Genomic DNA, 92,181 nt, shown 5'->3' on the forward strand with positions numbered 1-92,181 from the left:
GGCCTTCGCCTCTGGCACATGGCCGTACTGGCCGCGCTCGCCGACTTCGGCCCCCACACGCAACGCGGCCTGTGCGCACGCCTTTCCGTCGACCCGAGCGACATGGCCAAGGTCGTCGAGCAGCTGGCCGCCCTCGACTACCTGACACGCGCACGCGACGTCACCGACCGGCGGCGGGTCTCGGTCGGCCTGACCGATGCGGGACGCCGTGCCCTGGAGGAGCTCGTCCACGAGGCCCGCACCATCCAGGACGACGTGCTGGCCCCCTTGACGGCGGACGAACGAGCCCAGTTGCACGGGCTGCTGCTCAAGGTGTTCACGGCGACACGCCGGCCCGGCGCAAGGGCGGATCGGCACTGAAGCGGCCCGGATGGCTGTACGGCCCGCCTACGACGCGTCGTGTCCCTCGGAACCGCCGCGTGGCTCCGCTTCCGGGGCGGCGTCGGGGCGCTACGTCGGGCAGCCGAAGCCGCCGGACGTGGCGCGCGCGACCCGCCCGGACGGCCCCACGCGGTCGTGGCGGCGGGCGCGGTGAAAGCCGCAGCGGCTGTCGCGGTCGCGGAGGCGAAGCCGGAACGTGCATTCCATGAGACATACCTTTCGTGCCTGGTTCGCTGGTGCGTCTCATGTGTACGGGAACCCGGTTTCACCTGGGCTTATGTGACTTGACGGCGGCTTTCGCGATGCCTGACGGACCCGGCGCCGGACGCCCGCGCGGGCCGCTCCCTCGAAGACCCCGCCCCCGCGTCGCCGATCGAGGCCCTGAGCGTGACACCTGTGGGACGGACGCTGCCCCTGTGCGGCTGGGGCTTCTGATGCTGCGCGCCGTACGGGAGCCAAACTTTACCTTTTGAGGTGTTGGGACGGATGTTGTCCCAGCTTGTCGCGGTCCTAGGATCTGGCGCATAAATCCGCGCTGTGACCTGGGGGAATGATGGCCGACCTCGAGCTGCCCGAAGACGTGATCGAAGCCCGGAGGGCGTACGACGCCGCCGACGACCGGGTCAGGGAACTCACCGCTGCGATGCCGTCGTCCGTCGACGTGGCCGAAGGCAGGGCCACGTTCGAGCCGCTGGCGATGGCCGACCTCCTTGAGGCCCGCGCTGAACGGCTGCGCCTGCTGGGCGTCCTCCGTGACCTGCCGTGGTGGGGCACCGTGCCCTCGATGGTGGACGCCGAGAAGCAACTGCGGATCGCCGCTCGGGCCGAATGAACGATCCTCGGGGCAGGGGGCGCGGTCACCGTGTGACGTCCCCGGTGGTGGAGAAGGCCTGCCGGTAATGTTCGGCCGCCAGGGCCATGTCGGCGCTGAGGAGATCGAAGAACCTGCTCGCGGTCCGGAGCCGGACGCCGGACGGGGTCTGCACGCCGAGGACGTCGACGCCTTCCCGGACGGCATCGGCCCACATCGCCATCGACCGGGTGCCTGCCAGCCACGTGCGGTACCAGACCTCGTCGTCGACGAGGTACCGGTCGCGCCGGTTGTCCCGCTCGCGCCTGACGAGCCCCAGCTGTTCGAGCCAGCCGACGCCCTTGGAGACCGACGCGGGGCTGACCCGCAGCCGTTCGGTCAGGTCGGTGACGGTCAGGTTGCCGGTGTCGCTGGTGAACAGGCAGACCAGCACCTTGGCCGCCATCGCCGGCATCCCGCCGGACAGAAACGCGGTGAGCCTCTCCTCGAACGCCCTTACCGCCCGGGGATCACGCTCGCCGGCGTCGGCGGCGGCAGGCGTGCCGACCGGCGCGTACGGCCGGCGGCGGGCGCGGCGTCCGGCGGCATGCTGTGCCCGGGCCGCGCGGTAGCCGTACGGGCCGCCGTTGCGTGCGATCTCGCGGCCGACGGTCGATCTCGGCCGCCCGAGGCGACGGGCGATCTCCGCGTAGGGGAGCCTTTCCGCCAGCCCTTCGGCGATCTTGCGGCGCTCCTCGTACGTCAGGTGGCCTCCCGGCATGCGCCCTCCCGGCACTTCCTCGTCGCGCACGCCGCAGTATGCCGCCCGGCCGTACCCGATGGCGACCCGATCGGGGGGACTGTTGCATTTGCCGACACGGTCATTGCGCCAATATCTCCACGCTGACCTGCGATAACAAGATTCGTGCCTTGCCGAATCCGTGAACGGATTCGTAGCTTCGTCGTGCGTGGACATCACCGTTCCCGCGGAGGGAACCGACATGATCCCGCCGTGTCGCGCCGCCCGTGACGCGGAGCCGACATAGATCACTGTCAAGACAAGGAGACCCTCGGCATGGCTGCCAAGATTTGCCTCGTCACCGGTGCCTCCTCCGGCATCGGCCACGCCACCGCACTCGAGCTCCTGCGCGGCGGCCACGTCGTGTACGGCGTGGCGCGCCGGGTGGACAGGATGGCGGCCATCCGCGACGCGGGAGGTCACGCCCTGCCGATGGACGTGACCAGGGAAGAGGATCTCCAGCGGGTCGTCAGCACCGTCCTGGACCGGCACGAGCGGATCGACGTCCTGGTGAACAACGCGGGAACCGTCGTGCACGGCGCGGTCGAGGACACGCCGATGGCGCTGGCGCGAGACCAGTTCGAGGTCAACGTGTTCGCGCCGGCCCGGCTGATCCAGCTGGTCCTGCCGCGGATGCGGCGGCAGCGGTCGGGCACGATCGTCAACGTGTCCTCGGTCGGCGGCGAGATCGCCCTTCCGCTCGGCGCCTGGTACTACGCCTCCAAGCACGCCCTGGAGGCCTTCTCCGACACGCTCCGCATGGAGACAGGACAGTTCGGCATCGACGTCGTCGTCATCCAGCCCGGTGTCATCAGGACCGACTTCGAGGCCGGGACCGCGCGGCAGCTGCGGGAGATCTCAGGAAACGGGGCCTACCGGCAGATGGCCGAGGCCATGGCGCGTGTCGCCGAGGCGCAGGCGGACCAGAGCCACCAGGCCTCGGACCCCGGCGTCGTCGCGACAGCGATCCGGCAGGCCGTCGAGGCGGACCGGCCGGAGACCCGCTACGTCGTGGGCTGGCAGGCCGAGGCGCTGCTACGGCTCAACAGGTCCCTCCCGGACCGCGAGTTCGACGCACGGATCACCGGTTCCCTCACCTGAGCCGAGCAATTGCCGGTGGCCGGGCCAGGCCGGCCGGCCGCCGCCGGGCCGGCGCCCCGCCGTAGCCCACGAGACCGTCATCGGAGAGAACCATGCCCCCTGCCATCGCCGTTTCCGGGCTCGTGAAGGCCTACGGGCCGGTACGCGCCCTCGACGGCCTCGACCTCACCGTGGACACCGGACAGGTGCACGGCTTCCTCGGCCCGAACGGGGCGGGCAAGAGCACCACCATCCGCATCCTGCTGGGCCTGATACGGGCCACCTCCGGCAGCGCCAGGCTGCTGGGCGGCGACCCCTGGGCCGACGCCGTCGCGTTGCACCGGCGGCTGGCGTACGTGCCGGGCGATGTGGAGCTGTGGCCCAACCTCACCGGAGGTGAGGCCATCGACGTGCTCGGCCGCCTGCGCGGCGGGCTCGACGCGAGGCGCCGCGACGAGCTGGTCGAGCGCTTCGAGCTCGACCCGAAGAAGAAGGCGCGGACCTACTCCAAGGGCAACCGCCAGAAGGTCGCCCTCGTCGCCGCCCTCTCCGCCGACGTGGAGCTGCTGATCCTGGACGAGCCCACGAGCGGCCTCGACCCGCTGATGGAGGCGGTGTTCCAGCAGGTCGTCGCCGAGGCCAAAGCCGCCGGCCACACCATCCTGCTGTCCAGTCACATCCTCGCCCAGGTCGAGCACCTCGCCGACCGGATCACCATCATCCGGGAGGGGAAGGTGGTGGAGTCGGGGACCCTGGCGCAGATGCGGCACCTGACCAGGACGACCATTGTGGCCGACACCGCCACCCCGGTCACCGGCCTCGACCGGCTGGCCGGCATCCACGACGCGAGGATCGAGGGCGGGGGCGTGCGGTTCAGCGTGGACACCGAACACCTCGACGCCGCTGTCCGGCACCTCACCGGGTTCGGCATCCGCTCGCTGGTCAGCCATCCGCCGACGCTCGAGGAGCTCATGCTCCGGCACTACGGGACCAAGGAGGCGGCATGACCGCCACGGTCTCCCCGGCGCGCGGCCGTACCGGATCGAGACCGGCGGGCAGCCACCTGACCGGCACCGGCGCCATGGTACGGCTGGCGCTGCGCCGCGACCGGATCAAGCTGTCCGTCTGGGTGCTCGCCATCACTGTTCTCGTCCCGCGCTTCCACCACACGGCCGCGACCGTCGTCGTCCCGACGCCGGAGGCCATGGCCGAGGCCACGCAGCTGATCCAGACGTCGTTCATGAGGGTGCTCGCCGGGCCCGTCTTCGGCGCCGAGGCCATCACCACGCAGAAGTACTTCCTCGCCGCCTACTGGGTCGAGTTCTTGCTGGCCGCCGCGCTGATGAACATCCTGCTCATCACCCGGCACACCCGGGCCGAAGAGCAGACAGGCCGGGCCGAACTCGTCCGGGCCGCCGTCGTGGGCCGGCACGCCCAGCTCACCGCGGCACTGACCGTCGCCCTGATCGGCGACGCCGTCCTCGCGGTCTGCACCGCCGCCGCGGCGATCGGCATCGGGTTTCCCGCCGGCGGCGCGGTGCTGTTCGGCGCCTCCCTCGCCGCGGCCGGGCTGGTGTTCGCCGCGGTCGCCGCGGTCACCGTCCAGATCACCGAGTACTCCAGAGGCGCCGGCGGGCTGGCGGGCGCGGCGCTCTTCGTGGCGTGGATCCTCCGCGGGGCGGGAGCGACGCAGAGCCAGGACGGCGGTCCGCTGTTCTGGCTGTCCCCGCTCGGCTGGTCACAACAGACCAGGGTGCTGGCGGACGAGCGCTGGTGGCCGCTGGGCCTGTCGGCGCTCCTCGCCGGGCTCCTGGTCGCGGGCGCCTACGCCCTGGCGAGCCGCCGGGACCTCGGCGCCGCGTTCGTGGCCCCGCGTCCCGGCCGAGCCTCGGCGGCCGCGTGGCTGCGCTCGCCGGTCACGCTCGCCCTGCGGCTCCAGCGGGCGACCATCGGCTGGTGGGGGGCCGCCTTCCTCGCCGTCGGCCTCGTCCTGGGCGGCATGACCGGTGGAATGTCGCACACCGATCTCCCCATCTTCGCCGGTGCGGACCTCGGGCGAGCCTGGCTCAGCCTCATGGTGTTCACCGGGTCCCTCTACACCGGCGTCTTCGTGATCCTGTCGGTCCTCCGGCTCCGGGCGGAGGAGGTGCGCGGACGTATCGGCCCCGTGCTGGCCGGGCCGACCGGCAGATCGTCGTGGCTCGGTTCGTCCCTGCTGGTCACCGCGCTCGCCGTGGTCCTCCTCCTGGCGGTGTACGGTGCCGCGCTCGGTGCCGGCGCCGCCGCGTCGACCGGCGACGCCGGCCTCGCGGGAGAGGTCGTCGGGGCGAGCCTGCTCCGCGTCCCGGAGGTGCTGGTGCTGCTCGCCGTCCCCGCCGCGCTGCTCGGGCTCGCCCCGCGGGCCGTCAGCGCGGCCTGGGCCGTGCTCGGGTACAGCGGGTTCATGACGGTCCTGGGGTCCTACACGGGCCTGCCGGGATGGCTGGTCGACACCTCGGTGCTGTCCCACCTGCCCTGGCACCCGCTGGGCGCGTTCGCTCCTGTGGCCACGGTGGTGCTCACCGTGCTCGCCGCGGTGCTGACGATCCTCGGCCTGTACGGCTGGCGCCGCCGCGATCTCGCCTCCGGCTAGGAGCACGCGCGGCGTGCAGCACGTGCTCGGCGCTCGTCGGCGGATTCGGTGTCCGAGACCGAGAGCTGGATCAGAGAGACACGCACGTGCGTCCCCTTCCGTCGGCTGTCGTACCGAATCGAGGGGGTGGCGCCATTCTCGCAGTCGTCTCCGCTCGCCGGCTCGCGCCCCCGCCGCCGGAGCCGTTCGCCGGGACATGCACACTGGAGGAACTGGCACGATCTCGCGATGTCGTGACCCGGCGACCCGCGGGAAACCGTCCCGACCGCTCCCGGCGGGAGGACCGATGAGGGGAAGAGCAGCGAACCGTCGCCGTGCCGGTCCGCGAAGAGCATCACTCGGCCTGGTCGCCCTTCTGGCCGGACCCGTACTGCTCATGACCGCCTGCGGTACGTCGGCCACCGGCTCCGCTCCGCCGGAAAGCGGCGGGGCGACGAGCACCGCGACGCCGTTCGCGCGGCTGGTCGACATCGGCGGTGGCCGCAGGCTGTATCTGGAATGCCGCGGAAGCGGCTCTCCCACCGTCGTCCTCGTGCCGGGCCTGGTCGCCGCCGCCGACACGTGGAGTCACGTGACGCGCTCCGCCGGCACCAGAACGCCCAGCGCCGCCGCCGTGTACCCAGGCGTCGGAGGTTTCACCAGGGTCTGCTCCTACGACCGCCCCGGAACGGCACGGGAGAACGGTGGGTTCACCACCTCGACACCGGTGTCGCAGCCCACCACCTCGAAGGGCGATGTGGCCGACCTGCACGCACTGCTGGAGGCGGCGCGAGTGCCCGGTCCCTACGTGCTTGTCGGCTGGTCGGCGGGCGGTCCGATCGTCAGGATCTACGCCGGCGAGTACCCGCGCGAGGTGTCGGGTCTCGTCCTCGTCGACGCGGAGTCGGAGTTCCTGCAGTCGGAGCTCACGCCTGAGCAGTTCGACACCCTCCTCGCGCTGATCCGGAACGACGACAGCAAGCGCGTCGCCCAGTGGAAGGACGTCGAGAGACAGGACCCCGCGACCGTCTTCGCCCAGGTTCGCGCGGCGCCTCCGCCGCCGAGGATGCCCGTGGTCGTGCTGTCGGGAGACACCTTCGACCCCGACGCCTTCCGCGCCCGCCTGCCTGCCGGGGCACCTGCCGACTTTCCGGGCGTCTTCTGGCGGGCGCAACTGGCTGCCCAAGGGGCTCTCGCTCGGGAGTTCCCCGGCGCGAGGTACGTCACGAAGACCGACAGCGACCACAACATCCACAACAACCAGCCACGGCTCGTCATCGACGCGATTCGCGATGTCGTCGAGCAGGCCCGTCAGCGGGAGGTGACGCCTTCACCCTCGTGAAACCCTCGTGAAACGGGGCCTCCGGCTGGATTGATCACAGGCGTTGTCAACGGTGGGACTTGATCGGCGAGGAGATCTCCGTTGTGGTGGAGGTGCCGGATCCGCGGCACCCGCGGAGCCCGAGTCCCACCGTCGCAAGGGAGAACCGCCCGGATGGTCACGAACCGCTACCCGGCCACGTGCTGGCTCACACCGAGCGCGGAGGTCCGTCCCTCGCCTGTCGAGGGACTCGGGCTCTTCGCCACCGCGGAGATCGACCCAGGGGACCTCGTCATGCGGCTCGGCGGACAGGTCATCGACGACGTTACCCTGGCCGGCCTGACCCCGCCCTACAGCAGCCTGACCGTCGAGGAAGGCGTCCACCTGCTCCTTGACCCCGGCCATCCGGTCCGCTACGGCAACCACTCGTGCGACCCGAACCTCTGGCACGACGATTCCACCACGGTGGTCGCGCGCAGGCGCGTCATGCCCGGCGAGGAGCTCTCCCTCGACTACGCCACCCACAGCGGAACGGACACCTGGGCCATGCCGTGCCGGTGCCTGAGCCCTCTGTGCCGCGGTACGGTCACCGGCGGCGACTGGCGACTCGCCCGCCTGCGGCGCGCTTACGGCACCCACTGGGTGACGCCGCTGCTACGCCGCATCGCGCAGAGCGAGCCCGGCGCGCTTCGATGATGAACCATCGTTTCCACCACCTCAATGCCTGGGCCGGCAGCCCGCTGTCGCCGTGGCCATGACCGGCACATCGGCCACCCCCGTCGCCCACCTCGCCGACAAGCTCGAGCACGCGCGGCGTGCTGCATACTGCCGCCTCATGGAGATCTCGGAAGGCGAGCTACGCCGGATCGAGTCCGGGCCGCCGGCCGCGGCCGAGTCGGCGTTCGTCGTGCGCGTGTTCTTCGCGGCGGACGAGGCAGTTTGTCGGGAGTGGCGCGGGCAGGGGGCTCAGCCGGTCGCGAAGGTCGCCTGGTCGGCCGCCGACTCGTCCTCGGCGCGGTAGCCGCTGGCCTGGGTCTCGAACAGCCGGGCGTAGCCGTTGCTCGCGGCGATGAGGTCGGCGTGGGTGCCCTGCTCGGCGATCCGGCCGTCGCCGAGCACCACGATGAGGTCGGCGTCCCGTACCGCGCCGAGCCGGTGGGAGACGAGCAGGCTGGTGCGCCCCGCCCGATGTTCGCGCAGCCGCCGGTGCACCTCGTACTCGGCCTCCGGGTCGAGTCCTGAGCTGGGCTCGTCGAGGATGAGCAGGTCGCGGTGCTCGCGCACCAGCGCGCGGGCCAGCGCGAGCCGCTGCCACTGTCCGCCGGACAGCACCACGCCGGCGTCGTCCTCCGGTCCGAAGAAGATGCGGCTCAGCATCGTGTCGTACCCCTGCGGCAGGGCCCGCACGGTCTCGCCGGCTCCCGCCGCCTCGGCGGCGGCCTCGATCCTGGCCCGGTCGGACATCGCCGCGAGCTCGCCGACGCCGATGTTCTCCGCCGCGGTGAGGTCGTAGCTCATGTAGTCCTGGAAGAGCACGCCCATCCTGGCGCGCAGCTCGGCCGGCGGTACGTCGCGGATGTCCACGCCGTCCCAGAGGATCGTCCCGCGGACCGGGTCGTAGAAGCGGCACAGCAGCTTGATGAGCGTGCTCTTGCCGGCTCCGTTGAGCCCCACCAGCGCGACCGAGGCGCCGTGGGGGATCGTGAGGTCGACGCCGCGCAGCACCCAGGGGTGGCTCTCGTCGTAGCGGAACCACACGTCGCGCAGCTCGATGCCGTGCCGGAGCGCCGGCAGCGCCGCGGGCCGGCGCGGCGCGGGGAGGTCGTCGGGCAGCGACATCACCCGCTCGTGGTGGCCGAACAGGAGAAGCGCGTGGCCGGCGTTGGCCGCGTTCTCCACGGTGGCGACCAGCGCGGCCTGGGTGCCGGCGACGGCCGCGGCGAACGCCGTGACGTCGCCCAGGGTCAGCCGTCCGGCCAGGGCCGCGTACCCCGCCCACACCAGTCCGGTACCGCTGACCAGGGCGGACAGGGCCGCCAGTGACGACTGCGTGAGCGCCTCCCGCCGGTCCAGCCGCCGCTCGCCCGCCTGCATGGTGGTCAGCTCGCCGATCACCCGGCGCCTGAGGAAGTCGCCGAGCCCGAACAGGCGCACCTCCTTGGCCGCCTGCACGTCGGTGATCAGCGAGGAGTAGAAGATCTGCCGCCGGGCCGCCGCCGAGTGTCCGGCGATCATCGCGGCCCGCCGCTTCTCCAGGGACATCCTGGCCGCGAGGGTGGGCAGCGCGGCGACCGCGACCAGTACCGCCATCAGAGGGCTCAGGACGGCCAGCGCGCCCAGCAGTCCGGCCAGGGTGATGACGTTGCGCCCGAGGTCGAACAGGCCCGAGGTGATCGGCCCCATCGCGCCACCGGTGGCCTGCGTGGCCATCCGCAGCTCGTCGAGGAAGGCCGGGTCCTCGAACCGCGACAGCCCCTGGAACCCGTTCACCCTCGTGTACAGGCGGTCCTGCAGCAACAGGTCGAGCCGGCGGTCCGATTCGGCCCGCAGGTATCCCGTGACGTGCGGCAGCACCCCCGCGGCCAGGCCGAGCGCGACGAGGCCGGCGACCGGTCCCGCCACCCGTTCCGCGAGACCCGCCGCCAGCCCGTCGACGAGCTCCTTGGTCATCCACACGGTGCCCGTGGGCAGCAGCCCGGCCACGATGGTGGCCGCCAGCTGCGACACCGCCAGCACCGGTCCGGCCCGCCAGCACAGCCCCCCCAGGGCGGCGGCGCCGCGCAGCCGTTCCGCGATCACGTCGCCGGCGCCATGGCGGTGAGCTCGGCGAGTTCCGTGTGCGCGGCCACGATCGTGCCCTCCTCGGCGCGCAGGAACGTGGGGAACGCCTCGATGCCGAGCGCGTGCCCGATGCGGTCGGCGTCGGCACCCGTGATCACGCTCGCCGCGCCGCCCAGTACGGCGAGCAGGTCGTCGACCTTCGCGCCGTCGCCGCTGATGACCGCCAGGGCGGGCTGCTTGCCCGCCGCCTCGGCGAACTGCGGTGCCCGCTCGTGGCACGTGCTGCAGCCGACGTCGAAGAAGCCCACCAGTCGCGCCCCCGCGGCGACCTCGGGCAGCGTGCGGCCGACCAGCACGCCGGGGTCGTACGCCATGAGCATCGAACGCCCCGCCAGCTGTTCCAGCTCGGCGGTGTGCTCGCGGAGCCGGCGCAGCACCCCCAGGGTGAGCAGCAGGTTGAACAGGCACAGGACGCCGACGAGCACGACGGCGGCAACCAGGAAAGGCATCGGACAACCTCACTTCAGACGGTGAACAGCTCCATCAGGTCGTCGAGGCGCACCACGAGCAGGGCGCCCACGCCGGCCGCGACGAGCGCGAGGACGACACCGGCCGGGTGCGGCGCGGACGTCCCGGCCGTGATCCAGGCGGTGAGCCCGACGCCCCCGAGGGCGGCCAGGACCAGGTTGCGCACCACGTGCACCCGGCCGAGCGGCGTGGCGGAGGCGCCGAAGCACCGGCACGGCGCCTGCCGTCCTCGGCGCAGGGCGGCCAGGATGCCGCCGGTCAGCACGGTGAGCGCCCCGACGGCGGCCGCGAACCCCAGCGGTACGGCCGGCGGGAGCGCCAGCAGGAGTACCACCACGGCCTCGGCCGCCACGAGCGCGTGCGCGGCCACCGCCGACCCGCCTCGCGGAAGGATCCCGAGCGCCACGATGGAGGCCGCGAACTCGTCGAACGCCGCCCGGCCGCGGATCTTCCCCACGAGTGCGATCGTGAAGACGGCGGCCAGCAGGGCCCGACAGGCGATCATGAGATACAGCACGTCGTCACCTCGTCGCCTGGTCTGGCGGCGGACACCGCCGCCAGACCCGCGTGTCCTACCTAGCCACCACAGGTTCTGAACACGCCGCAGGCCCCGCAGTAGGTCTTGCCACCGATGTTGGTGCAGAGCTTGCGGTAGTCGGAGCGCTCCCTGCAGTAGCAGTGGACGTACCACTCGGAGGCGGCCTTCGCGGACGCCTTGGGCACCAGCTTGTCAAGAATCCGGTCGCCGAGCCTGCCAAGGACAGCGGTCATGGATTCGCTCCTTTCCTAGCGATGCGGTCAGCCGAAACCTAGGGGCGGGGCATACAGCGCCCCATACAGCCGCGCTACAACCGGGCGGTGAGCAGCCGTTCCAGCACCGGATCGCGGCGCGTCGACGGGTCGGCGAAAAGGTCGGCGAAAAGGCCGGCGGCCCTGGCGGCGTCCGCCGCGGCGCGCGGGTCGCCGAGGGCCGCGCGTGCTCGGGCGAGCTGCCGGGTGCCGGCGGCGCGGCCGTACGCGTCGCCGATCTGGTCGGTCAGCTCCAGGACGCGGGCCAGGTCGGCCACGGCCGCGCCCGGATCACCCTGCCGCAGCCGGATCTCGGACCTGCTGAGCAGGACCTCCCACTGGTCCTCCCTGTTGCCGATCTCCTCGCAGCGGGCCAGCGCCTCCGCCAGCACCTCCAGCGCCTTCTCCCGCCGGTCGAGCAGGCAGTAGGCGCGGCCGAGCGCGGCCAGGGTGATGCTCTCGCCGTACAGGTCGCGGTCGGCGCGCCGGACGGACAGGCACTCTTCGAGGCGGTCCGCCGCCTCGGCGTACCGGCCCAGCCGGAGCAGCACCTCGCCCAGGTTGTGGGTGACCAGCCCGATGCGGTTCGACCCGTGCGCCTCCAGCAGGCGCAGGCCCGCGGTGATGTGGTCGAGGGCCGCGTCGAGCTCGCCGGTCTGCATGCACAGCCAGCCGAGGTTGTGCAGCGCCAGCCCTTCCTCCTCGCGCCTGCCCAGGTCGCGCCAGAGATCGAGGGCCCGGCGCAGGAGGTCGTGCGCCGCCTCGGCCTGGCCGGACCTCCACTCCACCAGTCCCAGCGTCACCAGCGTGGACGCCTCCGCGACGCGGTCGCTGTCGCGCCGCGCGACGTCGATGGCCAGCCGCGCGACGGTCTCCAGCTCCCGCCAGTAGCCGCTCTTCATCGCGATGGCCTTGATCAGGGGCATCAGCGCGACGGCGAAGCCGCCCTGGTCCGCTTTCACCGCCTGTACGGCCGCCGCCACCAGGCACGGCAGCTCCGTGTCCAGCCATCGCACAGCGGCGGCGGGATCCGGCCGGGCGACGGCGGCGGCGTCGGCGCCCTCGACGGCGGGCAGCAGGTGCGGCTGCAACACGTGCTGCAGCCGGCGGCAGCCGTCGAGGTACCACTCCAGGGCCCGCCCGACCGCCCCCGCGCGCTCCTCCGGCGCGTCATGGCCGCCGGCCAGCTCCGCCGCGAAGAGGCGCAGCAGGTCGTGCATGCGGAACCGGCCGTCACCGACCGGATCGAGCAGGCGCGCCTCGATCAGCTCGTCGAGCGCGCTCTCCGCCGTCGCCCGGTCGGCGTCCATCAGCGCGGCGGCGAGCTCGACGCCCACCTCGGGCACCCCCAGCACGCCGAACAGCCGGAAGGCGGCCTTCGCGGTGCTCGTCAGCGTGCCGTACCCGACCTCGAAACAGGAGCGCAGCCGCAGGTCGGCCGCCTGCAGCTCGTCCAGCCGCCGGTGCTCGTCGCCCAGCCGCTCGCCGAAGCGGGCCAGCGACCAGTCGGGCCGGCCCGCCAGCCGCGCGCCGGCGATGCGCAGCGCCAGGGGGTGGTAGCCGCACCAGGACGCGATCTCCGCGGCGGCCTTCGCCTCGGCGGTCACCCGTTCGCCGGCCAGCAACGTCAGCAGGCGCACCGACTCGGCCTCGTCGAGCATGCCGACGGCGATCGGCACGGCGTCCACGGTGGTCAGCGCGACGCGGCTGGTGATCAGAGCCGCGCAGCCCTCGCCCGCCGGCAGCAGCGGCGCCACCTGGGCGGCGCTGACCGCGTTGTCGAGGACGACCAGGACCCGCCGGTCGGCCAGCAGCGACTGGTAGTGGGTGGCCGCCTCCGCCGGCGCGGCGGGAACGTCACCGGGCGGCACGCCCAGCGCGCGCAGGAAGCGGCCGAGCACCTCGGCAGGGCGCAACGGGGGCAGGCCGGGTGTGGATCCCTGGAGGTCGACGTAGAGCTGGCCGTCGGGGTAGTGGTCGGCCACGCGGTGCGCCGCCTTCACCGCGAGCGCCGACTTGCCCGCGCCGCCGGGGCCGTGCAGCGTCACCACGGACGGGCCCGCCTCGCCGTGCAGGACGGTGTGCAGCCGGGCCTGCTCGGCCGCCCGGCCCACGAACACCATCGGCGCCCGCGGCAGCAGGCGGGGACGCGGGCGCCCGTCGTCGGTCGGGGCGGCCACCGTGTCACGGTCCGGTGCCAGCAGGCCGGCGTCCCTGCGCAGGATCGCCTGCTGCAGCAGGCGAAGGTCCGGTCCAGGGTCGATGCCCAGCTCGTCGGCCAGGACCCGGCGGGCGGCGCCGAACGCCTCCAGCGCGCCGACCACGTCGCCGCTGCGGTACAGGGCCACCATGAGCTGGCCGTGCAGCCGCTCCCGCAGCGGATACTGCCCGATCACCTCGCGCAACCGGGTCGCCGCCGTCGCGTTCTTGCCGAGCGCGAGCTGGATGTCGGCGTGCTCCTCCACCACGCCCAGGTAGTGGTCGGTGAGGCGGGCGACCACCTCGCGCAGGGTGGGGCCGAGCGGCACGTCCTCGGCCGCCGTCCCGTCCCACAGCGCCAGGGCCCGGGTGAAGGACTCCTCGGCGGCGCTCAGGTCGCGCCTGGCCAGCGCCTGGCGGCCGCGTGCCGACAGCGCCTCGAACTCGAAGAGGTCGAACTCCTCCGGCCCGACGTGCAACAGGTAGCCGACGTCCGAGGTGACCAGCCGTTCCTCGTCCGGCAGCAGCTTGCGCAGCTGCATGAGGTAGGTGCGCAGGTTGGCCACCGCGGAGCGGGGCGGCTGCTCGTCCCACACCTCCGCCACCAGCGACCTGATGGGGACGACGTGACCCGCCCGCGCCAGCAGCATGGCGAGGACGGTCCGTTGCTTCGGCGCCGTGATCCTGACCGGGGACCCGTTGACCTGGATCCGCATCGGGCCGAGAAGTCGAAACCGCACGATCGCCGCGGTTATCGGGAGTGTCCGCCAAACCGGCGCAGCGCGACGCCGAGCAGCCGGTCGGCATCGAAGAACCCGCGCTGGCGGGAGTCGACGCTGTCGCTGTTGTCGCCGAGGACGACCAGCGCGCCGGCCGGTACCCGGGTCACGCTGTCGTCGATCCCCGGCGGCACCGGGTCCCCCGGCAACGCGACGGCACGCTTGATGTTCCACTGCCTGCCGTCCGGTCCCGGCGGGCCAGGCTCGGCGGGCGTCGGCGGCGGCTCGAGCACGACCACGTCACCCCTGCTGACCTGGTCGATCCGGCGCCTGAGCACCAGGACGCGATCGCCGTCGGCCAGGGTCGGGAGCATGCTGGTCCCCTCGACGGTGACCACCACGTAGCGCCTTCGCACCCATAACGCGCCCGCGATCGCCACCAGCACGCACCCACCGATGATCAGCTTCATGGCGCTCTTCCGAGGTCGGCCCCTGGGAGGGGTGATTCCTGAGGCGAAACGATCTCCGTTGGAACGTGGCCATGTCAAGGTGCCGCCGCCCCGTACGGCCGGGCGGCGGATCGTCGCCCGTAGAAGGCCCCGCGGCGGGAAGGAACAAGGTGTCCCACGCTGAGGAGTGCCTGCCGTCATGGACTGGAGTCTTCGCGCCTGCAGCCGGCGCGGTCACGTCACCTACGCCCCCGACGAGCCGCATCTGCGACGGCGGCTGCGCGCCGACACCACGCTCGGCGAGGTGTGGCGCTGCCTTCGCTGCGGCGACTTCACTCTCGGACCGCCGCACGGCACCGGCCCCGCCGACGAGGCTCCGCTCGTCCTGCGCGGCCGGGCCCTGCGCGACGCCGCCATCCTCCGGCTCCTCGCGCTCGAACGGTTCGCCAGGGCGCTGCTGCTGTTCCTGGCCGCCTACGGCGTCTGGCGTTTCAAGGGTGGCAAGGAGGCGATCAACAGGGCCTTCGAGGAGTACCTGCCGCTGCTCATGCCGCTGGCCGAACGGCTCGGCTGGCGCCTGGCCGACTCCAAGCTCGTCCTCACTCTGCACCAGCTGCTGGCGACCGGCACGAGGACGCTGACCTTGCTGACCGTCGCCCTCACCGCGTACGGCGTGATCCTGGTCGTCGAGAGCGTCGGGTTGTGGCTGCTCAAGCGGTGGGGCGAGTACTTCGCGGTGATCGCCACCTCGGTCTTCATCCCGCTGGAGATCTACGAGCTGAGCCACCGGATCACCTGGATCCGGGTGACGTTGCTCGTCGTGAACCTCGCGGCCGTCGCCTACATCGTCGTCACCAAGCGCCTCTTCGGCGTGCGCGGAGGTCGCGCCGCCCACGAGGCGGAACGGCACGAGGCGAGCCTCCTCGAGGTCCAGACGGCGGGCACCCGCTGAACCCGCCCCGGACGGCCGACGCGGGGTGCACGATGGGCTGGGAGACGTGGGAAAGAGGGCGTGGGAAGCCCGCGGGAGACCGTGGGGGAAAAGGAAGCGAGGCCCGCATCGGAATGCGGGCCTCGCTGGGAGCCGATCGGCGAGCTCGACGAGCCCGTCGCGGTCATGTCTAGAACTCGGGAAGCCTGCCGATGGCGACGTGCCGCCTCAGCTCCTCCTTGGCGAGTTCCCTGATCTGAGCGGGCTTCCAGGGCGTCTCGCGCCTGCGCGACTCGCCCAGCTGGCGGCGGAACTGCTCCAGGGCGCGCCTGGCGTCGTCGCGCTCGCGCTGACGCTCCCGCCTGGTCTTGGTCCGGTCGTCCTGTTCGCGCCTGGCGTTGGGCTGGTCGTGCCCGCCCACGGTGGCCTGGTCGTTCCTGCCGGCCATCGGCTGGTCGTGCCCGCCCACGGCGGCCTGGTCGTTCCTGCCGGCCGTCGGTTGGTCGTTCCTGTCGTTCGTCGGCCGGTTGTTCCTGCCGCTCACGAGGCCGGGCCGCGCGTCGTCGTCGCCCGTGGCGCCGAACCGGTCGTTCCAGTCACGCGTGATGTCGAGCAGGTCGTCGTTCGCCTCGGCCCGCGTGCGCCGGTCCGCTGCCCGCCCGTGGACGGCCTCCGACGCGGTCCGCTCGCTCCAGGCCGCGGCTCGCTGACCGGACTCGGCCTGCTGGTACCTGTCCTCGGACTGCTGCCCGGTGTCGGCCTGCTGCCCGGTGTCGGCCTGCTGCCCGGACTGCTGACCGGACTCGGCCTGCTGTCCGGACTGCTGGCCGGACTGCTGGCTGGACTGGCCGGACTGCTGGCCGGCCCGCTGCCGCCTGGCCTCGGCCGCGGCCTGTCTCCTTACCTCCCTGATCGCGGCCCGCATCTCACGCTCCGCCGCGGCGGTCGCCCAGGGCTTCTTGGTGTCCGTGGCCCGGCCGCGGCCGGCGCGGTCGGTCCCGGCCCGGTCGCGCCTGGCGCGCTCGGGTGCGGGGTCGTGCGCCCCCCAGGCCCGGCGGAGCTCAGGGGCGTGCGCCTGCCTGGCACGACCCGGCTCGGCGTCGCCCGCCCGCCGGTTCCGCGTCGCCCGGTCGCCCTCGGCCCAGGCCCGGCGGGCCCCCCGCGTCGCGTGCTCGCCCCGCTCGGCCCGGGAGCCGTCCTTCCGGCTGTGTATCGAGGGCCACTGCCGCTTGCCCGGGCTGACCGTCCGCCACGTCACCTTCGGCATGCCCAGCTTCGGCCTGATCATCTTCGGCGGGACCGCCTTCGGCGGGTTGACCGCCGCCGGGGTGACCGGCGCCGGAGTGGGCGTCGGCGGGACGACCGCCGGCGCGGCGACCGTGGTGATGGTCGGCGTGGTGCCGGCGGGCGTGTCGGCCTGCGGGGTGATGGCCACGCGCTGCGGCAGGTCGAAGCGATAGTCCTCCACCTCGCCGCTGTCGGCCCATCCCGTCGGCCGCTCCACCCCTTCGGGCCTGGCGGTCACGCGCAGCCGCATCCACGTGCTGCCGGCCTGCATCGATTCGGGAAGGTTCCAGGTCAGCGTCTCGCTGTCGTCGCGGCGGTCCACCTCCGCGAGCGCCCGCTCCTCGTCGTCGAACCTGCCGTCGCGGTCGAAGTCGATCCACCCCGCCAGGACGGCGTCCGAAGCCGACCTGATGGGCACGGTCAGTGAGTACGCCGTCGCGTCGTCCTCAAGGACGAGCTCGTCGCCGCTCAGCGCGTCGTCGGTGTCGGCGTCCCCTCGGATGGCCCGCGCCTCGAAGCTCAGCGTGTCGGCGTTGTCGGCCGTCGCGTTCTCGCCGATGAAGATGTCGGTGATGGCGTGCGAGGCGGGGCCGTACGAGGAGGGCGCGTCGGAGTCGTCCTCGTGCAGCGACAGCTTGAAGGCGCCCCACAGGTGCGGGGTGCCCGCGTCGCCCCTGGTCCGCACGTTGCGGGCGCGCAGCCGGATCGTGAACGAGGTGACCGTGCCGTTCACCTGGACGGTGCCGCAGGTGTAGACGACGCCGCAGGTGGTGGAGTGGACCCGGTAGACCCGCTCGGGCACGATCGAGGTTCCGGTGACCTCGTAGCCGGGGAAGCCCGCCACGCGGGAGAAGGACGGCATGGTCGGTGTTCCGCCGACCAGCTCCACTCCCGCCCAGTAGTCGTCCCGCCTGCCGGAGAGGTCCTCCGCCCTGCCGCCGGTGCCGAAGACGTGCAGCCGGGGATCGCGGACCGGTCTGGAGAAGGTGAACGTCAGCTCGGCGACGTCGCTCCACTCGTTGGCCTCGACCGTGAAGTTCTCGTAGCGGTCGACGATGCCCGCCTCCGCCTTGGCGTTGACGGGCATGAGGTACTCGTCGGGCGGGGCCGCCGGGTCGGCGAGCGACACTTCGGCGGAGCCCACCTGGCTTCCGTTGACCATCACCTTGCGTACGGTGACCATCACGCCCGAGGGCGTGTCGCCTATGGCCTCTGTCGACGAGTTCGTGAACGATGCCGGGCGCCCGCTCGCGTATGCGAAGGGAACGATGCCCGTGACCCCGACGAAGGCCGCGGTCATCCCGGCGAGGATTACGCGCACACCCAATTTCGCTCCCTGTTCTTGTCCCGAAAGGATCACGTTGACTTGCGGACCTGGCTCACCAGTCCGCGGGTGACTCGTCTGGCGGCGAAGTCGCTGCCGTGGACGAATCTCATGGCCGGGCCGAAGGTGGCGGCGGCGGCCAGTCCGACCATGTAGAGGCCGGGCACCCGGGTCTCGAACGTCCGTGACAGCCGCGGCCGCGGCCCGCCCGCGCTGACCCCGCGGCGCAGGTTCGGGTCGAGGATGTCGATCCTGCCGACGTCGACCTGGTATCCGGTCGCGGCGATCACATGCTCGGTCTCCAGCGTCTTGACCGTGCCCCTGCCGGTGGTCAGATGCAGCCGTACGGCGTCGCGGTGGTCCGCGCCCTCCAGCCGCACGCCCAGCGTCACCGGGACGGCGCCGTCGAAGCGCTCCTTGAGCCACCACGAGCCCGCGGGCCCCAGCGTGGTGCGCACGATGTGGCTGCGGGCCGCCTTCGGCAGGTACCTGACGGCACCGGGCAGTTCGGACCACACCCACGACGGCCAGCCCGTGCCGAGGCCCGAGCGGGGCGCCAGCGTGCGCGTGAGAACCGAGCGCCGCTCGTCGGGCGTGTCGTTCCAGGCCAGCGACGGGGTCCTGGCGACGATACGCGGCTTCGCCCCTGCCTCCACGAGCAGCGTCGCCGTCTCGAGCGCGGACTGGCCCGCGCCGACGACGGCCACGTGCCTGCCGGCGAAGGCCGACAGGTCGTGGTGCTCGCAGCTGTGCGACGACACCTCCGGCGGCAGTTGGGCCAGCGCGTTGGGCCGGTGCGCGAACGGCAGGAAGCCCAGCGCCAGGACCACGGTCCTGGCCAGCAGGGTGGCGCCGGACGACAGCGTGACGCTGAACAGCCCGCCTTCGGTGCCGATGCCGGTCACGGTCGACTCGTCGAGCGCGTCCTTCACCGTTTGCGCGCGAAACCATTTGCCGTAGGCGATGAACGTCTCCACCGGGACGGGCTCGCCATAGGAGTAGCGGCGAAAGGCGTCGAGGCCGTATCGCCGATCGGGGTCGCTGAGATGGGACGCGTCCGGCTCGGATTTCAACAGCATTCCGCGCGGCATGTGCCATTCCCATGCCTGCATCGGCCGTCCGAAAACCCGGGCGTCGAGACCCGCCGCCAGCGCGTGGGTGGCGACCGAGAGTCCATAGGGACCGGCGCCCACAATTGCCACGTCAATCACCGGCGTCTGCAAAACTTCCCCTCCTGTTCGTTGTCCCCTAAAAGCCTATTTCCGACCCTGTGCGAGGCGGGTAAAGCCACGCTTTATCGACTGTCTAGCCATTGCCACGAAGGGCCAGAAATCGTCCGCGGAAAGCCAGGCGAGTTCGTCTGCCTCCCGTACGGCCCGCAGCCATGCGGTGCAGGTTCGTTCGCGTCCGGCGCGAAATGCGGGGTAAATGTCGTAGTTTTCCACCAGAAAAGTCCGCCCATGGACGAAACGGGCCGGCGGTATGTGTTCCCCGGACAGGTGCAGGTGCATGGTGCGCACGAGGTCGAGCCCGCGGCCGTCGCCGAAGAGACGGAACTGCGCGCCGAGTCGCGGGTTGAAGTCGACGAGGTAGTACACGTCCTCGGCGGCGTCGTAGCGGAAGTCCATGTCCAGCACGCCGCGGTAGCCGAGCGCGGCGGCCATGCCGTGCGCCACGTCCTCGATCGCGGGATTGGGCAGCGCCCTGCCGTACGTGGTGAGGCCGGCGCCGGGCGGGTAGGCGCGCTCCTTCCGTCCCGTGCCGCCGAACAGGCAGCTGGAGTCCTCGTCGTAGTAGCCGTGGAAGAACCAGTCGGAGGTGGGCCCGCCGGGCACGAAACGCTGCAGCAGCAGGTCGCAGTCGAAGCCGTGGCCGAGCAGTCCGTCCGCCTGCTCGGGCCGGTGGATCAGGCTGGTGGTGCGCAGGCCCGCCTGCCTGGGCAGCCGCCACGGCTGGGCCCACTTGGCCACCAGCGGCAGGCCGAGGTCGGCCACGGCGGCGGCGATGTCGTCCGGGCAGGTCACGACGCGGGTCTCCGGCTGCGCCACGCCGAGTGACGTGCACAGGGAGGACAGCGCGGCCTTGTCGGCGAGCCGCCGCGGCAGGCCGGGCGCCTGGCCGGGCAGCAGGAAGCAGTGGCTGAGCTCCGCCGCGTGCTCGGCGACGGCGATGGCGCCGGCGTCGTCCATGGCGACCAGGACGGCCCTGCGGCCGATCCGCTTGGCCACCGCGGTCAGCGTCTCGACGACCTCTCCGCCCGGTGGCCAGGTGTACATGCGGCTGAGGTATTTCGACCGGGAGACGGGTGCGTGCCGTCCCTCGATGATTCCGTGCACTTCCACTCCGGCCCGGCCAAGGGAGCGAATGGCGCCGAGTGTTCCGTGGTGAAAGATATTGTCGTCCATCCGCAGCACTAGTGCGGGAACGGTCGTATCAAGCATGTCGTGCGTTCCATTCCAAAAGTCAAACGCCTCATCTCGGACATTTATCGGCAACTCGCGAGTCGGATATTGGCTTTTTCGCCGAGCGGGGTATATACGGTGAGACCTGAGACGACATATAGGGACGTTCGCAATGACCGCCAAAAAGGGATACGTGCGCTGTCTTTTCGCGATGCTCGCCGGATCGGCCGCCATGGCGTGGCTTTCCGCGAGCAGCCGCGTCGACGGCGCGCAACGTGAAGAGCCCGAGCACAGACCCGCCGCGCTCGGTGTCTTCCTCGCCTCCGACGAGCGAGGTCCTCAGCGGCTGCCGGGCTTCGAGGCCTGGCTGGGCGCCGAGGTGACGGTCGGCCGTACTTATCTGCCGGGGGAGGCCTGGGGCGCGCTGCAGGGGCCCGGATTCATCCTCGAACCGTGGCTGCGCTGGCGCGCCGCCAAGCCGGGCAGGATCCTGGCCCTGAACGTGCCGATGATCACCCCGAACGAGAACGAGATGTCCGACGACGAGGTGGCCGTGCTGCTCCGCGCGGGCGCGAACGGCGCGTTCGACCCGTTCTTCGAGCGCCTGGCGCAGAAGCTGGTGGCGGGCAACGCGGCCGACACCATCATCGTGCTCGGCTGGGAGATGAACGGCACCACCTACTCCCACCGGTGCAAGCCGGATCCGGACGCGTGGAAGGCCTACTGGCGGCGCGTCGTCACCGCCATGCGGGCGATCCCCGGTCAGCGCTTCCGCTTCGACTTCGCGCCCGCCCGCGGCCGCGACGCCATCGAGTGGACGACGTGCTACCCGGGTGACGACGTCGTCGACATCATCGGTATGGACAGCTACGACATGGAGCCGGGCAAGACCTTCTCCCACTACGTCGAGCAGCCGTACGGCCTGCAGGCGCACGCCGACTTCGCCGCCGAGCGGGGAAAGCCGATGTCGTTCCCCGAGTGGGGGCTCTTCCACCACGGCGACCGGCCCGGCTTCGTGCGCCGGATGCTCGACTGGATCGCCACGCACAACGTCGTGTATCACTCGATCACCGACTACTGTCCGCACGGCGTCTGGCAGTGCTCGTCGAACCCGAACTCCTCGGAGCTCTTCCGGACGATGGTGCAGTCGCAGGTCCGCGCGACGCTTACCCCGCTTCCGGTGACACCGACCCCGGAGATCCCGACGCCCGTGCCGAGCCCGTCCGCGACCGCACCCGGCACGCCCGACCCGACGCTTGCCCCGACGTCGGGCACGGCGCCGTCCTCCACGGCGGAGCCGGTCACGGGACCGGCCACGACGGGGCCCGAGCCCACGGAGCCGGTCACCACAGGCCCGGTCGTCACGGCCCCGGCCACGCGGGACCCGGCCGTACCGACCCCTCTGGCGCCGACCCCGGTCATCCCGGCCCCGGTCACGCCCTCGCCGGTGCTGCCCGTCGCGCAGGCCCCCGGCGCACCGGACGAGGTCCCCGCCAGCCCGGTCCCGCGGCCGATGCCCGCGCCGCCGCCCACGCCGCCGGTGCCTGCCCACCCGCCGTTCGCCGTCCGCAGCGTGTGCTGGGCGAGCTCGCCGAAGGCGACGGCGGCGTCGAAGGCCGCGGAGCGCGCCGCGGCGGCCAGCCCCTCGGCCGCCGCGAGGCCCGGCTGCGACAGCCTGAGCAGCAGGGCCTCGGCCAGGGCCGCGACGTCCTCCGCCGGCACGGCGGCGCCCACGCCGTCGCCGACCAGCTCGGCCAGGCCCGGCACGTCGTAGCAGACCAGCGACCGCCCCGTGGCCATGGCCTCGAGGGCGGTCAGCGGCAAGCCTTCCCAGCGCGACGGCAGGACCACCACGTCGGCGGCGACGTACCAGGGGCGGACGTCGGCCACGTCGCCGACGAAGCAGACCCCGGGGACGTCCAGCGCGCGCAGCTCGTCGTGCAGGTCGCCGTCGCCGACGAGCACGAGCCTGGCCTGCGGGCACTCCTCGACGACCCGCTCCCATGCCGACAGCAGCAGGTCCTGCCCCTTCTGGCGGGTGATCCTGCCGACGCACACGGCCAGCGGCGCCGACCAGAGGATGCCGTGGCGCTCCCGCGCCGTCGCCCGTTCCTCCTTGCCCGCCGGGCGGAACCGGCGCAGGTCGACGCCGTTGCGCACGACGACCTGGTCGCCGCCGACGCCGTGCCGGCGCGCGAGCGCCGCCTCTCCCTCGCCCACGCAGACCGTCAGACCGGTCCAGCGGGCGGCGCGGCGCTCCCACGCCAGCGCCGCCCTGGCCACCAGACCCCGGCCGGCCAGCCATGACCAGCCGTGCGGCTGGAAGAGCGTGGGGATCCGGCCGCGGATCGCCGCCCTGCCGGCCAGCCCCGCCTTCGACGAGTGCAGGTGGACCGCGTCGGGCGCGAACGCGTCGACCAGCCGGCGCAGCCGGCGGATCGCCACCAGGTCGCGCGGGCCGGGGTCCCGTCCGGCGGGCCAGTCGAGCCAGGGCACGCCCAGCTCGGCCAGCCGTCCGCGCAGCGGTCCCGTCCCAGGACATGCGACCGCGACCTGCCAGCCGCGCCGTACCTGGTCGGCCGCCGCCGCGGCCACGTACGCGCCCACGCCGCCGTCGACGGGCTGCGTCACGTGCAGCACGCGCGGGCTCGTGGACGCGGCGCCCTTCACGCCTCGGCTCCACTCATCGCGGGAGCCTTCTCGTCAGGGGCGGCGTCCGGCTCCCGCCTGCTCCTGGGACGCACGTACGGCGCCGCCAGGTAGAGCAGGCCGGTGACGAGTGCCGCCGCCGCGCCGCCGACGCTGAGGTTGACCAGCAGCACGGGCGACGACGGCGAGGTGGCGACCGAGGCGGTGGCGAAGCTGGTCAGCCGCACCCTGGTGTCGGCGGCGTGCCCGTTGGCGTAGAGGATCAGCGCCGAGGCGGCCTGGTCGGCCCGCGCGGCCGCGTCGAGCGCGGTCGCGGCCTGCGCGGTGAGCCTGATGATGGGCGCGTCGGGCGAGGCCGTCGCGCTCAGCGTCCCGCCCGCCTGCTCGTTGCCGATGATGAAGGGCTGGACGGCGATCCTGGTGTAGGCCTGGGCGAAGTGCACCGCCTGCGCCATGTCGCCTTCCGACACCACCACGACGTAGGCGTCGGAGGTGTAGACGGGTTCCTTGGCCAGCGAGTAGAACAGCCCCCCCAGCACACCGAACAGCAGCGACAGCGGCAGCCACAACCGCGCCAGCCACTGCGTCACCTGAGCCCGCTTCGATGTCATCGCTACTCCTTGTCGGCGGCGGCGCCCAGCAGGCGCCGGTAGAGCGCTTCCAGTTGGGCGACCTGATGTCGGATGTCGTAGAGCCGGACGGCTCCTGGAGGCGCCAGCCGGGCGGGCCGCGTCGCGGCCAGCGTCCTGATCTCGGCGCCCAGCCCGCCCCCCGGGACACGCCGCGCTCCGGGCGCGGCGTCGGGGGGCAGGTCGTCGATGGCGGGGCAGGTGTCGTACAGGACGGGCAGCCCCGCGGCCAGCGCCTCGACCACGGCCAGGCCGAACGTCTCCTCCTGCGAGGGCGCGGCCAGCACATCCATCGCCGACAGCACGGCCCGCATGTCGGCCGACTCACCGGCGAAGACCACGCGGCGCTCGACCCCGAGCGCGCGGGCCAGATCCTCGAGCCGCCGCCGCACCGATCCCGTTCCGACCAGCAGGAGGAACGCGTCCTCCAGGCCCTTCATGGCTTCGATGAGCAGGTCGAAGCGCTTGCCCGGCTCCAGACGGCCCACCCCGCCGACCACGAAGGCGTCCTGGGGCAGCCCGAGTCGGGCCCTGGTCCGCTCCCGCAGCCGCGGGTCGTAGCGGAACGCGTCGGCGTCGACGCCGTTGGCGATCACCACGATGCGCGAGCGCGGGATCCCCCACGTGGCCAGCCGTTCGGCCACCGAAGGGGACACCGCCACGGTGGCGTGGCCGAGAAGCTCGCTGGCCAGGTAGAGCTGCCTGATCGGCATGGTGATGCGCCGGCCCTCGATCCGCTCGTCCCCGATCGAGTGCTCGGTCGCCACGATCGCGGGGACGTTGGCCAGGCGCGCGGCCAGCCTGCCGTACACGCAGGCCCGGTACAGGTGCGCGTGGACCACCTCGAACCGGCCCGCCCGCATCAGCCTGGCCAGCCGGCCGACCGCCCGCAGATCGCGGTTGCCGCGCATGCCGAGCTGGTGGACCGGGACGCCGCTCGCGCTGATGGCCTCGGCCACCACGCCGAGCCCCGTCAGCACGGCGACCTCGCACCGCGCGCTCATGTACGGCAGCAGCGTCCGCAGTTGCTGTTCGGCGCCGCCCGCCGCGAGCCCGGTGATGACGTGCAGGACCTTCACGACCCCCACCGCATCCGGTGTCGCAGCCGCTTGGCGTGCAGCCGCAGCGCTCCGTCACGATCGCCGATGTAGGTGCGCGGCAACGCGTGGACGCCGGTGACCTCGGACCGCCAGATGGCGCACGCGTAGCCGTAGCCCGCGTCGCGGACGGCGGCCACCTCGCGGGCGCCGACGTGGCCGTACGGGTAGCAGAAGCCGGTCACCTCGGTGCCGGTGATGTCCTCCAGCCGCTCCTTGCTCGCCACCAGCTCGTGCGCGAGCTCGTCGTCGGACAGGGTGGGCAGCGAGCGGTGCCCCACGGAGTGCGAGCCGACCTCCATGCCGAGGTCCGCCATCCTGCGCACGTCGTCGGCGTCCATGAGCGGCTTGCGCGGGTATCCGGCGTCCCAGGCGTTGTGGCCGCCGAGCTCACCCGTGACAGGGAAGACGGTGGCGGTGAAACCGTGCTGGAGGAGGACGGGGACGACCTCGCCGGCGAAGTCCGCGTAGCCGTCGTCGAAGGTCAGCCCGACCAGGCGGCGTGCCGTACCCGGTCGCCGGGCGGCGAGCAGGTCGCGCATCGCGACCCCGCGCAGGCCGCGGCCGGCCAGCCAGCGCATCTGGGCGGCGAACCGGTCGGGTGAGACGGTGACGAGCAGCGGGTCGCTGTCGTACTTCGTCACCGAGTGGTACATGAGCACGAGCGGCATGGCGGTCACGAACGACCTCGAATCCTGATCATCCTGTTGATCTCCTCAGTTCTCGTGAGTGCTGTCACGGCGCAGAACGTCACCGCCATCGCGAGCACGGCGAGCACGAGCGCGGCCGCCGACGGCAGTCCTTCCAGCAGCGAACGCGTGCCCCACCCGGCGGCGGCGGTGACGGCGGCGGCGACGAGCAGGCGGACGGCGGGCCCGGCGATCTCCCGCACCGGCATGCCGACGGCGGGGCCGCGCAGGCCGGCCAGCAGGATCACCGCCGTGAGCGTGATGCCCGCCGCGTTGGCCGCCGCGATGTCGGCCGCCTCCGCCGACGGCGTGGCCAGCGCGATCGTGGCGGCCAGGCCCGCGATCATCGCCATCGCGGGGAACCAGCTCGGGCGCGAGCCGCAGAAGAACACCCTGCAGACGACGCCGACCACGGCCTGGCCGAGCAGGCCGAGCGCGTAGATCCGCATGATCTCTGCGGTCGCCGCGGTGTCGGCGTCGGTGAAGGCGCCGTGCTGCAGCAGCAGCCGCACGATGTCGGGCGCGCACACCACCAGCACGGCGGTGGCCAGCAGCACGATCGCGGCGGCGGCCAGCAGGTCGTCGGTCAGGCGCCGCCGGGCGGCGGCGACGTCGCCCGCCGTGATGGCGCGGACGAGGTGCGGGAAGCTCACCGTGGCGACGACGAGCGAGAGCATCATCGGCACCTGGGCGATCTTCTGCGCGTAGTTGAGGTGCGAGATGGACCCTTCGGCGAGCGACGATCCGACGAACCGCTCGACGAACACCTGCCCCTGACGCTCCAGGGTGAAGGCCGCGACGGGGACGAACGCGCCGAGCGGCAGCAGCATCCTGGCCGCGGGCCGGCGCGGCAGGCCGAGCCTGCGGACGAACGAGGGCGCCTGGACCAGCACCATGCCCAGCCCCCCGATCGCCACTCCCACCGCCGCGGCGGACACTCCGAGGTCGTGGAAGCACCACACGCAGGCGACGATGCCCACGTTGTAGGCCACGGTGACCGTGGCGGGCGGCCCGAACACGTTGTTGGCGCGCAGGGCGGCGCTCGCGTATCCCGCCAGCCCGAACATGAGGATCGTGACCGAGGTGAACCGCATGCAGCCGACCGCGAGCGCGGGGTCCGCGATGCCCGGAGCGAGCAGGCCGACCAGCCAGGGCGCCCCCGCCGCCGTCACCAGGCTCAGCGCCAGCAGCGCGACGCCCATGTGCGGCAGCGTCGCCGAGATCAGGTGCCTGACGTCGTCGTCCAGCTCCGCCGCCCTGCTGAACAGCGGCACCATCAGGAACGCCATGGCGCCCTCGATCAGCAGCGGCGCCGCGGTCTCCGGCACCATCCACGCGACGAGGAAGGCGTCAGTGCCCGAGTCGGCGCCGAAGGTCCTGGCCATGAGCAGATCGCGGCCGAACCCCAGCAGGAACCCCAGCCCGACCAGCACCGCGGTGAGGCTGGCCGCCTTCAGTCCAGGCGCGCCGGTGGACGTCATCGCGCCCACCCGCCCGCGGCCCACGAGAGCCCGACGCCCAGCACCACGGCCGTGACGAGAGTCGGCAGGCCACCGATGTCGGAGTAGGCGAAGTCGACGCTCACCCAGGTGAGCAGCCCGGCGACGACGAGCCCGGCGCGCGTGACCGCCCACAGCAGGAGCGCCGCGAGCATGAGCGTGAAGGCGACGAGCCCCAGCACGCCCTGCTCGCTGAGCACCAGCAGGTACATGTTGTGCGGCGACAGCAGGGGCTGGCGCTGGAAACCGTGCACGGGGTCGTCGGTGTCGCTGCTCGACGACAGGCTGGCGGGCGCGTAGCTGTCGCGCAGCGCGGCGAACCTGCGCGGGCCCACGCCGGTCACCGGGTGGTCCCGCCACATGCCCGCGGCCGTCCGCCACAAATCGTAGCGATCGTTGACCGACTGGTCGGGTTGGGTGACCGACGAGGTCAGCGACGTGATGCGCTGGCCGATCGTGTCGGCGCCCACGCCGACGCCGAAGACGAGCAGGACCCCTGCCGCGGCGGTCACCATGATCACGCGGGCCGCGGTCCGCGTGCCGTACATGACGAGCATGACCAGCCCGGCGCACGCCATCGCCAGCCAGGCGCCGCGGCTCAGCGACAGCACCAGCGGTACGGCCAGCAGCGCCGCGCCGGCCAGCGCGGCGCCCCTGGGCCTGCCCCGCAGGGTCAGCCCCGCGCCGAGCAGGACGATCGCGCCGTAGCTGACCACCGTCGCCATCCCCATGACGTCGAGGGCGCCGAACGTGCCCACGGCCCGCACGCGCTCGCCCCCGTAGGACGCGCCCGTCCCGGTGAGCGTCTGGTAGCAGCCGATGATCCCCTGGACGGCGGCGGCGGCCACCAGCGCGCCGCCCACCAGCCAGGCGTCGACCCTGTCGCGCAGCGTCACCACGACCGCCAGCGGGATCAGCACGAAGATCTGGATGTGCCTCAGGTGTCCCGGCAGGCTGGTGAACATGTCGGGTGAGGCCAGCGTCGCGATCGTCGCCGCGAGGACGACGGGCACGAGCACCAGCGCGCGTCCCGGCAGCGTCGCGCGGCGCGCCGCCAGGCACGCCGCGGCCACGAGGATCAGCCCTACCGACGCGATGTCCGCCGCCGTCACGTGCGCGGCGGCGGCCTGGTCGGCCCGCCCGTCGGGAAGGCAGGTCAGCAGGACGGTCAGGGCCGCGAGGACGCTCGGCCTGCGGACCAGGGTGAGGGGACGCCGGAGGCGGGTGAACACGACGCGCATTTCCTAACTGCCACCAGGGCGAAGCAGGGACCACGCGGTCCTGAGCATGATCTTGAAGTCGGTTCTGAGAGACCAGTCGTCGATGTAGTGGTTGTCGAAGCGGGCCCGGTCCTCGATAGAGGTGTCGCCGCGCAGGCCGTGGATCTGCGCCCAGCCGGTGATCCCCACGGGCACCCGGTGACGCAGGTGGTAGCGCGGCGTCGAGTTGGAGAACTGGTCGACGAAGAACGGGCGCTCGGGCCGCGGGCCGACGATGCTCATGTCTCCCTTGAGCACGTTCCACAGCTGGGGCAGCTCGTCGAGGGAGGTCTTGCGCAGCGCCTTGCCCACGGGGCCGAGCCGGTGGTCGTGCGCGATGCTCCAGCGGGTCGCCGACTCGTGGGCGTCCACGGGCTTGAGCGTGCGCAGTTTGATCAGCTCGATCGGCTCGCCGCCGTAGCCGACCCTGCGCTGCCTGAACAGCACGCCGGGGCCGATCTCCCAGCGCACCACCGCCGCGCACACGGCCAGGATCGGTGCGCTGATCAGCAGGCCGACCATGGCGGCCGCGATGTCCAGCACCCTCTTGAGCGGCCAGGTCACCCGGGCCTGGGGGGCGGGACGCATGCGCAGGAGGGTGAAGCTCCGCACGTGCTCGCGCAGCGGGACGAAGTCGACGAGGACGTCGCCGGGCTCCGGCGCGAAGTAGACCGCGCACCCGAGCGACCTGGCCGTCCTGGCGGTCGCCTGGTCGTCCTGGCCCGCGATGACGACGGCGCGCACCCCGTGGTCGCGCAGGATCTCGCGCAGGTCGCCCGGCTTGCCGAGCACCGGCAGCCGCAGCTCGGATTCCTCGCCGTCGTTGATGAAGCCGATCGGCAGCAGGCCGTACTCGGGATGGCCGAGCAGGGTGACGGCCAGGCGCTGCCCGTGCCGGTCGGCGCCCACGATCACGGTGGGTGTGGTGACGCCGCGCCGGCGGGCGCCCCGCACCACGGAATGGAAGACGCATCTGCCACAGAAGGCCAGGAAGGTGAAGAGCAGGCAGGCCAGGGCGACCACCGTCAACGACGTACTTCCCCAGAAGGCGGCGAGCGACGCGGCCAGCCCGGAGCCGGCCAGCCAGAACCCCCGGTCGAGGCTCGACGGCAGGATCCGCGGCTCGTAGCCGCGGCCCGCCGCGTTCACCGCCACCACCAGCGCTCCTGCGAGGGCGACTCGCGCGGCCCCCTGGCCGGCCGCCAGCGAGGTGACGGTCATGCACGCCAGGTCCATGCCGACCAGGCCGAGAGGTTGGACTGCCGCCCAGCGTCTCGACCGTCGGTGCCCCGCCCGTTCGCTGGCATGGCGGTCATCCCTAACAGGTACAGCCATCATTTCTCCGGAATAAATCACCTTAAGTCGGGCATGCGTGAATTGCCCGACTAATCCAGTCAAGGATCACCGGCGGCTCTTGCGGGTCTCTTGTCTTTGCTCTTGGCGAGGTGCCGATATTTGCCTCCGCATTGCGCGAGAAATGCCGCAACAAAGGCCTTGATCGTAGCCCTCCGGCAATCATCGTTTCCGGCACCGTGCAGGGGAAACGGAAGATTGGCAGGCAAGATTTCATTGACAGTGAGTTGGCGCGGGAAATACCAGTTACTCGTTTATGGTCCCGCGAATGCCGATCGCGGCCGGTAGGCGCCGGCCGCGATCGGGGAAATCACCGTTATTGGGAGCCGATGGCGTGTCTACCGCCGTGTCGGCGGAATCCGGCCCGGCACCGGACGATCGCCCGACGGGCGCGACCACCACACGCCCGTGCCCCCGGTCAGCGCCGGCAGCTGCCTCTTGACCTCGTTGACCGAACGGGCGGGCAGCGACCCCGTGACAAGCGTGGGAGAGGTGTCGGCCAGCTCGGCGCCCAGCGCGGCCAGCCTGGCGACGACCTGACCGAGCGCGGCGGACGGGATCTCCACCTCGAAGGCATGGCACGGCTCGAAGACCCTCGTGCCCGCGCGGGCCAGCGCCGACCGCAGCACGACCGGCGTCAGGCCGCGGAAGTCGCCCGCGGTGCTGACCGGCGACGCGTAGCCGGATCTGGTCAGCGTGACCGTGCAGTCGACGACCGGCCAGCCGTACCGGCCCTCGCGGAGGGTGGCGCGGACGGTGTCCTCGATCGCCTGGTCGAAGCTGGGCGGGAGCGCGCCCAGCTCCACCTCGCGCCGGAACGTGAAGCCCTGGCCCGGCTCGACGCGCAGACCCACGGTGGCCCAGAAGTGGTGCACGGCGTGGTCGTCGATGTCGGCCACGTCCGCGCCCACGCCGACCGGCCGCTCCAGGTAGACGGGCGTGCTGTCGGCGAAGACCGCCTCGACGCCGAACTCGTCGCGCAGCCGCTCGGCCAGCACCTCCTTCTGCACCTCGCCGTAGAGCAGCACCGACGAGCCGCCGCCGGGCAGGACGCGGGTGCTGATGAGCGGGTCCTGCTCGGCCATCCAGAGCAGCGCGGAGTGCAGGCGCGCGGAGTCGGCCGGGTCGACCGCCCGCACGACGGTCTCCAGGCCCGGCGGCGCGAACGCGGAGGTCTCGCCGCCCTCGTCGGACAGCCGGTCCCCGACACGGGCCCGGTGCAGCCCCCAGACCTTGGCGATGTTGCCGGCGGTCAGCGTCGGCTCCTCGGCCGCGCCGACCACGCGCAGCGCGGTGATCTGGCCCCCGGCCAGCTTCTGCCGCGGGCGCACCTCGCCGGAGAACAGCCGCAGATAGGCGACCTTCCGCCCGGCCTGGTCGCGCTCCACCGCGAAGATCGTGCCCGACAGCCCCTCCTCCCTCGGCGCGGGCACCGGAAGCAGGTCGCGGATGCCGCCGAGCAGCTCGGCCACGCCCTGCCCGCCGACCGCCGACCCGTGGAAGACCGGGTGGATCTGGCAGCCGGCCGTCCGTACGGCCAGCGTCTTGAGCAGCTCGTCGTGGCTCGGCACCCGGCCTTCCACGAGCGCCTCCAGCAGCGCGTCGTCGTGGTCGGCCAGGGCTTCGGCGTCGATCGGGACGGGGACGACGCGGCCCTGCCGTACCCGGTTCATGGCGATGACGGGCAGCCCGGCGAGGATGTCGCGCTGGAGCGCCCCCCTCCTGTCGATCTTGTTGACGAACAGGAGCGTGGGCAGGCGCATCTTCTTCAGGGTCTTCAGCAGGACCTTGGTCTGCGCCTGGATGCCCTCGACCGCCGAGATCACCAGGATGGCGCCGTCGAGGACGCCGAGCGCCCGCTCGACCTCGGCGACGAAGTCGGCGTGGCCGGGGGTGTCGATGAGGTTGACCCGCAGACCGCCGATCGTGAAGGAGGCGACGGCCGAGCGGATGGTGATGCCGCGGCGGCGTTCGATCGCCCCGCTGTCGGTCTGGGTGTCTCCGCCGTCGACGCTGCCGAGCCGGTCGATGGCGCCCGCGTCGAAGAGAAGTCGTTCGGTGAGGCTGGTCTTACCCGCGTCGACGTGCGCGAGCACGCCGATGTTCAGGGTGGTCATGGATGCGTGGAACCTCGACAGGAAGAAGGACAGGACGCTGGGGTGCCGCGAGGCTCTGCCGCATCTGGTCCTCCCTGAGGTTCGTGGGCCTCCTATCGTGCCGCCACGCGGCCCGTCGAGTCGACCGGTTTTTCCGCGGTCACCTGCGTACCTGGGCCTCGAGCGCGCGCATGCGCGCCGACGCCAGCTCCAGCACCATGCGGGTGGCGGGGGAGAGCGCGGGCCCGTGCACGATCGCGAACGTGTCGTGCAGCGGCGGGTCGAGCGGCGCCCACCGCAGGTTGCCGGGCAGCCGGTCGGCCAGCCGGTGCAGGACCCCTCGCCACGTCACCGTCGCCGCCAGGCCGCGCGCGGCGATCTCCAGCGCCATCTCGGGATCCTCCACCTCCACCCGGGGCCGCAGCACCTGCCCCGCCGCCTGAAGGGTGCTGGTGAGCGTGCGGCGGGTGGTGTCCTCCTCCCGCCAGCTGATGTTCGGAAGCACGAGCGGGCGGGCGGCCAGCTGCTCGGGCGTGACGGGGCCCGAGAGCTCGGTGCTGACGAAGACCAGCTCGTCACGCAGCACCGGCGTCACCGACAGCCCCTCGTCGGCGACCGGCACAGTCGCGACCGCCGCCTCCAGCCTGCCCCTGCGGACGTGGTCGAGCACCTCGGCCGAGTTCTGCCCGATCAGCTCGACGCGCACGCCGGGATGCCGTTCGAGGACGTCGGCGACCAGATCGGCACCCAGGTAGAAGCGGGCCGTGCCGAACAGGCCCAGCCGTACCGTGCCTGTCAGCATCTCGCGGACCGCGGCCACCGCCCTGCGCGCCTCGTCCACCGCCGCGATGGCGGCCAGCGCGTGCGGGCGGAGCGCGAGCGCGGCCTCGGTCGGCACGACGCCCCTGCCCACACGCAGGAAGAGCGACACGTCGAGGTGCTGCTCCAGCAGGCGCACCTGCTCGGAGATGGACGGCTGGGCGTAGCCGAGCGCCGCGGCGGCGGCGGTGAACGAGCCGTGCTCGAAGGCGGCGAGGAAACAGCGCAGCTGGTGCAACGTCGTCATAGAGGTAATTCCTGCGGATTCCAAAGGAAAGCAAGGCTACCTCGATGGCTCACGGCTGCCTAGGTTGCCGGGCATGGGAGTGCTGTGGTGCCTGATCTCCGCCGCGGCGTTCGGCCTGTCGCCGACCTTCGCCAAGGAGGCCTACCAGTCCGGCGCGAGCGTGACGGAGCTGCTGACCGGCAGGTTCGTCATCGCCGCCGTCGTGCTGTGGGCCATCTGCGCCTGGCGCAGGCCCGCGCTTCCGACGAGAAAGGTGATCGCCACCGCGGTGGGGCTCGGCGCCGTCGGCTACGCCGTCCAGGCGCTGTGCTACTTCGGCGCGGTCGCCAGGATCGACGCCTCGCTGGCCGCGCTGCTCCTCTACACCTTCCCCGCCCTGGTCACCGCCCTGGCCGTGGCGCTGCGCAGGGAGTCGCTCGACCGGCGCAAGCTCGCCGCGCTCGCCTGCTCGGCCGTGGGCCTGGTGCTGCTGCTCGGCCTCGGCGGGGTGGCCGAGGGCGGGACCACCGGCGTGCTGCTCGCGCTCGGCGCGGCCGTCGCCTACTCCCTCTACCTCACCGTCGCCGACGGCCTGCCCGCCGACGTCGACGTCTACCTGCTGTCGGCCATCGTCTGCACGGCCGCCGCCATCACGCTGGGCTTCGCCGGCGGCTTCCAGGTGCCGGCGACCGCCGAGGGCTGGCTGTGGACCGGTCTGCTCGGCCTGGTGTCCACCGTGCTGGCCATGGCGACCCTGTTCGTGGGCGTGCGGATGCTCGGCGCGCCCACCGCGGCGATCCTGTCGTGCGCGGAGCCGGTGGTCACGATGCTGTCCACGTCCCTCGTGTACGGCGAGACCCTCACGCCGGGCCAGCTCGCGGGCGGCGTCGCCGTCCTGACCGCGGTGCTGGTGCTGCGGCTAGACCTCGACTTTGTACGGCAACGCCAGCTCGTCGGCAGGCACGCCCCTGATACCCCAGTTCACAGCGGGCATCTCGATGATCGTTAGCTCGATGTCGTCGGTCGTGATCCCGAGGGCCGGAGCCTTCGCGAACACCTCGCGGATCAGCGCCCGCTTGGCCTCGTCGCTGCGCCCGGTGAAACAGACGATCTCCACGATGAGGTAGCCGTCGCCGCGCTGCGGGCAGATCAGGTCGTCGGCGTCGAGCAGCAGGAAACGGTGGAACCTCTTGTCCTCCGGCAGCCCCCACGCCTTCGTGACGCACGCGTGCAGCAGGTCGGAGACCTCCCGCTGCCGCCCCGCCCACACATCTCGCCGTCCGAAGACCTTCACCTGCGCCATGTCGGGCACTATACAAAAGTGGTACGTATCCTCCTCGCCGATGACGAGGCCATGATCAGGGCTGGGGTCGGCGCGATCCTCAGCGTGGACCCCGCCTTCCAGGTCGTCGCGGAGGCGGGCGACGGCAGGCAGGCCGTCGACCTCGCGATCAGTCACCGGCCCGACGTCGCCCTGCTCGACATCCGCATGCCGAAGCTCGACGGCCTCGCCGCCGCGGCCGAGATCCGCCGGGTGGCCCCCGCCACGGCGGTCATCATGCTCACCACCTTCGGCGAGGACGACTACATCGCCAAGGCGCTCGACGTCGGCGCCAGCGGCTTCCTGCTCAAGGCGGGTGATCCGCGCGAGCTCATCGCGGGCGTCCACGCCGTCGCAGGCGGCGCCGCCTACCTGTCGCCCAAGGTCGCCCACCGGGTCATCACCCAGATCAGCGGCGGCAGGATGGGGCGCGGCGCCCACGCCCGCGACCGGATCGACGTGCTCACCGAGCGGGAGAAGGAAGTGCTCGCCCTGGTCGGCGAGGGGCTGTCCAACGCGGAGATCGCCAGGCGGCTGTTCATCGTCGAGGGCACCGTCAAGGCCTACGTCAGCACGATCCTCACCCGGCTGGAGGTCCGCAACAGGGTGCAGGCGGCGATCGTCGCCTACGAGGCGGGCCTCGTGATCGGGGTCACCGGGGACCGATAGCCTGGCCTTGATGTACCGACTCCTGTTCACGCAGGTCTTGCGGCGGTTCGACGCCGAGGCCGTGCACCACGCGACCGTCAGAGCGCTCGCGCTGCTCTCCACGTTGCCGCTGCTGAAGCGGCTGCTCCACCGGCTTCTCGCACCCAGCGATCCCGCGCTGCGCGTGACGGCCTTCGGCGTGCACTTCCCCGGGCCGCTCGGGCTCGCCGCCGGGTTCGACAAGGACGCGGCCTGCGCCGAGGCGCTGTCGGCGTTCGGCTTCGGCCACGTCGAGGTCGGCACGATCACCGCCCACGCCCAGCCCGGCAACCCGCGGCCGCGCCTGTTCCGCGATCTCGGGAAGCACGCCGTGATCAACCGGATGGGGTTCAACAACGCGGGCGCCCACGCGGCGGCCCGCAGGCTCCGCCGTACCAGGGGCGTGCCTGTCGTGGTCGGGGTCAACATCGGCAAGACCAAGGTCGTGCCGGAGTCCGAGGCGGCGGCCGACTACGTCGCCGGCGCCAAGGAGCTCGCGCCGCTGGCCGACTACCTCGTCGTGAACGTCAGCTCGCCCAACACGCCGGGGCTGCGCAACCTGCAGGCCGTGGAGCTGTTGCGGCCGCTGCTCGTGGCGGTCAAGGAGGTCGCCGACGCCACGCCGCGCCGTACGCCGCTGCTGGTGAAGATCGCGCCTGACCTGGCCGACGCCGACGTCGACGCGGTCGCCGACCTCGCGCTGGAGCTGGGGCTCGACGGGATCATCGCGACGAACACCACCATCCAGCACGGCGGGGAGACCGGCGGGCTGTCGGGACGGCCGCTCAAGGGGCGCTCGCTCGAGGTGCTGCGCCGGCTGCGGGCGCGCGTGGGCGACCGCCTGACGCTGGTGTCCGTGGGCGGTGTCGAGGACGTCGACGACGTGTGGGAACGGCTGCTCGCCGGGGCCACGCTGGTGCAGGGCTACACGGGGATGATCTACGGCGGGCCGCTGTGGGCCTCGCGCATCCACCGGCAGCTCTCGCGCCGCCTGCGCCGCCACCGCACCACGGTCCCCCAGCTGATCGGCCGTACGGCCCGCTGACCCGCGCGCCCCGACGAGCCCCGGACGGGCACGCCGGCGGCGGTGCGGTCTCCCCCTTTCGGGGGTGCCGCGACGGATACTGCTGTCGTAGCTTGTGGCAACCAGCGAGAGGAGTTGCCGCCATGGGCGCGACCAGCAACACCGAGATCTATCGCACGGCCCGCGACCTGCTGCTGAACCTGGTCGGGCGGCACGCCGAAGCGGTCGAGCAGTTCGCCTGGCCGCGGTTCGAGGCGACCTTCAACTGGGCGGTCGACTGGTTCGACGCGATCGCCCGCGGCAACGACCAGACGGCGCTGTGGGTGGTGGAGGAGGACGGCTCCGAGGCCCGCTACACCTACGACGAGATGGCGCGGCGGTCGGACCAGGTCGCCGCCTTCCTCGCCGGGCAGGGCGTCTCGCGGGGCGACCGGGTGATGCTCATGCTCAACAACCAGGTCGAGCTGTGGGAGTCGATGCTGGCGGTGATGAAGCTGGGCGCGGTCATCCTGCCGGCCACCACCGCGCTGGGCCCGTCGGACCTGTCGGACCGCATCGACAGGGGCGGGGCCCGCTACGTCGTCGCCAACGCCGCCGACACCGCCAAGTTCGACGAGGTGAAGGGCGACTACACCAGGATCTGCGTGGGTGACGCCCCGGAGGGCTGGGCCGCCTATCGCGACGCCTACGCCGCTCCCGTCCCTCCGGCGAAGCACCCCGGCACCGCGCCCGCGGACCCGCTGCTGCTGTACTTCACCTCGGGCACCACCAGCAAGCCCAAGCTGGTCGAGCACACCCAGGTCTCCTACCCCGTCGGGCACCTGTCGACGACCTACTGGATCGGCCTGCGACCCGGCGACGTCCACCTGAACATCAGCTCGCCCGGCTGGGCGAAGCACGCGTGGAGCTGCTTCTTCGCGCCGTGGATCGCCCAGGCGACGATCTTCGTCTACAACTACGGCAGGTTCGACCCCGCCGCCCTGCTCGACCAGATCCGGCGGGCCGAGGTGACGACGTTCTGCGCGCCGCCCACCGTCTGGCGGATGCTGATCAAGGCCGACCTGTCGGGCGGTCCCGGGCGGCTGCGCGAGGCGGTGTCGGCCGGCGAGCCGCTGAACCCCGAGGTGATCGAACAGGTCCAGCACCACTGGGGCCTGACCCTGCGCGACGGCTTCGGGCAGACCGAGACCACGCTGTCGGTCGGCAACATTCCCGGCATGCCGGTCAAACCCGGCTCCATGGGGCTGTCCGCGCCGGGCGTGCCGGTGGTGCTGGTCGATCCCATCACGGGCGAGCCCGCCGACGAGGGCGAGATCTGCATCGACCTGAGCCGCAGGCCGGTCTCGCTCATGACCGGCTACCAGGGCGACGAGCGGCGCCACGCCGAGGCCATGGCCGGCGGCTACTACCACACCGGTGACGTGGCCGCCCGCGACGCCGACGGCTACATCTTCTACGTCGGCCGCACCGACGACGTGTTCAAGGCCTCCGACTACAAGATCTCGCCGTTCGAGCTGGAGAGCGTGCTCATCGAGCACCCGGCCGTGGCGGAGGCGGCCGTCGTGCCGTCCCCCGACGAGGTACGGCTGGCGGTGCCCAAGGCGTACGTGGCGCTGGCGCCCGGCTGGGAGCCCGGCAGGGAGACCGCGCTGGCGATCCTGCGCCACGCCAGGGAGAAGCTGCCGCCGTACCAGCGGGTGCGCCGGCTGGAGTTCTTCGAGCTGCCGAAGACGGTGTCGGGGAAGATCCGGCGGGTGGAGCTGCGCGGCCGGGAGGAGCAGGCCGCGCAGGGCCAGAGCGCTCTGCCCGAGTGGCGGGACGACCAGTTCCCCGAACTGCGCTCGTGACGCTCGGCGCCGCGGTGGCATGGTGGTCACCGGGGAGGTGAGGGGGCCGGGAGGCCCCCCGAGCGAGCTTGCCCTCAGATGCTGGGCCGGGTCGAGGTGGCCGACTGCGTCTTCTCGTCCAGGCGCTCCATCGCCGACGCCACCTGCACCGTCGCGGGCCGGTGCGGGCGCCCCTTCTGCCACGGGCGCGGCCCCGACAGCGGCCGGTACTCCACGCCGAGCGCGTCGAGCCGCCCCAGGTGCCGCTCCAGCCGTGCCATGAAGTCGGAGCCCGCCTCCCCGCTCCACGCCACCTCGGCCAGCGCGCACGTCCGCGGCCACGCCCGGTAGTCGAGGATCCGGGCGTCGGGGATGCGCTCGCTCCACAGCTGTCCCTGCAGGCCGACCACCCGCTCCCGCTCCTCCGGCGCCCACGAGGACGGCGCGGGCTCGAAGGAGGCGACGTCCGTCACCGTGATCGTGTCGCCGATGGCCATGGGCTCGTCGCAGGACGAGGCCTCGGCGTAGTCGAAGTACAGCGGGAAGACGGGGGTCGCGATCACCGAGTGCCCGGCGGCGGCGGCCCTGCGGCCCACGCCCATGCCGCGCCACGGCATGACCAGCGTGTCCTGGCGGAGCGTGCCGCTGACGAACGCCTCGTCCCACACCACCGCCCGCGCGCCGCGCTCGGCCAGCACGTCGGCCAGCCGCCGCAGGAACCAGGCGTGCAGCGCGCCCACGTCGGCGAGCCCGAGCGACTCCCGGTAGGCGCTGATCTCCGCCGAGGCTTCCCAGTCGTCGAGCACGCACTCGTCGCCGCCGACGTGCACGTACGGCGTCTCGCCCAGCGCATCCAGCAGCTCGTCGAAGATCGTGGTGAGGAAGTCGACGGTCGCCGGCAGCGGCGACAGGATGGCGGGGGAGATGCCCCACCGGTCGAGCACCTCGAACGGCTCGCCCGTCGCCCCCAGCGCCGGGTAGGCGGCCAGGATGGCGCTCGCGTGGCCGGGCACGTCGATCTCGGGGACCACCACGATCTGGCGCTCCCTGGCGTACTGCGCGATCTCGGCCAGGTCGTCGAGCGTGTAGTAGCCGCCGTGCGGGATCCCGTCGTAGGTCGACTCGTCGCGGAAGTAGTTGGTGGCGGTGCGCGCCCGGTGGGAGGCGACCTCCTGCAGGCGCGGGTAGGCCCTGCTCTCCACCCGCCAGCCCTGGTCGTCGACCAGGTGCAGGTGGAGCCGGTTGAGCTTGTGCACGGCCATCAGGTCGATCGCCCGCAGGACCTCCCGCTTGGGCAGGAAGTGCCGCGCCACGTCCAGGTGCAGCCCGCGCCAGCTGTGGGCGGGGGAGTCCTCGATGCGCACGCCCGGCACCACCCACGCCGCGGCCGGTACGGCACTGCGGTAGGTCGCGTCGGGAAGCAGCTGGTGCAGCGACTGCGCCGCGTAGAACGCGCCTGCCCTGCCGCCCGCGGTGATCTCGACGCCGCGGGAGCCGACGACCAGGCGGTAGGCCTCATCGCCGAGCGCGGGGTCCAGCCTGACGTCGATAGCGCCCGTGTCACCGGGGCGCAGGTCGAGGATCGGCAGCGCCCGCCGTACGGCGTCGGCCAGGTCGGCGGGCCCCGAAACGGTGGCCCCTACGGTGAGCTCGTAGGAGCCGGACAGCGCGGACAGAACAGTCGGGCGAGGCAGCAGCGTGTTCATGCCGCAGATGATGTCACTTCAAATAGTTTTGCAAACCGTTCGCCAGTCCCTGCGCGATCTGCTGCCGGAACGCGGGGTCCTGGAACTTGGCGGCCTCGCCCGCGTTGCGCATGTTGCCGGACTCGATGAAGATCTTCGGGACCGTCGACAGGTTGAGCCCGCCGAGGTCGTTGCGGAAGCTGAGCGCCTTCGCCCCGATGTAGGTGGAGTACGGCAGGCCCGTCTCCTTCTTGAACGCGTCACGAACCGCGAGGCCGAGCCGGCGCGAGTCGTCGACGACTGGGTCGACGGGGCCGTTGATCTTCTTGGGCATGATGACGTGGAAGCCGTGGTTGGCCGGGGCGGAGCCGTCGGCGTGCACCGAGATGGCCGCGTCCGCCTCGGCCTTGTTGCCGATGGCGGCCCGTTCGGTGATGCAGGGCCCGACGCTCGTGTTGTTCTTGCGGGTCAGCTTCACGGTGGCGCCCCGCTCTTCGAGGATCTTCACCAGGCGCTGGGAGACGTCCCAGGCGAAGGCGGCCTCGCTGTAGCCGTTGTTGGTGGCGGTGCCCGTGGTGTCGCAGGGCTTCCACTGGGTCAGGACGTTGACCTGGCGGTTGATGGCTTTCGGGTGCTTGGCGTTGCCCCCGTTGTGGCCCGGGTCGACCACGATGACCTTGCCGTCGAGCGGCTTGTCGCGGACGGCCACCGCCGCGGCGGCGGCAGCGGCGGCCGGTCGGGTCTCCACGGGCGCGGCGACTCTCTCACCGCCGGCGTCGCTGCCGCAGGCGGCGGCGGACAGGCCGAGAAGGGCGAGAGTGGAAGCGGCTAGAACACGCATGCGCTCCAAAATACGTGACGCCGCGAGGTCACCAGACGTGTTCGCCGACTTCCTGCCGCTGCAGCAGGGCGGCGAGTTCCCTCGCGTCCTCGGCGTCGAGGCCCAGGACGACGCGTGGGCGGCCCCATGGATGGTCGAGGGAGTGGGCCACGTAACTGGCCACCGACTCGGCCCCGCCGTCCGTTCCCCGCCCGCGTTCCGCGCGCCAGTGCGCCCAGGCGCGCTCGAGCTCGGCCGCCGCGCGCTGGGCGCATGACACAAGTTCTGGATCACGCATGACTGTCCCCCGGGTCAGATACAGCAGTGACCCGTCCGAGTTAACAACCGAGGCGGGAGGGCGCCCCGGTGTTTGACCAATCTTTAGGCGGGGCCTGTGCTCCGCCGTACGATCAGCTCCGGTGTGACCTGACGCAGCCTGGCGACCTTACCGGGATCCTGGATCCGGTCGCTGAGCAGTGCGGCCGCCGATCGGCCCATGGTTCGCCTGGGCTGGTCGACGGAGGTGAGTGAGATGTGGTGGACGGCCGACAGGTGGGTGTTGTCGTAACCGACCACGGACAGGTCCTCGGGCACGCGCAGCCCGAGCTCGCTGGCCGCCGACAGCACGCCGAGCGCGACGACGTCGTTGGCGGCGAAGATGGCGGTGGGCCGGGGATCGCGGGTCAGCAGCGCGCGTGCGGTGCGCCTGCCGCCCTCCTCGGTGCTTTCACCGTGCTCGACCATGATGTACGGCGCCAGCGCGTGGCGCCGCATCGCGACCAGGTAGCCCTCGCAGCGTGACGAGCGCGTGCCCTCGATGTGCGCGATCCGCTTGTGGCCGAGCTCGACCAGGTGGTCGATGGCCAGGCGGGCGCCGAGCTGGTCGTCGTCGACCACGATGTCGACGTTGTCGAGCTCGATGTCACGTTCCCCTACGACGACCGTGGGAGTGTAGGAGGTCGCCTCGATGAGGGTTTCGCTGGTCGGAGCGATGCCGAGCAGCACCAGTCCGTCCACCCTCAGTTCGAGGAACGCTTCAACGGCTTCGTCCTCGAAGGCCGGGTCCCACTGGCTGTTGCCGATCAGCATCCTGAGACCGTCGCCGTGCAGGCTTTCCTGCAGGCCGTCCAGGAACTCGGCGTAGAAAGGGTTGTGCAGGTCGGCGACGAGCGCGCCGACGAGGTGCGTGCGGCCCTCGACGAGACTGCGCGCCACGGCGTTGGGGCGGTAGCCGAGCTCACGAGCGGCCTGCAGTACGGCTTGCCGGCGATGCTCGCTGACGTGCGGAGATCCGCGAAGCACGAGCGACACCAGCGATTTGGAGACGCCGGCACGTTCGGCGACATTCCGGATGGTGGGTCTAGGGCGGGGCAGCGTGTCCACTGCCCCGACGACGGTTGTGTTGACTGGCGGTCCTGACATGTGTCTCCCCCGCGATGCGTTGGATGGGCACCTGTCTCACCAAACGATCGAGGACGCGGCAGGGTACGGGCCCGAGCGTTATTGGGCATCGGCTCCGCTAGTGTGCAGGTGTGACACCCGGGAAATCCGCAGGCAGCGGCACCCGTCCTGCGCGGCGCAGACTGAGCGTGGACCGGCGCCGCGAAGAGCTCATGGCGGCCGCCCTGGAGCTGTTCAGCAAGCATGATGCCGAGGACGTCTCGATCGACGACGTCGCCTCGGCCGCGGGTGCCTCGCGTGCCCTCGTCTACCACTACTTCGGCGGCAAGCAGGAGCTCTACGTGGCCGCGCTCAGGAGCGCGGCCGAGCAGCTGGAGTCGCGCCTGCGGCCGCAGGACGGCGGCAGGCCGCTGGAGCAGCTGGCCCTCGGGCTGCGGCGCTACTTCGACTTCGTCGAGGAGCACGCCGCGGGGTTCGCGGCGCTGCTGCGCGGCGGGCCCGCCAACCGCGCGGGCGAGGTCGGCGAGATCGTCGACGGCGTACGGCAGCGGCTGTTCCTGATGATCCAGAAGCAGATGCGGGTCGACGAGCCGAGCCCGGTACTGCGCACGACCGTGCGCTCGTGGATCGCCTCCGTGGAGACCGCGGGCCTCGACTGGCTCGAGCATCGCGACATCGACCGTGCCACGCTCGAGAAGATGCTCGTCGACCACATGGTGGCGCTGCTCGGCGTGGCCGCCGTCTACGACCAGGGCGTCGAGCGGTTGCTGCTCGACCTGGCCTGATTCCTGGCCTGATTCCTGGTCTGATTCATGGCGGGTCGCATCCACCGTGGCCGACAGGCCGTGGGGGACCGTACCAGGTGGTGGACCTCGCGCACGCTTCCCGCCGTTGAGTGGGGTGGAAGAATGGCGCCGGGCGGGCGGCGCCAACTCCCGTTTGCGTCCCCCGACGCGCTGGGGACCTGACGTCGTCACGCGGGTGGACCGGGCCGTGGACCCAGGCCCACCGTGAACCCCCCTGAGGATCGTGACGACCCCGGACTCACTCCGAACGCTGCTGCGGGATGCCCGCGAGCAGGGCGCGAACCTCGGTCTCCCGGTAACGCCGGTGTCCCCCCAGGGTGCGAATCGACGTCAACTTACCCGCCTTGGCCCACCGCGTGACGGTCTTGGGGTCGACCCTGAACATGGTCGCGACCTCGGCGGGCGTGAGCAGTGGCTCGGCCTCGGGTGTACGAGCTGACATTTGTGCGGCCTCTCCTCCGTGTGGACCGGCTCAGCGATCCTGCGACTGCTTCTGCGCGTGTCACGGATGTCCCTCTATGGCCCAGTGCGTGCGGCTTTTCTGGACCATATGCGGCATCACCCGAAGTGACCATACCGCCACGTAGAGCGATTGGCGAGCCCTTCTTTGACCCAACTGCCCGCCCCTGTGGGGATGTCACGCTCGGTGATTCTAGCGACACGTTTCGTGGTATCGCAGTGAAAACGGCAAACTACTCAGTTCGCAGAAGCCAGCAGCCGCGACACGTGACCTACTCATGCAGGTCAGACCGTTGTTTTGGGGTTCAGTTGGCAGATTCCAGAAGTTGCATTTGCTTCCACCGCAAGATCACGCGTTGATACATGGCAAAGGCAAGTTCTTCTTGACCCGTGTCCAGACCCGTGAGCGCCGCCGACAGCTCGGCCACCGACTGGTCGGCCTGCAACGCATCGTCGTCCATGAGGTGGACCAGGCCGCCGTAGTCGAGCTCGACCAGCGAGTGGGGATGGAACTCCTCCAGCCACCTGGCGATCTCCTCGACCTCGATGCCGGTGGCCACCTCGCCCACGTGCCTGCGGATGACCTGCAGCGCGCGGGCCGAGCGCCGCCTGGCCTGCGCCATGGAGGTGACGTAGATGAGGTTACGCCCCGTGGTCGTGGTCGTGTCCTGGCCGTTGGCCGGCTTGCCCAGCACCAGCCACCGCTCGTTGCCGTCGAACGGCACGAACCAGGCGGGCGGCACGTTCCACTTCGTCGTCCTGATGTGGGTGCGCAGCGCGGCCGAGCCGCCCTGACGCTTGTACCTGTCGAAGTCGTCGGCCGTCTGCTCGGCGATCGTCTGCGGCACGAAGTTGTCGAGCAGTTTCACCGGAGCGCTCCCGCGAAACTCTGAGAACGCCAGCCACGAGCGCAACCGGCTCTGCCATGGGCAGACATAGAGACGGTCCTCGACACGCCGGAGATAGGCGTTGGGGCTCTCCTGGGCCGGAGCGGGATGGGGAGGCTTGGCGAGCAGCCGTCGGATGGACTCGCCGTGCTCGGCCTCGAGCGCGGTGGCCCTGCGCGGACGGACGCGTGAGTCCGCGTACTCGGCCCAGGCGGCGCGGTCCGGCTCCGGAAACGCGGTCAGCGGCTCGTAGACACGAAGGTAAGCGGCATAGGGCAGCACGGTGGCATCGTGTCACGAAGACAACCCGCTTGCACCGTTGTGGTCGCACCGACCTTCGCGACCTGCCCACTTGCCTCACTCCTGAGGCGACGACATACCTCCACGACCTCTACCCTGAGAGGATCTCCGCCGCGAAGGGGCGGCGGACCGGACAGGGAGTCACTACCGTGACCGACGTCTTCGGGGTGTCCCACAAGGACACGCATGAGCAGGTCGTCTTCTGCGCCGACGAGCAGAGCGGGCTGCGTGCCATCATCGCCATCTACAACACCGCGCTCGGCCCCGCACTCGGGGGCACCAGGTTCTACCCGTACGAGAGCGAGCAGGCCGCGCTGGCCGACGTGCTCAACCTCTCCAAGGGCATGGCCTACAAGAACGCGCTGGCCGGGCTCGACCTCGGCGGCGGCAAGGCCGTCATCATCGGCGACCCCGCCACGATGAAGAGCGAGGCGCTGCTGCGCGCCTACGGCCGTTTCGTCCAGTCGCTGAACGGCCGCTACTACACCGCCTGCGACGTGGGCACTTTCAGCGAGGACATGGACCTCGTGGCCCGCGAGAGCCGCTTCGTCACCGGTCGCACGGTCGCCAACGGCGGCGCGGGCGATTCCTCCATCCTCACCGCGTTCGGTGTCTTCCAGGGCATGCGCGCCTCCGCCTCCTTCCTCTGGGGTACGGCGTCGCTGCGCGGCAAGCGGGTCGGCGTCGAGGGCGTCGGCAAGGTGGGCCACCGCCTCGTCGAGCACCTCGTCGAGGACGGCGCCGAGGTCGTCGTCTGCGACGTCAACGCCGCCGCCGTCGAGCGCGTACGGCAGCGCCACCCCTCGGTCGAGGCCGTCGCCTCAGCCGCCGAGCTGACCGCCGCCGACATCGACGTCTACGCCCCCTGCGCGCTCGGCGGGGCCCTCGACGACCCCACGGTCGCCGGCCTCCGGGCGAAGATCGTGTGCGGTGGCGCGAACAACCAGCTCGCCCACGCGGGAGTGGAGAAGCAGCTCGCCGACCGCGGGATCCTCTACGCCCCCGACTACGTGGTCAACTCCGGTGGCGTCATCCAGGTCGCCGACGAGATCCAGGGCTTCGACATGGAGCGGGCACGGGCCAAGGCGAGCCAGATCTTCGACACCACGCTCAAGATTTTCGGGATCGCCGCTGAGGAAGGCGTGCCACCGGCTGTGGCAGCGGATAGGCTGGCTGAGCGCAGAATGTCGGAAGTCGGGCGAATTCGAGCCATCTGGTTGGGCGGCTGACGTCCCGCGACCATACGACGTACCGAGCTGAGCGCAAAACAGGTACGGTAATAGGCGAACGAGAGACTGGCGCCCGAGTCACGGCGTCAGTATGTGGTGCGTTAGCGACGAGGGGTCGGGGACGACCCCACACGAGGGGGTCGAGCCAATGGGGCGCGGCCGAGCAAAGGCCAAGCAGGTCAAGGTTGCTCGCCAGCTGAAGTACAACAGCGGTGGCACGGATCTTGAGCGTCTTCGCAACGAGCTCGGAGTCTCTGACTCCAACCACAATGACGCCGACGACCTCAACGATGAGCTGGCGGATCGCTATGCCGATTACGCCGACGACTACGGCGACGAAGACGACGACCGGCCGTCCGGGCGTCGATAGCTGACCTGTTGTCAGGATGGGCCCCACGGGCGAACCGCCCGTGGGGCACTTCCGCGTTTCCGCTAGTACCCGGGACCCCTTGAGCGCTGGACGCCGTAGCGCCAGCCCGCCGACCGCGCTCCTCCCGGCTTGCCGCCCCGCCTGGCTTGCCGCCCCGCCTGGGGGCTCGGCTTGTCGTCCCGTGTGCCCGGTCGGCGTGGTCAGGGCCGCTTTTCTCGGGTGACCGGCTTCGCTCCTTCCGGCCAGGTGGCCCCCAGGACCCGCCGGGAGACCGCAGCGGCCCCACCTCCGACCAGGGCGACGCCGGCCGGTGGGCCTCGACGTGCCGCGGCCGGGCTCCTTCGGTCAGGAGCCCGGCCGGGGTGATCGACGTCGCCCGCCGCCCGAGGTGCCGGGCGTCGCGGACCGGCGTGGGTCAGCGGTAGCGCGCCTGGCCGGTGCCGTCCGCCACGACCTCGCCGAGCACCCACGCGTCAAGCCCGCGCGCCGCCAGCAGCTTGATCGCCGGGTCGGCCGCCTCGGCCGGGACGATCGCCGCCATGCCGACGCCCAGGTTGAACGTGCGGTCCATCGCCTGCTGCCCGATGCCGCCGTGTCGCGCCAGCACCTCGAACACCGCCGGCACCGTCCACGACGAGCGGTCGAGCAGCGCGTCGAGGTGCCCGGGCAACGACCTCGACAGGTTGCCCTCGACGCCGCCGCCGGTGATGTGCGCGTAGGCGTGCACCTCGACCGTGCGGGCGAGCTCCAGGCAGTCGAGCGCGTAGATCCGCGTGGGCTCCAGCAGTTCCTCGCCGAGCGGGCGGCCGAACTCCGGCACCTCGGTGTCGAGGGACAGTCCCGCCTGCTTGATGACGTGCCGTACCAGCGAATAGCCGTTGGAGTGGACGCCGGACGAGGCCAGGCCCAGCACCACGTCGCCCGCGCGGACGCGGTCGGCGCCGAGCATCGCGTCGGCCTCGACGACGCCGGTGCCGGCGCCCGCCAGGTCGTACTCGCCGGCGCCCATCGCACCGGGGTGCTCGGCCGTCTCGCCGCCGACCAGGGCCGCCCCCGCCAGGCGGCAGCCCTCGGCGACGCCGCCGACGATCTCGGCGATGCGCTCAGGCACCACCTTGCCGCAGGCGATGTAGTCGGTCATGAACAGCGGCTCGGCGCCGCACACCACCAGGTCGTCGAGGACCATGCCGACCAGGTCGATGCCGATCGTGTCGTGCTTGCCGTACTGCTGGGCCAGCATGACCTTGGTGCCGACGCCGTCGGTGGAGGTCGCCAGCAGCGGCCGCCGGTAGCGCAGCAGCGCGGAGGCGTCGAACAGCCCCGCGAACCCGCTGGCGTCGTCCACCACCTCCGGCCGCCGCGAGCGCGCGACCTTGTCCTTCATCAGCTCGACGGCGCGCTCGCCCGCCTCGATGTCGACGCCTGCGGCCTCGTAGGTGCTCACTTGGGCGAACTCTCCAGTACGTACTTGCCGACGTTGTCCTGGTCGATCGGGATCGGGTACGAGCCGTCGAAGCAGGCCCTGCACAGGCGCTCGGCGGGAATCGTGGTCGCCTTGGTGAGGCCCTCGAGCGAGATGTAGCCGAGGGAGTCGGCGCCGAGCGACTGGCGGATCTCCTCGACGCTGAGCGAGCCCGCGATGAGCTCGGCGCGCGTGGCGAAGTCGATGCCGTAGAAGCAGGGCCAGGCGACGGGCGGCGACGAGATGCGCACGTGCACCTCACGCGCGCCCGCCTCGCGCAGCATGCGGACGATCTGCCGCTGCGTGTTGCCGCGCACGATCGAGTCGTCCACGACGACCAGGCGCTTGCCCGCCACGACTTCCCTGAGCGGGTTGAGCTTCAGGCGGATGCCGAGCTGGCGGATGGTCTGCGACGGCTGGATGAAGGTCCGGCCGACGTAGGAGTTCTTCACCAGGCCCTGGCCGTACGGGATGCCGCTCTCCTCGGCGTAGCCGACGGCGGCGGGCGTGCCGGACTCGGGGGTCGGGATGACCAGGTCGGCCTCGACGGGGTGCTCGCGGGCCAGGATGCGGCCCACCTCGACCCTGGTCGTCTGTACGCCACGGCCCGCGATCGTGGTGTCGGGGCGGGCGAGGTAGACGTACTCGAACAGGCAGCCCTTCGGCTCGGCGAGGGCGAACCTGCGCGAACGCACACCGCCCTCGTCGATCGTCAGCAGCTCGCCCGGCTCGACCTCGCGCACGAACGTGGCACCCACGATGTCGAGGGCGGCGGTCTCGGAGGCCACCACCCAGCCGCGCTCCAGGCGGCCGAGCACCAGCGGGCGGATGCCCTGCGGGTCTCGGGCGGCGTAGAGGGTCTTCTCGTCCATGAAGACCAGCGAGTAGGCGCCCTTGACCTGCGGAAGCAGCTCGGCGGCGGCGTCCTCGATGGACCGGGTGCGGTCCTGGGCGAGCAGGTTGGTCAGGACCTCGGTGTCGGTGGTCGCCCTGGTCACCCCCGGGGCGAGGCGCTCGGCCAGCTCAGGGGTGTTGATCAGGTTGCCGTTGTGGGCGAGCGCCAGGCCACCCACGTCGGTCGAGCTCAGCGTGGGCTGCGCGTTCTCCCACACGCTCGAACCGGTCGTGGAGTAGCGGCAGTGGCCGACCGCGATATGCCCGCGGAGCGTGCCGAGCACCGACTCGTCGAAGACCTGGGCGACCAGGCCCATGTCCTTGTAGACGAGGATGCGGCTGCCTTCGCTGACCGCGATGCCCGCGGACTCCTGTCCGCGGTGCTGCAACGCGTACAGCCCGTAGTAGGTGAGTTTGGAGACTTCTTCGCCTGGCGCCCAGACGCCGAAGACGCCGCAGGCGTCCTTCGGTGCGCGGTCATCGGGGTCCAGGTCGTGGCCCAGTCGGCCGTCGCCCTTCAGCACGTGGTTCAGTTTAGGTCGGCGACAACTCTGCTCGCACACCCGGGGCCCTGATCACATCAGATGGCCGGTTCGTCCCGTGCTGGATCCTTCTCGGATGATCTCGCCGGTGAGGTTGCGATGGGCCGTCTGGCCGAGGAAAGCGGCATGCACTCGTCTTGCCCTGGGCGCTTGGCGCACTGTGACCCAAGGATCGCCACTCTTTTGCCGTGTCGCACCGTTTCGTGAGGGTAATCCGGGGGAGTGTGGGGAGGTTCCGGCATGCCGACACGTCGGGGGAGACGTAGACCGTGACCACACCTCGAGACCCCAATCACCCTCGGCCGGGGCAGGACCCGCAGGGCGAGCCCACGGGTGATCCGACCGAGCCGAGCTCCGAGCCGAGCGCCTCCGAGCCAACCTCAGCGCCAGAGGCGGCGCCCTGGCCTGACGAGGCGTCCACGACGCCGCACGGAGAGCCGATCGCGCCCGAGCCGCCGGCCTCCCCGGGGGCGGAAGCCGGGTGGGGCGCCTCCCACGAGCGCGATCCCGACGTGCCCGTCTGGCCCGCGCCCGACCAGCCGGCGCGGCAGGGGGAGCCGAGCGAGGGGTACTCCCCGTGGACCTCGGCGGAGACGGCCTCGCGGTGGTCGTCCGACGAGGCCGACTGGTCGACCGGGGCCTCGTCCGCGGAGTCGGCGTGGGGTGGTCACGCTACGCGCGAGCCCTTCGGCACGCCCACGCCGTCCGAGCAGTCGGCGTGGTCGGGGGGCCGCTACACCGACGATTCCGGATGGCCCGACCTGTCCGAGCCCGAACAGGGACGCCAGGAGTGGTCGGGGCGCTACGAGCCCGAGCGACCCGCTTCCGAGCCGCCCGCCACGCCGGAGCAGCCGTTCGCATCGGAGCAGCCGTTCGCATCGGGGCGGTCGTTCGCGGCGGAGGAGCCCGGCACGCCGCGACAGCCGGACGAGCCGGGAGAGCCCGTCAGCCCCGAGCAGCCCACCGAGCCGGGAGAGCCGGTCACTCCGGAGCCGCCCATCGAGCCCGGCGAGCCGGTCACTCCCGAGCCGCCGTTCACGCCCGTGCCGCCGGTCGAGCCGGGACGGCCGGTCTCCCCCGAGCCGCCGATCGCGCCCGAACCGCCCGTGGTGCCGGGGCCGCCCTCGTTCCCGTCGCAACCGGACGCTCCCGAGCCGCCGCCGGCTCCCGGGCCCGGCCACCCCGACCTGCCGGAGGCACCCGAGGTTCCCTCGCCGAGCCAGGGCGAGCCCCCCGGCACCCGGTGGTCGTCCGACTGGGGCAGCGAGGACGCCGACCGCACGCAGACGTTCACCGATTGGGGCCGGCCTGAGCCCAGCCCGCAGCAGCCCTACCAGGTGCCGGGTGCGACGCCCTCCTACCCGGGATGGTCGGCCGAGGAGCAGACGCGTGAGGTGCCGCTGCCGTCCAGCCCGTCCCGCTACGACCCGCCCACCCCGTCCACGCCGTACGGCCAGCCCACGCATCCGGTCTCGGACGACGACACCACCCCGACCGCCTTCCCGAGCGCTTCGCCGTACGCGGGGGGGCCGAAGGAGTACCCGTCGGGCACTCCCGGTGGCACGGGCGCCACGCCGTACCGCGAATCCCGCGATTCCCTCGAAGCCCGTGAATCCCGCGAGGAAGGCGCGCCGTACGGTGCGGGTCCGGCGGGCGGCGGGCACTATGGCGGCCCCCAGCAGGGGACGGCCCCCTACGGCGGTTCCCGGCCCTTCGGTTCGGGAGGCAGCGGGCCGCAGTCCGCCGGTCCGGCCGGTGGGGGAACCCGGCCTTTCGGTTCCGGGAGCGGACCGCAGTCTCCGGCCGGTGGTGGACCGCGTCCTTTCGGTTCGGGGGGCAGCGGGCCGCAGTCCGCCGGTGGTGGACCTCGTCCCTTCGGTTCGGGAGGTAGTGGACCGCAGTCCGCCGGTCCGGCCGGTGGTGGACCTCGTCCCTTCGGCTCCGGTGGCAGCGGGCCGCAGTCCGCCGGTCCGGCCGGTGGTGGATCCCGGCCCTTCGGTTCGGGGAGCGGACCGCAGAGCGCCGGCCCGGCCGGCGGGTTCGGGCGCGACTTCCCGTGGGGCCCGTCGGTCGCCGGAAAGGCGGGCGCCGGCGGCTACGTCGCCGGCGCGTTCTCCAGCGAGGCTCCCGGCGGGGGCGCCTCGGGCACGCCGGGAGGCTCCGGCACGCCAGGCGGTCCCGGGACTCCGGGCACCCCTGGGACCCCGGGCGGCCCTGGCGCTCCGGGCGGTCCCGGGACTCCGGGCGGCCCCGGGACTCCAGGCGCGGCGGGTGCCTCCTCGGGAAGCGGCGAGCACGAGAGCGGCGGCCCCGGCGGCGGCACTCCGGGTGGCGGCACCCCCGGCGGCACTCCCGGTGGTGGACCCTACGGCGGTGCGCCCGGTGGCGGCGGACCCTACGGACCGGGAACCCCTCCCGGCGGCCCCTATGGCGGCGCGCCGGGCGGCCCCTACGGGCCGGGCGCCCGCCCAGAGGGACCGAGAGGCGCCGAGCCGACCTCGCCCTACGCCGCCCCAGCAGGGGGAGTCGTCTACCCGCCGCCTCCCGGCGGCCCCGTGCCGTACCAGGGTGGCGACTGGCGTCCCGCCAGGCCGGGCAGCGGTCTGGCCACCGCCTCGCTGGTGCTCGGGATCGCGAGCCTGTTCCTGCTGTTCGTCTGCTTCACCGGCGTGCTGACCGCCCTGGTCGGCATCGTCCTCGGCGTGATCGCCCTCGCCAAGGGCGGCGGCAAGGGCAAGGCGTGGACCGGCATCGGCCTCAGCGTGCTCACGCTGGTGCTGGCCGTGGGCGCGGCCGTGTGGGTGTCCAACTACTTCGCCGAGTGCGCGAACCTGCCGCAGCGGCTGGCCGAGCAGTGCGTGGAGAACAAGATCCCGTGGATCCGCTAGACCGGTAGGTGGTCGGACAGGTCGGCGCGGGCGCCGCTCGCCAGGACGGCGCCCCTCGCCATGGCCTCCGACCAGGTGACGCGGCCGATCGCCAGTTCGAGCCAGGTGCGCGGGTCGGTCTCGACCACGTTCGGCGGGGTGCCCCTGGTGTGCCGGGGGCCCTCCACGCACTGCACGGCCGCGTACGGCGGCACCCGCACCTCGACGGTCCGGCCGGGCGCCTTCTCGACCAGCCGGTCGAGCAGGTGCCGTACGGCGAAGCGCCCCGCCTCCCGCTCCGGCTTGCGCCCCTTGTCGTAGGCGGTCATGACGGCCGCGACACACGCGTCGGCGAGAGCGGAGGCGGGCCCGTCGAACGGCGGCTCGTCGAGCGCGACCAGTTGGGCGTCGAGGGCCGATCTGAGCTTGTCCTGATCCATCTTGCGGGGCGGCATTCCCTTATTGTCTCGCGGGAAGGGTTCATCGGAGAGGCGGTCGTCGTTCACCTCAGGTTTCAGCGCTCGCCGTAGCGTCCCGGCGGAACGACCGCATGAATCTGGAGGACCCGTGCCTAACCCGGGCAGGCTGCTGCCGTTGCTCTCGACCCCGCACAAGAGCGGTCGAAGTGCCTTGACGTGCCAATTCCGTTGCGGCAACGCGTGCGCACACGAAGTCGCCAACATCAGTGACAACACCTATTTCGGTGACATTGCCGCGCAGGCTCTGTCGCGTCGTGGCGTTCTGCGCGCGGGTGGCGTGGGCGCTCTCGGCGCGCTGGTCGTGGGCGCGGGAGCCGTACCGGCCTTCGCCGACCCCGAGATCGCCGGACAGCATGGTGACCCCGAGTTCGGGCGTGGTCGGCTGACCTTCACCCCGGTGGCGCCCAACACCGAGGACGCGTTGACCGTCCCCGACGGCTACTCCTCGTCGGTCGTGGTGCGCTGGGGCGACCCTGTGCTGCCGGACGCCCCGGCGTTCGACTTCGACAACCAGACGGCTGAGGCGCAGAGCAAGCAGTTCGGCTACAACTGCGACTTCGTGACCATGTTCCCGATGGGCCGCCACCGCGCGCTGCTGTGGGTCAACCACGAGTACTCCGACGAGAACCTCATGTTCCGCGGCTACACCGGCGGCGCCGCCGCCACCGAGGAGCAGATCAAGATCGGGCTGGCCGCGCACGGCGGCTCCGTCGTGGAGATCGAGCGGGTGGGCAACACCGGCCAGTGGAAGCTGGTCACCAACGGTCGCCGCCGCTACAACCGGCGCGTCACCGCTCAGACGCCCATGCGTTTCAGCGGCCCGGCCGCCGGTCACGAGCTGCTGAAGACGGCCGCCGACAAGGACGGCACCACGCCGGTCGGCATGCTCAACAACTGCGCCGGCGGCACCACCCCGTGGGGGACCGTGCTGACCGCCGAGGAGAACTTCGACCAGTACTTCGTCAACGGCGACAAGAACGACCCGAAGGTGACCCGGTACACGCTGCCGACCAGCGCGTCGGGCGGTCGCCGGTGGGACCGGGTCGAGGAGCGCTTCGACCTGGCCAAGCACCCGCACGAGGCCAACCGCTTCGGATGGATCGTCGAGATCGACCCGTTCGACCCCGACTCCACCCCGATCAAGCGGACCGCGCTCGGCCGTTTCAAGCACGAGGCCGCCAACACCACCCTGACCAAGGACGGCCGCCTGGCGGTCTACATGGGTGACGACTCGCGCTTCGAGTACATCTACAAGTTCGTGTCCAAGGAGCGCTACATCCCCGGTTTCGACCGGCACAACCGCAGGCTCCTCGACGAGGGCACCCTCTACGTCGCCAAGTTCACCGGCGACAGCCCCGCCGCGGAGATCGACGGCTCGGGCAAGCTGCCCTCCGACGGCGTCTTCGACGGCTCGGGCCAGTGGATCCCGCTGGTCAGCGGCGACAAGAGCTTCGTGGACGGCATGAGCGCGGCCGAGGTGCTGATCTTCACCCGCGTCGCGGCCGACAAGGTCGGCGCCACCAAGATGGACCGGCCCGAGGACATCGAGCGCAACCCGGTCAACAAGGCCGTCTACGTGGCGCTCACCAACAACTCCAACCGGACCGCCGCGCAGGTGGACGAGGCCAACCCGCGTCCCTCCAACAAGCACGGGCACGTGCTGGAGATCGTGGAGCGCCGCGACGACGCCGCGTCGACGACCTTCGCCTGGTCGCTCCCGCTGGTCTGCGGTGACCCGAACGACCCGGCGACCTACTTCGCCGGGTTCGACAAGACCAAGGTCTCGCCGATCTCCTGCCCCGACAACCTGGCGTTCGACAGGGACGGCAACCTGTGGATCTCCACCGACGGTAACGCGCTGAAGAAGAACGACGGGCTGTTCGTGATGCCGGTGCAGGGCAAGGAGCGCGGTTACGTCCGCCAGTTCCTGACCGTGCCGGTCGGCGCGGAGACGTGCGGGCCGATGGTCACCCAGGACCAGCGCAGCGTGTTCGTCGCGGTGCAGCACCCGGGCGAGGTGGACGGGGCCTCGCCCGAGGCCCCGGCCAGCCACTGGCCCGACGGCGGCGCGGCCCAGCCGCGGCCGGCGGTGGCGGTGACGTGGCACGTGGACGGCAAGAAGATCGGCTCCTAGCCGGTCGGCATCTGCCAGCCCGTGACCTTCCGGGGTCACGGGCTGGTTGGCGTCTTCCCCGGACCTTCCTGGAAAGGCGTCCTCCGGCGGCTCTTCCAGGTGTGGCGGACTTGACCTCAAGTGAACTTGAGCTTTTACCGTCGTCCCCATGGACATGGAAGTCACCGCCTGGAACCAGCTCTACGGCGCCATGAACGCCCGGCATGAACGCCGCCCCTTCTCGCTGGCCACCCTCCGCAGGATCGGTGGTTTCGCCCGGCCGCACCGGGCCCGACTTGCCCAGTTCCTCCTCCTCAGCATCGTCATGGCCGCGCTGGCCGTCGCGGCCCCCGTCCTGGCCGGCCGGGTCGTCGACGCCATCGTCAAGGCCGAACCCTTCGACGTGGTCCTGGAACTGGCCGCGCTCATCGCCGTGCTGGCGCTGGCCGAGGCGGGCCTCGGACTGCTCACCCGCTACCTGTCCGCCGGCATCGGCGAAGGCCTCATCCTCGACCTGCGCACCGCCGTGTTCGACCACGTCCAGCGCATGCCGATCGCCTTCTTCACCCGCACCCGCACCGGCGCGCTGGTCTCCCGCCTCAACAACGACGTGATCGGCGCCCAGCGCGCCTTCACCGACATCGTCTCCAGCGTCGCGGGCAACGTCGTCACCCTGGTACTGACCCTGATCGTCATGATCGGCATCTCCTGGCAGATCACCCTGCTCGCGCTGCTCCTGCTGCCCGTCTTCGTGCTGCCGGCCCGGCGCATGGGCGGACGCATCGCCCGGCTGCGCCGCGAGGCCGCCGACCACAACGCCGCCATGGGCACCCAGATGACCGAGCGGTTCTCCGCTCCGGGCGCGACGCTGGTCAAGCTGTTCGGCCGCCCGGCCAAGGAGTCGGCGGACTTCGCCGCCCGGGCCGGCAGGGTGCGCGACATCGGCGTTCGCACCGCCATGACCCAGTCGCTGTTCGTCACGGCGCTGACCCTGGTCTCGGCGCTGGCCCTGGCCCTGGTGTACGGCCTCGGCGGCTTCTACGCCCTCGCCGGCCAGCTCGACCCCGGCTCGGTGGTCGCCCTGGCCCTGCTGCTGACCAGGCTCTACTCCCCGCTGACCGCGCTGGCCAGCGCCAGGGTCGACGTCATGAGCGCGCTGGTCAGCTTCGAGCGCGTCTTCGAGGTGCTCGACCTGGAACCGCTCATCAAGGAGAAGCCCGGCGCCCGCGCGGTGCCCGACGGCCCGGTGTCGGTGGAGTTCGACGGCGTGCGCTTCGCCTACCCCTCGGCCGACAAGGTGTCGCTGGCCTCCCTCGAGGAGGTCGCCACCCTCGACTCGCGCGGCGGCGTCGAGGTGCTGCACGACGTCTCCTTCCGCGCCGAGCCCGGCCAGATGGTCGCCCTCGTCGGCTCGTCGGGGGCGGGCAAGTCCACGATCGCCCAGCTGCTGCCGCGGCTCTACGACGTGGACGAGGGGGCGGTGAAGCTGGGCGGGGTGGACGTGCGCGACCTGACGGCCGACTCCATCAGGGACACCCTCGGCATGGTCACCCAGGACGGCCATCTCTTCCACGACACGATCAGGGCGAACCTGCTGCTGGCCCGCCCCGAGGCCGCCGAGGACGAGATCTGGGACGCGCTGCGCAGGGCGCGGCTCGCCGGCCTCATCGAGTCGCTGCCCGACGGGCTGGACACGGTGGTGGGCGAGCGCGGCTACCGGCTGTCGGGCGGTGAACGGCAGCGCCTCACGATCGCCCGCCTGCTGCTGGCCCGCCCCAGGGTGGTCATCCTCGACGAGGCGACCGCGCACCTGGACTCGACGTCCGAGGCGGCGGTGCAGGAAGCCCTCGGCGAGGCGCTGGACGGCAGGACCGCGATCGTCATCGCGCACCGGCTGTCCACGGTCCGCGCGGCCGACCTCATCCTGGTCGTCGAGGAGGGCCGCGTGGTGGAGCGCGGGACGCACGCCACCCTGCTGGCCGCCGGAGGCAGGTACGCCGAGCTCCACAGGACTCAGTTCGAGGCGCCCGCCATCGCCGCCTGAGCCGTACGGCGCAGCGAGTAGAGGCTGACGGGGATGCCCACGGCCACGATGACCGCGGCGATCACGAGGGTGGACTGGTAGGCGGGGAGGAAGCCGGTGGCGACCTGCCTGGCGTTGAGGATGGCGCCCAGGACGGTGATGCCCAGCAGGCCGAACACCTCGCGGGAGACGTTCAGGACGCCGGCGGCCACGCCCGCTCTGTCCTGGGGGAGGGCGCCGAGGATCATCGTGGTCAGCGGGACCAGCATGCCGCCGCCCAGGCCGTACAGGAGGAACCAGGGCAGGACGTCGAGGTAGCCGCCGCCCGCGCCGACGAACGAGATGCCGAGCACGGCCGTCGCCATGAGCGCCAGGCCGAGGGCGACCGTGCGGCCGTTGCCGAGGAGGCGGGCCAGCCGCTGCGCCTGGATCGCGACGGCCGCCATGAGCAGGGCCATCGGGACGAACGCGGCGCCGGCCTCGACGGGGGAGAAGCCCAGAGAGTTCTGCAGCCACAGGGCGCTGAAGAAGTAGATGCCGAACACCCCGAACGACCACAGGCCCATCGCGAGCGTCCCGCCGGTGAAGACCCGGTTCCTGAAGAGGCTCAGGTCGATCATCGGCTCGGCCGACCTGCTCTCGACGACCACGAACGCGACGGCGGAGAGCACCGTGACGGCGGCGAGCGGAAGCGTCCATCCCTCGATGAGCGCGTATGTCAGGGCGAAGAGCGTGACCGCGGAGGTGGCCAGGCCGGGCAGGTCGAGCGCGCGGCGCACGCGCTCGGCGTCGGGCCTGATGGCCCACACGGCCAGCGCTAGCGTGCCCACGCCGACCGGCACGTTGATCAGGTAGATCCAGCCCCAGTGCAGGTGCTCGCTGATGAAGCCGCCCGTCGCGGGTCCGAGCGCCATCGACAGCGCGCCTGACGCGGTCCAGATGCCGACCGCGGTCCCGCGCTCGCGTGGGTCGCGGAAGGTGGCGGAGATGAGCGCTAGCGCGGTCGGGGTGAGCAGGGCCGCGCCGACGCCCTGGACGGCCCGCGCGGCGATCAGCGTGCTGCCGTCGGCGGCCAGTCCCGCGCCCAGCGACGCGAGCGTGAAGACGGCGAGCCCGCTCAGGAACGTCGTCCGCCTGCCGAGCACGTCGGCCAGCCGTCCGCCGACCAGCATGAGCCCGGCGAACACCAGCATGTACCCGGTCGCCACCCACTCCAGGCCGGACAGCGTCAACCCCAGTTCCCGCTGGATCGTCGGGAGGGCCACGTTGACGATGTTGTTGTCCAGATACGTCATGAACGTGCCGAGGGTCACCGCGGCCAGCGCCCACCATCTCATCGCATTGCCTCCTATACGCCGTACTTGTACGCCGTACAGTTGAACTTGTACGGCGTATAGTTGTCAACCGTGATGGGAAAACTGACCGCTGAGGCGATCGTCGAGAAGGCGTTGGAGATCGGCGACGCCGAGGGGCTCGACGCGGTGACCATCCGGCGGCTCGCCACCGACCTCGGGGTCACGCCGATGGCGCTGTACTGGCACTTCAAGAACAAGGAGCAGCTGTTGATCGGCATGGCCGATCACCTGATCGCCGGGTTCACCCCCAAGGACGCCGGCGACCGCCCGTGGCACCAGGAGCTACGCGACCTCGTCCTCGGACTGATCAGGACGCTGCGCCGCTATCCCTGCGCCAAGAACGTGCTCGAGCAGATCGACCAGACCACCGTGCCCAGCTTCCTCACCGTCTGGGACCGGGCGCTCGGCCTGGCCTGCTCGGCCGGGTTCAGCCAGGAAGAGAGCTGCCTGATCACCAAGTACCTGCTGCAGAGCGCCATCTCCATCGCCGACGCGCCCGTCCACTTCCGGCCCGGCCGTACGCCGGAGGAGGTCACCGAGCTGCTCAGGGTCAAGCGGCTGGGCCTGCAGTCGCTGCCCGCCGACACCTACCCGAACCTGGTGGCGATGGCGCGGCCCATGGTCGAGGGCGTCAGCGAGGAGTTCTACGACAGCTTCGGCGTCGATCTCGTGCTCGGCGGCGTCGTCGCGCTGGCCGCCCGCCGATAGGCTGCCGGGCATGACTTTCCAGCTGGTCTGCGAGATCGAACCGCCTACCAAGCCCGACCTCACGCATGTCCGGCACCAGATCGGCACCCTGGGCAAGCTCGCCCATTCCTTCCTCATCCCCGACAACCACATCGGCAGGGCGACGGTCTCCAGCGTCGCCGTCGCGCACGAGGTCCAGGCCATGGGCGGGCGCAGCATCGCCTGCCTCAACTCGCGCGACCGCAACCTGCTCGGCCTGCGCCGCGACCTGCTGACCGCGGCCGCCTACGGGGTCGATCACTTCCTGTTCGTCTTCGGCGACAAGCCCACGAGCGGCAACAGGACCAGCGACCTGACGGTCCGCTCGATGATCGAGGAGGCCAGGGAGTTCTCGCCGGCGTTCCGCGTCGGCGCGGCGGCGGGGCTGCGGCCGCTGCCCGCGTGGAAGCGCGCGGCCGACTTCCTCTTCGTCCAGGTCAGCTTCTCGCTCGACGCGCTGCTCAGGTGGCGCGAGGCCAACCCCGTCGACGTGCCCGTCTACGCCGGGGTGATGGTGCTGGCCAGCCAGTCCCACGCCCAGCGGCTCGCCGCGGCCATTCCCGACATCGACATCCCCGAGGAGCTGGTGGAGCGCCTGGGCGACGACCGGATGGCGGGCGTGGAGGCGGCCTGCGAGCACGTCCTCAGGATCCGTGACTCCGGCGCCTTCGACGGCGTGCACCTCATCCCGGTCACCCGCTACCGCGACGTCGAGTCCCGCCTCCACGACGCCCTCTGAGCGGCCGGTCGGGCGCTCAGTCCCACCGGCGGGCGTTGCCGGCGTTGATCCCGGGATCCTTGACCACGCAGAACGGCAGGCCCGCCGGATCCCGCATCACCCGCCAGTTGGGGGCCTGCCGGACGCGGGTCGCCCCCAACCCCTCCAGCCGCGAGACCTCGGCCTCCAGGTCGTCGGTGTGGACGTCGAGGTGCACGCGGGGCTCCCCGTCGTCCAGCCGCTGCACCAGGAGCCCGAACTCCTGGCCGGGCAGCATGCCGCCGTGAAACTCGGGATGCTGGGCAATGCGGGGCAGCTCGTGCCCCGTCGCGCCTCGCCAGAACGCCAGCGCCTCGTCGTGCTCGTCCCCAGGCACGTCGATCACGGCCAGGTGCAACCTGCTGTGGTGCGTCATCAGCCCTTCTTCCCGTGTGCCGCGCGTCGGCGATCCCGTCGTCGCACGATCTTCGCCGCCGTTCATCGTAGGGCGCGGGGGCCGCGGGCCAGTGCCGCGAACACGGCGCCCGCCAGCGCCACCCCGAACAGCACGCCGTACGTCAGCCGGAATCCGGCCATCAACTGCTCCACCGCCACCGGCGACAGCCGCGACAGCGTGCCCGCGTAGACCTGCGCGCGCAACGACGGAGCGACCGCGCTGGTCAGCACGCTCAGCGACAGGCCCACGCTGAGCACGATCCCGACATTCATCACCATGAGCCGGAAGCCGTTCACCACGCCCAGGCTCCCCGCCGGCAGGGCGCTCATCACCTGCGTGGTGTTCCCGGTCAGGAACGTGCCGCTGCCGCATCCGGCCAGGAAGAGCCCCACCCCGATGATCCAGTACGGCGTGCCGGGCCGGGCCGTCGCCATCAGGACCGCCAGGCCGGCCGCGCTGAACAGCGACCCCCCGATCGACAGCGCGTACGGCGAGACGCGCCGCCCCAGCGCGCCCGCGACGGGGGAGGCGAGCGCCATCCCGACGGGAACCGGCAGCACGGTCAGACCGGCGGTGAACGCGTCGACGCCGCGGGCCGCCTGGAAGTGCAGCGCCACCAGGAGGATCAGCGCCGCCCTGGCCAGCGCGTTGCAGAAGGAGGCCAGGTTCGCCCACGCCAGCATCCGGCCGCCGAACAGCCGCAGGTCGAGCACCGGATGCGCGGCCCACCGTTCGACCAGGAGGACGAGCGGTGCCAGCACCGCGGCCACCACCGCGCCCACGACCACGACAGGACCGCCGTTGCCGATCTCGGACAGCGCCAGGAGGAGCGCGGTCAGCGTGGCGAAGATGAGCAGGTTGCCGAGCGCGTCCACGGGCTCGCGCGGCCCCCGCGGCATCCCGCGCAGCGTGAGCGCCCCCCACACCAGCGCGATCACCCCCGCGGGGACGTTGACCCAGAAGATCCACTGCCAGCCGGCCGCCTCGGCGATCAGGCCGCCGACGGTCGGCCCTGCGAGCTGCGCGATGGACAGCGTGCCGATGTAGACGCCCATGCCCTGGCTGAGGCGGTCCGGCGGGAAGGCGGCCGTGATGATCACTGTTCCGTTGGCCAGGATCATCGCCGAGCCGATCGCCTGTAACACCCGCATCGCGACCAGGAACCAGACGCCGGGCGCGAGGCCCGCCAGCAGCGAGCCGACCGTGAACAGCGCGAACCCGGCCAGGTAGACCTCCCTGCGGCCGAGCAGGTCGGCGATCCTGCCGAAGAAGACCAGGCTGGCGGTGTTGACCAGGAGGAAGGAGAGCAGGATCCAGCCCGACTCGAAGGGGGTGGCGTGGAAGTGGCGGACGACGGCCGGGAGGGCGACGTTGAGCGTGCTGCCGGCGATCCCGATCAGCACCAGGCCGAGGCTGGTCACCGAGCAGACACGCCAGGCGTAACGGAGTCGGCTGGTGTAGTCGGGGGAGACGGCGACCATGCTCCCACTATGACGTACGACGTACGTCCGCTTGATCCCGCCACCCCCCGAGCCGCGCGCGAGAAGCGATGCCGTCAGCGGGCGCGTTTGCGCAGGCCCTCCAGGTCGTGGATCACCACCCGGCGCCGCCCCGTCTCGATCAGGCCCCGGTCGCGCAACGTCCGCAGCGCCTTGCTGACCGCCTCCCTGGACGCGCCCGTCCACCCCGCGAGCTCGTCCTGCGACAGCGGCAGCGCGACCCGCAGCCCGGTGCTCGTCTGCTCGCCGTACCGTTCGGCCAGCTCCACCAGCCGTGTCGCCACCCGCCCCGTCGTGTCGAACGCGCCGTACTCGACCCGCTTGCGGTCCGCGTCTCTCAGCCGCCCGGTGACCAGCTGCATCAGCAGCACCGCCACCCGCCCGTGCGCCCGCAGGAACCCGGCGAAGTCGCGGACCACCACCCCCGCCACCGGCTCCAGCGCCGTGACGGTCGCCGAGCGGGGCGAGCCGTCGATGGCCGACATGTCGCCGATCAGCCCGCCGGGCCCGCGCACCGCCAGCACGACCTCCGTCCCGCCGCTGGTGTGGGAGGACACCTTGACCCGCCCTTCGAGCAGCAGCAGCACCCAGTCGGAGGTGTCTCCCTCCGTCATCAGCACCTCGCCCCGCTCCCAGCGTCTGGGGCGACCGGCGGCCTTCAGGGCCTCGGTCTCGTCAGGGGTCAGCATGGACAGGAACTCTCCGGCCTCTGCGGTCATGACCCGATTATGCGGGGCAGGGCCGCCAGCACGTAGGCCTCCACCTCCTGTTCCTTCCCCTTCAACCGCAGCGCCCCGAGAGGTGTGGCCGTCACGCCGGCGCCGAGCTGGGCCAGAGTCGTGGCGCCGATCACCACCGTGCCGGGCTCCGCCATGGCCTCCAGCCTGGCCGCGACGTTCACCGCGTCGCCCATGGCGTTGAAGCCCCGCAGCTCCGGGCTGCCGATGTTGCCGACCAGCGCCATGCCGGTGTTGATGCCGACCCTGAAGGTCGGCCAGCCGTCGGCGGCGACCCGCCTGGCCGCCTCCTGCATGGCCAGGGCGGCCCGGCACGCGGCCAGCGCGTGGTCCTCCTGGGTGGCGGGCGCGTTGAAGAGCGCGAGCAGCGCGTCGCCCACGAACTGCACGATCGTGCCGCCGTTGCCGAGGACGCAGGGCACGGCCGCGGTGTGATAGCGGTTCAGCATCTCGACGATCTCCCCGGGCGTGACCCGCTCGGAGAACGTGGTGAACCCCTTGAGGTCGGCGAACAGCGCCGTCAGCTCGCGCAGCTCGCCGCCGAGCGCGGCCTGCCCGGGGTCGGCCAGCAGGCGGTTGGCGACGTCGGGCGACATGTACTGCCGGAACAGCGTGTCGAGCTCGGCGTACAGACGGGCGTTCTCCAGCGAGATCGACAGCTGGCTGGCCAGGGTCGCGGCCAGGGCCTCGTCCTGCGCGGTACGGCCGAGCGGCACCTCCAACGCGCCCGCCAGGTGCCCCTTCACGGTCAGCGGATAGACGACCAGGCCCTCGCGCCTGATGGGTGCGGTGCCGTCGAAGACGTACTCGCGCGAGCCGATGCTCACTTTGCCGTCGGCGACCAGGCCGATGCGGACGTCGCCGTAGGCCTGCCGTACCCGCTCCAGGGCGCCGGTCAGCAGGTCGGACTCGGCCAGCCGTACCCTCGTCTGCGTCCCGACGTCGACGAGCGCCGCGAGGCGCTCGGACAGCTCGCGCTCGCTGGCCAGCGCCTCTCCGGCGCGGTCGAGGACCGCCGCCTGGCCCTCGGTCAGCTGGAAGCGCCCCGCCAGCCGTACGGCAGGCAGCTTGGTGCCCTTGCGGACGTGCTCGACCAGCTCCTCCAGCGCCTGCTCGTACTGCTCCTGGATCCTGACCACCGTCGCCGACAGCGCCACCGAGTCGAACAGGCCGGCGCTCGACCCCTCGCGCCGGAACTGCAGGTAGGCGCTGTAGGCGACGAAGACGAAGGCCAGCGTCAGCAGGATGTGCCACTCCCACCACGACAGGTGCCAGTTGAGCTGGGACATTCCCGCGATCATGGCCTCGGCCAGCAGCGCGTAGGCGGTCATCAGGCTCACCAGGATCGCCGAGCGCCGCCTGCGGTGCAGGAGGAACATCATGACGCCGGCCGCGACGAACAGCACCATGCCGGGCACCGAGAACCAGCCGAACCACGGGATGGGCGCCTCCGCGGGCGGCCTGCTCAGCGGCGTCAGCCCGGGCACCAGTGAGGCCACGCCCCACATCACCATGATCCCCAGCAGGACCGCCCTGATCAGGTCCTGCGCCGCCAGTACCGTCCTGGCCTGCCCCTCGCCGAGCGGGAACGCCGACGCGAAGGCGAAGACGGCCGCCACCGTCAGCCCGACCTGCTGGCCGATGTCGAACCCGAGGGAGGGCGCCGCGAGGATGATCTGCGGCGTCGCCAGGCCGTGCAGGAAGAAGAAGCCCGCGCTGCTCAGGAACACCATCGACACCAGGAACAGCCGCGCGTCCTCCCGCCTGCGCGCCGCCTCGCTGATCATCAGGCCCAGCACCACGTTGATGCCGGCCACGACGAGGATCATCCAGAAGTGGCTGGGGTTGTGCTGCCACCTCACGTTGATGCCGCCCGGGTCGGCGAGCAGCAGCCACAGCCCGAGCAGCGGGAGGACCAGGTGAATCGCCCACACCACCGCTCTGACGGGCTGGCTGGCGGGCGGCAGGTAGGTGTTCACGGACGATTATCCCCACGCCCGGGAGGAATCCAAGGCGTCGATTCACCGGCTCGGCGCGTTGGTCTGCCCGGGGCAGGAGGAACGCCGCGGGGGCCGGTACGGCATGCCGTACCGGCCCCCGCGAACGAAGGAACCTCAGCCGAACAGCGCGGGCAGCGCGCCCGTGTGGACCTCGCGCAGCTCGGAGACGGGCACCTCGAAGGCGCCCTCCACCACCAGCGACTCGCCGCCGGTCTCGCCGAGCCCGTAGCAGGGCACCTCGAACGACGCGCACAGCGCCGCGAACTCCTCGAAGTGCTCGGCCTTCACCGCGACCAGCGCCCGCGCCGACGACTCGCTGAACAGGGCGACGAACGCGTCTTCGGGCAGCGCGACCTTCGCGCCGACCCCCTGGGCCAGGCACGCCTCGGCCAGCGCGATCGCCAGGCCGCCGTCGGACAGGTCGTGCGAGCCGGCCACCAGGCCCTTCGCGGCCGCCTCGACCATGACGGAGGCCAGGCCCTGCTCGGCCACCAGGTCCACCTCCGGCGGCAGGCCGCCGAGGTGGTCGTGGGCGACGCGCGCCCACTCCGAACCGCCGAACTCGTCGCGGGTCTCGCCGAGCAGCGCGATGCGCAGACCAGGCTCGGTGAACCCGGAGCGGACACGCTTGGCGACGTCGTCGATGACGCCGAGCACGCCCACGACGGGCGTCGGGTGGATGGCCGCCGCACCGGTCTGGTTGTAGAAGGACACGTTGCCGCCGGTCACCGGGACGCCGAGGGTCCGGCAGGCGTCGGCGAGCCCGCGGACGGCCTCGGCGAACTGCCACATGACCTCCGGGTCCTCGGGGGAGCCGAAGTTGAGGCAGTTGGTGACGGCGAGCGGCCGCGCGCCCGTCACCGCGACGTTCCGGTACGCCTCGGCCAGCGCCAGCTGGGCACCCGCGTAGGGGTCGAGCTTGGCGTAGCGGCCGTTGCCGTCGGTGGCCAGCGCGATGCCGCGGGTCGTCGGCGTGGCGCCCTCCATGACCTCGGAGATGCGCAGCATGCCGGCGTCGGCGGGCTGGGCGAGCACCGTGTTGGAGCGGACGTACCTGTCGTACTGGGAGGTCACCCACTCCTTGGAGGCGAGGTTGGGCGAGCCGAGCAGCTGGAGCAGCGTGGCCTTCAGGTCGGCGGGCCGCGGCAGGTCGACGACCTCGTTCAGCGCGGCCTGGCCCGCGGGCTCGTGGAAGGGCCGCTCGTAGACGGGGCCCTCGTCGGCCGCGGTGCCCGGCGGGATGTCGACGATGACCGAACCGTCCCAGGTCATCACGAGCCTGCCGGTGTCGGTCACCTCGCCGATCACGACGGCGGGCACGTCCCACTTCTCGCAGATCGCCATAAAGGCGGGGATGTCGGACGGGGCCACCACGGCCATCATCCGCTCCTGCGACTCGCTCATCAGGATCTCCTCGGGCCTGAGCGAGGGGTCGCGGAGCGGGACCAGGTTGAGGTCGACGTGCATGCCGCCGGTGCCCTTGGCGGCCAGCTCGGTGGTGGCGCAGGAGACGCCCGCCGCGCCGAGGTCCTGGATGCCCACGACCACGTCGGCCGCGTACAGCTCCAGGCAGCACTCGATGAGCAGCTTCTCCATGAACGGGTCGCCCACCTGGACGGCGGGACGCTTGGCCGAGGATTCGTCCTCGAACGTCGCCGAGGCCAGCACCGAGGCGCCGCCGATGCCGTCGGGGCCGGTGGAGGCGCCGAAGAGCACGACCTTGTTGCCCGGTCCAGGCGCGGTGGCCAGCTTGATCTGGTCCTTGCGCAGCAGGCCCACGCAGAGCGCGTTGACCAGCGGGTTGCCGATGTAGCAGGGGTCGAAGACGACCTCGCCGCCGATGTTGGGCAGGCCCAGGCAGTTGCCGTAGGAGGAGATGCCCTCGACGACGCCGGGCAGCACGCGCCGGGTGTCGGCCTGGTCGGCGCCGCCGAAGCGCAGCGCGTCCATGACCGCGATCGGGCGCGCGCCCATCGACATGATGTCGCGCACGATGCCGCCGACGCCGGTCGCCGCGCCCTGGTGCGGCTCGACGTACGACGGGTGGTTGTGCGATTCGATCTTGAAGGTGGCGGCCCAGCCGTCGCCGATGTCGACGACGCCGGCGTTCTCGCCCATGCCGACCAGCAGCGCCTCGGACGCGGGCGCCTTGCTGGCGAACTGGCGCAGGTGCACCTTGGACGACTTGTACGAGCAGTGCTCGGACCACATGACCGAGTAGATGGCCAGCTCGGAGGAGGTGGGACGGCGGCCGAGGATCTCGCGGACCCTGTCGTACTCGTCCTGCTTCATTCCCAGCTCGGCGAACGGCATCGCCTCGTCGGGCGTCTCCGCGGCTCGCTTCACCGTGTCGAGGCTCATGCGTTCACCAGCTTCTTGAGGATGGAGGTGAAGAAGCCGAGGCCGTCGGTGCTGGGGGCGCCGACCAGTTCCTCGACCGCGTGTTCCGGATGCGGCATGAGACCGACGATGTTGCCCGCCTCGTTGCAGATGCCCGCGATGTCGTCGAGCGAGCCGTTGGGGTTGCCGCCGAGGTAGCGGAAGACCACCCGGCCGTTGGCCTCCAGCTCCTGGAGCGTCTCGGCGGAGGCGACGTAGCGCCCCTCGCCGTGCTTGACCGGCAGCACGATCTCCTGGCCGGGCGCGTAGTCGGCGGTCCAGGCCGTCGCGTTCGTCTCGACCTTGACGCGCTGGTCGCGGCAGACGTAGTGCAGGGAGGCGTTGCGGGTGAGTGCGCCGGGCAGCAGGTGCGCCTCGCACAGGATCTGGAAGCCGTTGCACGTGCCGAGCACCGGCAGCCCGCCGCGGGCGGCGGGGACGAGCTCCTCCATGATCGGGGCGAACCGCGAGATCGCGCCGCAGCGCAGGTAGTCGCCGTAGGAGAAGCCGCCGGGCAGGAAGACCGCGTCGACTCCCTTCAGATCGTGGTCGCCGTGCCAGAGCGGCACCGCCTCCGCGCCCGCCAGCCGTACGGCACGGGCTGCGTCCTGGTCGTCGAGAGTTCCTGGAAACGTGACAACGCCCACACGGGCAGCGCTCATGACTTTCGTCCCCTCCGGAGGAATGCGCACGCCACGCCACCGTCTCATGGTGTGGACGGCGGTCTGCGGCGGTGCCTCCAGGGTATCGGCTGCTGCCCGATGCCCTCTCGCGGCCTGTCAGGAAGGCGGCCGACCTGCGGGGAAGCGGCTCAGGGCCTGCGGGGGAGCCGGATCGGGACCTGAGAAGGGAAGCGGATCAGGGCCTGCGGGGGAGCCCGATCGGGACCTGACGGGGGAAGCGGATCAGACGGCGGCGAGCTCGCGGGGGCGGGCGCCTTCCTCGTGGTCCCACGCCAGGTGCTTGCGCAGGTGGACGGTGGTGCCGCGGCCGGGCGTGATGCCGAAGGAGATCTCGTCGACGACGGAGCGCATGATGAGCAGACCGCGACCGTTCTCCGTCTCGGGCGGCGGGTAGTGCAGCGGCATCGACGGCAGGCCGGTGCCCGCGTCAGCCACCTTCACGTCGCAGCGGCCGTAGCCGATGGACGCGCTGACCTCGTACCTGTTGGCGGGACCGCCATGGCGCACCGCGTTGGAGCAGGCTTCCGACACGGCCAGCAGCATGTCGGAGATGCAGCTCTCGCTCACGCTGAGTGAGCGCATCGCGTCACCTAGCACCCGTCTGACCATCGGTATGCCGATCGCATCCCGCGGCAGCGCCAACGAGAACTCAATGTCCACCGGACTCCTCCGAGTGCGGGAATCTCACCTGGAGGAGGTTTCCCCGTGAAATCAGGGCTAACCGCAAAATCACGTTGTTGTTATTTAGTGTTGGTAAGCCCGTGGGATTGTGGCACGGCCAAACCCGGCTTTAAACCGCGATGGTGATTTCTGGCCGCCAAATGTGCCGTTCTACTCCTCGACCCGCACGGTGTACTCCTCGATCACCGTGTTGGCCAGCAGGGTCTCGGCCATCTTCCGGACCTCCGCGAGGGCCGCCTCGTCGGCGACGCCCTCCAGTTCGAGCTCGAACCGCTTGCCCTGGCGCACCTGGGAGACGCCGGAGAAGCCCAGGCGCGGCAGCGCGCGGGCGATGGCCTGGCCCTGCGGGTCGAGGATTTCCGGCTTGAGCATGACGTCGACGATGACGCGCGCCACGGCGCTCCTCCTGAAGCTGAGGTACGGGGTTGCGGCGTTCAGCCTAATGCCCCGCCCGTGGTGAACCCGCCCCACCCCTGCCTCCGACCTCTCCATCCGGCCCCACACCGCCTCTGACGAGACCGGCCCGCGTGTCGGGCGTGGGGCTGGCGCGGGGCTGGGCTCTCTTGACCTGCCGTTGGGGATCCGGACGGCTGCCAACGTGATCCCCGCCGGGAAGGTTCGTGCACGATCCACCGGGAACGGGGAGGACATGGGGCTTGCGCGTAGGGCTGTGACCTCTGCCACCATGTCCCCAAACGCGTACGAACCACCACCAGATGGGCCGTACGCCAGAAAGGCCGGGAAGAGTATGGCAACCCCAGCGAACCGGCCCCGACCGCACAGGAGTGGCACGTGACCGTCGACGCCTCTCGTGGTGCAGAAGCACCCCCAGAGCTCGTGCAGTTGCTCACCCCCGAAGGGGAGCGGATCGAGCACCCCGACTACGACATCGACCTGACGCCCGACGACGTGAGGTCGCTGTACCGCGACCTGGTGCTCGTCCGCCGCGTGGACCTGGAGGCCGTCGCCCTGCAGCGCCAGGGCGAGCTGGGCATCTGGGCCTCGCTGCTCGGCCAGGAGGCCGCGCAGATCGGCTCGGGCAGGGCGCTCACCGACGCCGACATGGCCTTCCCCACCTACCGCGAGCACGGCGTAGCCTGGTGCCGCGACGTCGACCCGGTGAAGCTGCTGGGCCTGTTCAGAGGGGTCAACCACGGCGGGTGGGACCCGTCGGAGCACAACTTCCACCTCTACACGATCGTCATCGGCAGCCAGACCCTCCACTCGGTCGGCTACGCCATGGGCATCCAGCGCGACGGCGCCAACGCCGCCACGATCGCCTACTTCGGCGACGGCGCCACCTCCCAGGGCGACGTCAACGAGTCGTTCATCTGGGCCAGCGTGTTCAACGCCCCGATCGTCTTCTTCTGCCAGAACAACCAGTGGGCGATCTCCGAGCCGCTGGAGAAGCAGACGCGCATCCCGCTCTACCGGAGGGCGTCGGGGTTCGGCTTCCCCGGCATCCGGGTGGACGGCAACGACGTCTTCGCCTGCCTGGCCGTCACGAGGAAGGCCCTGGAAGCCGCGAGGACCGGCCAGGGGCCGACCCTGATCGAGGCCTTCACCTACCGGATGGGCGCGCACACCACGACCGACGACCCGACCCGCTACCGGGTGGCCAGCGAGCTGGAGGCGTGGAAGCTCAAGGACCCGATCGAGCGCCTCAAGGCGTACCTGTTCAAGAACGAGCTGGCCGACCAGGAGTTCTTCGACGCCATCGACGCGGAGGCCGAGGACCTCGGCGCCGACCTGCGCAGGCGCTGCCTGGAGATGCCCGACCCCGGGCCGCTCGACATCTTCGACCACGTCTACAGGGAACCCCACGCGCTGATGGAGCAGGAGCGCGCCCAGTACGCCGCCTACCTGGAGGGCTTCCAGTCATGACCATGCTGACCCTCTCGAAGGCGATCAACGAGGGCCTGCGCAGGGCGATGGAGGACGACCCGAAGGTCCTCATCATGGGCGAGGACGTCGGCAAGCTCGGCGGCGTCTTCCGCGTGACCGACGGCCTGCAGAAGGACTTCGGCGAGGACCGCGTCATCGACACCCCGCTGGCCGAGTCGGGCATCATCGGCACCGCCATCGGCCTGGCCCTGCGCGGCTACCGGCCGGTCTGCGAGATCCAGTTCGACGGGTTCGTCTTCCCGGCCGCCGACCAGATCATCACCCAGCTGGCCAAGATGCCGCTGCGCTCGCTGGGCGCCATCAAGCTGCCCGTCGTGGTCCGCATCCCGTGCGGCGGCGGCATCGGCGCGGTCGAGCACCACAGCGAGTCCCCCGAGGCGCACTTCACGCACACCGGCGGCCTGCGCGTGGTCGCCTGCAGCAATCCGGCCGACGCGTACACGATGATCCAGCAGGCCATCCTCAGCGACGACCCGGTGATCTTCTTCGAGCCCAAACGCCGCTACTGGGAGAAGGCCGACGTCGACACCACCGCCACCGACTGGTGGGCCCCCCTCGACCGGGCCGCCGTGGTACGGCCGGGCGACGACGTCACGCTGTTCGCCTACGGGCCCATGGTCAAGACCTGCCTGGAGGCCGCCGCGGCCGCCCAGGAGGACGGCCGTTCCGTCCAGGTGGTCGACCTGCGCTCGCTCAACCCGCTCGACTTTCCCACGGTCATGGAGTCGGTGCGCAGGACGGGCAGGGCGGTGGTCGTCCACGAGGCGCCGGTCTACAACGGCTTCGGCGCCGAACTCGCGGCCAGGATCACCGAGGAGTGCTTCTACCACCTGGAGTCCCCCGTGCTGCGGGTCGGCGGCTTCTCCACCCCCTACCCGCCGTCGAAGCTGGAGGAGCACTACCTGCCTGACCTGGACAGGATCCTCGATGCCGTCGACCGTACCTTCACCTACTGAGAGGGGGATCTCGAATGCGTCGTGAATTCAAGCTCCCCGACGTGGGAGAGGGCCTCACCGAGGCCGAGATCGTCCGCTGGCACGTCAAACCGGGCGACTCCGTCAAGGTCAACCAGATCGTCGTGGAGATCGAGACGGCCAAGTCGATCGTCGAGCTGCCGTCCCCCTGGGCCGGCCTCGTCGCCGAGCTGATGGCGGAGGAGGGGCGGACGGTCGACGTCGGCGTGCCGATCATCGCGGTCGACACCGACGAGCCCGCTCCCGCGGGTACGGCGGCGCCCGCCCCCGGGGAGCCGGCCGGCCGGGCCGCCGCACTGGCCGACGACATGGTGCCGAGCCCGCCCGCCGAGGGCGCCGTCGAGCCGGGCGTGCACGGCAGCCCCGCGCCCAAGGAGGAGCGCACTCCCGTCCTGGTCGGCTACGGCGTCAAGGCCGGCGCGGCCAAGCGCCGCCCCCGCAAGAAGGCCACCACGCCTCCCGCCGCGGCCACCTCCGCCTCCACCTCCGCCCCCGCCGGGCCGCAGGCCGTCCGGGCTCCGGCGCCGCCTGCTGCTCCGGCGCCGCCTGCTGCTCCGGTGCCGCCCGCTGCTTCGGTGGCCAACCCCGAGCGGGTGGCCGTCCCCGGGCCCGGCGCCGCCCAGCCGCTGCCCGAACCCTGGCCCGCCGGGGGCCGGGTGACCCCGCTCGCCAAGCCGCCGGTCCGCAAGCTGGCCAAGGACCTGGGTGTGGACCTGGCGACGCTGCGTGGCACGGGCCCGCAGGGCTCCATCACCCGCGATGACGTGCATGCCGCCGCGCAGGCCGCCACCGCGCCGCGGGCCGCCGAGCCCGCCCGCCTCGCGCCGCAGGACGGGGAGGAGCGCATCCCCGTCAAGGGCGTGCGGAAGATGACCGCGCAGGCGATGGTCGCCAGCGCCTTCACCGCGCCGCACGTCACCGAGTTCCTGCAGGTGGACGTCACCGAGACGATGGCGGCCGTCCAGCGGCTCAAGCAGCTTCCCGACTTCGCCGAGGTCAGGGTCTCGCCGCTGCTGCTGGTGGCCAAGGCGGTCCTGGTGGCCACCCGCCGCTATCCGATGATCAACTCGGCCTGGGACGAGGCCGCCCAGGAGATCGTGGTCAAGCACTACGTGAACCTCGGCATCGCCGCCGCCACACCGCGCGGGCTGGTCGTGCCGAACATCAAGTCCGCCCACACGCTCGACCTGCCGGGCCTGGGCAGGGCGCTGGGCGAGCTGACGGAGACGGCACGGGCGGGCCGTACGCAACCGGCCGAGATGGCCGGCGGCACGATCACGATCACCAACGTGGGCGTGTTCGGCGTCGACACCGGCACCCCGATACTCAACCCCGGCGAGTCGGCGATCCTGGCCTTCGGCCAGGTCAAGGACGCGCCGTGGGTGGTGGACGGGCAGCTGGCCGTCAGGAAGGTGACCACGCTCGCGCTGTCGTTCGATCACCGGATCGTCGACGGCGAGCTCGGCTCGCTGTTCCTGCGCGACGTCGGCGCGATGCTCGAGGACCCGCTGCGCATGCTGGCCTGGAGCTGAGCTCAGGACGCCGACGGGCGGGCGCCGGTCGCCGGCGCCCGCCCCACGGCTAGGCTGAAGCCATGATCCGTCACATCGTGCTGCTGACCTGGACCGACGACGCCACCGAGGAGCAGAAGGCCGCCGTCGAGAAGGGCCTGGCCGCCCTGCCCGCCGTGATCCCCGAGCTGCGCCGCTACGAGCTCGGCAGCGACCTCGGCCTCGCCGGCGCGGGCAACGCCGACTTCGGCATCGTCGCCGAGTTCGACTCGGTCGCCGACTTCGAGGTCTACCGCGACCACCCGCAGCACCACGCCGTCATCAACGAGCACATCGTCCCGATCAGGAAGGCTCGCACCGCCATCCAGTTCGAGGTCTAGAGCCGCGCGGAGCACTTGCGGCAGCCGGGGGGCGGCACCGGCCGCAGGTCGGTCCACCCCGCCTTCGTGACGATGGTCGCCGCATACGGAACCCCGTCGGGCGGCCGCGACACGCTGAGCACCTTCCCCGTCAGCGGGTCGATCGTCGCCTGCGCGGGAGGCAGCTGCTGCGTTCCGAGCAGTTCCCCGGTCGCGGGGTCGATCACCACCTGCGTCCCGTTGAGGGACTGCAGGGCGATGCCGCGCAGCCCGAAGTCGCCCGGCACCCGGTCGAGCACCGTCACCCCCGGCACCTTCGCCAGCAGGAGGTAGGCCGCGGCCCTCGTGGCGGGGGTGGCAGGGACGCGCGTGACGAGGGAGAAGGCCGCCCGCTCCAGCCACTCCTCGCGGCGGGGGGTCCGGCCGGGGTCGTAGCTCTCCAGCAGCCTGGCCCGCAGGGCGCCGGGCTCGTCGGGCAGGTTCCGCAGCTCCGTCAGCGTCGGCTCCAGCCCGTCGGCCAGGGTCAGGCTCCGGCGCAGGTCCGTCGTCGGGTAGGCGGGCAGGTTCGGGTCACATCCTCGCGCGGGACACAGCCTCGGCGAGCCCGCCCGCTTCCAGGCCTTCCTGGCCGCCTCCCCGTACGGCTTCGCCGACACCGGCTCGTGCCAGCTGTAGACCTCCTGGCTGGGCCCGAAGGCGAGCGACTCGACGGCCCGTTCCTCGACGAGGTACCCGTCCCCCTTCAGCCGGACGACCCGTTCGGAGTCCTGCCGCCAGTAGCGGCCCTTCGCCTCCGGCGTGGCCGCCAGTCGGGCCGCCGCCACCTGAAGCTTCCGCAGCGGGGTGACCGCGGCCGGCTGCTCGTCCGCCCGCGGGATCAGGGCCGCCACCGCGCCGATGACGAGGACGACGGCCGCCGCCGCGAGCGCCGTCCCCGTCCACGCCCACCATCCCGCCCATCGGCTGCTCGCGCGCCGCGGCTGGACGGCCGGGGGGAGCGCCTGCCCGGACAGGACCCGGTCCCGTGTCGCCGCGAGCCGTTCGGGCGAGGCGGGCGGCACGTCCGGCATCACCGAGTCGATGACCTGGAACTCGTTCATCCCGTCACCTCACGCAGCTTGGTCCTGGCCCTGCTCAACCGGGAGGCGACCGTCCCCGTGGCGATCTTGAGCGCCGCGGCCACCTCGTCGTATGTCAGCCCGCCGTACGCGACGAGCAGCACCACGTCACGCTCACCGGGTGACAGCCGCGCCAGCGCCCCCGCCAGCCGGTCGGCCCGCACGTCGGCGGTGAGCCTGTCCACGATCCGTTGGTCGTGCCCCTCGTCGTCGGGTGGCGGCCCTGACCTGGCCATCGCGCGGTACCTGCGCACCTCGGCGCGGCGATGGCGGCCGATGAGGTTGGTCGCGATGCCGTACAGCCACGGCCTGACCTCTCCGAGGGCGGAGTCGAAGCGGTCGCGCTGCCGGAAGGCGATGAGGAAGGTCTCCGCGGCGAGGTCCTCGGCCACGTCGAGGTCGAGCCTGCGCCCGATGTAGCGCCGGATCTCCTCGAAGTGGGCGTCGAAGACGGCCTCGAAGACGCCTGGAGCGGTGATCACACCCTTGATTGCCCGCAGCGGGCCGGTCCTTCCCGACGATTTCAGACTTCGGGCGGGTTGTTCTCCCGGTGCATCAGCCGGTCCTCGGAGGTGTGGCCGCGGCGCGGGGCCAGCACGATGCTCAGCACCACGCCGACCCCGCCGACGATCATGAAGATGACGCCGATCCTGTCCATGTGGACGGCGCTGCCGAACACGTCGGGCTCGATGGCGAAACGGAGGATGGCGCCGAGCGTGAGGAAGAAGATGCTGACCCCGACACCCATGACGACCTCCGGAGGGTAAAGACCACGTACGGAGACGGTCATACCCTCCTGGTGAAGATCACACCCTCAGGCGTGACACGTCAGCGGTCGCCCGCCGTTGAAGGCGATCATGTCGAGGACGGCGGCCGCCAGGTCGACGTCGCCGCCGGTGGCGTCGGCGTAGGCCCGGTGCAGGTTGCCGACGATGCGCTCGCCGTCGACCAGCGCGCCGTACTCGCCGAGATCGGTCTGCCGGGCCAGCTCCAGCGGCGACAGCCCGGCCGCCATCCCCGCCTCGGCGGTCTGCCGGACGAACCGCAGGTAGCCGCGCACCGTGTCGATCGCCGAGGGGCCGCACACGTCGCCGTGCCCCGGCACGATCGTCTCCGCGCCGAGCGCCTCCAGCTGGTCGAGCGCGGCCAGCGCGCCGTCCACCGAGCCCATCAGCACGAACGGCGTGCCGCCGTTGAAGACCAGGTCGCCCGCGAACAGCACCTTGCGCGACGGGATCCACACGTAGGAGTCGTTGGTGGTGTGCGCGGCGAACCCGACGTGCCTGACCTCGCAGCGCAGGTCGTCGGAGTAGAGGGTGACGCCGTCGGTGTAGGTGAGGAACGGCGGCACGGGATCGAGCGTGCCCCATTCGACGTCGGGAGACCACGCGCCCAGGTAGGTGGGCACCCCGTCGGCGAGGATCCGCTCCCTGGTCCGCTCGTGCGCCACGATCGTCGCCTCAGGGAACAGGTGGTTGCCGAAGGTGTGGTCACCGTGGTGGTGGGTGTTGACCAGCGTGGTGATCGGCCGGTCGGAGACCTGGGCGATGGCTTCGCGGTAGGCGCGGGTGCGGCGCTCGGTGGAGCAGGCGTCGATGGAGATGACGCCCCTGCGTCCGGCCAGGAACCCGGTGTTGTTGATCCACCAGCTCCCGTCGGGCTGGATGTAGGCGTAGACGCCCTCGGACACCTCTTCGACACGTGGGGACATGTCGTGAAGGTACACGGAAGGCCGCCCACCGCGGGGGTGGACGGCCTTCCGGACCTGCCGCGGGAGCAGGTGGTCTAGAACGCCTCTTCCGGCAGGTCCATCAGGTCGAGGCCGGTGTTCTCCAGCACGGCCCGCTCGGCGGCCAGGCGCGGCAGCACGGTCGTCGCGAAGAACGACGCCCCCGCCACCTTGCCCTGGTAGAACGGGTCCTCGCCCTCGGCCAGCCGGGCCAGCGCGATCTCCGCCTGGCGCAGCAGCAGCCAGCCGATGATCAGGTCGCCGAGCGACAGCAGGAAGCGCGTGGTGTTGAGCCCGACCTTGTAGATCTCGCGCTGCGCCTCCAGCGAGCCCAGCGCCCAGCCCGCCAACGTGTCGCCCATGGCCTTGACGTCGGCGGCGGCCTGGGCGAGAAGCCTGCGCTCCTGCTTGAGCCTGCCGTTGCCGGCCTCGGAGGCGGCGAAGGCGTTGATCTCGGCCATGAGGGAGCCGACCGCCGCGCCCTGGTTGCGCAGGATCTTGCGGAAGAACAGGTCGAGGCCCTGGATCGCGGTCGTGCCCTCGTACAGGGAGTCGATCTTCGCGTCGCGGATGTACTGCTCGATCGGGTAGTCCTGCAGGTAGCCCGAGCCGCCCAGCGTCTGCAGCGAGCGCGACAGCAGCTCATAGGAGCGCTCGGAGCCGACGCCCTTGACCACGGGCAGCAGCAGGTCGTTCATCGCCTCGGCGTGCTCGTCGCCGGGGTTGACCAGCAGGGCGTCCTGGAAGGTGGCCGTGTAGAGGACCAGCGCGCGCATGCCTTCGGCGTACGACTTCTGGAGCATCAGCTCGCGGCGCACGTCGGGGTGGTGGGTGATGGTCACGCGCGGCGCGGACTTGTCGGCCATCTGGGTCAGGTCGGCACCCTGGAGACGGGACTTGGCGTACTCCAGCGCGTTGAGGTAACCGGTCGACAGCGTCGCGATGGCCTTGGTGCCGACCATCATCCGGGCGTGCTCGATCACCATGAACATCTGCCTGATGCCCTCGTGCACGTCGCCGACCAGCGTGCCGATCGCCGGGTGCTTGTCGCCGAAGGTCAGCTCGCAGGTCGTGGAGACCTTCAGGCCCATCTTCTTCTCGACGTTGGTGACGTAGACGCCGTTGCGCTCGCCGAGCTCGCCGTTCTCCAGGTTCACGTGGTACTTGGGCACCAGGAACATCGACAGGCCCTTGGTGCCGGGGCCCGCGCCCTCGGGCCTGGCCAGCACCAGGTGGAAGATGTTGTCGGCCATGTCGTGCTCGGCGCTGGTGATGAAGCGCTTGACGCCTTCGATGTGCCAGGTGCCGTCGGGCTGCTGGATGGCGCGGGCGCGCCCGGCGCCGACGTCGGAGCCCGCGTCGGGCTCGGTCAGCACCATGGTGGCGCCCCAGTTGTTCTCGATCGCCAGCTCGGCGAACCGCTGCTGGTCGGGGGTGCCGACCTTCCACAGCGTGTAGGCGAAGTTGGGGCCCGCGGCGTACATGTAGAGGGCCGGGTTGGCGCCCAGGATCATCTCGGCGGCCGACCATGCCAGCGAGCGGGGGACGCCGGGCCCGCCGAGCTCGGCGGGCAGGTCGAGGTGCGCCCATCCGCCGTCCATGAGCGCCTTGAACGACTTCTTCACGCCGGCGGGTACGGTCACCGTCGAGGCGGCCGGGTCGAAGACCGGAGGCGTGCGGTCACCCTCTTCGAAGGAGTCGGCCAGCACACCCGTGGCGAGCCTGTTGACCTCGTCGAGGATGCTGCGGGCGACGTCCTCGTCCACTTCCGAGAACGGGCCGTTACCGAGGATCTCGCGGCGACCGAAGACCTCGAAGAGGTTGAACTCCAGGTCCCGCACGTTGCTCTTGTAGTGGCCCATGGCCGCTGTCTCCTTGAACCGGGGGCGTTAGTACTGGCGAGTAACCTTACTCCCAATGCTACCCATGGGTAACCTCCGCTAAGCACATACTCTCGTCACATGGATGCCGAGGCGCTGAACGAACGATGGCGGCGAAACCTGGAGTCATGGGCCATCCCGCCGGAAATCCTGGCGAAGGCGCCCGTCGACCCCTGGGGCCACTCACCCACCCGTTTCGCGGCCAGGACCGACCGCGCGCTGGCCGAGCCCGGCGGGCCGACCCTGGACCGGGTGGCCGAGGCCCTGCCCGAGGGCGGGACGCTGCTGGACGTCGGCTCGGGCCCGGGCGCGGCCTCCCTCCCGCTGGCCGACAGGATCGGCGAGCTGATCGCCGTCGACACCTCGGCCGCGATGCTCGGCGAGCTCACCGTCAGGGCGGACAAGGCCGGCGTCCGCGTGACGACCGTCGAGGGCAGGTGGCCGCAGGTCGCCGAGGAGGCCGGCACGGCCGACGTCGTGGTTGCCGCGCACGTCGTCTACAACGTCCCTGACCTGGCGGTGTTCCTGCGCGCCCTCGACGCCCACGCCACCCGCAGGGTGGTCGTCGAGCTGCCGCACCGCCATCCGATGAGCTGGATGAGCCCGCTGTGGGAGCACTTCCACGGGATCAGGCGCCCGGTCCGGCCCATCGCGGAGGACGCGGTGGCGCTGGCCGCCGCGCTCGGCTTCGAGGTGCGGGTGGAGGAGCGGGAGGCACCCGTCGAACGCTTCGACACGATCGAGGAACTGGCCGCCAGCGTCTGCCACCGGGCCTGCCTCGAGCCTTCGCGGGCGGAGGAGGTGGCCGAGACGGCCATGTCGATGGGCATGTGGCCGGTGCCCCGCGACCGCTGGGTCACGCTCTGGTGGAATCGGCGCGCCACCTGAGTCGTTGGGACGAGTGAGCGACCCGCTCCCGGACGAGACGCGCCGTACCCGGAAAGCCAAGACGACGCACCCCTACGACAGAAGGAGTGCTTCGCATGGCTTGGGTCATTCTCGTCGCCGCCGGCCTGCTCGAGGTCGCGATGGCCTACTCGCTGAAGATGAGCGACGGCTTCTCGCACGTGTGGTGGGCGGTGAGCTTCCTCGTCTTCGCCGTGCTGAGCTTCGGCGCGCTCGCCTTCGCGCTCAAGAGCCTGGAGGTCGGTACGGCCTACGCGGTGTGGACGGGCATCGGCGCCGTCGGTACGGCCACGCTCGGCATGCTGATGTTGGGCGACGACGTGTCGGCGGTCAAGCTGGGCTCGATCGCGCTCATCCTGGTCGGGGTCGTCGGTCTCAACCTCGCCGGGGCCGGACACTAGCCTTGCCGCATGATTGAGATCCATGCCGTGACCATCGACGCCGCGGACCCGTACGAGCTCGCCACCTGGTGGAGCAAGGCCACGGGCCTGCCGCTGTGGGGTGACTGCGCGCCCGGTGACGACGAGGTCGCGATCCGCACCCACCAGGACCCGTTCGTGCTGTTCATCAAGGTGCCCGAGGGCAAGACGGTGAAGAACAGGGTCCACCTCGACGTCAACGGCATCGACGGCAGCTCGCGCGACGAGGAGGTCGAGCGCCTGCTGGGTCTCGGCGCGACGGTCCACCAGGACCACCGCAACCCTGACGGCACCGGCTGGGTGACCATGCTCGACCCGGAGGGCAACGAGTTCTGCGTCTGCCGCTCGCAGGCCGAGAAGGACGCGGCGTCGGCGTGAGGCCGCCGGCGGTGCGTGGGCGGCGGCGTCGCCCACGCACCGTGCGCCGCTCTCTCGAAGGGTCGAACGGCTAGCGCGCCCTGCCCTTCATGGTCAGCGTCAGGATGCCCGCGATGAGGTACACCAGCGCGCCGCCCCACAGCGCGTCCCAGGCGGCACCGAAGATGCCCTCGCCGTCGATGACCAGCTGGATCGGGTAGGTGGCGACCGCCGTGATGCCGGCGGGCAGCAGGGCGAACTTCCACGGGTGGCGCAGCGACCAGTGGCGCGCCTGCCGGGTGACCCGGTCGCCCTCCTCCGGCTTGGCGATCGCGCCGATGGCCGCGATCAGGGCGAACAGGCTGACGCCGAGCCCGAGGGCCCACGGCAGGTCGGCCGGGCCCGGCAGGATCACGCCCATGCCGTAGCTCGCGGCGGCCACCACGCCGCCGCCCACGGCGGCGGCCTTCCAAGGGGCGCCACGCAGCGCGGCGCCCGACAACGACAGTTCTTCGCGTCGGGAGAGCTCGTTCATGTAGCCAGAGTGCCGTTCGGCGGCCCCTGTTCACATCGGGGAATCACCCTGAGAGTCCCCGGAGGCCGGCCTGCCATGATTTCGGGCATGCAGGAACTCCGCATCGAGCGTCTCGGCGCCGACGAGACCGACCGGCTCAGGGCGATCAGGCTGCGCGCGCTGGCCGACGCCCCCGACGCCTTCGCCTCCACCCACGCCAAGGAATCCGCCTTCCCCGAGGACAAGTGGGCCGAGCGGCTTGTCGCCCCCGGCTCCGCCTGGTTCGTCGCCACCAGTGACGGCCAGGACACCGCGCTGGCCTGCGGTTTCGAGGAGCACCCCGGACACGTGCACCTGGTGTCGATGTGGGTCGCCCCCGAAGCGAGAGGTCAGGGGCAGGCGGACCGCCTGCTCGACGAGGTCGTCGCCTGGGCCCGCGCCCGCGACGCCGAGGAGATCGGCCTGTGGGCCGTCGACGCCAACACCGCGGCCCGCGCGCTCTACACGCGCAGGGGCTTCATCCCCTCGGGCAAGGTCATGGCGCTGCCGTCCAACCCGGACCTGATGGAGTCGCACTACGTGCTCTCCCTGGTCTTCCGTACGGCACGCGCCGCCGACGTGCCCGTCATCGTCGCGCTCATCACCGACGACGCGATCTCCGCCGCCAGGACGGGGGAGTACGGCGACGACCACCGGGCCGCCTTCGAGGCCATCGACGCCGACCCCAACAACGAGCTGATCGTGCTGGAGCTGAAGGGGGAGGTCGTCGGCACCATGCAGCTCACCTACATCCCCGGCATCTCCCGGCGCGGCGCCACCCGCCTGCAGGTCGAGGCGGTGCGGATCGCCGCCCACCTGCGCGGGCAGGGCTGGGGCCGCAAGATGATGGAGTGGGCGCACACCAGAGGCAGGGCGCGCGGCTGCGCGATGGTGCAGCTCACCTCCGACAAGCGGCGCGAGGACGCGCACCGCTTCTACCGCTCCCTCGGCTACGCCCAGTCACACGAGGGGTTCAAGCTCCAGCTCGACTAGGTTGTCGTGGTAGACGGCGCCCCTGCCCATGTCGGCGTCGCGCTCGTCCACCACGGCGTTCGGGTTCGAGCCGCCGATGGTGTGCTTGGGCCACCTGCCCTTGGGGCTGGCCACCACGCCCTTGGCGACGCGGTCGCTGACCTCCACGTCGGCCAGGAAGTAGCCGTTGTGGTTGACCACCCTGACGCGCTGGCCCGTGGACAGGCCCCTGGCGTGCGCGTCGGCGGGGTTGACCAGCACGACGGGGTCCTTGGCCCTGCGCAGCAGCTCGGGGTTGTTGCCGAACGTGGTGTTGAGGAAGGTGTGCGAGGCCGGCGTGATCAGGGTCAGCTTGTCGCCCGCCGGATCGGCACGGGCGGAGAGGGAGGGCACGTAGGCCTTGCCGCGCCGGGGGAAGCGCAGCCGGCCCGACGGGGTGGGGAACCCCTCGGCGAACGGCGCGAAGGGCGTCGGGTAGCTCATCCGCACCCAGCCCTCCTTGCGCAGGCGGTCGAGCGTGATGCCGTCGAGGGACGGGTGGCCGCTGGACAGCAGCTCGGCGGCCAGCTCCAGGTCGGAGTCGTACAGCGACGGCTCGGTCATGCCCATGTGGGCGGCCAGGCGGCGGAAGGTCTCGGTGGTGGACAGGGCCTCGCCCGCGGGCGCGACGGCGGGCTCGTTCCACATCAGGTACATGTGGCCGTAGCCGGCGTGCAGGTCCATGTGCTCGGTCTGCATGGTGGCCGGCAGCACGACGTCGGCGTAGTCCACCGTGTCGGTGGGGAACTGCTCCATGACGACCGTGAACAGGTCCTCCCGCAGCAGCTTGCGCCTGATCCTGTTGGAGTCGGAGGTGGAGCCCACCGGGTTGGCCAGGTAGACCCACAGGCACTTCACGTCGTCGAGGTCGGCGGCCAGGCGGGTCATGAACCTGGTCCTGACCGGACCGGCCAGCAGGTCGAAGCGGCGGTCGATGTTCAGGCGGACGTGGCCGGTGGTGGAGTAGGCGACGCCGCCGCCCGGGTGGCGCCAGTCGCCCGTGACGCCGGGGATGGCGGCGATCGTCCGCATCGCCGTGCCGCCGCCCTCGTGCCGCTGGATGCCCATGGTGGCGCGGATCGCGGTCGGGCGGGTGCGCGCCAGCCGCATCCCCAGGCTGTGGACGGCCTCGGCCGGGATCCCGGTGACCTCGGCGGCCCGCTCGACCGGCCACTCCTCGATCTCCGCCCGGAACTCCGCCCAGCCCTCGGTGTGCTGCGCCAGGTACTCCTCGTCCTGGGCGTTCTCCGCCAGCACGACGTTGAGCAGCCCGAGCGCCAGCGCCGCGTCCGTGCCCGGCCTGATCGCCAGGTGCTCGTCGGCCTGGTCGGCCGTCCTGGTGCGGATCGGGTCGATCGCCACCACGTAGGCGCCGGCCGCCCGGCCGTCCTGGATGAACTTCCACAGGTGGTGGCCGCTCGTCAGGGTGTTGGTGCCCCAGAGGATGATCAGCCTGGCCTGGGCGAAGTTCTCCGGGTCCATGCCGCCCGCGGTGCCCTGGGTGCGCGCCAGACCGAGGCTCCCGGCGACCGAGCAGATGTTGAGGGAGTGCTTGCCCGCGCCGAGCACGTTCCAGAACCTGCGTCCCGCCACGCCCTCGCAGCCCTGCAGGTAGCCGAGGGAGCCGGTGCCGAGGTAGGGCCAGATCGCCTCGCCGCCGTGCTCGTCCACGATCGCGCGCAGCCTGGTGGCGATCTCGTCGAGCGCCTCGTCCCAGGTGATCCGCTCGAACCGGCCCGAGCCCTTCGGCCCCGTACGGCGCAGCGGGTACAGGATCCTGTCGTCGGCCCTGGTGTGTTCGAGGTACCGGTTGACCTTCACGCACAGGGCGCCCCGCGTGTACGGCTGGTCGGGATTGCCGCGCATTCTGACGGCCTGGCCGTCCTCTACGGTCACGACCCAGGAGCACGTGTCAGGGCAGTCAAGCGGACACGCCCCCAGAACCCGCAGTTCCCCCGACTTTCCCGACGCCCCCGACTTTCCCGACTTGGCCGACATGGCATCGAGTGTAGGCGCAGCGCCCCCACCGGGACGCTGCGCCCGGCAGCGTCAGCTCAGCGCCTTGGGCGCGTCGAGCCCGTGCGCGCCCTTGCCGTGAGAGGTGGTGGCCTTGGAGGTGACGGCGGGCGTGTGCGGCCCGTTGGTCAACGAGGAGTCGAAGGCGTAGGTGCCCACGACCGTGGCGATGGCGTCGGCGTTGACGTCGAGCGCCGTGTCGCTGATGTTCTTGATGGTGTCGCAGGCCTGGTGGTAGCACCGGTCGTAGCGCTCGCCCGCCGTACCGCCCCACAGGGCGACCTCCTCGGGCGTCTTGCGCTTCTCCGCCCCCGTGAACAGGCCGCCGGCGGGGATCCCGACCGCGATGAACGGCCCGTAGTCGGAGCGGCCGTCGAAGTCGGTGCCCTTGAAGGCGAGATCGCGCCCGGCGTAGAACTGCTCGAAGTACTTCTCGATCTGCGCCGAGCCCTCGGGTCCCGGGCCCGCGCCCACACCGTCGGAGTCGTCGCCGTCGTAGACGTGGTAGACGAAGTTGGGCGAGGCGATCATGTCGAAGTTGAGGTAGAGGGCGATGTTCGCCTTCTCCTGCTCGGTCAGGTTCGCCACGTAGTGCTCGGCGCCGAGCAGGCCGAACTCCTCGCCGCCCCAGAAGGCGAAGCGGACCTTGTTCTCCGGCTTCGCCTTGGCCATCCGGAGCGCCACCTCCAGGATCGCGCCGGCACCCGAGCCGTTGTCGTTGATGCCGGGGCCGTCCTCGACCGAGTCGAGGTGACCGCCGGCCATCACGACCTTGTCCGCGCGGCCGTGCCGCGACTCGGCCAGCACGTTGTACGACTCGTAGGTCTTGACCTCCGTCTCCCACGAGAAGGTGAAGCCCACCTCCGCGCCGGGCGTGGCCGCCAGGTCCCTGCCCTCCCAGAAGCTGGTGAACAGCACCGGGATGTCCTGCCGGCCGCCCAGGTCCGGGTTGACGTCGGCCTCGGTACGGCCCGGCTGCCCCTCGTTGAACAGCACGACGCCAGTGGCGCCCGCGGCCTTGGCGTTGGCCACCTTGATCGCGAAACTGCAGGTGCCGCGCTGGATCAGCGCGAAGTCGCCCGCGGTGAACCCGGCGAAGTCGGCCGGCTCGCACCCCGAGGTGGAGGAGCTGGGCGCCGGCCCCGGCGGGATCTGCACGTCGACAGGCTGGATCTTGGCGGTGAAGCTGCCCTCGGCGGTGTGGCCCGACGGGATCCAGTCGAGGCCGAGCGCGTAGACCTTCGGGTTCGGTGACTTGCGTTCGATGACGGTTGGTCCCCCGAGAGCACACGAGCGGCGGCCCGCCGAGCTGTCGACGGGCCGCCGGTGGGATCTAGCTCAGCTCGACCTTGTCGTGGTCGTGGCCGTCGCCGGTGGTGCGGGCCACGCCCGCGGTCGTGCGGGGGCCCGTCGCCCTGAGGCCGTTGACGGCGCTCGTGTCGAAGGCGTAGGTGCCGACCAGCGTGGCGATCGCGTCGGAGTTGACGTCGAGCGCGGTGTCGTCGATGTTCTTGATGGTGTCGCAGGGGGCGTGGTAGCAGGGGTCGTACTCGATCCCCGCGGTGCCGCCCCAGATCGCGACCTCCTCCGCGGTCTTGATCTTCTCCGCGCCGGTGAACAGGCCGCCGCCGGGGATGCCCGCGTCGATGAAGGCCTTGTAGTCGGACCTGCCGTCGAACTCGCTCGGCTTGGACCGCAGGCCACGCGCGGTGTAGAAGTCCTGGAAGGCCTTCTCGACCTGCGCCGAGCCCTCGGGTCCCGGCACGCCGAAGGCGTCGCCGTCGCCGTCGTACACGCCGTAGGTGAAGTTCGGCGAGGCGATCATGTCGAAGTTGAGGTAGAGGGCGATGTTCGCCTTCTCCTGCTCGGTCAGGTTCGCCACGTAGTGGTTGGACCCGAGCAGCCCGAACTCCTCGCCGCCCCAGAAGCCGAAGCGGACCTTGTTGGCCGGCCGGTGCGCGGCCAGCCGCAGCGCCACCTCCAGCACGCCGCCGGCGCCCGAGCCGTTGTCGTTGATGCCGGGGCCCGGCTGGACCGAGTCGAGGTGCGCGCCTGCCATCACGACGTTGTCGCCGTCGCCCCACCGGGACTCGGCGATCACGTTGTAGGTGGTCCGCGTCTCGACCAGCTTGTCGAACGACACCTTCACCGTGGTGCCCGGCTTGGCGGCCAGCTCGTCGCCGACCGCGAAGCTGGTGAAGAAGACGGGCACCGGCACGTTCTCGCCGATGCCCGGGTTCACCCGGGCCGTCGTCCGGCCGGGCTGGCCCTCGTTGAAGATGATCACTGCGGAGGCGCCCGCGGCGACGGCGTTGGCCACCTTGTCGGCGAAGTTGCAGGTGCCGCGCTGGACGAGGGCGATGTTGCCCCTGGTGAAGTTCGCGAAGTCGCTCGCCTCGCACCCCGAGGTCGAGCCGGGGGTCGCCGGCGGCGGCAGCACGACGTCGACCGGCTGCACCGGGGCGGTGACCGTACCGGCGGCGCTCGCGTCCACCTCGGTGAACTCCGTCACGTGGGCGAACGACTTCGGCTCTGGAGCGGTCCGCTGCAGGACCGGCGGCGTCTTGTAGCCCTCGAACTCGAACTCGAACGGCTGGACCGTCACCTTGTAGCCCGCGAGCCGCAGCAGGGTGGCCACGTAGTCACGAGACAGTTCGTAGCCGCGCGTGCCGTCCACGCGGGTGTTGCCGTTGGCCTTTCCGATGAGGTCGAGCACCTGTAGGTGGCGCTTGACGTTCTCGCCCTTGACCGCGTTCACGAGCTTGCGCACCGCGTTGGCGGGCGCGTCCGCGTGGGCGGTGCCGGTGAGCGTCAGAGGTGCGACGAGAACCGCGGCCAGCAGGCCCTTGCCCAGACGGGAACGCATACGTGCTCTCCTCGGAGAATGAAAATGCTTGTCCTCGACGGCTAAGTGCATGCTCGGAAAGGTATATTGGCGACCCTTTATCGGAAAGATCCCGAATGCATTTCGTTATCGACGCCAGGCCAACTCGGTGATCACCGTCGCCATCGCGTCGGCGGACACCTCCAGCGCGTGCGCGTCGATGTTCTGCGTGGTGTCGCAGGCCTGGTGGTAGCACGTGTCCATCGGGGCACCCGCCTGCCCCCCGAACAGCTTCGCCTCCCGCTCGGTCTTCTCCGTCTCGGCGCCGGTGAACAGCCCGCCCGCCGGTATTCCGACGCCGACGAACGGCCCGTAGTCCGAGCGCCCGCTGAAGTCGGTCCCCTTGTACGGCAGGCCGCGCTCCGCGAAGAACCGCACGAACTCCTGCTCGATCTCGGCCGACCCCTCCGGTCCCGGGCCCTCGCCCACCCCGTCGGAGTCGTCGCCGTCGTAGATCCCGAACGTGTGGTTGGGCGAGGCGATCATGTCGAAGTTCAGGTACATCTTGACCTTCTCGCGCTCCTCCGGTGAGAGGGAGCTCACGTAGTACGTGGATCCGAGCAGTCCCAGCTCCTCGGCGCCCCACCAGGCGAAGCGGATCGCCCGGTCGGGCTGGTAGGCGGCCATCTTCAGGGCGACCTCCAGGACGGCCGCGCTGCCCGAGCCGTTGTCGTTGATGCCGGGGCCCTGCCGTACCGAGTCGAGATGGGCGCCGACCATCACCACGTCGTCGGACGCGCCGCCCTTCGTCTGCGCGATCACGTTGCTCGTGATCTGACGCGTCGTGTCGGTGCTGGTCGCCACCCGCAGCTGCCGGGCGTCCGCCACCTCCATGCCGGTCGTCGCGTCGACGCCCACCACGGGAATGCGCTGAGGAGCACCCGTGCTGCCGGCGAACGTGCCACCCTGGTTGACGACCACCAGCGCGCCCGCGCCCGCCGCCGTGGCGTTGGCCGCCTTGGCGGCGAACGTGCAGCCACCCCTGTCGACCACCGCGACCCCGCCCGCGGGGAAATCGGTGAAGTCGGCGTTCAGGCAGCCCGTTCCCGCCGGTTGGGGGCGGCCGGTGACGTCGCCACTCGCCGAAAAGGACAGTGTTGTGATCTTTCCGACATCCTTTCCGTCCGCCACCAGCCGGGCCGGGAACAGTTCCCGGTAGTGATCGAATTGAAAGAATTGCTGCTCGACGTCGTATCCCGCCTCACGCAGGCGCGCCGCCACATAGTCGGCCGAAGCGTCATAGCCTGGAGTTCCCGCCGCTCTGTTACCGCCGTGGGCGTCGGCGATTGCCTGGAATGCTCGCAGATGGCCGAGAATGTTGGCGATCTGTACATCTTCGGCGAGAGGGGCGCCGGGCAGGGCCACAGCGAAGGCGACGAGCAAATGGGTGATCATGCCGCACAGAGTGGCAAGCTTTCACCACCGGGTATGGCAAGGCACGTCGTTGCTGGTAGAGACGTTACCCGGGGCAGTGGCCGCAGTGGGGTGGACGGACACTGGAAGCTGGAGATCGCACGGTCACCCGGGAAAGGTGCAGAATCGCTGTCGGTGGCAGACATCAGGGAAAGCGAGAAATCGGCGGACTCCGTGAAGGAGCGTCCAGTCGTGTCTGAGGCGCGCGACGAACCGGCCGTGTTCGTCGTCGAACCACTGCTGCCGCAGCGGCTGCGCCGCCCGTCCGACGCGCTCCGCTTCCTGGCCACCCTGCTCACGCTCACCGCGGTCATCCTGCTCATGCTCGTGGCCCAGCAGACGCTCATCGGCCTCGAACAGGACGTCACCCAGGGCACCGACCGCGCGCCCGCCCTCCTGACCCGTATCGCCACCTTCCTGAGCGGCGCGGCCGTCCTGGTCGTGCCCGCCGCGTTCGCCGTCGAACGGGTCTTCCACCGTGACGGACTGCGCGTCGCCGAAGGCCTGATCGCCGCCATCATCGGCATGGCCGGCTCCTACCTGATCGGCCAGTGGCTGGTCACCAACGGCCCCGGCGACCTGGCGACCCTGCTGACCGGCGGCCGCGACCTCGAACCGCTCAACGCGCTGCTCAGCTCCGTGATCGCCTACGCCACCGCCGTCCGCATCTCCAGACGCCCCACATGGCGGGCGCTCATGTGGACGGTGACCGCGCTGTCGATCTTCGCGCTGTTCACCGGCAAGCAGATCACGCTGCCGAGCGCCATCGTGACCGTCCTGTTCGGCATGGCCGTCGGCTACGGCACCCTCTACGGCGTCGGCAGCCCCAACACCCGCCCGCCGGGCAACGCCGTCATCTCCGCGCTGCGCAAGCTGTCCTTCTCGCCCGTCTCCGCCAGGCGGATCGACGACGACCACCAGGGCAGCCGCCGCTACGCCGTCGGCCTGTCCGACGGCACCAGCCTCGACGTCACCGTGCTCGACCGCGACCGCCAGGTGGCCGGCCTGCCGTACCGGCTGTGGCGGCGCATCAGGCTCCACTCCGAGACCAGGCGCCGGGCCATCCGCTCGCTCCGCGCCGAGCTCGAACGCGAGGCGCTCATGGCCTACGCGACCCAGGCGGCGGGCGCCAACACCCCGCGCCTGCTCGGCACCAGCGAGATCGGCACCGAGGCCGCCCTCCTCGCCTACGAGCACCTGGAGACCCGCCCCCTCGACGACGTCAAGGACAGCGAGCTCGACGACGACCTGCTGGCCCAGATCTGGGAGCAGGTGCTGCTCCTGCGGATGCAGCGCCTGGCCCACCGGCGGCTCACCGGCGACAGCATCCACCTCGACCGCGACGGCCACGTCGTCCTCACCGACCCGCGCAGCGGCGAGGTCGCGGCGGGCGACCTGCTGCTCCGCATCGACATCGCGCAGTTGCTGACCTACCTGGCGCTCCGTGTCGGGCCCGAGCGCTCGGTCAAGGCCGCCGCCTCCGTGCTCGGCAACGACGCGCTCGTCAGCGCGCTCCCCCTGCTCCAGCGCATCGCGCTGACCAGGCAGACCAGGGCCGCGCTGAACAAGCAGAAGGAGCTGCTGCCGGCCATCAGGGAGCAGATCGAGGCGCTGACGCCGCAGGCCGAGGTCGAAGAGGTACGGCTGGAGCGGTTCCGGCCGCGCACCCTCGTCACGATCATCGCCAGCACCCTGGCCGCCTACTTCCTGCTCTCGCAGCTCAGCAAGGTCAACCTGCTCCAGGTCATCACCACGGCCAAGTGGGAGTGGGGCGTCCTCGCGTTTGCCGCCGCCGGGCTCAGCTTCGTCGCCGCCGCGCTCATGATCAGAGGGTTCGTGCCCGAGCCGCTGCCGCTCGGCCGTACCGTGCTCGTGCAGTTCGCCTCGTCCTTCGTCAAGCTGGTCACCCCGCCCGCGGTGGGCGGCGTCGCGATCAACACGCGCTACCTGCAGAAGCGCGGGGTGCCGCCGGCGCTGGCGGTGGCCAGCATCGGCGCCTCCCAGGTCATCGGCCTGGCCAGCCACATCGGGCTGCTGCTGCTGTTCGCCTACATCACCGGGTCGAGCGCGACCACGTCGTTCACACCCTCGCGGGGGCTGCTCGCCGTCGTGCTCGCCGTCGCCGTCCTCATGGTGGTCGTGCTCGGTGTGCCGCCCCTGCGCAGGATCATCACCAAGCGGCTGCGCTCGCTGTTCGCCAACGTCGTGCCGCGCCTGCTCGACGTCCTCCAGTCACCCCGCAAGATCACCGAAGGTTTCGGCGGCATCATCTGCCTGTCGCTGGCGTTCGTGGTCTGCCTCTACGGCTGCGTGCGCGCCTTCGGCGGCGACACCAGTTTCACCACCGTCGCCGTCGTGTACCTCACCGCCAACGCGATCGGCTCGGCCGCGCCCACCCCTGGCGGTCTGGGCGCGGTCGAGGCGTCGCTCGCCGTCGGCCTGACGGTGGCCGGAGTGCCCGCGGAGTACGCGACCTCCGCGGTGCTGCTGTACCGGCTGCTCACCTTCTGGCTGCCGGTGCTACCCGGCTGGGCCGCCTTCACCTACCTCCAGCGGCACGAGGCTCTGTGATCGGTGGTCGTCACGACGCGGTCGAGGCGAAGCCCGTGATCTTGTCGATCTGCTCGAGCTCGTCCTCCGTGAACGCCGGCCCGTCCACCGCCGCCAGGTTGGCCTCCAGCTGGCCCACGCTGCTCGCCCCGATCAGCACGCTGGTCACCCGCGGGTCCCTCAGCACCCACGACAGCGCCATCTGCGCCAGCGACTGGCCGCGCGCGCTCGCGATCTCGTTGAGGTCGCGCGCCAGCTCGCGGTCGATCCGGTCCGCCGACAGGAACCTGCTCGTCGCCGCCCGCGAACCGGCCGGCACGCCCTCCAGGTAGCGGTCGGTCAGCAGCCCCTGGGCCAGCGGGGAGTAGACGATGCAGCCGATCCCCTCGTCCTCCAGCGTGTCCAGCAGCCCGTCCTCGATCCACCTGTTGATCATCGAGTACGACGGCTGGTGGATCAGCAGCGGCGTGCCCAGCTCCCGCATGATCCGCGCCGCCTGCGTGGTCTGCTCGGCCGAGTAGTTGGAGATGCCCGCGTACAGCGCCCTGCCCGAGCGCACCGCCGTGTCCAGCGCGCCCATCGTCTCCTCCAGCGGCGTCTCCGGATCGGGACGGTGGCTGTAGAAGATGTCGACGTACTCCAGGCCCATCCGCCGCAGCGACTGGTCGAGACTGGCCAGCACGTACTTGCGCGACCCCCACTCCCCATAGGGGCCCGGCCACATGTCGTAGCCGGCCTTGGTCGAGATGACCAGTTCGTCGCGGTAGGGGCGGAAGTCCTGGGCGAAGACGGCACCGAAGTTGCGCTCCGCCGAGCCGTACGGCACGCCGTAGTTGTTGGCCAGGTCGAAGTGGGTCACCCCGCGGTCGAAGGCGCTGCGCAGGATGGCACGCGAGATCTCGATCGGCCGGTCGTCGCCGAAGTTGTGCCACAGGCCGAGCGAGACCTGGGGCAGCCTGAGCCCGCTCCGGCCGCTGCGGACGTAGGGCATCTTCTCGTAGCGGTCATCGGCCGCCGCGTAGCTCACCGGGTTCCCCTCTCGATGATCCAGGACAGCGCGAACGCCTCCTCCTTCCACGCGTCGTAGCGACCGCTGCGGCCGCCGTGACCCGCGCCCATCTCCGTCTTCAGCAGGAACGGCCCGCCCTGCGCGGTCGCCCGCAGCCGTGCGATCCACTTGGCGGGCTCGTGGTAGAGCACCCTGGTGTCGTTCAGGCTGGTGATCGCCAGGATCGGCGGGTAGGTCGTCGCCGCGACGTTCTCGTAGGGGGAGTACCCCTTCATGTAGGCGTAGACGTCGGCGTTGTGCAGCGGGTCGCCCCACTCGTCCCACTCGATGACGGTCAGCGGCAGCGACGGGTCGAGGATGGTGTTGAGCGCGTCGACGAACGGCACCTCGGCCACCACGCCGGCGAACTCCTCCGGGGCCAGGTTGGCCACCGCGCCCATCAGCAGGCCGCCCGCCGAACCGCCCCTGGCGACGATCCGCTCGCTCCAGCCGGACGCCTTGAGGTGCCGCGCGGCGGCCACGAAGTCGGTGAAGGTGTTCTTCTTCCTGGTGAGCTTGCCCTCCTCGTACCACCGGCGGCCCATCTCGCCGCCACCCCTCACGTGCGCGATCGCGAAGGCGAAACCGCGGTCGAGGAGGCTGAGCCTGGCGACGGAGAAGCTCGGGTCCATCGAGGTCTCGTAGCTGCCGTAGCCGTACAGGAGGGTGGGGGCGGGCCTGGCGGCGTCCTTCCGCTTCACGATCGAGATCGGCACCTTGGTGCCGTCGTCCGCGGTCGCCCACTCCCTGAACTGCTCGTAGTCGGAGGGGTCGTAGCCGCCGAGCACGGGGCGCTGCTTGAGGAGGATCAGCCGCCGCGTCTCGAGGTCGTAGTCGTAGACGCTCGGCGGGGTCACCATGCTGGTGTAGCCGAGGCGCAGCCGTTCGGTGGCGAACTCGGGGTTGCCCGCGGGCGCCACGTCGTAGAGGGGCTCGGGGAACTCGATCTCGTAGGGCTCGCTCTGCCCACCCTCCAGGGGGTAGGGCAGGACGCGGATGCCGGTCAGGCCGCTGCGGCGGAAGTGGACGACGGCGTGGGTGGCGAACGCGTCGATCTCCAGCAGGCGGGTGTCCTCGCGATGCGGGATGAGCGGCGTCCACGACCCGGGGTCGTCGAGCGGCGCGGTGGCGAGCTCGAAGTTCTCCGCGTGCTCGTTGTGGAGGACGAAGAAGCGGTCGCCGGCGTGCTCGACGCCGTACTCGACGCCCGTGACGCGGGGGCGCACGACCCTGAACTCGCCGGTCGGGTCCTCGGCGTCGAGGATCCGGACCTCGCTGGTGATCTTGCTGCCGGCGCCCAGGACGAGGTACTTCTCGCTGCGCGTCAGGCCGATGCCGACCCAGAAGCGCTCGTCGGACTCCTCGTAGACCAGCACGTCGTCGGCGGCGTCGGTGCCGAGGACGTGGCGGTGGACCTGGTAGGGGCGCCAGGCGTCGTCCACCCTGGTGTAGAAGAACGTGGTGCCGTCGGCCGACCAGGCGCCGCCGTAGAAGACGCCGCTGATCTCGTCGGCGAGCTTCTCACCCGTCTCCAGGTCCTTGAACGTCAGCGTGAACCGCTCGTCGCCCTTGTAGTCGGTGGAGTAGGCGAGGAGCTTGCCGTCCGGAGTGACGGCGCTGGTGCCGATCGAGAAGAAGTCGTTGTCGCCCGCCAGCTCGTTGCCGTCCAGCAGGACCTGCTCGCCGGGGAGCGTGGCGTCGGTGGTGACCTCCGGAGGGGTGTCGCCGTCGGCGGGCACCCTGCAGGAGATGCCGTACTGCTTGCCCTCCTGGGTGCGCGAGAAGTACCACCAGGCGCCCTTGCGGCTGGGAACCGACAGGTCGGTCTCCTGCGTGCGCCCCTTGATCTCCTGGAAGACCTGCTCCTGGAGCTCGTCGAGGTGGGTGGTCTCCTGCTTGAGATAGTCGTTCTCCTGCTGGAGATAGGCGATCGTGTCAGGGTCTTCCTTATTGGTGAGCCACGCGTATTCGTCGATCACGGTGTCGCCGTGATGGGTGCGCTCGCTCGGAACCTTCTTCGCCAGAGGCGGGATGTGGCTGCTCACCTCGCCGAGTCTACGTTTCGCGTCTCGAGTGGTCGGGAGCGCTGCTAATCTTGAGGAGTCGGCGCGGCGCGGCGCAACCACCTAGTGGCAAGACCGCCAGGGCCGGCAAACCCCACTGACGCAGCGGTTCCGAAGATCGGTTTGTGAAACGGTCGAAGGGCTGGTAAGTTAGAGGGGTTGCCCCGGAAGCGGGGTGGTCGAGATTGTAGCTGGTTCGCCCGGTTTGACAGCAAGTCGGACGAAACGGTAAAATTATGACACAACGAACGAAGCGAGTGCGGCCGGGTGGTTAACGGTGAACGCGTCCGTTTCTTGAGAACTCAACAGTGTGTTAAAAGCCAGTGCATGAAAATATCATGCAACACCTCGTCAAATGCATTATGTGAT

The 92,181-nt window shown here is 71.3% G+C and carries 81 protein-coding genes, 1 pseudogene and 1 riboswitch; of the genes and pseudogenes, 31 read left to right on the top strand and 51 right to left on the bottom strand.

What is annotated here, in order from left to right:
• The coding region (locus ABZX22_RS38535) for a MarR family winged helix-turn-helix transcriptional regulator (protein ID WP_354919844.1) at positions 1-360 on the top strand (360 nt) is incomplete at its 5' end.
• 571 nt (positions 361-931) lie between these two features.
• Entirely contained in the window at positions 932-1,213 is a 282-nt protein-coding gene (locus ABZX22_RS38540; RefSeq protein WP_354919847.1) for a hypothetical protein, read from the top strand.
• A gap of 25 nt (positions 1,214-1,238) precedes the next feature.
• Here ABZX22_RS38540 and ABZX22_RS38545 read toward each other — a convergent pair whose 3' ends face one another.
• Positions 1,239-1,952, bottom strand: coding sequence for a helix-turn-helix domain-containing protein (locus tag ABZX22_RS38545; protein ID WP_354919850.1), 714 nt, complete (start codon positions 1,950-1,952; stop codon positions 1,239-1,241).
• Between the two features lie 294 nt (positions 1,953-2,246).
• Here ABZX22_RS38545 and ABZX22_RS38550 point away from each other — a divergent pair, with 294 nt between their 5' ends.
• From ABZX22_RS38550 to ABZX22_RS38575, 6 genes are all read left to right on the top strand, one after another.
• Positions 2,247-3,071 (top strand): oxidoreductase, encoded by an 825-nt coding sequence (locus tag ABZX22_RS38550; protein WP_354919852.1) that lies wholly within the window; start codon positions 2,247-2,249, stop codon positions 3,069-3,071.
• Positions 3,072-3,163: 92 nt separating this feature from the next.
• Positions 3,164-4,057: an ABC transporter ATP-binding protein gene (locus ABZX22_RS38555; RefSeq protein ID WP_354919855.1), complete on the top strand. Its 894-nt coding sequence runs from the start codon at positions 3,164-3,166 to the stop codon at positions 4,055-4,057.
• Positions 4,054-5,682, top strand: coding sequence for an ABC transporter permease (locus tag ABZX22_RS38560; RefSeq protein WP_354919858.1), 1,629 nt, complete (start codon positions 4,054-4,056; stop codon positions 5,680-5,682). The genes ABZX22_RS38555 and ABZX22_RS38560 overlap by 4 nt, the downstream gene beginning before the upstream one ends.
• A 376-nt stretch (positions 5,683-6,058) precedes the next feature.
• Complete coding sequence (locus ABZX22_RS38565; protein ID WP_354919861.1) at positions 6,059-7,003, top strand: alpha/beta hydrolase; 945 nt, start codon at positions 6,059-6,061, stop codon at positions 7,001-7,003.
• Positions 7,004-7,156: 153 nt separating this feature from the next.
• Complete coding sequence (locus tag ABZX22_RS38570) at positions 7,157-7,678, top strand: SET domain-containing protein-lysine N-methyltransferase (protein WP_354919864.1); 522 nt, start codon at positions 7,157-7,159, stop codon at positions 7,676-7,678.
• Positions 7,679-7,736: 58 nt separating this feature from the next.
• Positions 7,737-8,003: a hypothetical protein gene (locus ABZX22_RS38575; RefSeq protein WP_354919866.1), complete on the top strand. Its 267-nt coding sequence runs from the start codon at positions 7,737-7,739 to the stop codon at positions 8,001-8,003.
• Here ABZX22_RS38575 and ABZX22_RS38580 read toward each other — a convergent pair.
• From ABZX22_RS38580 to lepB, 6 genes are all read right to left on the bottom strand, one after another.
• Positions 7,949-9,781, bottom strand: a complete 1,833-nt coding sequence (locus tag ABZX22_RS38580) for an ABC transporter ATP-binding protein (RefSeq protein ID WP_354919869.1) — start codon at positions 9,779-9,781, stop codon at positions 7,949-7,951. The two genes, ABZX22_RS38575 and ABZX22_RS38580, sit on opposite strands and share 55 nt — an antisense overlap.
• A complete protein-coding gene (locus tag ABZX22_RS38585; protein WP_354919871.1) occupies positions 9,778-10,272 on the bottom strand; it encodes a hypothetical protein in 495 nt (164 codons plus the stop codon). The genes ABZX22_RS38580 and ABZX22_RS38585 overlap by 4 nt, the downstream gene beginning before the upstream one ends.
• Before the next feature lie 14 nt (positions 10,273-10,286).
• The gene (locus tag ABZX22_RS38590) at positions 10,287-10,808 is read right to left on the bottom strand and encodes a MauE/DoxX family redox-associated membrane protein (protein WP_354919874.1); all 522 of its coding nucleotides are present in this window, start codon (positions 10,806-10,808) and stop codon (positions 10,287-10,289) included.
• Between the two features lie 59 nt (positions 10,809-10,867).
• Positions 10,868-11,062 (bottom strand): hypothetical protein, encoded by a 195-nt coding sequence (locus tag ABZX22_RS38595; RefSeq protein WP_354919877.1) that lies wholly within the window; start codon positions 11,060-11,062, stop codon positions 10,868-10,870.
• 74 nt (positions 11,063-11,136) lie between these two features.
• Positions 11,137-14,019, bottom strand: a complete 2,883-nt coding sequence (locus tag ABZX22_RS38600) for a BTAD domain-containing putative transcriptional regulator (RefSeq protein ID WP_354919879.1) — start codon at positions 14,017-14,019, stop codon at positions 11,137-11,139.
• Positions 14,020-14,030: 11 nt separating this feature from the next.
• Positions 14,031-14,468 carry a signal peptidase I gene (lepB, locus tag ABZX22_RS38605; protein ID WP_354919882.1) on the bottom strand — a complete coding sequence of 146 codons (438 nt, stop codon included), beginning with the start codon at positions 14,466-14,468 and terminating at the stop codon, positions 14,031-14,033.
• A gap of 178 nt (positions 14,469-14,646) precedes the next feature.
• Here lepB and ABZX22_RS38610 point away from each other — a divergent pair, with 178 nt between their 5' ends.
• Positions 14,647-15,399 (top strand): DUF2127 domain-containing protein, encoded by a 753-nt coding sequence (locus ABZX22_RS38610; protein WP_354919885.1) that lies wholly within the window; start codon positions 14,647-14,649, stop codon positions 15,397-15,399.
• 169 nt (positions 15,400-15,568) lie between these two features.
• Here ABZX22_RS38610 and ABZX22_RS38615 read toward each other — a convergent pair whose 3' ends face one another.
• The 4 genes from ABZX22_RS38615 to ABZX22_RS38630 all read right to left on the bottom strand — a co-directional run bounded on the left by ABZX22_RS38615 (position 15,569) and on the right by ABZX22_RS38630 (position 21,066).
• Positions 15,569-17,848 carry a GEVED domain-containing protein gene (locus ABZX22_RS38615; RefSeq protein ID WP_354920059.1) on the bottom strand — a complete coding sequence of 760 codons (2,280 nt, stop codon included), beginning with the start codon at positions 17,846-17,848 and terminating at the stop codon, positions 15,569-15,571.
• Positions 17,849-18,021: 173 nt separating this feature from the next.
• Complete coding sequence (locus ABZX22_RS38620) at positions 18,022-19,200, bottom strand: NAD(P)-binding domain-containing protein (protein ID WP_354919888.1); 1,179 nt, start codon at positions 19,198-19,200, stop codon at positions 18,022-18,024.
• A 45-nt stretch (positions 19,201-19,245) separates the two neighbouring features.
• Positions 19,246-20,325 (bottom strand): ATP-grasp domain-containing protein, encoded by a 1,080-nt coding sequence (locus ABZX22_RS38625; protein ID WP_354919890.1) that lies wholly within the window; start codon positions 20,323-20,325, stop codon positions 19,246-19,248.
• Between the two features lie 462 nt (positions 20,326-20,787).
• A complete protein-coding gene (locus tag ABZX22_RS38630; protein WP_354919893.1) occupies positions 20,788-21,066 on the bottom strand; it encodes a hypothetical protein in 279 nt (92 codons plus the stop codon).
• Here ABZX22_RS38630 and ABZX22_RS38635 point away from each other — a divergent pair.
• A pseudogene (locus ABZX22_RS38635) lies at positions 21,056-21,208 on the top strand (glycosyl hydrolase family 26); the annotation flags it as partial. The gene ABZX22_RS38630 and the pseudogene ABZX22_RS38635 overlap by 11 nt on opposite strands.
• Before the next feature lie 257 nt (positions 21,209-21,465).
• Here ABZX22_RS38635 and ABZX22_RS38640 read toward each other — a convergent pair.
• The 9 genes from ABZX22_RS38640 to ABZX22_RS38680 form a co-directional block, all read right to left on the bottom strand.
• Positions 21,466-23,061, bottom strand: coding sequence for a glycosyltransferase (locus ABZX22_RS38640; protein ID WP_354919896.1), 1,596 nt, complete (start codon positions 23,059-23,061; stop codon positions 21,466-21,468).
• Entirely contained in the window at positions 23,058-23,651 is a 594-nt protein-coding gene (locus tag ABZX22_RS38645) for a hypothetical protein (RefSeq protein ID WP_354919897.1), read from the bottom strand. The genes ABZX22_RS38640 and ABZX22_RS38645 overlap by 4 nt, the downstream gene beginning before the upstream one ends.
• A gap of 2 nt (positions 23,652-23,653) precedes the next feature.
• A complete protein-coding gene (locus tag ABZX22_RS38650; RefSeq protein WP_354919900.1) occupies positions 23,654-24,748 on the bottom strand; it encodes a glycosyltransferase in 1,095 nt (364 codons plus the stop codon).
• Entirely contained in the window at positions 24,745-25,437 is a 693-nt protein-coding gene (locus tag ABZX22_RS38655; protein WP_354920062.1) for a polysaccharide deacetylase family protein, read from the bottom strand. The genes ABZX22_RS38650 and ABZX22_RS38655 overlap by 4 nt, the downstream gene beginning before the upstream one ends.
• A gap of 5 nt (positions 25,438-25,442) precedes the next feature.
• Positions 25,443-26,936 carry a lipid II flippase MurJ gene (locus ABZX22_RS38660; protein ID WP_354919903.1) on the bottom strand — a complete coding sequence of 498 codons (1,494 nt, stop codon included), beginning with the start codon at positions 26,934-26,936 and terminating at the stop codon, positions 25,443-25,445.
• Positions 26,933-28,186 (bottom strand): O-antigen ligase family protein, encoded by a 1,254-nt coding sequence (locus tag ABZX22_RS38665; RefSeq protein ID WP_354919906.1) that lies wholly within the window; start codon positions 28,184-28,186, stop codon positions 26,933-26,935. The genes ABZX22_RS38660 and ABZX22_RS38665 overlap by 4 nt, the downstream gene beginning before the upstream one ends.
• 12 nt (positions 28,187-28,198) lie before the next feature.
• Positions 28,199-29,434: a sugar transferase gene (locus ABZX22_RS38670; protein ID WP_354919909.1), complete on the bottom strand. Its 1,236-nt coding sequence runs from the start codon at positions 29,432-29,434 to the stop codon at positions 28,199-28,201.
• Positions 29,435-29,904: 470 nt separating this feature from the next.
• Positions 29,905-31,683, bottom strand: a complete 1,779-nt coding sequence (locus ABZX22_RS38675) for a translation factor GTPase family protein (RefSeq protein WP_354919912.1) — start codon at positions 31,681-31,683, stop codon at positions 29,905-29,907.
• A gap of 139 nt (positions 31,684-31,822) precedes the next feature.
• Positions 31,823-32,728, bottom strand: a complete 906-nt coding sequence (locus tag ABZX22_RS38680) for a LysR family transcriptional regulator (RefSeq protein ID WP_354919915.1) — start codon at positions 32,726-32,728, stop codon at positions 31,823-31,825.
• 73 nt (positions 32,729-32,801) lie between these two features.
• Here ABZX22_RS38680 and ABZX22_RS38685 point away from each other — a divergent pair, with 73 nt between their 5' ends.
• Entirely contained in the window at positions 32,802-33,716 is a 915-nt protein-coding gene (locus ABZX22_RS38685; RefSeq protein WP_354919918.1) for a DMT family transporter, read from the top strand.
• Here ABZX22_RS38685 and ABZX22_RS38690 read toward each other — a convergent pair.
• Positions 33,627-34,010: a tautomerase family protein gene (locus ABZX22_RS38690; RefSeq protein WP_354919921.1), complete on the bottom strand. Its 384-nt coding sequence runs from the start codon at positions 34,008-34,010 to the stop codon at positions 33,627-33,629. The genes ABZX22_RS38685 and ABZX22_RS38690 overlap by 90 nt on opposite strands.
• An 18-nt stretch (positions 34,011-34,028) precedes the next feature.
• Between ABZX22_RS38690 and ABZX22_RS38695 the strand changes: the two genes are divergently transcribed.
• From ABZX22_RS38695 to ABZX22_RS38705, 3 genes are all read left to right on the top strand, one after another.
• Positions 34,029-34,697 carry a response regulator transcription factor gene (locus ABZX22_RS38695; RefSeq protein WP_354919923.1) on the top strand — a complete coding sequence of 223 codons (669 nt, stop codon included), beginning with the start codon at positions 34,029-34,031 and terminating at the stop codon, positions 34,695-34,697.
• A 10-nt stretch (positions 34,698-34,707) separates the two neighbouring features.
• Positions 34,708-35,760, top strand: a complete 1,053-nt coding sequence (locus ABZX22_RS38700) for a quinone-dependent dihydroorotate dehydrogenase (protein ID WP_354919926.1) — start codon at positions 34,708-34,710, stop codon at positions 35,758-35,760.
• Between the two features lie 122 nt (positions 35,761-35,882).
• A complete protein-coding gene (locus ABZX22_RS38705; RefSeq protein WP_354919929.1) occupies positions 35,883-37,586 on the top strand; it encodes an AMP-binding protein in 1,704 nt (567 codons plus the stop codon).
• 74 nt (positions 37,587-37,660) lie between these two features.
• On the opposite strand, the gene ABZX22_RS38710 is transcribed toward ABZX22_RS38705, so the two are convergent.
• From ABZX22_RS38710 to ABZX22_RS38725, 4 genes are all read right to left on the bottom strand, one after another.
• Positions 37,661-39,271, bottom strand: a complete 1,611-nt coding sequence (locus ABZX22_RS38710; RefSeq protein WP_354919932.1) for a beta-N-acetylhexosaminidase — start codon at positions 39,269-39,271, stop codon at positions 37,661-37,663.
• A gap of 13 nt (positions 39,272-39,284) precedes the next feature.
• Positions 39,285-40,091, bottom strand: coding sequence for an N-acetylmuramoyl-L-alanine amidase (locus tag ABZX22_RS38715; protein WP_354919935.1), 807 nt, complete (start codon positions 40,089-40,091; stop codon positions 39,285-39,287).
• Between the two features lie 28 nt (positions 40,092-40,119).
• Positions 40,120-40,368 carry a hypothetical protein gene (locus tag ABZX22_RS38720; protein WP_354919938.1) on the bottom strand — a complete coding sequence of 83 codons (249 nt, stop codon included), beginning with the start codon at positions 40,366-40,368 and terminating at the stop codon, positions 40,120-40,122.
• Positions 40,369-40,451: 83 nt separating this feature from the next.
• Positions 40,452-41,492, bottom strand: a complete 1,041-nt coding sequence (locus ABZX22_RS38725; protein ID WP_354919941.1) for a LacI family DNA-binding transcriptional regulator — start codon at positions 41,490-41,492, stop codon at positions 40,452-40,454.
• Positions 41,493-41,602: 110 nt separating this feature from the next.
• Between ABZX22_RS38725 and ABZX22_RS38730 the strand changes: the two genes are divergently transcribed.
• Positions 41,603-42,256: a TetR/AcrR family transcriptional regulator gene (locus ABZX22_RS38730; protein WP_354919944.1), complete on the top strand. Its 654-nt coding sequence runs from the start codon at positions 41,603-41,605 to the stop codon at positions 42,254-42,256.
• Between the two features lie 259 nt (positions 42,257-42,515).
• Here the strand turns inward: ABZX22_RS38730 and bldC are convergent, their stop codons facing one another.
• Positions 42,516-42,719 carry a developmental transcriptional regulator BldC gene (gene bldC, locus ABZX22_RS38735; protein ID WP_013133571.1) on the bottom strand — a complete coding sequence of 68 codons (204 nt, stop codon included), beginning with the start codon at positions 42,717-42,719 and terminating at the stop codon, positions 42,516-42,518.
• Between the two features lie 322 nt (positions 42,720-43,041).
• The gene (locus tag ABZX22_RS38740; protein WP_354919947.1) at positions 43,042-43,905 is read right to left on the bottom strand and encodes a hypothetical protein; all 864 of its coding nucleotides are present in this window, start codon (positions 43,903-43,905) and stop codon (positions 43,042-43,044) included.
• A gap of 167 nt (positions 43,906-44,072) precedes the next feature.
• Between ABZX22_RS38740 and ABZX22_RS38745 the strand changes: the two genes are divergently transcribed.
• Entirely contained in the window at positions 44,073-45,152 is a 1,080-nt protein-coding gene (locus ABZX22_RS38745) for a Glu/Leu/Phe/Val dehydrogenase dimerization domain-containing protein (RefSeq protein WP_354919950.1), read from the top strand.
• Between the two features lie 148 nt (positions 45,153-45,300).
• Entirely contained in the window at positions 45,301-45,522 is a 222-nt protein-coding gene (locus tag ABZX22_RS38750) for a DUF3073 domain-containing protein (protein ID WP_354919953.1), read from the top strand.
• A gap of 415 nt (positions 45,523-45,937) precedes the next feature.
• Here the strand turns inward: ABZX22_RS38750 and purM are convergent, their stop codons facing one another.
• Complete coding sequence (purM, locus tag ABZX22_RS38755; protein ID WP_354919956.1) at positions 45,938-46,966, bottom strand: phosphoribosylformylglycinamidine cyclo-ligase; 1,029 nt, start codon at positions 46,964-46,966, stop codon at positions 45,938-45,940.
• On the bottom strand, positions 46,963-48,402 hold the full coding sequence (gene purF, locus ABZX22_RS38760) for an amidophosphoribosyltransferase (protein ID WP_354919959.1): 1,440 nt from the start codon (positions 48,400-48,402) through the stop codon (positions 46,963-46,965). The genes purM and purF overlap by 4 nt, the downstream gene beginning before the upstream one ends.
• A 530-nt stretch (positions 48,403-48,932) precedes the next feature.
• Between purF and ABZX22_RS38765 the strand changes: the two genes are divergently transcribed.
• A complete protein-coding gene (locus tag ABZX22_RS38765; RefSeq protein WP_354919962.1) occupies positions 48,933-51,308 on the top strand; it encodes a hypothetical protein in 2,376 nt (791 codons plus the stop codon).
• On the opposite strand, the gene ABZX22_RS38770 is transcribed toward ABZX22_RS38765, so the two are convergent.
• Positions 51,305-51,742 carry a sterol carrier family protein gene (locus ABZX22_RS38770; RefSeq protein WP_354919965.1) on the bottom strand — a complete coding sequence of 146 codons (438 nt, stop codon included), beginning with the start codon at positions 51,740-51,742 and terminating at the stop codon, positions 51,305-51,307. The two genes, ABZX22_RS38765 and ABZX22_RS38770, sit on opposite strands and share 4 nt — an antisense overlap.
• A gap of 112 nt (positions 51,743-51,854) precedes the next feature.
• On the opposite strand from ABZX22_RS38770, the gene ABZX22_RS38775 reads away from it, so the two are divergent.
• Together ABZX22_RS38775 and ABZX22_RS38780 are read left to right on the top strand one after the other, a co-directional pair.
• Positions 51,855-53,900, top strand: a complete 2,046-nt coding sequence (locus tag ABZX22_RS38775) for a PhoX family phosphatase (RefSeq protein WP_354919968.1) — start codon at positions 51,855-51,857, stop codon at positions 53,898-53,900.
• A gap of 148 nt (positions 53,901-54,048) precedes the next feature.
• Positions 54,049-55,923 carry an ABC transporter ATP-binding protein gene (locus ABZX22_RS38780; protein WP_354919971.1) on the top strand — a complete coding sequence of 625 codons (1,875 nt, stop codon included), beginning with the start codon at positions 54,049-54,051 and terminating at the stop codon, positions 55,921-55,923.
• Here ABZX22_RS38780 and ABZX22_RS38785 read toward each other — a convergent pair.
• Positions 55,893-57,239: an MFS transporter gene (locus ABZX22_RS38785; protein WP_354919973.1), complete on the bottom strand. Its 1,347-nt coding sequence runs from the start codon at positions 57,237-57,239 to the stop codon at positions 55,893-55,895. The two genes, ABZX22_RS38780 and ABZX22_RS38785, sit on opposite strands and share 31 nt — an antisense overlap.
• 72 nt (positions 57,240-57,311) lie before the next feature.
• On the opposite strand from ABZX22_RS38785, the gene ABZX22_RS38790 reads away from it, so the two are divergent.
• Positions 57,312-57,965, top strand: a complete 654-nt coding sequence (locus tag ABZX22_RS38790; protein ID WP_354920065.1) for a TetR family transcriptional regulator — start codon at positions 57,312-57,314, stop codon at positions 57,963-57,965.
• A 10-nt stretch (positions 57,966-57,975) separates the two neighbouring features.
• Positions 57,976-58,722 (top strand): methylenetetrahydrofolate reductase, encoded by a 747-nt coding sequence (locus tag ABZX22_RS38795; RefSeq protein ID WP_354919976.1) that lies wholly within the window; start codon positions 57,976-57,978, stop codon positions 58,720-58,722.
• 16 nt (positions 58,723-58,738) lie between these two features.
• Here ABZX22_RS38795 and ABZX22_RS38800 read toward each other — a convergent pair whose 3' ends face one another.
• The 8 genes from ABZX22_RS38800 to purS all read right to left on the bottom strand — a co-directional run bounded on the left by ABZX22_RS38800 (position 58,739) and on the right by purS (position 67,512).
• Positions 58,739-59,116, bottom strand: a complete 378-nt coding sequence (locus ABZX22_RS38800; RefSeq protein ID WP_354919979.1) for a VOC family protein — start codon at positions 59,114-59,116, stop codon at positions 58,739-58,741.
• 62 nt (positions 59,117-59,178) lie between these two features.
• Complete coding sequence (locus tag ABZX22_RS38805) at positions 59,179-60,618, bottom strand: MFS transporter (RefSeq protein WP_354919982.1); 1,440 nt, start codon at positions 60,616-60,618, stop codon at positions 59,179-59,181.
• A gap of 74 nt (positions 60,619-60,692) precedes the next feature.
• A complete protein-coding gene (locus ABZX22_RS38810; protein ID WP_354919984.1) occupies positions 60,693-61,355 on the bottom strand; it encodes a Crp/Fnr family transcriptional regulator in 663 nt (220 codons plus the stop codon).
• The gene (locus tag ABZX22_RS38815) at positions 61,352-63,352 is read right to left on the bottom strand and encodes an adenylate/guanylate cyclase domain-containing protein (protein WP_354919987.1); all 2,001 of its coding nucleotides are present in this window, start codon (positions 63,350-63,352) and stop codon (positions 61,352-61,354) included. Before ABZX22_RS38815 ends, ABZX22_RS38810 begins: the two co-directional genes overlap by 4 nt.
• Before the next feature lie 135 nt (positions 63,353-63,487).
• The gene (gene purL / locus ABZX22_RS38820; protein WP_354919990.1) at positions 63,488-65,734 is read right to left on the bottom strand and encodes a phosphoribosylformylglycinamidine synthase subunit PurL; all 2,247 of its coding nucleotides are present in this window, start codon (positions 65,732-65,734) and stop codon (positions 63,488-63,490) included.
• Positions 65,731-66,414, bottom strand: a complete 684-nt coding sequence (gene purQ / locus ABZX22_RS38825) for a phosphoribosylformylglycinamidine synthase subunit PurQ (protein ID WP_354919993.1) — start codon at positions 66,412-66,414, stop codon at positions 65,731-65,733. The genes purL and purQ overlap by 4 nt, the downstream gene beginning before the upstream one ends.
• A 243-nt stretch (positions 66,415-66,657) precedes the next feature.
• Complete coding sequence (locus ABZX22_RS38830) at positions 66,658-67,044, bottom strand: ATP-binding protein (RefSeq protein WP_354920068.1); 387 nt, start codon at positions 67,042-67,044, stop codon at positions 66,658-66,660.
• 222 nt (positions 67,045-67,266) lie between these two features.
• Positions 67,267-67,512: a phosphoribosylformylglycinamidine synthase subunit PurS gene (gene purS, locus ABZX22_RS38835; RefSeq protein WP_354919996.1), complete on the bottom strand. Its 246-nt coding sequence runs from the start codon at positions 67,510-67,512 to the stop codon at positions 67,267-67,269.
• Between the two features lie 396 nt (positions 67,513-67,908).
• Between purS and pdhA the strand changes: the two genes are divergently transcribed.
• The 4 genes from pdhA (at position 67,909) to ABZX22_RS38855 (ending at position 71,886) form a co-directional block, all read left to right on the top strand.
• Positions 67,909-69,000, top strand: a complete 1,092-nt coding sequence (gene pdhA / locus ABZX22_RS38840; RefSeq protein WP_354919999.1) for a pyruvate dehydrogenase (acetyl-transferring) E1 component subunit alpha — start codon at positions 67,909-67,911, stop codon at positions 68,998-69,000.
• Positions 68,997-69,977 carry an alpha-ketoacid dehydrogenase subunit beta gene (locus ABZX22_RS38845; RefSeq protein WP_354920002.1) on the top strand — a complete coding sequence of 327 codons (981 nt, stop codon included), beginning with the start codon at positions 68,997-68,999 and terminating at the stop codon, positions 69,975-69,977. Before pdhA ends, ABZX22_RS38845 begins: the two co-directional genes overlap by 4 nt.
• A gap of 14 nt (positions 69,978-69,991) precedes the next feature.
• Positions 69,992-71,527 carry a dihydrolipoamide acetyltransferase family protein gene (locus ABZX22_RS38850; protein WP_354920005.1) on the top strand — a complete coding sequence of 512 codons (1,536 nt, stop codon included), beginning with the start codon at positions 69,992-69,994 and terminating at the stop codon, positions 71,525-71,527.
• Positions 71,528-71,589: 62 nt separating this feature from the next.
• On the top strand, positions 71,590-71,886 hold the full coding sequence (locus tag ABZX22_RS38855; protein ID WP_354920008.1) for a Dabb family protein: 297 nt from the start codon (positions 71,590-71,592) through the stop codon (positions 71,884-71,886).
• On the opposite strand, the gene ABZX22_RS38860 is transcribed toward ABZX22_RS38855, so the two are convergent.
• The 5 genes from ABZX22_RS38860 to ABZX22_RS38880 form a co-directional block, all read right to left on the bottom strand.
• A complete protein-coding gene (locus ABZX22_RS38860) occupies positions 71,883-72,965 on the bottom strand; it encodes a hypothetical protein (protein ID WP_354920011.1) in 1,083 nt (360 codons plus the stop codon). The two genes, ABZX22_RS38855 and ABZX22_RS38860, sit on opposite strands and share 4 nt — an antisense overlap.
• Positions 72,962-73,465 carry an RNA polymerase sigma factor gene (locus tag ABZX22_RS38865; protein WP_354920013.1) on the bottom strand — a complete coding sequence of 168 codons (504 nt, stop codon included), beginning with the start codon at positions 73,463-73,465 and terminating at the stop codon, positions 72,962-72,964. Before ABZX22_RS38865 ends, ABZX22_RS38860 begins: the two co-directional genes overlap by 4 nt.
• 41 nt (positions 73,466-73,506) lie before the next feature.
• Complete coding sequence (locus ABZX22_RS38870; protein WP_354920016.1) at positions 73,507-73,731, bottom strand: hypothetical protein; 225 nt, start codon at positions 73,729-73,731, stop codon at positions 73,507-73,509.
• Positions 73,732-73,797: 66 nt separating this feature from the next.
• On the bottom strand, positions 73,798-74,694 hold the full coding sequence (locus ABZX22_RS38875) for an MBL fold metallo-hydrolase (RefSeq protein ID WP_354920019.1): 897 nt from the start codon (positions 74,692-74,694) through the stop codon (positions 73,798-73,800).
• Positions 74,695-74,768: 74 nt separating this feature from the next.
• Positions 74,769-76,574: an acyl-CoA dehydrogenase gene (locus tag ABZX22_RS38880; RefSeq protein WP_354920022.1), complete on the bottom strand. Its 1,806-nt coding sequence runs from the start codon at positions 76,572-76,574 to the stop codon at positions 74,769-74,771.
• 99 nt (positions 76,575-76,673) lie between these two features.
• Between ABZX22_RS38880 and ABZX22_RS38885 the strand changes: the two genes are divergently transcribed.
• From ABZX22_RS38885 to ABZX22_RS38895, 3 genes are all read left to right on the top strand, one after another.
• Complete coding sequence (locus ABZX22_RS38885) at positions 76,674-77,480, top strand: class I SAM-dependent methyltransferase (protein WP_354920025.1); 807 nt, start codon at positions 76,674-76,676, stop codon at positions 77,478-77,480.
• Positions 77,481-77,490: 10 nt separating this feature from the next.
• Positions 77,491-77,551, top strand: a riboswitch (guanidine-III (ykkC-III) riboswitch).
• 24 nt (positions 77,552-77,575) lie between these two features.
• Positions 77,576-77,899, top strand: a complete 324-nt coding sequence (locus tag ABZX22_RS38890) for a multidrug efflux SMR transporter (protein WP_354920028.1) — start codon at positions 77,576-77,578, stop codon at positions 77,897-77,899.
• A gap of 9 nt (positions 77,900-77,908) precedes the next feature.
• A complete protein-coding gene (locus ABZX22_RS38895) occupies positions 77,909-78,295 on the top strand; it encodes a VOC family protein (protein ID WP_354920031.1) in 387 nt (128 codons plus the stop codon).
• Between the two features lie 70 nt (positions 78,296-78,365).
• On the opposite strand, the gene ABZX22_RS38900 is transcribed toward ABZX22_RS38895, so the two are convergent.
• A complete protein-coding gene (locus ABZX22_RS38900; protein WP_354920034.1) occupies positions 78,366-78,809 on the bottom strand; it encodes a hypothetical protein in 444 nt (147 codons plus the stop codon).
• An 87-nt stretch (positions 78,810-78,896) separates the two neighbouring features.
• Between ABZX22_RS38900 and ABZX22_RS38905 the strand changes: the two genes are divergently transcribed.
• Positions 78,897-79,820: a GNAT family N-acetyltransferase gene (locus ABZX22_RS38905; RefSeq protein WP_354920037.1), complete on the top strand. Its 924-nt coding sequence runs from the start codon at positions 78,897-78,899 to the stop codon at positions 79,818-79,820.
• Here ABZX22_RS38905 and ABZX22_RS38910 read toward each other — a convergent pair.
• The 4 genes from ABZX22_RS38910 to ABZX22_RS38925 form a co-directional block, all read right to left on the bottom strand.
• Positions 79,788-81,836 carry a molybdopterin-dependent oxidoreductase gene (locus ABZX22_RS38910; protein ID WP_354920040.1) on the bottom strand — a complete coding sequence of 683 codons (2,049 nt, stop codon included), beginning with the start codon at positions 81,834-81,836 and terminating at the stop codon, positions 79,788-79,790. The two genes, ABZX22_RS38905 and ABZX22_RS38910, sit on opposite strands and share 33 nt — an antisense overlap.
• A 51-nt stretch (positions 81,837-81,887) precedes the next feature.
• Positions 81,888-83,012 (bottom strand): M28 family metallopeptidase, encoded by a 1,125-nt coding sequence (locus ABZX22_RS38915; RefSeq protein ID WP_354920043.1) that lies wholly within the window; start codon positions 83,010-83,012, stop codon positions 81,888-81,890.
• Between the two features lie 175 nt (positions 83,013-83,187).
• Positions 83,188-84,720: a M28 family peptidase gene (locus ABZX22_RS38920; RefSeq protein ID WP_354920045.1), complete on the bottom strand. Its 1,533-nt coding sequence runs from the start codon at positions 84,718-84,720 to the stop codon at positions 83,188-83,190.
• 105 nt (positions 84,721-84,825) lie between these two features.
• Positions 84,826-86,133, bottom strand: a complete 1,308-nt coding sequence (locus ABZX22_RS38925) for a M28 family metallopeptidase (RefSeq protein WP_354920048.1) — start codon at positions 86,131-86,133, stop codon at positions 84,826-84,828.
• A gap of 210 nt (positions 86,134-86,343) precedes the next feature.
• On the opposite strand from ABZX22_RS38925, the gene ABZX22_RS38930 reads away from it, so the two are divergent.
• A complete protein-coding gene (locus tag ABZX22_RS38930; RefSeq protein WP_354920050.1) occupies positions 86,344-88,722 on the top strand; it encodes a lysylphosphatidylglycerol synthase transmembrane domain-containing protein in 2,379 nt (792 codons plus the stop codon).
• A 10-nt stretch (positions 88,723-88,732) separates the two neighbouring features.
• Here ABZX22_RS38930 and mgrA read toward each other — a convergent pair whose 3' ends face one another.
• Together mgrA and ABZX22_RS38940 are read right to left on the bottom strand one after the other, a co-directional pair.
• Complete coding sequence (mgrA, locus tag ABZX22_RS38935; protein WP_354920053.1) at positions 88,733-89,728, bottom strand: L-glyceraldehyde 3-phosphate reductase; 996 nt, start codon at positions 89,726-89,728, stop codon at positions 88,733-88,735.
• Positions 89,725-91,794: a S9 family peptidase gene (locus tag ABZX22_RS38940; protein ID WP_354920056.1), complete on the bottom strand. Its 2,070-nt coding sequence runs from the start codon at positions 91,792-91,794 to the stop codon at positions 89,725-89,727. Before ABZX22_RS38940 ends, mgrA begins: the two co-directional genes overlap by 4 nt.
• Positions 91,795-92,181 lie beyond the last annotated feature (387 nt).

This window comes from Nonomuraea sp. NPDC003804, from assembly GCF_040610675.1.
Taxonomy (GTDB): domain Bacteria; phylum Actinomycetota; class Actinomycetes; order Streptosporangiales; family Streptosporangiaceae; genus Nonomuraea.

Coding starts and splice junctions, on each gene's coding strand:
- purQ (WP_354919993.1), bottom strand. CDS start 66,414: ATGAGCGCTGCCCGTGTGGGCGTTGTCACGTTTCCAGGAACTCTCGAC.
- ABZX22_RS38690 (WP_354919921.1), bottom strand. CDS start 34,010: ATGGCGCAGGTGAAGGTCTTCGGACGGCGAGATGTGTGGGCGGGGCGG.
- ABZX22_RS38895 (WP_354920031.1), top strand. CDS start 77,909: ATGATTGAGATCCATGCCGTGACCATCGACGCCGCGGACCCGTACGAG.
- ABZX22_RS38790 (WP_354920065.1), top strand. CDS start 57,312: ATGGGAAAACTGACCGCTGAGGCGATCGTCGAGAAGGCGTTGGAGATC.
- ABZX22_RS38565 (WP_354919861.1), top strand. CDS start 6,059: ATGACCGCCTGCGGTACGTCGGCCACCGGCTCCGCTCCGCCGGAAAGC.
- ABZX22_RS38720 (WP_354919938.1), bottom strand. CDS start 40,368: ATGCGTGATCCAGAACTTGTGTCATGCGCCCAGCGCGCGGCGGCCGAG.
- ABZX22_RS38885 (WP_354920025.1), top strand. CDS start 76,674: ATGGATGCCGAGGCGCTGAACGAACGATGGCGGCGAAACCTGGAGTCA.
- ABZX22_RS38615 (WP_354920059.1), bottom strand. CDS start 17,848: ATGGTCACCGTACGCAAGGTGATGGTCAACGGAAGCCAGGTGGGCTCC.
- ABZX22_RS38715 (WP_354919935.1), bottom strand. CDS start 40,091: ATGCGTGTTCTAGCCGCTTCCACTCTCGCCCTTCTCGGCCTGTCCGCC.
- ABZX22_RS38550 (WP_354919852.1), top strand. CDS start 2,247: ATGGCTGCCAAGATTTGCCTCGTCACCGGTGCCTCCTCCGGCATCGGC.
- ABZX22_RS38575 (WP_354919866.1), top strand. CDS start 7,737: ATGACCGGCACATCGGCCACCCCCGTCGCCCACCTCGCCGACAAGCTC.
- ABZX22_RS38570 (WP_354919864.1), top strand. CDS start 7,157: ATGGTCACGAACCGCTACCCGGCCACGTGCTGGCTCACACCGAGCGCG.
- ABZX22_RS38540 (WP_354919847.1), top strand. CDS start 932: ATGATGGCCGACCTCGAGCTGCCCGAAGACGTGATCGAAGCCCGGAGG.
- ABZX22_RS38850 (WP_354920005.1), top strand. CDS start 69,992: ATGCGTCGTGAATTCAAGCTCCCCGACGTGGGAGAGGGCCTCACCGAG.
- ABZX22_RS38830 (WP_354920068.1), bottom strand. CDS start 67,044: ATGGTCAGACGGGTGCTAGGTGACGCGATGCGCTCACTCAGCGTGAGC.
- purL (WP_354919990.1), bottom strand. CDS start 65,734: ATGAGCCTCGACACGGTGAAGCGAGCCGCGGAGACGCCCGACGAGGCG.
- ABZX22_RS38925 (WP_354920048.1), bottom strand. CDS start 86,133: ATGATCACCCATTTGCTCGTCGCCTTCGCTGTGGCCCTGCCCGGCGCC.
- lepB (WP_354919882.1), bottom strand. CDS start 14,468: ATGAAGCTGATCATCGGTGGGTGCGTGCTGGTGGCGATCGCGGGCGCG.
- ABZX22_RS38675 (WP_354919912.1), bottom strand. CDS start 31,683: ATGACCACCCTGAACATCGGCGTGCTCGCGCACGTCGACGCGGGTAAG.
- ABZX22_RS38880 (WP_354920022.1), bottom strand. CDS start 76,574: ATGGGCCACTACAAGAGCAACGTGCGGGACCTGGAGTTCAACCTCTTC.
- ABZX22_RS38785 (WP_354919973.1), bottom strand. CDS start 57,239: ATGAGATGGTGGGCGCTGGCCGCGGTGACCCTCGGCACGTTCATGACG.
- ABZX22_RS38780 (WP_354919971.1), top strand. CDS start 54,049: ATGGACATGGAAGTCACCGCCTGGAACCAGCTCTACGGCGCCATGAAC.
- ABZX22_RS38725 (WP_354919941.1), bottom strand. CDS start 41,492: ATGTCAGGACCGCCAGTCAACACAACCGTCGTCGGGGCAGTGGACACG.
- ABZX22_RS38855 (WP_354920008.1), top strand. CDS start 71,590: ATGATCCGTCACATCGTGCTGCTGACCTGGACCGACGACGCCACCGAG.
- ABZX22_RS38710 (WP_354919932.1), bottom strand. CDS start 39,271: ATGAACACGCTGCTGCCTCGCCCGACTGTTCTGTCCGCGCTGTCCGGC.
- ABZX22_RS38705 (WP_354919929.1), top strand. CDS start 35,883: ATGGGCGCGACCAGCAACACCGAGATCTATCGCACGGCCCGCGACCTG.
- ABZX22_RS38920 (WP_354920045.1), bottom strand. CDS start 84,720: ATGCGTTCCCGTCTGGGCAAGGGCCTGCTGGCCGCGGTTCTCGTCGCA.
- ABZX22_RS38905 (WP_354920037.1), top strand. CDS start 78,897: ATGCAGGAACTCCGCATCGAGCGTCTCGGCGCCGACGAGACCGACCGG.
- ABZX22_RS38770 (WP_354919965.1), bottom strand. CDS start 51,742: ATGCCGCCCCGCAAGATGGATCAGGACAAGCTCAGATCGGCCCTCGAC.
- ABZX22_RS38555 (WP_354919855.1), top strand. CDS start 3,164: ATGCCCCCTGCCATCGCCGTTTCCGGGCTCGTGAAGGCCTACGGGCCG.
- ABZX22_RS38645 (WP_354919897.1), bottom strand. CDS start 23,651: ATGACATCGAAGCGGGCTCAGGTGACGCAGTGGCTGGCGCGGTTGTGG.
- ABZX22_RS38610 (WP_354919885.1), top strand. CDS start 14,647: ATGGACTGGAGTCTTCGCGCCTGCAGCCGGCGCGGTCACGTCACCTAC.
- ABZX22_RS38875 (WP_354920019.1), bottom strand. CDS start 74,694: ATGTCCCCACGTGTCGAAGAGGTGTCCGAGGGCGTCTACGCCTACATC.
- ABZX22_RS38810 (WP_354919984.1), bottom strand. CDS start 61,355: ATGACCGCAGAGGCCGGAGAGTTCCTGTCCATGCTGACCCCTGACGAG.
- ABZX22_RS38670 (WP_354919909.1), bottom strand. CDS start 29,434: ATGACCGTCACCTCGCTGGCGGCCGGCCAGGGGGCCGCGCGAGTCGCC.
- ABZX22_RS38560 (WP_354919858.1), top strand. CDS start 4,054: ATGACCGCCACGGTCTCCCCGGCGCGCGGCCGTACCGGATCGAGACCG.
- ABZX22_RS38870 (WP_354920016.1), bottom strand. CDS start 73,731: ATGGGTGTCGGGGTCAGCATCTTCTTCCTCACGCTCGGCGCCATCCTC.
- ABZX22_RS38750 (WP_354919953.1), top strand. CDS start 45,301: ATGGGGCGCGGCCGAGCAAAGGCCAAGCAGGTCAAGGTTGCTCGCCAG.
- ABZX22_RS38685 (WP_354919918.1), top strand. CDS start 32,802: ATGGGAGTGCTGTGGTGCCTGATCTCCGCCGCGGCGTTCGGCCTGTCG.
- ABZX22_RS38900 (WP_354920034.1), bottom strand. CDS start 78,809: ATGAACGAGCTCTCCCGACGCGAAGAACTGTCGTTGTCGGGCGCCGCG.
- ABZX22_RS38800 (WP_354919979.1), bottom strand. CDS start 59,116: ATGACGCACCACAGCAGGTTGCACCTGGCCGTGATCGACGTGCCTGGG.
- ABZX22_RS38680 (WP_354919915.1), bottom strand. CDS start 32,728: ATGACGACGTTGCACCAGCTGCGCTGTTTCCTCGCCGCCTTCGAGCAC.
- ABZX22_RS38595 (WP_354919877.1), bottom strand. CDS start 11,062: ATGACCGCTGTCCTTGGCAGGCTCGGCGACCGGATTCTTGACAAGCTG.
- bldC (WP_013133571.1), bottom strand. CDS start 42,719: ATGTCAGCTCGTACACCCGAGGCCGAGCCACTGCTCACGCCCGCCGAG.
- ABZX22_RS38585 (WP_354919871.1), bottom strand. CDS start 10,272: ATGCCTTTCCTGGTTGCCGCCGTCGTGCTCGTCGGCGTCCTGTGCCTG.
- ABZX22_RS38660 (WP_354919903.1), bottom strand. CDS start 26,936: ATGACGTCCACCGGCGCGCCTGGACTGAAGGCGGCCAGCCTCACCGCG.
- ABZX22_RS38805 (WP_354919982.1), bottom strand. CDS start 60,618: ATGGTCGCCGTCTCCCCCGACTACACCAGCCGACTCCGTTACGCCTGG.
- ABZX22_RS38860 (WP_354920011.1), bottom strand. CDS start 72,965: ATGAACGAGTTCCAGGTCATCGACTCGGTGATGCCGGACGTGCCGCCC.
- ABZX22_RS38655 (WP_354920062.1), bottom strand. CDS start 25,437: ATGCCGCTCGTGCTCATGTACCACTCGGTGACGAAGTACGACAGCGAC.
- ABZX22_RS38795 (WP_354919976.1), top strand. CDS start 57,976: ATGACTTTCCAGCTGGTCTGCGAGATCGAACCGCCTACCAAGCCCGAC.
- ABZX22_RS38700 (WP_354919926.1), top strand. CDS start 34,708: ATGTACCGACTCCTGTTCACGCAGGTCTTGCGGCGGTTCGACGCCGAG.
- ABZX22_RS38845 (WP_354920002.1), top strand. CDS start 68,997: ATGACCATGCTGACCCTCTCGAAGGCGATCAACGAGGGCCTGCGCAGG.
- ABZX22_RS38545 (WP_354919850.1), bottom strand. CDS start 1,952: ATGCCGGGAGGCCACCTGACGTACGAGGAGCGCCGCAAGATCGCCGAA.
- ABZX22_RS38910 (WP_354920040.1), bottom strand. CDS start 81,836: ATGTCGGCCAAGTCGGGAAAGTCGGGGGCGTCGGGAAAGTCGGGGGAA.
- ABZX22_RS38890 (WP_354920028.1), top strand. CDS start 77,576: ATGGCTTGGGTCATTCTCGTCGCCGCCGGCCTGCTCGAGGTCGCGATG.